Here is a 94,280-nt window from a genome sequence, read left to right as displayed (position 1 = left end):
GTTAAACACAGTTGCCTATAAATTGGGTGCAATGATAAATTATTTGCCTGTTTGTTGCTCGTGCGGGGTGTTTGGGGGGATACCAGCGTTCGGTTCCCTGGGCAAATGTAAAGGCGACGCTCCGTTCATGGTCCTGTCAGGGATGGTGCCCAGAAAGACAGCTATGAAAAGAAAAAGAAACCTCAAATTTATTGTCGTATAACTAAGAGTATTAGTCGTATATGCGATTTTTACGACTATTATTAGACTTTATTGTCGTAAAAACTTGATTTGCGACAATAAATAGGGTATATTAGTCGCATAAATCCTATAATAGTCGTGTAAACAGCCCATGAGAATAACCAAACAACAGTTAGAGCAAGAATTAAATCTAGTTGAGCAGTCCCTGAAAAAATTTAAGGATGGGACCTCAATCGAAGATATTCGCCAGATTACAGGGCTTGAATTGCGAACCCTTCAACGACGATTAAAAGAATTGGCCGATCAAGGACGCATCAGTATATCCGGCCAGCGTAAAAGCACATTGTATCATCCTATTCATATTTCATATCCTGAGGTCATTAAGGATACAGAGGACGAGATTGTCCCGTTATCCACTATGGGTAAGGAAATAAAGGCTATCATTTCAAAGCCAAGCGCAAAACGCCATCCAGTCGGGTATGACCTGAAATTTCTAACCAGTTATCGCCCAAATATCGACAGCTACTTAACGCCAGAAGATAAAAACAAACTCGCCTCTCTGGGTAAAACGGCACGTTTAAACCAGCCAGCAGGAACATACGCTAAAGAAGTTTTGCAAAGATTGCTTATAGACTTGTCCTGGAATTCTAGCCGCTTGGAAGGAAATACATATAGCTTACTGGATACACAACGCCTGATTTCACAAGGGGAAGAAGCTGACAATAAAACAGCAGCAGAAGCACAAATGATCCTGAACCATAAGGATGCTATTGAATTTATTGTCCAGGGCAGCGAGGAAATTGGCTTAAACAGATATACGTTAACCAACCTGCACGCCATGTTATCAAGCAACCTTTTGCCAGATCCGGCAGCATCCGGGCGGCTTAGAAGCATGGGGGTGGGTATCAGTAATTCAGTATTTACTCCTTTAAGCATACCGCAGCAAATAGAAGAAATGTTTGAATTGCTGCTTGATAAAGCTAACCAGATAGAAAATCCCTTTGAACAGGCTTTTTTCATCATGGTCCAGTTGCCCTACTTACAGCCTTTTGACGATGTAAACAAAAGGGTTTCACGTCTGGCTGCCAATATTCCTTTGAACAAACATAATTTTTCACCTTTGGCCTTCGTAGATGTTCCCGGTGAGATCTATGTACAGGGCATCATGGGTATTTATGAATTAAACAGGATTGAGCTTTTCAAAGATGTATTTATGTGGGCTTATGAAAGATCAGCCCAACGTTATGCAGCATTACGCCAATCGTTAGGTGAACCTGACCCATTCAGATTGGAATACCGAGAACCTATAAAAAGTCTAATCACTGAAATCATATCCCAAGCGTTAACTCCTAAACAAGCAACAGATTTGATACACGGCGAAGCTGAGCTGTTTGACAAAGATCAAACAAAGTTTATTGAAGCGGTTGAAACAGAATTGTTGGCAGTCCATGAAGGAAATTTTGCCAGGTATCACATACGACCATCAGAATTTAAAAGATGGCAAGAGGTCTGGAAAAACAACTAGGGCATGTTATGGTTTGGGGTTCTTTTTAACTCGATTTTCAATGACAGCATCTAATGCATCGTCCGCTGCCTGATTAATAAAATTGGCTTGGTAAGCAATGGTAGTAGATACATGAGAGTGCCGGTAAAGTTTCTGTAGCATCTGAATAGGAATAGCATCCCCAGCCATTCCACCAAAAGTATGACGGGAAATGTGCATTTGTCAGCTTTCCTTCAACACCAGCAGCGGGAGCAACGTGTAAGCGAAGCACTTTATCAATGGCGCTTACTTTAAAGGCAATTGTTCTTTGTTCAATAAATTCATCTGATAAGTCAGCGCCTTTTAATTCCGGAAAAATAAAGGATCAGTTCGAAAATTTGTGGGCGGGGATTCGGGATCAAGTTGATTTCGTTTATGGGAGTAGCTCCCGGGCGGCTCTAAGGCGGCTTGTAAGGCCGTATATAAAGCGCATTCTTTTGTAACTGTTGGGGGGAGTGTTTTAATTGATGCAGAAGCGGTGCTATTGCCTAATGGCGGAGCCTGTTTTTGGGGGGTGAATGGTACTAACAGGTATGATTTGAAAAATAGTGGCGGGAAAAGTTAATCATTTTATTTTTTGTAAATTGTCGAAAGAAAAATACAATATTAACCGTAAAATGATTACACTATGAGACAGTTAAACTGCGTTCTATGCTTTTTCGCCATTGTTCTCATTCCATCAACTGCGTTTTCTCAATCTGCCTGCGACGAAGTAAAGAAAGAAAATGAATACCTGCGAAAAGCATTAAAGATCACTACCCCTGTAAAAACAGCTACTTCTTTAAATATTGATTTCAATATTATCAAGGTTGAAGGTAATAAAAAAGAACAAACAGTAACGCTTACACTTACGATTGTAAATCATGATCCCAATCAAAGGGTTTCTTTTGACAGGGCGCAGGCCATTGATGCAGAAGGAAATGAATACCCGACCGATGATACTCATATAGGTAGTTCATGGAGAGCGAATACCGCCTATACAGAAACACCTATCAAGGCGACAATTGTTTTCAAAAAAGTATTACCGTCCACGCAGCTATTCAAGCTGGTTGCTGTAGATTATTTTCATGAAAAGCATAGCAGCACTATCAAATTTGAATACCGGGATCTTACTATAGACTGGAAATAATTACGTTATTTCAGCCATACCAATAACAAGCCTGCTATAGCTGGCAGGGCCTGTACAAAGAAGATGCGCCTGGAGGCGGTGGCGGCTCCATAGATGCCGGCTATTGCTACGCATGCTAAAAAGAACAATGCTATATTCCGCTGCCATTGGATATCGCCGACACACAAAGACCATATTAACCCGGCGGATAAAAAGCCATTGTACAGCCCCTGGTTTGCGGCCAAGGCTTTTGTGGGTTTAAACAAATGTTCAGGTAAGCTTTTAAAAGTACGTTTGCCGGCGGTTTCCCAGGCAAACATCTCCATCCACAAAATATAAAGATGCTCTATCGCAATAAGACCGATCAGAATCTTGGCAGCCGTTTCCATATGGTTTCTTTTAATGCAAAAGTTACCATTTTTTGATAGATCTGCAACTTCATTCCTTTCTGTGTTTTTGTAAGGCTTTGCTTTTGCAGGTATTGAGAGTCGCCGGATTATGAGGCCTTCTTCCGCCTGGTTCCACTTCCTCCCAGGCTTGCTTTTAATTGAGACAGAAGGTCACTGGATTTTTTATGGACAACTTTAAGGTGTGATACTTTGGGCTTGGCGCCTTTTGCTTTTGCCTTAATGACCTTCATCAATTGATCGGTATAGGTGTCTTTGTATTTTGAGATATCGAAAGGTTCTGTCAACTGGTCTATAAGGGATATTGCCATTTTCAGTTCAGCAGGTTTGACCGACGATTTTTTAGGCAGGTTAAGATCTGTCTGTGGTCTTATTTCCTGGTGAAACCTGATACGGTTGAGCAGTATTACATCGTCCTGGGCGCGCAGTATTGCCAGGCCTTCTTTGTTACGCATAACGAAACTTGCGACACCTACTTTACCTGTTTTAGCCAAAGCTTCGCGCAGCAAGGCATAGGCTCTTACCCCGGATTTATCGGGTTCCAGGTAATAGGGAGTTTCGTAATATACGGGATCTATCTCCGTTTCGTTGACGAACTCTGATATGGAGATCGTTTTTGTTTTTTCGGCGTTGGCGCTTTCGAAATCCTTATCGGAGAGAATTACATATTTATCGTTCATGAGGTATCCTTTTACAATCTGGCTCCAGGGAACTTCTTTGCCGGTACTCTCGTTCACTCTTTTGAATTTTATATTGGAAAGGTCTTTTTTATCCAGCATATCCAGATCCAGCTCGCTGCCCTGTGTAGCGCTGTATAATTTAACCGGGATGTTTACAAGGCCAAAACCGATGGCGCCCGTCCAGATAGGTCTCATAATCTAAGGTTTAAAATGGGGCCAAAAGGACCGTGCCTGCATACGGTTAGATATAATATTTCAGTAAATCAGCGTTTTACTTGTTATATATCTGAGGAAAAACAGCAACAAACGCATAACGGGAGGGTATTTAAAAGCATGAAGCTTTTGTAACCAAGTAATGCAGCTCTTTAGAGCAGGCGGTATTATTTCAATAATATTTTACCGAACTTTTCGAGTTCGCTGACTTCGGAGGGAGATAACACTTCGTTATTGTCGTAGCGGGATTTGAGGAATAAGACCCTTTTATGCTGGGGATACCGGGTTAGGATGTCGTTGATAAGCGCGCCGGCATGCGCATCTTTTGTGAAGGGGGCGGCTTTCACTTTTTCCAGATCGGGTAGGGCTTTATTCCGGGTTGGCATTTTTAAGATCCTGGCTTCCAGGGTAGCCAGCAGGTTGGGTGGCAGATCGCGTACTTTTTTTGCCTTTTCGAAGAGTCCCTGTAGCTGTTTCTTGCTTAAACTACCTCTTTCCTCGTATTGGTGCATGAGACTCATTACAAACAAAGCGTCGGGGTTGGCCTTATAACAGGCATCCAGCACTTTCTCTATTACGTCTACATCGGGCTTTTTCTTTTCCATGACAAAACAAACTTCGCAATTCTTTCTCAAAACCCGATTTGTCCGTTTCAAAATAGCCATTTAAAAATCTGTGTTTTCATGCAACGATCATTCACCGGAATGTATCTTTTATGTAAGAAAACAGGCTTGTATGAGATCCAGTGTCGCGATTGTCCTTTTTTTCACCATTCTGCTCGGCAGTTGTTCAAAGGACAAGTCGGGGCTGCAGGCAATTGCCCCAACACATATGTCTTCCTATCTTCTTGATAAAGTGGAATTTAAGAACAGCAATACCACTGCTATTTATTCCTATAATGCGGACAGCACCCTGGCGGAGGTATTTTATAACAATGAGCTGGCGCCATCGTTCACAGCATATGCCTATGCTGATAAACAACTGACACGCACAGCGGTAAACGGTGAGCCGGCCGCCATTTACAGTTATACGAATGGCTATCTGACCACTGTAACATCTTCCGGCAAAGACAGTGCGACCAATGGCTATAAGCTGGTGTTCTCGTACGCCCCTAACGGGATGCTGGAAGAAATGCAATATTTCACTGCCGACAGCAGTGGCATGCATCTTCATACCACGCACTTGTACCAGTATAATATTGACGGGCTGCCGGCGAAAATAACTTCTATAGGAAATAGTGTTGTTACAACCACTGTTATTCACGGCTATTCGGAGGAGTGTGATTTTGATGCCGCCAGCCTTATGGGGCCGGCAGTATCTGATGATCTGTATATGATCTACAATTATTCCCTGCTTACGCAGCTTAACAGGCTGCCTGCTGAAATCGTTGTTTCGCGGGCAGAAGGACGCAATGCGGCTGTAGTTGAAAGGAAATACAACGCCAGTTTTACTATTACCAACAGGAAACTGGAAAAAATCAAGTCTGTTACAACCTATTCCGCTCATCCTTCGAATGAAGAAGGTGACGAATGGGTGTTCCACTACAAATAGACATCGCCCGGTTTATTTGTAGCAGGTCTGCCCACGTGGGCAGACCTGTTTTTTATTAACGATAGTCGTCGGCTTTGAAGCTTACCGGCGGAACGGCTTTTTCTATTTGTTCCCTGGAAGTTTCGAACCAGGAAGGCAGTTTCAGTTCTTCGCCCAGATGATCTTTCTCCTCATCTACTGTGAATCCGGGGCCTGCTGTGGCTACTTCGAAAAGAACGCCACCAGGTTCACGGAAATAGATGGAGGTAAAATAGTTGCGATCTAATACAGGTGTGGGATTCAGCATTCGCTGGGAGATCTTTATGCGCACCTGCTCCTGGCTGGCCCTGTCGGGTGTACTGAATGCGAGGTGGTGTACTGTTCCGCCGCCGCCCAATCCTTTTAGCGTATCGGGTGCGCACAAGATATCGATATAGTTGCCGGGGCTGTCGTTGGCTGCAAAGCGGAAGCGGTTTCCTTTTTCAGCTATCAGTGTATGGTTCAGTTGCTCTGTCAGCAATCCTGCTGTACGTTCGTAACCTTCTTCCCAGATCTCCACATTATAGAAGCCCCTGATAGCATGTTCTATTGGAATATGTCCGTAAGTAAATCCGGGCCGCTGGTCTTTATCGTTGAATACAAGTTCCAGCCCTAATCCATCGGGGTCTTCAAAATAAACGACAAGTTCTCCGTCGAATCGTTCTTCGGGTTGTTTTGTTGTCACTGAAAATTTCTTCAGTCTTTCTTCCCAGTAAGGGAAAGAAGCGGCCGGCACTGAGAAGCTGGTGGTATTCAGCATGCCTTTTCCGTGGCGACCGGCGGCAATACCTGCATAGGGAAAGAACGTAAGGATACTGCCGGGGTGGCCTACCTCATCGCCATAATAGAAGTGGTATACTTCCCGGGCATCAAAGTTCACGGTTTTTTTTACCATACGAACGCCAAGGATCCCACAATAAAAATCGATATTCTCCTGCGCATCTCCTGCCAGGGCAGTAACGTGGTGTATGCCCGTTATTAATTGTGACATAAGGTTCCGGTTTTAGTTCAGCGTATAATATTACTATAAATTGCAGCAAAATAGATACCCTTCTATGAAGAAATGCTTTTTCATTTGTTGTATTCTGGTAACACCTTTCCTGATCACAGCCCAGTCGGTAACAGGCTTATTTACCGTTAACAGTGACAGTACTGCTTTTACGCTTACGCCCCAGGGAGCAGCGCACCTGGCATCATTGCCGCTCAAGTGTCTGCAGCAGGAATATCCCAATAAAACCAGTCATACCTCTATGAAGGAGGCGGATCATAAATTAACTCCAAGTCAGCTGCACCCGGCTTTTTTTGGATGTTTCGACTGGCATAGCAGTGTACATGGGCATTGGATGCTGGTAAGGCTACTAAAACAATTTAAGAATATAGGTGGAGAAGACCGCATCAGGCAAGCGCTTAATACAAATCTCCAGTATGATAAAATGGAGAAGGAAGCCGCCTATTTCCAGGGTATGATCTCCAATACCTGGGAAAGAACTTACGGGTGGGCATGGCTTCTTAAACTGGATGCCGAGCTTATTACCTGGAACGATCCTCAGGGCAAACTCTGGCATGAGAACCTGCAGCCGCTTGTAACCAGGATAGCAGAACTGTGGAAGGTTTATCTGCCTAAAGAAACTTATCCCAACCGTACAGGGGTTCATCCTAACACCGCTTTTGGCCTGGTGTTCGCGCTCGACTATGCACAGGCGGCAAAGGATACTGCTTTTGAATGGGCATTAAAGAAACATGCAAAACAGTTGTTTTTGAAAGATAAAAATGCCCCGGCCTCCTGGGAGCCCAACGGCACCGACTTTCTATCACCTGCTCTTGAAGAAGCTGATTTGATGAGCCGTATTCTTTCTCCCAAAGAATTCACGCGCTGGTTCAATTCATTTCTAAGTCAACAAGGTCTTAGCCATTTGCTGGAATTACCGGTAGTGAGCGACAGAACCGATTACCAGATCGTTCATCTCGACGGCTTATGTTTTAGCAGGAGCTGGTGTTTACAACGCATTGCCTCGTTTTTGCCTGCTGCTGATCCGCGTCGCAAAGCGATGTTGAAAAGCGCAACGCGCCACCTGGCTGCGAGTTTGCCTAATGTTGTTTCCGGTAACTATGGCGGTGAGCACTGGCTTGCGAGTTTTGCAGTATATGCCCTGCTGCACGAGCTTTAATCATTTGACCTATTCGCTATAACCAAGTCTGGTCAAGGCCCCCATCCGCTCCGATACATTCGCGCGGATGGGGGTTTTTATTGTGAAGCTGGCGCATTACCCTGCCGGTCATACAGCCCGGATACCGCAGGAACAGAATCCTACATATAAAATGATTCTGTAATGGATTTTATTGTTATTATAGCTGTTCGATGAAAACAATTCTTTTCTTCTGCCTATGCATAATGTACCCATGTATAGGTATACATGCGGCTGATAGTACTATTTGCATCACAGAAAACAGGCAGGCTTATTACCTGAATACAGGAGGCTGGTCGATATATGAAACTACTTCGCCTCTCTCTCCTTCCGATGTCATTGAACGTTATAAACAAAATGCATTTAAACCTGCCCGGGTCCCGGTATTGAATGGTGGGATTGCAAGGCAACATTATTGGATCCATTTTTCTCTGACCCAATGCAGCGGCAGCCATGCCGAAAGCATGGTGATAGATATACAAAGTCCAAGGCTGAATGAACTGGAGCTGTTTGAAATGAAAGGAGACTCGCTTCAATCCCTTGGTAAGCTTGGCGATCTTATTTCGTTTAAGCAGAGAAGTTCCCTGCATAAGAACTTCCAGTATCATGTTACACTGCCGGCAGGATCGAGGAGAGATTATTTCCTCTTTGTAAACCAGGTAGGACATACATTGCTGTTGCCTGTTGTTATTAGTAAGAAAGACTACTTTGATAAAACAGTTACGCGCGGTTATCTTTCGGATGGTATTACCTATGGCCTGTTGCTTTTTGTGGCCATCTTCAGTTTCTTGTTCTTTATGAATACCAGGCACCAGCTTTACCTGTATTATACACTTTATATACTTAGCTCTATTGTCTGGTTTCTGAGTTATTTTGGATTGGGTTTTGAATTTATCTGGCCCAACTTTCCCGCTTTCAATACTATTTCGGCCCCGCTATTCGCCTCTTTGAATCTTTTCCTGAATATACAGATCAGCCAGGTATTGCTTAATTTAAAGCATTCGTATCATCGCATTTACCGTGCAGGCAATGTAGCCAAATTTGTATTATTACTTGCTGCCTTGCTTCCCGCGTTTGTTAATCTAGATGAATGTAGCTATGCAGTAAACAGCTTGTACCTACATTGCTTTCTGGCTGTGATCATGTGCAGTACGCTTATTGTATTTACTGCTTTATTGCTGGCATTACTGAAAGGGGCCATTGCAGCACGTTATTATTTTGTAGCAAGCATTCTTAAGATCTGCAGCATTTTTAATCTTGCGCTGCTTGAGCTTGGCATTACACCGGGGATGTATTTTACAGAAGCTTTTTTACAAATAGGGATACTGGTTGAAATAATCCTGCTTACTTACGCTATTGCAAAAAGATATACAAGCTACCGGCTAAAGACTTACCAGAAAGTAATTCGTGCGCAGGAAAAGGAACGTGATAACATAGCCAGGGAAATTCATGATGGTATTTCCAGTTCTCTTACAGCTGTTCGCTATTCGCTGCTTAGTCTTTCACGTAATAAGCAATTACAGCCAGACGCCCTGCAACATGAATTATCCAGACTTGGTGACAACATAGGCCAGATACAAACTGAAGCACGTAATATTTCGCACAACCTTATGCCCGCATATATAAAGGATCATTCTCTCAACCGCGTTATTGAACTTTATATTGCCGATCTCCAGCAGAAGACAGCACAGAACGGCGATGCTGGTATTGAGATACTTTTCGATTTTAATGAAACAGAGGCCCGCTTTTCGGAAGCAGTTAAACTGAGTATTTTCCGCATAGTGCAGGAAATTATGATCAATGCAGTAAAACATGCACGTGCAAGCAGTGTATTGCTGGAATTCAGTTACAGGAAAAATGAACTTACCATTGTTGCGGAAGATAATGGGATAGGAATAGGGGCGGCAGCTTTGAAAGAGATAAACGGTATTGGCTTACGGAACATAAAATCCAGAGTAAGTCTTCTCAACGGTTATTTTATAATTACAGCAGCCTATAGAAAGGATACGGCATCCGGCCAGGGTACCCGTATTACTATCAGAATTCCACTTTCCGAAAAGATGAACAGTGAGGAGTGGGATTATTAGGTGCAGGTTCCTTTGTTGCTGTTGGCAGTCTTTTTGCAGCATTTATTATATAAATCAAAGGTTATGGCAAACTTCTCAGAAATCATCAATGGTGATAAACCTGTGCTGGTAGATTTTTTTGCTGAATGGTGTGGCCCGTGTAAAATGATGAAACCCATCCTGGAAGAGCTAAAAGCCAAGGTGGGCGATCATGCTACGATCCTTAAAATAGACGTAGATAAAAATCCTGCAGTTGCCAGTGCTTTCCAGATCCAGGGTGTTCCGACGCTTATCCTGTTTAAGAAAGGGCAGGTAAAATGGCGGCAGAGTGGTGTTGCACAGGCCCGCCAGTTGGAACAGATCATTCTGCAAAACAGTTAACCAGTTTATTTTGCTGTTCATTATACCTGATTGCTAAAATCCTGCATAAAATATTGCAGGATTTTTTTATTGGTGTAATAATATCAATGGGCCGGCGAATCATGATGTACATTAGGATCACTTATTCCGAAAACAGCCTTGATCTTTGGAAAAAGAATTTACACAACTATTAAACACACATAGAGGACTTATCTATAAGGTCTGTAATCTCTATTGTAGTTCGCAGGAAGATAAGCAGGATCTCTTCCAGGAAATAGTATTGCAGCTATGGAAGAGCTATGCTACGTTCAATGAAAACAAGGGGCGGTTTTCTACCTGGCTGTACCGGGTAGCGCTTAATACTGCGATCACTCATCACCGTAAAGAGCAAAAGAAACCGAGGTCGGTTTACCTGGAACATATACAGATACCCGAACCGGCAGATCCGGGGTTGGATAGTGAAGATATACGCCTGCTTTACAAGGCCATTGAACAACTGTCGCCGGTAGAGAAAGCTGTTATTCTTTTGTATCTCGACGGAAAAAGTTATGAAGAGATAGCCGAGATCACAGGCATCACCAGAACCAATGCGGGGGTAAAACTGAATCGTACACGTCAGAAGCTGGATAAAATATTTAAAACTATTTCATAATGACACCGGAAGCGATGCAAGCTGCCTGGCAGGCAAGCACTCAAAAACTGGAAGCCGTTAAAGCGGTTAATGAAGAACTGGTGAAGGAAATAGTGTCCCTACGTTCCCAGTCGGTATTCCAGACTATTAAAAAAAGGTATGTCCGCTTAATAATGTTGTTGTTATTCTATATGGGCATCTTTTCTCTTATTATCATCACCGATCCTTTTGATTATGAATTAAAGCGGCCTTATATTCCGTTGGGACTTATCTCTGCAGTTTATTTATTTTTTATTGTCAGCGCCATAATAGCCTGGCGCAGGATGAATCGTAAGCCAATGGACCAGATGAATATGGTTCAGTCGCTTCAAAAGGTAATAGCTGAGCATGACCGTATCAGGAGCTGGTTTAATTTTGCTTTTTTTACAACGGGTACTTTATTCGCTGTTACCATTACGCCGGATCTTATTGCCAACAGGGGAATAAAAATAGCAATGCAGTGGCTGGTCATCATGTTTATTCTTCCTGCAGTAGAATTATTACTTGCGTATAAACTAATACTGAACGATCCTACCGGAAAAAAAATGAAACAGGCGTTGTCTGAAATCAAACAACGCCTGGAAGAATTAAAAAGTTAACTTGTCTGGCGAGTAGCGCTAAGAAGTAGCCAACGCCCTTTTCAGCATAGGTTCTTTTAGCCTGGGTATGGGGCGATAATCGTTGAAAGTAACGTTAGTACTAACATACCCCTCTTTTACCGGCTCTTCTTTTACGAGGTCGGTACTCAGGTATTTTTTATTGCTATCCGATAACAGCGTTACAACCACGGCATCTTCTCCCAGCTGTTCTTTCAGTTTAATGGCGCCTATTACGTTAGCCCCGGAAGAAATACCTACTGCCAATCCCAGTTGCTGGGCCAGCTTTTGTGCCATAATAATAGCATCGCCGTCATTGGCCTGGATAACAGCATCCAGTTCGTCCAGTTTAACGATGGCAGGAATGAATTCATCTGAAATACCCTGTATTCTGTGACTTCCTACTTTGTATCCGGTAGTGAGGGTTGGAGATTCAGCGGGTTCAAGCGGGTGGATCCTGATAGAAGGATTCATTGCCTTAAGATATTTACCAGTACCCATAACAGTACCACCGGTTCCAACGCCTGCAACGAAAGCATGGGGTTTTAATCCTATCTGCTGTAATTGTTCCCATATTTCGGGGCCTGTGCTGCGTTCATGCGCTTCGGCGTTACAACAGTTTTCGAACTGGCAAGGAAGAAAATAGCCTTCGCCACTGCGCTGCAGTTCTTCCGACAGGGCGATGGAGCCTTTAAATCCGCCTTCGGCTTTGCTTACCAAGCGGATGGTAGCGCCCAGACTACGGATAATATCTATTCGTTCCTTGCTCAGCCAGTCGGGCATCATAATCATGACCTCGTGTCCCAACGCTTTACCAATAGCGGCAAATGCAATACCTGTATTTCCGGAGGTAGCTTCCACAATAGTATCTGTGGGTTTTATCTCTCCATTCTGATAAGCCCTGGTAAGAATATACAGGGCCATCCGGTCTTTCACACTTCCCGTAAGATTGTAGTGCTCACATTTGACATAGATCTTACCGGGTTTACCCTGATAAGTATATTGCAGCTCCAGCATAGGTGTGTTGCCTACCAGGTGCCACAGGTTGTCGAATTTTTCTTCCGGAATACGGCTCATTGCTGTTTGGTTTATCGTAACTTAATACAGCAAAACTCGCAATAGCCGATAGAAACTACAATGATTTGCTGTAATTCCATAAATTTTATGGTAAAAAACGAAACACAGTCCTATTTTTTCAGTTCCTTTATGTCCGGTTCTGTAATTACTGTATGTTTTTACACCGGGGATTTGAATTTTTCAAAATAACACATTGAAGTTTTGAATTTCTGTAGTCTGGAAAAACCTGGAATCTTATTTTTAATCGTATCTGTATATTATGGAGAACATAGACCCTATTGATATTGAAATACTAAGACTACTGCAGGCTGACGCCACCCTCACCAACAAGGAAATTGCATTCAGGCTGCACCGCTCTGTGGCAACTGTTCATGAACGGGTTAAACGATTGAAGAGAGAAGGTTATATTAAAAAGATGGTAGCCATTCTCGACAGAAAAAAGATCAATCAGGGCCTGATTGCCTTTAGCCAGGTATTGCTGAACGATCATGCTGCCGAAACGCTGGCGGGCTTTGAACGTGAGGTAGCCAAATTCAGCGAGGTGATGGAATGCTTCCAGATGACCGGCACCTTTGACTTCATTTTACGTATTGCCACCACCGATATGGATGCCTACCACCTGTTCTATCGTAATAAACTTGCAACACTGCCCAATATAAGATCGGTACAGAGTTTCTTTGTTTTATCGGAAACCAAAAGTGAAACGGCCTATCCGTTGTAAATGCTGGCGGCTGCACTTATCTTCGCGGCATGACCGGAATAGACAGTGTTCAGTTAAAAGGAGTGATTGTTCATAAAGTAGGCAATCCCACCCGTGGCGAAGAATTGCGCTTATCTGCCAATGCGCTTACGCTTAATGATGAGATCGTTAGTAAGCTTCTGACAAAATATTTCCTGGGCTCTTTCAATGAGAACGAGCAATATCACTTTACACATATCAGCGACCTTGCGCTGAACGAGGTATATACCTATGTTACGCAGATATTCGACAATCCGGCTTCTTTCGAAGCACAGTCTGCATTACTGGCTCATTTCCTATATAATAAAAGCACACACGTTAAAGTAAAGGAAGGCGAATTTTATGTTGCCCATTTCGACGATGTTCCTTTTGGCAATAGCTATGTACAGGCAGTTGGATTATTTAAATCGGAAAGTAAGGAAACCTTTTTGAAAGTCTTTCCTCACGGCCAGAGCTGGGAAGTGATTCATGAAGAAGGCGTTAATATCAATAAACTTGACAAGGGTTGTCTGATCTTCCGCCAGGATCGTGAGAACGGTTATGTGGTATGTGTAGTAGATGTTACCAACAAACAGCAGGACACTCAATACTGGATAAAGGACTTCCTTCAGGTAGAGCCTTATGCCGATAGTTATCATCACACCAATAACTATCTGAGTCTTTGTAAAAACTTCATTACAAAAGAATATCCCGAAAAATTTGAGGTAGCCAAGAGCGATCAGATTGATCTGTTAAACCGTTCGATGGATTATTTCAAAGAGAAAGAAGACTTCAGCATGGAGGAATTTACCCGCGAAGTAATGCACCACGACGAGGTAATAGACAGTTTCATGGAATACAAGAAAAATTATGAAAGCGCCAAAAGCATCAATATTGAAGATGAATTTGCGATTCATGTTTCCGCTGTAAAACAGCAACAGAAAGGTTTTAAAACAGTGTTGAAGCTGGATAAGAACTTTCACGTATATATTCATGGGCGCCGCGACCTTATAGAGAAAGGCATAGATGAAATGAGCGGCAAAAAATACTATAAGCTGCTGTTCGACGAAGAAAGCTAAAAACACCGTTTTACACGTGATCCCTGCTTAAATGACTGCAAAACCGGCTCAGGTGAGGAAATTTTGGTACAAGACCATCATTAAATGCTTAATATACCAGCTTTCAATGTTGGCATGCTTTATGAATTTTATGGTTTGTTAAACGCTTTTCTTTAACCATAAATTGCTATCTTATGTTACGCTGGACAGTCACCTTTTTAATAGTAGCCATTGTAGCTGCTGTATTCGGTTTCACTGGTATTGCCGCTGGAGCCGCTTCTATCGCTAAAATTTTATTTTTTATCTTTTTAGTTCTCTTTTTGTTATCTCTTATCGGAGGCAGAAGAAGTGTATAATTATAAACGCTTTACTAAACTAAAAGAGGCTGGTTTGTATGAAGTTGGGTTTCTTTAAATGTAATCCACAGGCTGCATTTAACTTGTCAGCTACATATACAGTGAGTTCGGGAGAATATGCCTCATTATGCATATGCATAAAAAAGTATATTTCCTGAACTCCTTTGTCCAGCCAGTTACTTAAGCGGTTTACCCATTCATCGATACGTGTATAGTCGGTAGGATGTAAACTATTTCCAACATATCTTATGAAACAACGCGGTACGGTTAGATACATATGAGCACAATCCCTTCTGCCCGCTGCATCTGTTATCACCCATCCAATATTTTTTTCTTTTAAAAAAGCCAGTAAATCCTGTACGATAGCTTTATCAGAGAACCACTGAGGATGTCTTACTTCCAGGAAAAACTGAATATCTTTTGGGAGCGCAGCCAGGTATGACATCAGGTTATCGCGCTGTGCCGGGCTATAACGTTCACTCACCTGTAGAAATACGGGGCCCAGATGGTTTCCAAAAGCACTGATACCTGCCAGGAAGTCGTTGGTCATATGTTCCGTGTTACGAAAGGAACTATAATGACTGATAACCTGTGGCACTTTGGGGCAAAATTTAAAATGGATTCCTTTAGCCTTATCTGCCCACCGTTTTATGATATCGGGTCCATAGATCTGGTAGTGGGTAGCATTTAGTTCAATGCTATTATAGTGATGCACATAGTGATCGAGGAACTGTGCATCTTTGGTGCCTTTGGGATAGATCTTTCCCAGCCATTCTTTTCTGCCCCATTTTGCGCAGCCAAGATAAACCTGGGGTTTTTCTGCTTTTTCGCCGCTTAAGATGGTTTTATTCCAGGCAGGTTCAGGCGGGAGAGAGAAATCGATATGCTCCAGTTCTCTCTCCGCTACTTTTCCGAACTCCATAATGACAAAGCTTTTCCGGGAAGACTACAAATATTGGTCCCCTTTGCTGCGTTTTACTTCTGCTACGTATTCTTTGATCTCCTGTTCTTTATCTTTCTTACAGATCAGCAAGGCATCGGGAGTATCAACAACGATGCAATCTTCCAGTCCCTGTAATAACACCAGCTTATTATGCGGAGCGCTGATCATACATTTGGTAGCATCAACAATCATTACATTATTGCCGGCGACAGCATTACCCAGGTAATCTTTTTCAAGATTGTCGTAGGCGCTGTTCCAGGTACCCAGGTCGCTCCATCCAAAAGAAGAAGGAATTACATATACGTTATCTGCTTTTTCCATGATCGCATAGTCAATGGAAATATTGGTGCAGAGGGGATAGATACGGTTAATGGCTTCTTTTTCCTTGTCAGTATTGAAATTGTCCTGTTCGGCAACGAACAGTTCATTCATTTCAGGTTCATACTGCTCAAATGCCTTGATCACATTTTTTACCTGCCAGATAAAAATGCCGGCATTCCACAGAAAATCGCCGCTGGCTAAAAAGCTTTTTGCTATTTCAAGATCCGGCTTCTCTGTAAAGGTTTTTACTTTATAGATGTTCTCGGCAGCAGATTCTGTTTCATGCTGGATATAACCATAACCTGTATTAGGATAAGTAGGTTTAATACCGAGTGTAACAAAAGCCTTTGACTGGGAAGCAAAATCAAGCGCCTGAAGCGCTACTTTTTCAAAAGCTTCTGTATCCAGGACCATATGATCACTGGGGGCTACTATCAACGAAGCTTCAGGATCAATCTTAGCCAGTTTATGTGAAATATAGGCTACACATGGTGCAGTGTTTTTTCTGCTAGGTTCTGCCAGTACATTTTCAGGTTTGATACCTGGCAGTTGTTCCAACACTATTGATACGTATTCCTCAGATGTAACAACAAAAATGTTCTCTGCAGGTAAAAAATGGGCGAATCGGTCGAATGTCCATTGAATAAGCGTTTTGCCTGTATTCAGGATATCGAGAAATTGCTTTGGATAAGCGGTTCTGCTTTGAGGCCAAAAGCGACTGCCTATTCCTCCAGCCATAATGGCGACATAGTGATGTTGGTTCATTCGAGTATAAGTTGGATCAAAAATAAGGGTTAAATAATTCCTTCGCGCACAAGATCGTGTAAATGAATTAAACCGGTATACTCTTGTTGGTCATTTATTACAATCAGCTGGCTGATATCATTTTTACGTAACATCTCCAACGCTTCTACTGCCAGCACTTCGGTAGTGATCGTTTTAGGATGGACGCTGAGCATATCCGAAGATCTTACTGTACTGATATCATCAACGCGCTCCAGCATACGTCGTACATCACCATCTGTTATAATGCCCAATACCTTTTTATCAGTATCGGTAACAGCCGTTGCACCGAGTCTGCTTTTCGATATTACCATGATCACTTCTTTCAGACTGGCATTCAACCCTACCTCTGGCTTTTCGTTATGAATGTACAGATCCGATACACGCAGGTACATACGCTTGCCGAGGCTGCCTCCCGGATGATACTTCGCAAAATCACGGCCGCTGAATTTGTTCAGCTGCATTAAACATACCGCGATGGTATCGCCCATGACCATTTGGGCAGTAGTGCTTGCAGTAGGTGCCAGGTTATTGGGACAGGCTTCCTGGCTCACAGTAGTATTCAGAACTATATCGGCCTGCTGGGCAAGAAACGATTGCATCTGTCCCACCATACCTATCAGTTTATTACCAAAATTGCGGATCAGCGGTACCAGTACTTTTACTTCAGGACTTTCGCCGCTTTTGCTGATGAGCAAAACCACGTCGTCGGGCTGTATCATCCCCAGATCGCCATGGATGGCGTCGGCAGCATGCATGAATAAAGCGGGTGTTCCGGTAGAATTGAGAGTGGCCACGATCTTTTGCCCCACGATAGCACTTTTGCCGATCCCACTTATCACCACCCTCCCCTTGGATTGGTGGATAGTTTCCACCACTTTTCGAAAAGAATCGTCAACAAAAGCGGTGAGCCCTTTAATCGCCTCAGCCTCTAACTCTATGGTTTTCAATGCATTTTGTAAAATCGTGGTTTCCATAGTCGCAAAGTTAAACTTTAACACCAAAGACTTCCGGAATAAAGCTATCCTCAGTAACTTCGCTTCCCCTTTTTCGCACATAGCTTAATAAAAGCCTATCAATTAACGCCCTGATTATTTGAACCGCGTTCACAATTTTAACAGTGTGACCTCCAACAAATGCAGTAACTTAAAACAATTCAAAAGACGTCACATGCTGTGATGCGAGAGGCTACAATAGATGACAAATGGCAACAAGCACTAAAAAACCGGCAGCTACAAGAAAAGCTGCGGCAAAAAAAACAACTCCTGTCTCTCAGGATACTCCCGCTTCTATTTTACACAATCACAATATTTATTCTGCCGTTCAGGAGAATTTTGGATTTAACCAGTTTAAAGGACGCCAGGAGGAAGCCATTCATAGCCTTCTGAATGGTCATGATACATTTGTTATCATGCCTACCGGCGGTGGAAAAAGCCTTTGCTACCAGCTGCCGGCAATGATCCTTGAAGGATGCGCTATCGTAGTAAGCCCGCTTATAGCACTTATGAAGAACCAGGTAGACCTGGTACGCGGTTACAGCGAAAAAGACGACGTAGCCCACTTTCTTAACTCTTCGCTCAACAAAAGCCAGATCAGAGAAGTAAAAGATGATTTGCTTAGCGGTAAAACAAAATTGTTATACGTAGCGCCGGAAACACTCACCAAACAGGAAAATCTGGAATTTTTCAGCGACCTCAAAATCTCCTTCTTCGCCGTAGACGAAGCACACTGTATTTCGGAATGGGGACACGATTTCCGTCCCGAATACCGTCGCCTGCGCGAAATGATGGAAGTGATCAATCCAGATATTCCCATGGTAGCGCTTACCGCTACAGCCACCCCTAAAGTACAGAGTGATATCGTCAAAAACCTGGGACTGCGCAATCCTAATATCTTTATCTCTTCATTCAACAGGGGTAACCTGTACTACGAGATCCTTCCAAAGATCAAGAAAGAACAGACCGTTAAAAGTATTGTACGCTTTATCTCCCAGAACAAAGGAAAAAGTGGCATCATATATACCCTCAACCGTAAAACAACGGAAGAACTCGCCGAATTGCTGGTAGCCAACAATATTAAAGCAGTAGCCTACCATGCAGGACTGGATGCCAAACTAAGGGCAGACCGGCAGGATCAATTCCTTAACGAAGATGTTCAGGTAATTGTAGCCACCATCGCATTTGGTATGGGCATCGACAAACCCGATATCCGTTTCGTTATCCACTATAACATTCCAAAGTCAATTGAGAACTATTACCAGGAAACAGGCCGCGCAGGCCGAGATGGACTGGAAGGCAAATGTCTGCTTTACTATTCTCATAAAGACGTGGCCAAACTCGAGCACCTGATGCGCGATAAACCACTTAGCGAACGTGAAGTAGGCGCCCAGCTGATCAACGAAACCGTGGCCTATGCCGAAAGCGCTGTATGCCGCAGAAAAATATTACTGCATTACTTTGGCGAAGTATGGGAAACCGAAAACTGTGGTAACTGCGATAACTGCCGCAACCCCAAAGAAAAAGTAGAAGCCAGGGATGAAGCAGTGAAAGTACTGAAGGCAGTAAAAGAACTTGATGAACGTTTCCCTGCAGAATATGTCATTAATATGCTCACTGGCCGGCTTACACCACAGATCAATATGTTCCGGCATGAGTCGCTCCCGATTTTTGGTACCGGAAAGGATAAAGACGAACATTTCTGGAATAGCCTTATCCGCCAGATGTTACTCGAAAATCTCATCAGAAAAGATATTGAGGAATATGGCCTGCTGAAATTTGCTCCGGCGGGAGAGAAATTCCTCAAAAAACCTGGTTCTTTCCCAATCGTACTCAACAACCTCTTCGAAGACGCGAATGAAGACGATGATGAAGCAGAAACCGGAGGTGGTTCTGCCGGCGCATCCGACAATAAGCTTTTCGAGATGCTGAAAGAGATGCGCCAGAAAGAAGCAAAGAAAAAGGGATTACCTCCTTTTGTGATCTTCCTGGAATCTTCCCTGCAGGATATGGCAACCATGTTCCCTACCTCTATGGCCGAGCTTGAAAAATGCTCCGGCGTTAGTAAAGGTAAAGCAGCCAGGTACGGTAAACCTTTCATTGAATTAATAGGACGTTACGTTGAAGAAAACAACATTGAAAAACCCGACGATTTTGTGATGAAAAGTGTTGCCAACAAAGGCAGCAATAAAATTTACATTATCCAGAACGTAGATAAGAAAATACCACTGGAAACAATCGCTAAAAATAAAGATCTCCGCCTCGATGCTTTGCTCGAAGAAATGGAAACCATCGTCGCCAGCGGAACCAAGCTGAACCTTGACTATGCAATAGATGATTTACTTGACGAAGATGAACAGGACGAGATCATCGATTATTTCCGTAACTGCGAAACATCTTCTTTACAACTTGCACAGGAAGAACTCTCAGAAGGAAATTATAACTGGGAACAGTTAAAGATCATGCGCATCAAGTTCCTCTGCGAATACGGTAACTAATATAAATGCTTACTCCAAAGCCTCCGGAAAACCGGGGGCTTTTTTTATTACTTTGCTTATGGAAGAATTATCTCAATGCATCTCATTAGTATAAAACCTACTGTTATGGCTGAAATAATTACACCCAACGCAACCGGCAAAAAGCGCAACACAAAATGTAGCAAACATTCTACTCGTGTTGACCTGACACCCATGGTAGACCTGGGTTTCCTGCTGATCACCTTCTTTATATTTACTACTACCTTATCAGATCCAAAAGCCATCTTTATGCCTTTGCCTAAAGATGATGCAGGTAATACTACTGATATAGCAGAAGGTAAAACACTTCAACTGTTCCTGGAAGGTCCTGACCAGGTAAAATATTATCATGGTAACGATAGTTCCCATATCGCTGCTACTAACTATAGTGCATCAGGACTGCGTGAGGTTGTTCGTGAAAAAGTAGCAATGGTAAAAGCGGCTTATAAAGATCCTTCCGAAACCGTTGTTATTATTCATCCAGGCAACAATGCCATTTATGGCAACCTTGTAGACGTTCTGGACGAAATGCAGATCAATGGAGTTAAACGCTATATGTTAGTAGATTAATTCTATGTTATCTCATACCCCTTGATATAAGGGTATTTTTTAAATTTTCATCATTTTTTATAAAAAATTTTATAGAAACTTGTCCACATCTTCATATTAATATAAATTAGAGGATATAATTAAAACCCCCTGTTTACCAAACCTCCAATGATATGAAGAAAGCCCTTAAAAAGCAGAAGGCCTTTGTGGTTGTATTTTCGAAGGTTATAAAAACGATTCCTTGTTTATTCGAGACAAAGGAGAAAAAAGAATTTAAAAGATGGAAAAACTTTCTGACGAATTAATGTAAAGTCTGGCTTAGGATATAAAGGCCAGACTTTTTTATATACGTTAGTTAGTATTTGAGACACCACTCCCCTTCTTCCTGTAAAGCTTCTCACCTGTTTGCCTCTACCATTCAATTAGTAGAATCAAGCCTCCTTTTCCTTTGCCGTCTATAAGCTCTTTAACAGATCGTAAGCGCCACTGCCATGCCCCGATAAGAGTTTACCTATTCCATTAATGAAAGCTGTTGTTCTCTCTGAAATTGTCGAGATAATTACGCATTTATAGTATGGTCATCGAAAAATTTGTGTCCCTGGAAAAGAAAAAAAATAAATCCAAATGTCACTTCTCTAACTCATTTCAGGTATATGGATAGTAAACAGAGGATAAAATCCTGATTTCGCCATTGTAAAACAGCTATCTAACCCAAAAAACTACGCAAAGTATTTGGTCCCATCAAGCAGCGAAACGCCTTGCATTGGCATCATATTTGGAACTGAGAGATACAAGTTTCACAGTTACTTTATTGATTGACCTTTGAAATCTATTCCGCTATGCATCCAGCAAACATACGGTTTGACCTAAACGACGGACTAAGCCTCTTAGATGTGGCAGCTAGCAAATCAGGAGATCTAATCCTGAAAGTATTGGATGTACAGGGAAGAATAGCAAAAACAATCATAGAGAAAGTAGAACAGGGCGCACAGCAGTTGTGCCTGAACATGACCGATCTGAATGAAGGGAATTATGTGCTGAATGCCTTTTGGGGAGGAACCTTTATTCAGGCCATCCGGTTTATAAAACAATAGTCTTTCAATTGGGGGTATGTATACTAACCGTCCTGCCTTTTTGGGTGGGACTTTTTTATTTTTATTACTTTTACTCCGTGTGAGCTTTTTCTCATCTAAATCCCCATTGCTATGGCCATACCAGTGGTAGACCTGTCTTACTTTACAGGAGGCGATAAAGAAAAGAAATCAGCTTTTACTGAACAGCTGGGCAAAGCTTATGAATCGGTAGGCTTTGTTGCCGTAAAAAATCATGGTATACCAGATAAGCTGATCAGTGAATTGTATGAATATGTGCAGCAGTTTTTTGCATTGCCACTCGAAAAAAAACGGCTTTACGAAATACCTGGATTGGCAGGGCAGCGCGGCTATACAAGCTTTGGACGCGAACATGCCAAAGGCAGTGAAGCAGCCGATCTGAAAGAATTCTTTCAATATGGTCAAACAATTGAAGGAGCCACGGAATTCAGTAAAGAAGAATATCCCGATAACGTAGCTGTAACAGAGATCCCTGAATTTAACAGTACCCTGTTACAGGCTTACCGGCACTTTGAGCAAACAGGCGCCGCTTTGTTACGGGCTATAGCCTTATATCTGGGTTTGCCTGAATTTTATTTCGACGGGTACCTGCAGAATGGTAACTCTATTCTGCGTTGCATTCACTACCCTCCTATTACTACACCACCCCGGTCAGCCATAAGAGCAGAACAGCATGAGGATATAAATCTTATCACGTTGCTCGTTGGCGCTTCTGCCGATGGCCTGCAGATCCTGACCAAACAAGGCGAATGGGTGAATGTTACTTCCCTCCCGGAACAGATAGTAGTTAATGTAGGCGATATGCTGCAGCGTTTAACCAACAATAAACTCCGCAGTACAACACACAGGGTAGTGAATCCACCTCCGGATTTATGGCATACCAGCCGCTTTTCAATGCCCTTTTTTATGCATCCCAGGAGCGAAATGAGCCTGGCCTGCCTGGACAATTGCATTACAGCTGAGCATCCCAAAGCATATCCCGATACCACCGCAGGTGAATATCTGGATGAACGACTAAGAGAAATAGGTTTAAAAAAATAGGTTATCAGTCTGGCACATTGGTTTTAATAAGACATATACCGTTCCTTAAAGCCGTGTTTTTACACAGTATAACGGCTTTTGGAGGCCCTCAGGGGCATTTTAGCATGATGCTGAGCACCTTTGTCAAACAACGCAAAGATGTCACAGAACAGGAGCTAATGGAGTATAATGCATTCTGTCAATTGTTACCCGGGGCCTCCTCTACCCAGATACTCACCCTCATAGGTTACAAAAGAGGCGGTATATCATTGGGAATCATTACGCTATTGATATGGATGCTGCCCGCTTGTATCCTCATGGGCGCATTATCCTTTTTGCTTAACTACATGGATACGCAAAACCAGGATTTCAGGATATTCCAATTCATTCAACCGCTGGCTGTAGGCTTCATTACCTATTCCTCCTACCGACTGTTCAAACTATCAGTAAACAATACCATCACCCGCTGCATAATGGCAGCGGCAACTGTCTTAACCTATTTTCTTTTCAAGACGCCATGGATCTTCCCCGGAGTTATTATAATCGCAGGAATTGCTACAAATTTTAGCAATAAGCGCATACCCCAGAAAGAGATTCCGCCTAAAAAAATCAAATGGGGTAATATCCTGATCTTCTTTGCCTTGTTTATATGTGCAGGCTCATTGAGTGAACTGGCGCGTAAAAATGAATGGCGAAACCGCGGCGTATTCAACTTGTTCGAGAACTTCTACCGTTTCGGCAGCCTGGTATTCGGAGGCGGAGATGTGCTAACACCAATGATGTATGAACAATATGTCATCAGACCCAATACTGCCCAGGCAGGATTAAAAAATCCCCGTGCATTGCGAATGACGCAGCAGGAATTTCTTACCGGATCAGCTATGGTTCGTGCTGTACCAGGTCCAACTTTTTCCATTGGTTCCTTTACGGGAGGAATGTTATTACGAAAGAAAGGAGCCGATATGCAACTCCTGGGATGTATTATAGGCAGCGTTGCTTTATTTCTGCCCAGCGTATTGCTGGTATTATTCTTTTTCCCAGTTTGGCATAACCTGAAAAAATATGCTGTTATCTATCGGTCTCTGGAAGGAATTAACGCAGCAGTAGTTGGTATCATGGCCGGCTCCAGTTTGTTCCTGATGAAAAGCATTTCTCTGGATATTACCGATGGCTCCATTGCACATTTTATGAATCCGGTAGTTATTGTAGGCGCCTTTCTCCTTCTCGCCTACACCAAAATACGCCCTCCCCTGATCGTTGCCGCCTGCCTTTTACTTGGCTGGTTGCTCTAATTACTGACATCTACTTATAATACCCGTTTCCTTCTATCTCCATCCTCACCTTTTCCGGCACCATATAACGCAGGCTTTTGCCTTGCTTAACAAGCTGCCGTACAACAGTGGCAGACATTTCAAGTAAAGGAGCATTAACTACAGTAAGATCAGCCTGCAGGTTATCCGATACCTTATAACCCGGACGGTTATAAACAATAAATTTATAGTCTCTGACTAAAGTTTCAAAGTTCTTCCACTTGGGCAGGTTCTGAAAACTATCCGACCCCATAACAACAGAGAAATCATTTTGTGGATACTTCTCATGGAGGTAGGTAAGTGTATCGATAGTATAAGAAGGCTTTGGTAGTTTAAATTCTACATCGCTCACCTTAAACCGCTCGTCTTCTTCTATAGCCAGTCGAACAAGGTGTAAACGTTGATATTCGTTCAACAGGCTGGCCGAAGGCTTTAACGGGTTATGTGGCGATACAACAAACCAAAGCTGGTCTGCCAGTCCTTCGTTAATGATGTAACTGGCTATTATAAGGTGGCCAACATGAATGGGATTAAACGAACCAAAGTAAAGACCAATCTTCATAGCTTATTTTTAATCTTAATGCTGCACTTCTTCAACAAAGATATGATCTGCTTCGTTGAGGCGCAGACTAAGATTATAGCCGGCAACTGTAATTGAGATAGGATCACCCAGCGGAGCAATCTGTTCCACTCTAACTACTTCACCTGGAACACAACCCATTTCCATCAACTTGATAAAGAGATCATCTTTCTCAAAAGAGGTAATCACTGCTTTCTTGCCTACGCCAATCTCCGATAACCTTTTCATCCGTTATTGTTTTATTAACCAGGATATGATAAATACTCCGTCTTGTAAAAATATCTGCAAATGTAATATGGTGCGTCTGCAAAAATGTTACGAATTTTGGAAGACAAACTATTTTAACATTGACGAAGGTACAGTTTAATTATGCCGACAGGCAGCTAAGGTTCACAGGGAAAACAGCGGTAAAGTCTTACATAGAAACCATCTTTAAAAAGGAAAAGAAAAAGCTGGAAGCCATCAGCTATATTTTCTGTTCCGATGACTATCTACTACAGATAAACAAAGATTTTTTGCAGCACGACTACTACACCGACATAATCACTTTTGACATCAGTGAACCGGAAGGTGGCATCACATCTGAAGTATATATTAGTATCGACAGGGTAAAGGACAACGCAATACAACATGGAACTAGTTTTCAGAATGAAATATTACGCGTACTCTTCCACGGTGCTTTACACTTATGTGGATACAAAGACAAAAAGTCAAAGGAAATTACACTGATGCGGGAGAAGGAGGATTATTACATAAACGATTACCTGAAGAAACATAAGTAGAATCTAGGTTAAGAATGCTCAACAGCTCCGGTTTGGATGAAAAAATCTGCCGGAGCTTTTTTATAGGCTAACATTTACACAGCTAACAATCAGACTTCTATTCCTTTCACAGCGCCAATTCAAAACAGCCAAAACATGCAAATCATATATACTACAGGAAAAATTATTATTATAAATATCTAATTAAACAGTTCCACGTGAAACAAACAGTTATATAACCTAACATCCCGACTGTAAAACAAATCCAATCAAATAACCCATTTCGCATTACCCATAAAAGTTGAAATCTACCTCAAAGATTTACACTAACCAGCGCAACTCCAACGTTCCACGTGAAACATTAAGTAAATAATCTTTTATAAACCGTAACAAATTAAATCCTCAATACTAACTATAGACAATACCTTTTAAAGCAATAACTGTTTCAAAACCACTAATCCCATAATAGCACTGGGGAGTAAAACGTTATCATTTTTACCCCCTACCTACCAATTTCATTTAATAATAGTTTCACGTGAAACATATATTAATTAGTAAGACGTTAATCTTCAATTAACGCACGTCCTAAGCCTCCTCCACACATCAGACAAGGTAACCTACCAGCTATCTTTCATCTTTTACCATCAAGCGGTTACAAATACGAATTAAGTAAAGGATAGAAATAAAACCTCCTACCCTTCGAGGTCTCTTCTTACTAGTCTCGCTCTAAAGGAAAGTACATCCCGCTATCAATAACCAACAGTTATCCTAATAAGTTACCAGGTTACCAAATCGATTAACGCCCCTCTATATTAACGTTCCACGTGAAACATATGATACGGTAATTCGACACCTATTATACATATGCAGAACCATATAACCCACGAACCAGTAAAAAAGTGTCATACTATTAAAGTACGCTATCACCTAGTGATTACAAGTAAATCTGATCTTAGGTAATTTCAATAGACGGCATCACCTGCAGCCACTTCACACTATAATCCTATATCAGAACTCACAGTTTATTCGTATCTATGTTATACATTATCATTATCGCTCACTGCAGATAATAATATTCTTCTTCCAAAGATTAATCTCCCTGCTCATTAGTTCCACGTGAAACATCTAATTCTAGGAATACTAATAATTAATCCAGAACATCATAACATGCCTTACCTATACGCAAAACCAGACACTGAATCCTCTTTTAGCTCTTTTCGTGTTTCTATCTGCATCCGAACAAGAAAGAACAACCTGCTTTCTTTATCAGATAAAATCCCTCACCTATAGTTCCGCCTGATACATTTAGCTCAGATAATTCCCGTGTTACTTACCTAATTTATCTAACCATACTCATTATTAAACTTGAATTATATACCGATATTTTCCCCACCCCGCTATCACTAAGCATACTCAAGTAAGTACAACTCAGAGCTACTTTCTTAACAAGGGTTCCACGTGAAACATAAGGTAGCATATCTAACTATAACCTAAGGTATTTAAGTCCACATGCTTAAGCTATTGTTCCACGTGAAACACATTCAGAGAGCTTGTACATATAAGCATCCATCCAACCGTTTTTCATTGGAGGCTACGTTCCACGTGAAACATTACGTCCACACTCATCTAATCATAGGTTCCACGTGGAACAGCAGCCAAGCTATCTTTCCAACCATGCTCCGCTATCATTTCATAACAACCTATCTTTGCATCTTCAAAAAGTATAATAGTTACAAATGTTTCCAGTTTACGACGTTATAGTAGTAGGGGCCGGCCATGCCGGTTGTGAGGCAGCAGCAGCGGCTGCTAATATGGGAAGTAAGGTTTTACTTATCACCATGAATATGCAAACCATCGCCCAAATGAGTTGTAACCCTGCAATGGGTGGTATAGCTAAAGGCCAGATTGTTAGAGAAATAGATGCGCTTGGAGGTTATAGTGGTATCGTCACCGATAAGAGTATGATCCAGTTCCGCATGCTCAACCGCAGTAAAGGACCTGCCATGTGGAGCCCCAGAACGCAAAACGATCGTATGCTCTTCGCTGCAACATGGAGAGAAATGCTGGAACAAACAAAGAACGTAGACTTCTACCAGGATATGGTTCGTTCTATTATCATCAAAGACAATAAAGCCTGCGGCGTTATTACTGGCCTGGGACATGAAATATCCTCCCACTCAGTTGTAGTTACAAGCGGAACTTTTCTAAATGGTATCATCCACATCGGCGAAAAACAATTCGGCGGTGGGCGGGTAGCAGAAAAAGCCGCCACAGGTATTACGGAACAACTGGTTTCACTTGGCTTTGAAGCCGATCGGCTGAAAACCGGTACACCTCCACGTGTCGATGGTCGTAGCCTCGACTACTCTAAAATGGAAGAACAAAAAGGTGATGACGTCATCACCGGGTTCTCCTACCTGGATATACCCCGACTGAAACCTGAACAACAAGTTAGCTGCCATATCACTTACACCAACCAGGATGTACATGATATGCTCAAAACAGGTTTCGATAGAAGCCCAATGTTCACCGGCCGTATAGAAGGCGTTGGGCCACGCTATTGCCCCAGCATAGAAGATAAGATCAACCGCTTCGCTGAAAGAGAACGCCACCAGATCTTCGTAGAACCTGAAGGCTTTAACACCGTAGAGATCTACGTCAACGGATTCTCAACCTCCCTCCCCGAAGACGTGCAATACAATGCCATCCGTCAGATCCCCGGCTTTGAAAACGTACGCATCTTCCGCCCGGGTTATGCCATCGAATACGACTTCTTCCCTCCTACCCAGTTAACCTATACCCTTGAAACCAAACAGATCAGCAACCTGTTTTTCGCAGGACAGATCAATGGTACCACCGGGTATGAAGAAGCCGCGTGCCAGGGATTAATGGCCGGTATCAATGCCCACCTGAAAGCAAAAGAAAAAGATCCTTTTGTACTGAAACGCAGTCAGGCATATATCGGTGTACTGATCGATGATCTGATCAGTAAAGGAACAGAAGAACCATACCGCATGTTTACAAGCCGCGCTGAATATCGCACACTGCTGCGTCAGGATAACGCCGACCTGCGCCTCACCGAACTAAGCCATGCTATAGGCTTGGCTTCCGATGAAAGACTGGAAAGAGTGAATGCAAAAAAATCAGGTGTCCAATCAGTGAAAGAAAAGATGGCTGCCTTTGCCATTGAACCTTCCGAAGTAAACGATTACCTGGCATCTATCAACTCCGCTCCCATAAGCGAAAAACAAAGAGCATCTAAAATAGTATTACGCCCCGATATCGATCTTCCCTCCCTTATGAAAGCAGTACCTCGCCTGGCCGAAGCCCTGCACGATGTAAACGCTGAAGTAATAGAACAGGCAGAGATCCAGGTAAAGTATGAGCGTTACATCGAAAAAGAAGAAGAACTGGTACAACGCATGGCTCAAATGGAAAATGCGATAATACCTGATAAATTCGATTACGATAAAGTAGCTGCACTAAGCATTGAAGCACTACAGAAATTTAAAAAGATAAGACCAGCTACCCTGGGACAAGCTTCCAGGATCAGCGGCGTAAATCCAAGCGACGTACAGATCCTTATGATCTATATGGGCAGATAACATTTTATAGTATAGCATCCCGGCTACTTTAAAACGGCCTTTAATCTCTTTAAACTCCGCTAAGGATAATTAAGGAGCTTAAAGGCTGTTCATTTTATTCACATTCATGTTCATATAAAAGAAATTATAATTTTGTTTTCCAATAACAATCCAACCTTCCTGTCTAATTACCTCCTATTAATTTAAGGTCCAATATCCGGTTTCAGCTGTGGTAAACTAATACTTCATGATACAACTACACACAAGAACCGGGCTTCTTAAACGAATCAGCGTTGCGCTGTTCCTGGTAATCGCAACAGTGCTAACATCAAAAGCACAGTTAAAAGTCGGCGACAATCCAACGACTATAACAAAGTCCGCCGTCTTGGAATTGGAAAGTCAGAGACAAGGTTTCCTGCTGCCTCGTCTTTCAGACACTACCCTTATCAACGGATATAACCCACCAGACGGGATGTTGATTTACCTTCAATCCGGAACAGGAACCAACCGTGGCTTATACCTGAGGAAATCAGGTCAATGGCAGCGTGTTACAACCGACTCCACCAACAATCGTTCATGGTCACTCAATGGTAACGTCGTTAGCCCGGGCGATTCTCTCGGTAGTACCAATGCCGCCGACGTCATCTTCATCGCCAACAGCGTAGAAAGAATGCGGCTAAGATCAGGTGGCGCCGTAGCATTCAGCGATAGCGTTTACATCGGAAACAGGTTAACTGTAAAAGACTCCATCAGTTCATCTATCATCAGGGCGCTGGATACAGTTATCGCCAGAAACGCCAGGATCAATGATAGCCTCTATCTGAATCCGCAATTAATACAATCTTCTTTCAACGATGTACTGGTAATTAATCCTACAACCGGTGCCGTATCTAAAAGAACACTTGATACAGCAGCCTTTAAAGGTCTTGTTGTCGGCAACTTCAGTGAAGCCGGTAATGCACAAGGCCTGGAAAGAAAAGCCGGCGCAACCAATGCACCCGACACTTTAATACTGCATGCCGCAACCTTCACCACACCCGGTGGCTTATCCACAACAGCACAAAATATCGCCGGCACTAAAACATTCCGTGACTCAGTATATATAGGAAGCGGAACCGGAGCTGGTACACCCAATTCTACCCTCCAGGTAAACGGATCTGTATCATACGCTATAAATACAGTTACAGCAGCCCATACACTCTCTGCAACCGACTATACTTTGCTTGTAAATCCAAGTGCAGGTGCAAACATACCTATCTCACTTCCCACCATGCCAGATGCCAGCATCAAAGGCCGCGTATACATCATCAAAAAGATAGGCACTACCGACATCGATGCATCTGTAACAATTGCAGGTAACATAGAAGGACTGTCAAGCGGTAGCTACGTCATCTATAACACCGGTACATTCGTAAAAATGCAAACCGACGGAACATCCTGGTATATCATTGAAAGATAGTAATATATAAATTAAAAATAATAATACTATTTCATCATCCCTTCCCCTTTTATCTGTAACAATGATGATGGCCCGGGTATGTACCTACGTTTCCTGATTAACATATGTGTAGTTGTATTTCTCCTGTTACAATCAAACAGTGGCATCGCTCAGCTTAAACTGGGTGATGCTGCTGCCCGACTGGAGAAATCTGCCTTGCTTGAACTGAATGGTAACAGGCAAGGGTTACTTCTGCCCAGACTTACAGACACAGGTACGATCAATGCCCTGTCACCTCCCGATGGCATGTTAATCTATTTCATTCCTTCAAACGCAGGAAAAGGAGTGTACATTAGAAAAACAGGTCGTTGGCAACCACTGATAACTGATTCAACATTAACCGCAGCCAATAGTAACAATTGGAGTTTGACAGGTAATTCGGGATTAACAGGTAGCGAAAAACTGGGTTCACTTAACAACGCAGGATTAAATATCGTTACCAATAATACCAATCGGATTACCATCACGGCAGCAGGTTTAACCAGTATAACAGGTAACACCAACATATCAGGAAATACTATATTAGGCGGAACACTTTCTCTTAACCCCGCAAGCAGCAGCTCAGATATCACAGCACTATTACTTAATGGAAGTAATGTCGTGGTAAAGCGCCCTCTGAGCTCCGTTGCTTTCGATGGCGCTATTCAAAGTATCAACGGATTAACTACAAGTAACCAGACATTTACACTTACCACCAATGCTACAGCGCTAAGTCTAACCTCCAGTGGATCCACACATACATTGAATATCCCTGATGCCAGTGCTACACTCTCCGGCATCGTAAATACCACTGCCCAAACCTTTGCAGGAAACAAAACTTTCAGCAATAACCTAACCGTAAGTGGAACAACAATACTTAATGCCGCAGCTAGTACTACAGATGCCGACTTCCTTGTACTCAACGCTTCCAACCAGGTGGTAAAAAGAAACATCAGTACATTTCCGGGAATACAAAGCTTAAACGGATTAACAGCAGCGATACAAACTTTTGGCGCAGTTGCCAATGGTACACTCGGATTTACTACCAGCGGAAGCGCCCACATATTAAGTATCCCGGATGCAGACGCTACCAACAGAGGCTTTGTTTCAACAACAGCACAAACTATAGCAGGTAACAAAACCCTGACCGGAACTACTACACTAACATCCGCAGCCGTAAGTACAACAGACAACAACTTCCTTGCATTAAATGCCTCCAATCAAATAGTACAACGAAGTATCACCACGCTTCCGGGAATACAAAGTCTGAACGGATTAACCGGCGCTACACAAACATTTGCTGCCATTGGTACCGGCGCACTCGGATTCACAAGCAGTGGAACTGCACACACACTAAACATACCCGACGCTGGTACTGGCACAGCTAGAGGCCTTGTAACAAACAGCGCACAAACAATAGGGGGAGATAAAACTTTCGCCAATAATGTAGCAGTAACAGGCAACGTCGCCGTAACGGGCACAACAAAAGTTGGCTCTGCGGGAACAGCACTTAACAGTATTATAAAATACACCGTAACATCCTATCCAGCCTTTACAATACCCGGTACTAAACTAACAACCACCGGTGCTGTCGGTGGAATATCACAAGATAAAACAGCCTATGTAATAAAAACATTTACAGTTCCTGGAGCTAATGTTGGAGCGTCTGTGATAGTGAACCCTTCACAACAAATGGCAGACAACTCGGTTATCGCTTATGCAAGAGTATCAGCAACTAATACTGTTGAGGTTAAATTCTGCAATACGAATGCTCCAGTATTTACAGGACTAGCAGTATTAAGTTTAACAGTGCTATCAGTAGGTTCAACAACTCCGGCCAGCCAGGATATCACCGTCCCCGCTATGGACTTCTACTTCACCATCATCCAATAAATGAAGCACCTGATCCTCTATATCATCAGCCTGCTTCTCCTGCTTTCCACAAAAGCACAACGTGCCAACGTATACATCCCCCCCAATAGTACCGTAGGATTTTTCAACACCGATACTACCGCCATCTTCGGAGATATTAACAACGAAGGAAAAATATACCTGCCCACCAACAGCTATATCTACTTCCTCGGACAAAATTGGAAAAACAACCTCGGCAGTGCCATCATAGATGAATCCATCACCGGCACCCTCGCTGTAGGTGGTACCGTACAATTCCAACAGCCCGACCCACTATCCGCACTACCACAACGTATCTTCGGTGGATATACCGCCGCTGCCCGTTCCGGTACTTACTTTCCTAACATAGATATTAACAACCCCGCCGGCATCTTCGTGGATAACGAAAGCGATCTTGCCGTTAGAAACCAGATCCACTTCCGCAATGGAAAAATAACTATTCGCCAGGCTAGTCTCGTCTCCGGATCAACCATACGACGTGGACATATCACAGGATATAACCAAAACAACTATGTAGTAACAGAAAACGGCCCCTACGGCGGATTCATGTACAGACTATCAGTTCCCCCGGGAACAGATACCATCACATTTCCTATAGGAACAGAAAAATCATATACGCCAGCTGCTATCATCAACCACGGCGAAACAGACGACTACAGGGCAAGAGTCTTCAACGATGTCTATACCGGCGGCCTCTCCGGAACAGATGTCGCCTACTTATCCACAGGCAAAACCTGGATAATCGCAAATGACAAACCTGTATTCAACAGTACCGTTCTTTTACAGCACCTGGTAACAGAAGAAGGCCCCCTGTTCGCAGCCAACCGCACTACAGCTTATGTCAGCCACCTGAAAGATGGCGCATGGGATACTACCAGCTTTTCCACAACGCCGGCATCACCAGGTAACATCACCACCGGCACACCTTTTAACGGATCGGCTATCTTAAGCAGGGTCTTCAATATGTCACAACCCAGCAGTTACCTGTTCGCATCATTTACAAAAGCTACCCGCCCCGGAAACGCTACAACCAACCTCGTGTTCTCTGCGCGGCGACTGACCAATATACTCGCTTCACTCAGTCTGGATGTGGATAACGAACGAAATGTGTATTACTACGAAATACAAAAACGAAGAGATACCGCCGCCAACTGGATTGTCTCCGACACCATTACCGCAACCAACGCACTGGCGCCACATAACTACCGCCGGCTCGATCACGATGTGTATTACCGCGGACTTATCCACTATCGTGTACGTATCGTAAGTTATTCCGGCACCTTCACCTATTCGCCCGAAAGAACCATCGAAGGCATCCAGGAAGCATATTATGTACAGGTTTTCCCCAACCCCGGCTTCGGCAACTTCAACCTCAGAGTGTTAAATATGCCTGACGCTAAAACTATGGTAGTCTACGATCAGTGGGGCGACGCACTCCTGGCCAAACCAATCGTATCCGAATTAACACCGTTCGACCTTACCACACTACCATCGGCAACCTACTATGTTGTCATCTACGGCGACCAGAAACGAAAACTCCATACCGAGAAAATTATCAAACTGAAAAGATAAGCGCATACGTAAAATACCGTTAAAAAGGGCGAACTTCCTCTGTTCATAAGAAGCTAGTTAGTATTATTACAACTCAAGGAAAGCGCATTGAATTATAACCTCTACTTCAGACTGTATATTTTATTGACCTTGTTCACGCTTCCCGGTATGCTCCAGGCGCAGCAAACCTGGCAGATCCGTGGCGTGGTATCGGATTATACCAACCGTTCCCCGATCGATGCGGTGAGCGTGTTCGCCAGCTCAGGAGCCAGAGCCATCACCGACAGCACAGGAAAATACAGCATCAATGTGAAAACAGGGGATTCAATCTGGTTCTCTTACTTCAACAAACAAACCATGCGCTACCCCGTCGATACCATCTCCAATACCAACGACTTTGAAGTAGCACTGCATATCGATGTACTACGCAACCTCCCCGAAGTCAGGGTAAGAAGCAGCGACTATAAACAGGATTCTATACAAAACAGAAAAGACTACGCAAAGATCTTCAACTTCAGAAAACCAGGCCTGCGCTTAAGCACAAGCCCTCCGTCAACTTATACACCCGGAAGCCTCACAGTAGGCCTCGACCTCGAAGAACTCATCAACGCATTCCGCTTCCGCAGAAACAAACGCCTCGCTTCACTGCAGGAACGACTGCTCCAGGAAGAACAGGATAAATACATTTTCCACAAATTCACAAAACGCCAGGTAAAACAACTCACAAACCTCGACGGCGATGAGCTGGTTACCTTCATGAACTTCTATAAACCCGATTACGAAGTCATCCAGCGTATGAACGATCTGGAAATGGCATACTATATCGAACTGTGTTTTACACAATACAAGGAAATGAAAGCAAGAGGAATACCGCTAAAACGCTATTTAGTACCCCGTCCTGCCGGTGATTCTCTGAAACAGATCCTACCAAACTAAAACCTCTTTCTATCCAATTAAGCCCGCTTTACGGCTTATTTCAAGCATCCGCTCAATTGGCTTCAAGGCAGCAACCCGTAATTCCTCCTCCATCGTGATCTCAGGGGTCTCATATTCCATGCACAGGTAAAGCTTCTCCAATGTGTTCAGCTTCATATGCGGACAATCATTACAAGCACAGGAATTATCCGGGGGAGCAGGAATAAAGGTCTTCGTAGGAGCATCCTGTTGCATCTGGTGCAGGATACCAGTCTCGGTAGCAACAATATATTCTTTCGCATCATCCTGTACAGCAAACTTGAGCAGCTGTGTCGTACTTCCTATGAACTCCGCTTCACGCAGTATCGCCTCTTCACATTCAGGATGTGCAATCAGCTTCGCATGCGGATGACGCACCTTAAGTTTCTTTATCTTTTCCAGGCTGAAGATCTCGTGTACCATACAGGCGCCATTCCATAATACCATATTACGCCCCGTTATCTTATTCAGGTAGCCACCCAGGTTCTTGTCAGGTGCAAAAATGATAGGCTGGTCTGCAGGAACGCTTTCGATGATCTGTTTGGCATTACCGCTGGTGCAGATGATATCACTCAGCGCTTTTATCTCAGCTGTACAGTTGATGTATGAAATAACGATATGATCAGGATGTTTCGCCTTGAATTGTTTGAACAATGCCGCCGGCGCACTGTCGGCCAGCGAACAACCCGCCTTCAGATCCGGCAGTAATACCTTCTTGTGCGGGTTCAGGATCTTCGCAGTCTCCGCCATGAAATGCACACCGGCGAAAACAATGATATCTGCATCGGTCTTCGCAGCCTGTTGCGCCAGGCCCAGACTATCCCCAATATAATCCGCCACATCCTGGATATCCGGCTCCTGGTAATAGTGCGCGAGCAGCACCGCATTTTTTTCTTTTTTCAACCGCTCTATTTCACGGAACAGATCGAGCGTTGGGTCAACCTCAATATCCAGGAATCCTCTTGCGTTCACTTTTGACCTTGCTTCAGAAATGTTGATATCCATTGTAATATTCTTTATTAATACATTATTTATATAACCCAATACTACTATTACGGGTGTGTATTTCGGGAAAACTTAGTTGTCCCCACAGTGCAAAGTTAATTATAGTGAGACTATCCACAGCTATCCACAAATAAATCACATCGCCAATTTCAATGCAGGCGGTGTTTTCGCCCACTTTTTAACATTCGGGGATATTCATAACCAGGTTTATACCCATCCACTAATTCACACAAAATTCACTGTTAATTAACTGCGGGTAAATGGTTGGAATTTTCCCGGTTTCCGCAAAAGCCCCAAAATCCCGCCGGGTTATTCCACCTGAATCCACCATCGCCACTGTCCCGAACCCGGGTTTTCCACACAATACACCGGTTATGCACAGGTTCATGGGGAAAAGGGGTTTTAATAGGAAAATTTCTTATTTCTGACCGGGGTTGGCTTATTTCACTACTGTTTCCTATATTTTTGCCATCTTCATTTTCTAAATCTATTAAAAAGATTATGTCAGTTATTCAACGTATTCGCGATAAGGCTGCTTGGATCATTTTCGGTGCGATAGCGCTGGCATTGATTGCCTTTATTTTACAGGATGGTTCTGTTCGTGGTGGAAGCATGTTTGCGAACACAACTACAATAGCGAGTGTAAATGGTGCCAAGATCGAAAAAAAGGAATTCGATGCGAAAGTGGATCTGTACCAGCAAATGCAGGGAGCCCAGGGAGCGCAACGGAATCAACTGAGTGCCAGCGTATATAATATGATGGTAGAGCAGGAAGTATTACAACAACAACTGAATAAACTCGGCCTCGCCGTTACAGGTAACGAACTCGGCGACATCTTATTCAGCCCCGCCTCTCCCCTCGCAAGAGAATTTACCGACCCCCAGACTGGTATCTTCGACGAAGCAAAAGCGCGCCAGGCATTTGCCCAACTGAAAAAATCCAAAGACCAGGAACAACTGGGCATGATCGACCGTATCTATGTAGAGCCTGCTATGATCCAGGCACTCCACCAGAAATACCAGGCCATGATCACCCAGGCGATCTACGTTCCAAAATGGATGGCCGAAAAAGCTAACGCCGACAATAGCTCCATTACCTCTATTTCTTATGTATATGCTCCTTATAGCAGCGTTGCCGACAGCACCGTTAAAATAAGCAACGACGAAATAGCGGCTTATGTGAATAAACATTCAAAACAATTCAAACAGGAAGAAGAAACAAGGAACATTTCCTACGTAAGCTTCGACGCCTTCCCAAGCGCTGCCGATACTGCTGCCGTAGTAAACCAGCTGAATGAGATCCGCGGCGAATTCGTAGCAACCAACGATCCTAAAAGCTTCATCGGCTCTAAAGGGTCCGAACTTCCCTACGCCGATATCTACGTTACACGCAGTAATATGAAAATGCCTTTCGCTGACAGCATTATGGCATTGGCCGACGGACAGGTGTTTGGCCCTTACCTCGACGCTAATAATTATACACTGGCTAAAATGGTAGGTCGCCGCGAATTGCCCGACTCCGTTAAAGTACGCCACATCTTAATTAAAACAGGCGAAAACGGCCAGCAAACATTACCCGATAGCATCGCTAAAAAACGTATCGACAGTATTGCTACTGCTATTAACGGCGGTGCCGACTTCGCTTCTATGGTAGTGAAATATTCCGATGACCCCGGAAGCAAAGCAACCGGCGGCGAATACACTTTCTCTTCTATGCAGTTTGCAAGCATCAGCAAAGAATTTGCTGAAGTAGCATTCTACGGCAACACCGGCGATAAAAAAGTAGTAAAAGTGGAAGGCGGTTATTCCGGATACCATTATATACAGGTACTGGAACAAAAAAATCGCCAGATCGCTTATAAAGTGGCAACCCTGGCTAAACCAATTGCTGCCAGCTCCGAAACAATCGCTGCCGCCAGCACAGCTGCACAACAGTTTGCCGCTTCCAGCAGAACCAAAAAAGCGTTCGACGAAACAGCCAGCAAACAAAGTAAATACCCAATGACCGCTCCTGATGTAAGAAAGAACGATTTCTCCATCATGGGCCTTGGCGAAAACCGCACCTTCATTAAATGGATCTTCGACAACAAAGCAGGTGATGTCTCCGATCCTGTGGAAATCGGCGACCACTATGTTATCGCCGTTATCACCGGTGTTAATCCTGCCGGTACCATGTCACCCAGCGCTGCAAGGCCTATGGTGGAAGGTCTGCTGAAAAATGAAAAGAAAGCACAACAGCTTATCAGCACCAAATTCAAAGGCAACAGCCTCGAATCTTACGCACAAAGCGTTGGTACAACTATTTTACGTGCCGACAGCCTTTCCTTCCAGTCACCTTTTATCCCTGGTGTAGGAAGCGAACCTAAAATTGTAGGCGCCGGATTCAACAAAGCCCTCCAGGCTAAAGTTTCCGATCCTATCGCCGGTTCTACAGGTGTATTCGTTGTGAAAAGCGAATTCATCGGCGCAAGGCCTTCTTTCGGCGGTTCTATCGACGAACAACGCAAAGCCATCGAAACCGGTATGCGTTCACAGATCGGTTACCAGGCAATGGGCGCTTTACGTAAAGCCGCTAAAGTAAAAGACTACCGTTCCGACTTCTTCTAGTATTCATTGAAAAGACGGCTGCAGCCGTCGGTTGATGAATCGGAAAATATTATCGCGCCCCGGCTCTGCCGGGGCGCTTTTTTATACCCAACTCCCCATAAAACACGAAACACCCGCTATAGTAACGCCTAGTTTTATGTGAACACAAGCGCGGTCGCGGGCAAAGCGCACAACCAAACCCGCTCTAAAGCCGCCTTAAAGCCGTCTTCAACCCGCTCACAATGCCACAACCCGCCACCAGCCCAACCTTCAGGTGAAAATTCTCCCAAATTCCCGCATCCCCAACATCGCATCCCCACACTTCGTAATTTTGCACTATTATGGAAACAATTGTGAATAAAGTAGCGGAAAGCGGTATCATCACGCTCGACCTCGAGACGTTTTACCCAAAAGCAGATCTTGCAGTGTTCGATCTGAAGGAATATTTATTCATGGGACTGATCCTGAAAGAAAAAGACTTCCGCGCCACATTGCTCACACTCGACTGGGAAACCTACCGCGATAAATACGTAGCAGTAACCTGCACAGCAGATGCAATTATCCCCATGTGGGCATACATGCTGGTAGCCAGCTACCTGCAACCTGTAGCAAAAGACCTGGTCGTAGGCGATGAAAAAACATTGATCAACAACATATTTATTAAAAATATCGCTGCCCTCGATGCAGAAGATTTCCAGGATAAAAGAGTAGTGGTAAAAGGCTGTGGCGACATCCAGATCCCCGAAACCGCTTATCTCGAGATCACGAATAAACTGCGGCCCTTCGTAAAAAGCCTCATGTACGGAGAACCCTGCAGCACCGTGCCTATTTTCAAAAGGAAATAATTGTGTTCACAAGCGCAGGCGGAAAGGCATTGCCCGTGAAACTGAACTAAAACCAGCCCCGCTTCCTGAACACCCATACCATCCATATGGGTATAACCAGCATCAGCGACACCGCAATATAAAACCCGTCTTTATTGTGCAGGTAAGGTATTCTGTCGAAGTTCATCCCGAATATGCCGCCGATAACCGTCGCCGGAGCCAGTAAACACGTAACAATGGCCATCACTTTCATGACCTCGTTCAGTTTCATATTGGCCTTGTTGAGATACAGGTCCTGCATGCTCATCATCATATCACGATAGTTCTCTACCAGGTCCGCCGCCTGCACAATGTGATCATATACGTCCTTGAAATATTTGAGCGTCTTTTCCTGCATCAGCGGACAGTCTGTACGGATAAACCCGTTCACAAGTTCCCGCACCGGCAGCACATTTCGCTTTAAAACGATCAGTTCCTTTCTCATGCCGTTTATCCGCGCCAGTGTACGCGGACTGCTGTTGCGGATGATCTCTTCCTCAACAAACTCAAGCCGGTCGCTCAGGTTTTCCATCACCACGAAATAATGGTCTATGATCATATCTATAAGCGCATAGCACAAGTAGTCGGCCCCGCTTTGCCTGATTTTCGACCCCGGCGAACGCAGCCGGTTACGCAATACATCAAACACATCCCGGTGCGCATCCTCCTGGAAGCTCAGCACAAAGTTCTTCCCCATGAATATGCTGATCTGCTCCGTTTCTACCGACGCTTTTTCCTGGTTATAGAACAACATGTTCAACAGGCAGTAAAGACTGTCATCCATTTCATCCATCTTGGGCCGCTGGCCAACACTGAGTATGTCCTCCCCAATTAAGAAATGAATGTTAAAATGCTGGCATATTTGCTCTATGTCTGCCTTGCGTAAACCTTCAATATTTATCCAGCTAACGCTCTCTTTATCGCGGAACGGAAAACAATCTTCAACATTATGGAAATGGTGCTCTTCCATGAAACCGTTGCTGTAATTGAATACTTCCACTTTTACTTCTTTCGCCTCTTCCCGGGCAGGCAAAACCGTTGGATTAAAACCAAAGATTTCCTTGGTCCTCTTGGTACCAAACACAGGGAATATAAGTTGCAGGTACTTACTGGGATTCATTACGTTATAAAATTGGCTCAGTTTTCGTTAAGGTAGGATAAAATGATCAATATCGCCGGCCGGCCCGGAAGGATATTTTTTATTATATAAAAACTATTATGTTATGAAAACAAATCTCATTTTGTTGGCGGGATTATCTTCCACCCTGTTGTTCGCCTGCGTTAGCCCTAAAAAACTTCGCGAAGCAGAATCCCGCTATTCCCAATTAAATGGAGCCTACCTCGAACTACAGGGAAAACTCCGCGATTGTGAACAAAAATCAAAAGATTCGGCTGACGCATTCGCAAGAAGAAAGGCTTTCTACGAAAACCGCCTGAACAACTCCCTGGAAGCCATCGATTTCCTGAAACAAAATAATAACCAGGTGCTCTCTCAACTCAAAGACCTCTCCGTGATCTCAGGCTCTCAGGCCGAAAGCATCAAGAAGTCTCTTGAAAATATAGGAATGAAAGACGCCTATATCAAAGACCTCCAGAGCGCTATCGCTAAAAAAGACTCGCTGAATATGGCCCTCGTAATGAACCTCAAGGGCGCCATCGGTAACCTCGATGATAAAGACATCAACATCAAAGTTGATAAAGGTGTGGTTTACATCGATATCTCCGATAAACTGCTGTTCAAAAGCGGAAGCTACGACATCACCGATCGCGCAAAAGAAGTACTGGGCAAAGTCGCCACCGTACTTAACAACCAGCCCAACATCGAATTCATGGTGGAAGGTCATACCGACAACGTGAAATTTGCCCGCGGCGTATTACTCGACAACTGGGATCTTAGCGTGAAACGCGCCACTTCGGTAGTAAGGGTACTGCAGGAACAATACCGCATCCCCGCTTCCCGTATGACCGCCGCCGGCCGTGGTGAATATGTACCCGTTGCCGATAACGCCACTACAGAAGGTAAAGCCGCCAACAGGCGTACAAGGATCGTGATCCTGCCTCAGTTAGACCAGTTCTTCAAACTGCTGGAAAAACCTGAACAAGGCGGTATGCAGCCAGTTCCCCCACCAGCAAAATAGCCGGCAAGGGAAAACATACGGCAAGCTGCCACTGACCAAAGCGGTTAGGGGCAGCCCGGAAAGTAACAGTCGCATTCTATAGTTGAAAGCAGGCAATAAAGAGGTAGAATTATTTGCCCACCTGCTGGAACAAAAGTTGATATAAATAAAGCGGCAGGGTTTTAAAACCCGCCGCTTTATTTTTTAAAATTGCGTTTATGAAAAAGTACATTTTCCCCGCTTCAGTGGTCATGTTCCTCGCCGCCGGCTTGTTTTTGCAAACCGCCTGCAACAATGCTACCCCAGCAGGTTCCTCAGATAGTACAAGCAGTATCCGCAAAGAAACTACCGCTCTCAAGCCTGTCGATACTACCACCCTCGCCGGCAGATGGATCCTCGAACCCCAGCTGGCTTCCGATACCGCCTCAGGCAAATTACCCGAAATAACCTTCAACACCGGCGACGGCAGCTTCACAGGTAATAACGGCTGCAACCGCATGTCCGGCCACTACTCCCTCCGCGCCGATACGCTCGTTTTCGACGAACGTATCATCACCACCCGGATGGCCTGTATGGGTTACAACGAAAAACCCTTCATGGATAACCTGGTACGTACCAACCGCTTCAAAATTGAAGGCGGCAAACTTACCCTGTACAATAACGAAACAATACTATCCACCTGGGTACGCTACGTAGAAATAGAGAAGGATAAAAAAGTGTAGAAATGATCCGCGCACTTAACTGCCGGCCTTCTTCCGATACTTGGCCAGGTTTATCAATAATACACTCATCAATATCACCGCCAATCCGCCCAGCTGCATTAAACTCATCGATTCATTGGCGAATACTACCCCAAGTAATACCGCCACAACAGGATTAACATACGCATAAGTGCTCACCTGCGTAGCAGGCCTTACCTGCAGCAACCACACATACGCCGAATAAGCCGCAAGCGAACCCATTACAATCAGGTAGCCGGTAGCAAACCACGCACTGCCGGGAACCTGTGCCCAGTTGAAACCATTTAATTCGCCGCTGACCAGCGTAGCCGGAACAAAAGCAATACCCGCCACCAGCATCTGCCAGCAGGTATTTACAGTTGCCGATACTCCCTTCGCATAATATTTGGAATAAAGCGATCCGCCCGACCAGCACATAGAAGCCAGTATCAATAGAAAAAGAGAGATCAGCTGCACGTTGTCATGAGACGCCGCTACTTCAGAAGCCTGCTCACTAAACAACAATACCACACCAATGAACCCTATAACCAATCCTATTATAGTCGACTTACTTCGGAAGTTCGTTGCCCACGAAGGTTTATCAAGTAATACAAACCAGATGGGAGAAGTAGATACCAGCACCGCCACCAGCGAACTGGGCAGGTATTGCTCTACCCATACCACCGCGCCGTTGCCTATAAACAATAACAACATACCGCTTACGAGAGCAGGTTTGATGGAAGGCCAGTGAAACAGGTTTTCTTTTTTATAGATACACCATCCGGCTAACAGCGTTCCTGCAATCAGGAAACGAATGGCAGCCATTAACATAGCCGGAATATGTTCAACCGCCACACGGATAAAGAAATAAGTAGATCCCCATACGATATAAACGGTCGCAAAGGCCAAAATGACTAACCATTTTGGCGCATGTATTGTTTTGTTCATGGAATATTAGTCTGCCTCCCGGTAATTGATACGGAAGCGGTTCAGATCCGGCAGCTTTTTCCGCTGCCGTTTTAATTCAAAGTTATAGATCAGCTTCCCTATTTCTTCAAAAAAAGGATAACCCAGGTTCTCATAGTCATATTTGTCGTCGTTAATGATCCCGTCCCTGTTCACATAAATTGTCCCCGAAAGCATAAATTCAACCTTGTTCTTGAAATCAACAACATAAGCCGCATCCGTCAGGAACCCGTACGACCATCCCGTCTTGTTGAACACCCGTATATGATCGGGGATCTTCTGCCTGTGCGATTTAAAGAAAAAGAACTTGGTATAACTGTCAAAATACTCCGAAGTATCATACCTGGGAAACCTTGCCTCCGAAGGATATTCCGACATATACCGGTACAAAAACCGGTAATCATCTTCCGATAATAAAAACCGCTGCCCGGCCGGAACAGATGCCGGGAACAGGATAGCCTGCAACATCCGCTGCATATCCCGCAACGTAAAAACATTATGCGTCGTAAAATCCATCGGCAAATGCACCAGCGAATCATTACTGTTGTAATGAGCATTGCCCACCAGGTATTTCCTGCCGAAATCAAAATGCACAGAACTATAAGCCGCCGGCTGGTAATAAATAACAGAATCTTCACCAGACATAAAACCCCCGCCACGAACAGCAGCACCGGCAACAGTATCGCCCCGCACAAACCGGATTGGATTCGAACGCCGGTTCTGCTCCGGGCTCAACCGCTCAAAACGCCGGGTAATACGTGTGCCACTATATCCCTTTTTCCATAACCCTTCATTCAGCTCCTGTTGCCCCACAAATTCATTCAAACGGTTATACGCATCATTATCACTCACCAGGAAGATCTTCTTAATATATTGCGCAACGGAAGGCAAACCATTCTCCGCACTGGCATCAGCATAATAACGATGCTGCCCCAAAGCTGCACTATCCGTTAACATAGGCGTAAACTTGTTCAGCCCCGGAATCGCCAAACGGTTTAACTTCTCCAGTGCCATTAATGCAGTTGGCAACTTAACCATCGAAGCCGGGTTGAAATACACGGAATCACTCACATTAAAATAGTAATGTGTAAAAACAGGACGGTTATGTTTATCCCTGTTGATCTGTGTATAAATAATTTGATAGCGGAAACTGTCGGGGTTGTTCAATAAATGAAGCAGCGAATCCGAGGCATGCACCCGGATATACTTTTCCAGCCACGATGGAGAAGAAATTTGCGCCCGCAGAACTACCGAACAAAACAGTAAAAAAAAGAGCGACAAAAGGGCAGTTCTCATGACTACTAAAGTAGATGGAATATGGATAAAAAGCAAACAAAAAACCAATGGCCGGTAGTACCTTTGCCGGATGCAACATTTACTGGATGGATTGAATGAACAACAGCGGGAAGCAGTAATGCATATCAACGGTCCGCTGATGATAGTTGCCGGCGCCGGCAGTGGTAAAACCAAGGTGCTGACAACCCGTATTGCTTACCTCTTATCAAAAGGTGTAGATGCCTTTAACATTCTGGCACTGACTTTCACCAACAAGGCTGCCGCCGAAATGAAGGAACGTATCGAAAAAATGCTGGGTAACAACGAAGCCCGCAATTTATATATCGGAACCTTCCACAGCGTATTCGCACGTATCCTCCGCGCCGAAGTACACCGCATCGGATACCCCAGCAGCTTTACCATTTATGACAGCGACGACAGCCGCAGCGTGCTCAAAACTGTGATCAATGAACTCAACCTCGACGATAAATTATACAAACCCAACGTAGTTCATAGCCGCATCTCCCAGGCAAAGAACGCATTGATGAGCCCGGCAGAATATGCCATGGATCACCATATTCAGCAGGAAGACATGCGCTCGAACCGCCCGGCTATCGCACAGATCTACCAGGGATACGTCGCACGCTGTTTTAAAAACGGCGCCATGGACTTCGACGACCTGCTCGTAAAAATGCACGAACTCCTGAAGAACTTCCCCGAAGTACTTCACAAATTCCAGCATAAGTTCAAATACATCATGATCGATGAGTATCAGGATACCAACGCCGTGCAATACGAGATCACAAAACTCCTCGCCGCCGCCCACGAAAACATTTGCGTGGTGGGCGACGACGCACAAAGTATCTATAGCTTCCGCGGCGCTACCATCGAAAACATCCTCCAGTTCCAGAAAGATTACGACGATGTCCGCGTGGTAAAACTGGAACAAAACTATCGTTGTACCCAAAGCATCCTCAAGGTCGCCAACGAAGTCATCAAAAAGAACATCGGCCAGATCCCCAAAGAACTGTGGACGGAAAACGAAAGCGGCGAAAAAATAAAGCTCGTCCGCACAATGACCGACAACGACGAAGGACGTTTCGTTGCCGATATCATCCAGGAACAAAAACTCCGCAATCATTATTATAACCGCGACTTCGCCATCTTATACCGCACCAACGCCCAGAGCCGTTCTTTTGAAGAAAGCCTGCGCCGCATGGGCATCGCCTATAAGATCTACGGCGGACTAAGCTTCTACCAGCGGAAAGAGGTAAAAGACTTCATCGCCTACCTGCGCGTAGTAGCCAACACCCGCGACGAAGAAGCCCTGAAACGTATTATCAACTACCCCGTCCGCGGTATCGGCAAAACAACGATAGACAGGGCCATCGTAACCGCCAACGAAAATAACGTTACCCTGTGGGAAGTTCTGGAACGTGCACAGGAAGCTGGTTTCAAAGCCGGCACCCTCGAAAGCATCAAAGGCTTTGTGTACATGATAAAGTCTTTCCAGACCATGCTGCAAACACATAATGCGTATGATGTTGCGGTGTTGATCGGTAAAAATACCACGCTGGTAAAAGAACTGTTCAACGATAAAACAGTAGAAGGCCTCGCCCGTTACGAGAACGTACAGGAATTACTGAACTCCATAAAGGAATGGACCGAAAGCCCAAGCAACGCAGAAGGCGAAGTAGGCGAGAAAACGTTAGGTGTTTACTTGCAGCAGATCACCCTGTTAACCGATGCCGATAACGACAAGGAAGACAGCGATGTGGTGAAGCTTATGACCATCCACGCCGCAAAAGGGCTTGAATTCCCGGTAGTATTTGTGGGTGGCGTTGAAGAAACTATCTTCCCCAGCGGCATGAGCATAAATACCCGCGAAGAGCTCGAAGAAGAACGCCGTTTGTTCTACGTGGCTGTAACCCGCGCCAAGCACAGGTTGTGGTTGACATTTGCCAATGCCCGCTACCGCTTTGGTAACCTGGTTCAAAACGAACCCAGCCGCTTCCTCGAAGAAATGCCCGAAGAATTCGTAGACCGCAGCTATGCAGGCGGCGGCGCCCGCAACCAGGGCGGCATGGGCGCCGGCGTAGAACGTATGCAAAGAAGTTTCGGAAGTACAACGGCCCAGGCCGAAAAAATGTATGGCCCCCCTCCTTCCAAAAAGAAAGACGCCGCACCGGCACGTCCTTCCTATATGCCTGCTCAACCTCCCGCTTCAAAAGTGGTGGAACATAAACCCTCCGCCAACTTCGAACCCAGTGATACCAGCAACCTGCAGGTTGGACAGGTAGTAGAACATCAGAAGTTCGGCTTCGGCGAAGTCACCAAAATGGAAGGCTCCGCACACAACCCCATCGCCACCGTAGTTTTCAAAACCAACGGCGAAAAAAAGATCATGCTCAACTACGCCAAACTCAGAATAGTGCAGTAACAACAAGTGGGCAAAAGAAAGAATGGAATAACTCCCGGCTGTGTAAAGACAACCGGGAGTTTTGTTTTGCTAAGGTTATTATCACATTTGCTAAAAAAAGGGCGTTTTTCTAAGAAGCTTTAGAGAAGCTCTTAAGAAGCTTTAAGGAAGCTTTGAAACATATACCGGCAAACAGTAACTTTTTTTAGCAAAAGCGTAAATGCCCGTTGCATCCATCCCTGCTGTTTTACCATCTACCAGTTTGTCATCTGCCCCCTATCTCTTTTACAAACCAATAGATTTTGTCTATGACTACATAGACAAATGCACTTGTGACCAGTCCTTCAAAGAGGCAATTTTGCACTGTTATCAGAACAACAGAATGGTTGAATGAAGAGGATGATAGGAACAGGGGATCTGGAGCATGGATAAAAAATCATGAGCCCGAACACCGGACATTTATCTGAATCAGGGAAGGTCCTCTTCCCGTGACGCTGCTACAGCGTAAACATTTGCCATAAGAAAGCCCGTTATTAATTCGTAAACGTATTGTAAAACATAACAGTATGAACAACAGAGTATTATCTATCGGAAGCCCGTTTCCTGCCTTCAAAAAGAAAGCAGTCGTATCTATTGAAAAAGGTAAAGAGTTTACAGACATCACACATGAAGTGGCAAGCGCAGATGGCAAATGGACAGTAATGTTCTGGTGGCCTAAAGATTTCACCTTCGTTTGTCCTACCGAAATCGCTGAATTCAACAAAAAAGCCAGCGAGTTTAGCGACCGCGACGCAGTATTGATCGGTGCATCTACCGATTCTGAATTCGTACACGCAGCCTGGAGAAGGGATCACGCCGACCTGCGCGACCTTAAATTCCCCATGCTGGCAGATACTTCCAAAAGCCTCGCCGAAGAGTTAGGCATCCTGGATGCTGAAGAAAAGATCGCTTACCGCGCTACTTTCATCATTGATCCTCAGGGTATTGTACGTTGGGTAAGCGTTTACGACCTCAACGTGGGCCGTAGCGTGCAGGAAGTGCTTCGTGTGCTCGACGCTTTACAGACCGATGAACTCTGTCCCTGCAACTGGAGCAAAGGCGAACAAACGCTTACAGAAGCGCTGAGCATGAACTAACCACTTTGATTAGGAATTAGGAGAATAATGGAATGGAACAATACGGCAGGAATTTTCCTGCCGTATGCATAAACAGAAAAACGAATATACCATGAGCACAACAACGATACAGAACGAGACTTTTACCAACCTCTTGAACGACCTCAATATCCCCGACTATGTACCTTCCGCCAATGCACAGGCATTACTGCAGGTAGAAGCCCGCTACATCAAGGATCTTAAAATAAATGTGGGTAACGTGCTTAACAACGCACAATACCTCAACCGTAAAGAATCATTGTTACTGGCCCTCGCCGTAGCCGTGAACGAACGCTTTACCCTTTTACAGGAGGCATTCACCCAACTGGCGCTTGCAGCCGGCGCTACAGAAGCCGAAATCGCCGAAGTAGTGGCCTGCACCTCCCTCATGAATACGAACAATATCTTCTACAGGTTCCGCCACTTCATGAAAAAAGACTTCTACAGCAACCAGCAGGCAGGTATCAAAATGAGCATTATGATGAATCCTGTCCTCGGAAAAGAATTCTTCGAACTCCTGAGCCTCGTAGTTTCTTCAATAAACGGCTGCGAAATGTGCGTAACCTCGCACGAACAGTCTGTATTACAACATGGCGCCAGCGAAAGCCGTGTATTTGAAGCAGTTAAGCTGGGAGCGGTTATCAAAGGCCTGGTTACTGTATTAGGTTAGGAAAACGGCAGCTTATTTGCTGCGCTTTTACTAACTTTGTTCATTAAGGTAAATAGACGCGTTATGATTAAAACAGGAAATCCCGTAATCAGTATTTATACAGAAATGACTCCCAACCCGGAGACGATGAAGTTTGTTGTCAACAAACTGCTGTATCCCGGTAAGAGCATCGATTTCGCGGACGAGACAATGGCTGGTCCTTCCCCCCTGGCGAAGGAGCTGTTTAGCTTTCCCTTCATTAAAAGCGTTTTCATCGCCAGCAACTTCATTACGCTCACTAAAACCAGCGATACCGAAGATTGGCACGATGTCATTCCCAATATCAAGCAGTTCTTAAAAGACTACCTGGAGAATGGTGGTGTAGTGATCAATGAAGAGGAGGTAGCACAAATTAAACAGGAAGCAAGCAACGTAGTGGCCGCTGATGACGACGATGTGGTAAAACGCATCAAAGAATTACTCGACAACTACGTAAAACCCGCAGTAGAAATGGACGGCGGCGCCATCCAGTTCAAAAGCTATACCGATGGCGTGGTAAACCTCATGTTACAAGGTAGCTGCAGCGGATGCCCTTCTTCCATGATCACCCTCAAAGCAGGCATCGAAGGCATGATGAAGCGTATGATCCCCGAAGTGAAAGAAGTGGTCGCCGAAGCCGAATAATTACTGAGCTTAGTTACCAAATAATAAAAGCTGGTGTCGCAATCCGTGTCACCAGCTTTTTTATGCTCCCGCGAATTTGCCTTTTCCTGTTTTTTGGATTAACCGCTATTAGGATAGCGGTTTTCTAAATTATACTTAACTTACATTCCTTATCAGGAGTTTAACTCTCATGCATTCACCGCCTGATAAAGGAAGCCTTTGATTATTGCAACTACAATGCCCCGGCAGCACCCGGAATAAAAGGCACTTGTATTCTTTCCTGACAACTAATATTTGAATAAAAACCAGGTACAAACTACCTGTAGAATTCGCATGCGCATTTTAGTGCGTGTGCAGAACAACTATTTAAATTTTAGATCATGATAGAAATGAAAAACAACAGACCACTGGCTATAACACGAAACGCGGCCAGAAAATGTCCGAAGGGAACATTGAGCCTTCTCGGGGATCATTACATTTATGTAAATGATATTTATGATTATGTAAACTATTTTCCTTACCTTTAATCTATGATAAATGTTCGTTCAGGATGTCATCAACAACAAAAGGTTACAGGCTGTCGTAGAACGGTTAACGGAAATTGACTTCATTACCATAGAAAATAGCAGGCGGTTTAATAATTTTTCCTGGAATTTATACAAAGAACATGAAGTGTATAAGCTGAGGTTAAAAGGAAGAAAAACCATTCTGGGGCTTATTTGCATAATAGATCACCCGGGTAAAGCTATTAATGCCATCGAAATTGAATTGATAGAAGTGGGTAAAGAAAATATTGGCTTGGGTAAAAAAATCGATGGTATAGCAGGCTGCCTTATCGCCTTTGCCTGTAAAGAATCATTTAAGCGCAGGCATGAAGGAGTCGTTTTTCTAACGCCTAAAACATGCCTGGTTAACCACTATACCTCGGCTTATGGTTTTACCTATTTGCCAATAAAAACATTCAGAAGCCTTACCGGGTTTATGGTGTTGAATAAAATTGGCTCATTCCGGATCATCGCACGTTATATGATATAGCATACAACAACGCATTAAAATATATTCTATGAAGTCACATAAAAACATCGAAGAACAATACACTCCACAGGAAATTGCAGCATCATTTGTTTTTCCGGGAACCAAAGATCCCGAAGAACGTGAAATAATGCTTGCCGAATACAAGAAATACCGCAAACAGCTTTCCGAAAATGAAACCGAGGAAGGACGAATTTTTTCGGGGCTGCTCCAGTTAAAATTCCAGATGGAAGATTATCTCGCCAACAAAGTATTTGATAAGAGCTATGATTTTGGCTATTTTCTCAAAGAGTATGTTGCACGTATAAAAAAGAAAAACAAACAATTTGCAGAGGAAATAGGGATAGATCCTACCGAATTAAGCCAGATCCTGAATAAACACAGGAAGCCAACCGATAAATTAATTTATCGGTTGGATATACATTCCAATAGCGGCTTACCTGCTATTATGTGGTTCAGGCTTTTGGAAAAGGAAAGAATTCATGAATTAAACTATAACAAGGATGTTATAAACAATGAAAGACCCCACGTAAAACAAACGCTCAGTTTTTCATTTTAAATCCTGCCCATCTCCTGCCTATCTTTGGCAGCTGAATGAAAAAAGTTGTTATCATAGGCCCCGAGTCAACAGGTAAAAGCACACTGTGCGCACAACTGGCATCCCATTTCAATACGGAATGGTGTCCCGAGTTTGCACGGGATTATCTCCTGCAGGAAGGAAAAGACTATACTTATAACGACCTGCTTACTATTGCCCGCGGCCAGACAGCACTCGAAGAACAGTTCATCAGTAAGTCTGATGCGCCCCTTCTCTTTTTCGATACAGACCAGTATGTCATGAAGGTCTGGTGCGAATTTGTATTTGACAACTGCCACCCCTATATCCTCGATACCATCGCAAAACGCAAATACGATCTCTACCTCCTGTGCGATATCGACCTTCCCTGGATAGCAGACGAACTGCGCGAATACCCCGATGAACGCCCGCGCCAGGAATTGTTCCATATGTACAAAGACCTGCTCGTGCAGCAACACGTACCCTGGGTACGCATCAGCGGCGACTATGACCAGCGGTTTAATAAAGCAGTCGCCGCTGTAGAAGCGCATATAAATTTCCCCGCAGCGCAATAAACGCTTCAGCGCCCGTTACCAATAACGTTATTGTACTTTTTATCTCCCGGAATGCCATGCTCAGGCCACAATGGAAGAGAATACAATTAAATAAAAAAGGTTGCACCAAGCGGCACAACCTCTTCTTATAGTTGGGTCTGTAAATCTTAGTTATTCAGCATCAGCGGCATCACCAGCATCAGCAGCTCCTCTCCTTCAGCCTGCTCAATGGGTTTAATGATACCCGCTTTGGTAGAAGTAGATAACTCGATCTTCACTTCATCACTGTCGGCAGCATTCAGCATCTCGATCAGGAATTTCGCATTGAAAGCGATCTGCAGGTCTTCACCATCATACTGACAGTTCATACGCTCAGTACCTTCAAAGCTGAAATCAACATCCTGCGCAGTCAGTTGTAACTCACTTCCGCTGATGTTCAACGCCACCTGGTTGGTGCTTTTGTTACTGAACACGCTTACACGGCGCAGCGCACTCTGGAAATCAGATTTGCTCACCAGCAACTTGTAAGGGTTGTCGGTAGGGATTACTACTTTATAATCAGGGAAACGCGCATCTATCAGGCGACAGATCAGCTGTGTAGAACCATGTGTGATAAATAAGTGGTTGCTGTTATAGCTGATGGTTAATTCGTCGTCGTTATCAGGTAACGCGTTTTTCAACAGGTTCAAAGGTTTCTTCGGCGCAATGAAGCTGTCTGCTTTCGGACTGCTCACATTGGTTTTCTTATAACGAACCAAACGGTGAGCATCGGTAGCTACAAACTGAACAGAATCTTTCTGCAGCTCAAAGAATACACCCGTCATAGCCGGACGAAGATCATCATTACTTACAGCAAACAAAGTTTTGTTGATGGCTGTAACAAGAGCGCCCGCAGGAATGGTAAAGCTGTTGGTATCGTCAGCAGCAGGTTCCTTAGGGAAGTTGTCAGGGTTTTCACCCATCACCTTGTACTTACCGTTGTCGCTGGTGATCTCAACCGCGAAGTTTTTGTCGATGCTAAAGGTCAGCGGCTGGTCTGCTATGTTTTTAAGAGAGTCGATCAGGATCTTGGCAGGAATACAAACCTTACCATTGGCTTTGCTTTCAACCTCCATCTGTACACGCATCACAGTCTCCAGGTCGGTGGCAACAATGGTCAGTTTTTTATCCTCGATTTCAAATAAGAAATCTTCCAGGATGGGGAGTACCGTATTGGAATTGATAACACCGCTGATTTGTTGTAAATGTTTCAGCAAAGAAGAAGACGATACTATGAATTTCATACTGTCACTACAATTTTTGTATTGGCAACAAACCTACAGCAAAATGTTAACATTCAGTAATAAGTGTGTTGCGGAAACGGTCTTTGAAAGCCTGAAAGTCGCATTTTTTTGGTAAGTAAGCCGCAAATGGGGGAAATTTTTCGCCCGAATGGCTTTAGGTTTGCTTTCTTACAGGCAATTGCCACTGTATCACAAGTAACTATGCCAGCAGGTAAATTCAGTATATCCAAGGAAAAGGCCTTGCCAAAGATCAGGCATTACTGCGCCTATCAGGAACGAAGCCACCACGAAGTAAAGGAAAAGCTCTATGGCTTCGGCCTCCGCAAAACAGAGGTCGAAGAACTCATGGCCACACTCATCGAAGACGACTATCTTAATGAAAGCCGCTTTGCCGAACAGTTTGCCGGCGGAAGGTTCCGCATGAAAAAATGGGGCAAAGTGAAAATAACGCATGAACTCAAACTACGACAGGTAAGCCCCTATAATCTGAAGAAAGCCCTCGCAGCAATACCGGAAGAAGACTACCTGGAAACATTGCAGAAACTGGTTCATGATAAATGGACATCCCTGAAACACGAACAATACATCAACCGCCAGGCAAAAACCATGGCCTACCTCCTGCAAAAAGGTTATGAAGCAGGATTGATAAAAGAAGCCCTCGCAAAAGAACGGCAACAACCCTAAACTAATATAACGCCCTACCTTGTCACCCGCCATCTTCCATCTGTCGTTCATCTGCCACCCCTCACCACTTTCTACCATCCACCATCTGCCTCACCTCATCACTTCCTACCATTCACCATCTGTCAATCATCTGCCACCCCTCACCACTTTCTGTCATCTGTCATCCGCCATCTGTTATCTATTCTCTACCTTCGCAATCTTAAAATAATCGTTATGGCACAGTTTCGCAACTTCAGAATGGTTAATTACGTGGTGTACGGCAAAGGCTGCTTCAATCAGCTCGATGAAATACTGGCACCACAGAGAAAAGGCGAAGCACCTATTATATTCTTTGTAGATGAATTCTTCAGGGACAAACAGGAATTTTTATCCCGGATTCCTTTACGCGGCAAAGACAAGGTGGTTATCATCGATGTTACTCATGAACCCAAAACTTCCGGTGTAGATAAACTGCGCGATGAACTGAAAGCCGAGTTTGGCGAAGTAAGCGGTATCATCGGCATCGGCGGCGGCTCCGTAATGGATACCGCAAAAGCAGTAGCGCTTATGATGACCAACCCCGGCTCCTCCGTCGACTACCAGGGATGGGATCTCGTAAAGGTTCCCGGTGTTTATAAAGCCGGTATCCCTACCATAGCCGGTACCGGCGCCGAAGTAAGCCGCACCTGCGTGCTTACAGGCCCCACCCGTAAACTGGGCATGAACTCCGACTTCACCACCTTCGACCAGATTGTATTAGACCCGCAGCTTTGTAAAACAGTTCCTGCAAACCAACGCTTCTATACAGCGATGGATTGCTTTATCCACTGCGTAGAATCTCTTAACGGTACCTACCTCAATGCCTTCAGCCAGTCTTACGGCGAAAAAGCACAGGTATTATGCGAAGAGGTTTTCCTCGAAAAAGACGGATGGGACGAAGAATCCGATGAAAAACTGATGATGGCCTCCTACGCCGGTGGCATGAGCATTGCCTATAGCCAGGTAGGTGTGGCACATGCTGTAAGCTATGGATTGGCCTACGTGCTGGGTACCAAACACGGCATCGGCAACTGTATCGTATTCGATAAACTCGAAGAATACTACCCCGAAGGCGTAGAAAAATTCAAGAGAATGGTCGAAAAACACAAGATCGAAATACCCCAGGGCATCACTAAAGGTCTTACGGAAGAGCAGTTCGAATCTATGATCACCGTATCCCTCGGTATGAAACCCCTGTGGGAAAATGCATTGGGCAGCGACTGGGAAAAAATAATGACCCGCGAAAAACTGAGAGCATTATACGAACGTCTCTAACGCCGGAAACGCTTCACCACTATACCAAAGAGGCCGTATCATAAGTGCGATACGGCCTCGTTTTATTCGGATGCCTGATGAAAAGGATTCCCCGTTTAAGCAATTCTCAGCAGCTATTTTTATTTATAAGTGACCTTCTCTGCTTTTAGCATGACATTAGCACCCTTACTACTTTTGCTAAAGAGGAAAGGGTATAGCTTTAAGTACATAATTTGCTGACAATTAACGTTCTATAAAATGGAAGGCAGAAAAATGCCATTATATTTAGGATGGCCGTCCCGCCAAAAGCCAAAATAATTACCAAAAAATACTAAAATAGTTAGTGGTGATAATTAAAAATGTTTTAGCTTTACGATCTGATTATTTTTGAAGCAAACACAAAACGAATACTATGTCAAATGCAGATAAACTTAAGGCGCTGAAGCTCACCATTGACAAAATCGACAAAGATTTTGGCAAGGGTAGCGTGATGATGATGAACGAACGTGGCGAAAAAGAGCTGGAAGTTGTTTCTACCGGTTCTATCGGGTTGGATACGGCATTAGGAGTGGGTGGTTTGCCTAAAGGAAGGATCATCGAGATCTACGGTCCTGAATCTTCAGGTAAAACAACCGTAGCTACACACGTAATAGCCGAAGCACAGAAAAAAGGCGGTATATGCGCCATCATAGATGCCGAACACGCATTTGACAGTGCCTATGCAAAAAAACTTGGTGTAGATGTAGATAGCCTGCTTATCTCTCAGCCCGATTATGGCGAACAGGCATTGGAAATTGCCGATCGCCTTATCTTATCGGGCGCCCTGGATGTAGTGGTTATCGACTCCGTGGCGGCGCTGGTTCCCAAAGGGGAACTCGAAGGCGAAATGGGCGATAGCAAAATGGGCTTGCAGGCTCGCTTAATGAGCCAGGCCCTGCGTAAGCTTACAGCTACTATCAGCAAAACCAACACCATTTGTATATTCATCAACCAACTGAGGGAAAAAATTGGTGTAATGTTCGGTAACCCCGAAACTACTACCGGTGGTAATGCCCTTAAATTCTATGCTTCCGTTCGTCTCGATATCCGTCGCAGCACACAAATCAAAGACGGCGACGAAGCAATAGGTAACCGCGTTAAAGTAAAAGTGGTGAAGAATAAAGTAGCACCTCCTTTCCGTAGCGCCGAGTTCGATATCATCTTCGGCGAAGGCGTAAGCAAGGTGGGCGAAATCATCGATATGGGTGTTGAATTAGGCGTGGTACAAAAAAGCGGCAGCTGGTTTAGCTACGAAGGCAATAAACTTGGCCAGGGTCGCGATGCCGTAAAACAACTTATCATCGACAATCCTGAACTGGCCGCAGAAATTGAAGGCAAGATCAGGGCAAAAATTGCCGCCGCACAAGCACCCGCAGCTGCTGCTGCCGTAGAGGCGTAGTGTTTAAAATTTGTATTTTGGGGTTAGTAAGTATATATAGCCGTCCTGGTTCCCCAGGAGGGCTTTTTTATATCCGTAACTATCCGCATAGCCGCCTTTGATAGAGATAGTATTTTGTTGTAAACGGACTGATATTTCTTGTGATGAGCGTGGTATTTTATTGTTATTATTGTGCATGGCAAAGATCAAAAAACTGGGCTTGCGCAAAAGAATAGCACTGGTAGCCCACGACAATAAGAAGGCAGACCTTCAGGACTGGGCGATACAAAATCGCGATACACTGGTAAAACATGAACTCATCGCTACCGGTACTACTGGCCGGAAACTCGAAGAAGCCTTGGGCGTTCCCGTTAAACGAATGCTCAGCGGCCCGTTGGGCGGTGATCAGCAATTGGGCGCCCTCATTGCTACAGGCGATATCGATGTCATGATCTTTTTCTGGGATCCTATGGAAGCCCAGCCACATGATAGCGATGTAAAAGCATTACTGCGTTTAGGTGTTGCCTGGAATATTCCAATGGCATGCGACCGCGCCACAGCTGATTTTGTAATGACCTCCCCCTTTATGAACGGTGAATACGAAGCAGCAATACCGGATTATACCGATTACCTGTCCCGCGATATTTCGAAAGCTGCCACTGTGTAACAAACGGATTATCCTATGCCTACCAACCAATTGTACCTCTGATATGAAATACTTCTATATCAGGCAATACCTGCCCATTGCCCTGCTGTTTGCAGCTTTTAGTAGTACAGCTCAGTCCGGCGTAACCAATAGTAAACCTATCCCCGGCTTTACCGATAAAACAAGCGTAGCCCAGCTTCAGGCCGAAGCCGATTTCGATAAGAACATCAGCGCGGAGAATATCGGCAATACCATCCGCACACTGGCGGCAAAACCGCATCCCATAGGATCTGCTGCAGGAAAAGCTGTTGCTGAAAAAATAGCCGCCAGCTTCAAACAATATGGCTTTGAAGTAAAAACAGAGGTCTTCCAGGTCTTGTTCCCAACACCAAAGGTGCGCGAGCTCGAACTAACAGCGCCAACTACGTATAAGGCAGTATTGAAAGAACCCGCCCTGAAAGAGGATGGTACTTCTGGCCAGGATGGACAATTACCTACCTATAACGCCTGGGGCGCCGATGGCGATGTAATGGGCGAACTGGTATATGTGAACTACGGCCTGCCCGCCGACTACGAACAGCTCGAACGAATGGGCATAGATGTAAAAGGACGTATAGTTATTGCAAAATACGGCCGCTCCTGGCGCGGCATCAAACCAAAACTCGCACAGGAACACGGAGCAATAGGTTGTATTATATATTCAGACCCGCGTGACGATGGTTATTTCCAGGGCGACGTATATCCCAAAGGAGCTTTTAAAAATGAATGGGGCGTTCAGCGCGGCTCTGTAATGGATATGGTAATATATCCCGGCGATCCGCTTACGCCCAATATCGGCGCTACCGATACGGCAAAACGACTCGACCGCTTTAAAGCGCCCAACTTATTGAAGATCCCGGTATTGCCTGTCAGCTATCACGACGCAAAACCCTTGCTCGAAGCATTACAGGGTCCGGTAGCCCCCGAAGATTGGCGCGGCGCCCTGCCTATTACTTATCATGTTGGCCCCGGCCGCGCAAGGGTACACCTGAGGGTTGAATCAGATTGGAAATTACGCCCCTGCTATAATGTGATCGCTACACTCCCCGGCTCGCTCTATCCCAATGAATGGGTGATCAGGGGTAACCATCACGACGCCTGGGTGAACGGCGCTGCAGATCCTATAAGCGGCCTGGCCTCCTTGATGGAAGAAGCCAAAGCCATCGGAGAACTCGTTAAAACAGGTTGGAGACCACGCCGTACATTGGTCTATTGCGCCTGGGACGGCGAAGAACCAGGCCTACTCGGCTCCACAGAATGGGTGGAACAGCATGCAGAAGAATTGCAGAATAAAGCGGTTGCCTATATTAATACCGATGGCAACGGCCGCGGCTTCCTCGAAGCAGGAGGCTCACACGCACTGGAACCGCTTATAGAAGATATTTCAAAAGTAATCACCGACCCCCAGACAAACGTTTCATTATTCGATCGCCGGAGAGCAAATGACCTGGTCAATGCTTCAGGGATAAATGCAAAAAAAGAGATCCTCGCAAAACGAACGCTCTCTCTTTCTGCCCTCGGCTCCGGATCAGATTATTCTGCTTTCCTGCAACACCTTGGTATTCCAAGTCTCAACCTGTCGTTCGGCGGTGAAGACGCCGGCGGCGAATATCATTCCATCTACGATTCGTACGATTATTTTGTACGCTTCAAAGACCCCGGCTTCCAATATGGAGTGGCCTTGTCTAAAACCGCCGGCAGGGCCGCACTGCGTTTGGCAAATGCAGAGATCCTGCCTTTTAATTTCCGCAATCTCTTTAACGCAGTGAACGGTTATGTTTCTGAACTCATGACGCTCACCGATCAGATGCGTGAAGCTACTCTTGTAGAAAACCAGGTCATCAGAAGCAGGGCTTATAAACTCGCTGCAGATCCTACCCTGGTGTATAACGCACCAAAGGTGAAAGAAGAAGTTCCTTATCTCGACTTCTCTCCACTGCAAAATGCACTCAGGGATTTTGAAAAGATTTCAAAACAGGCAGGCGACTCACTTACCAGACTTGTAAACAACAGCACCGACCACGGCCCGCTGAATAAACTGCTCTACCAGGCAGAACAACAATTATTGGTTAGCAAAGGACTGCCCGGCCGCCCCTGGTATAAACATACTTTATATGCTCCGGGCTTCTATACCGGCTATGGTGTAAAAACACTTCCCGGCATCAGGGAAGCCATTGAACAACGAAAATGGGAACAGGCACAGCAACAGATCAATGTCGCTGCCGATGCCATCCAGCAGTTGTCAGATCAGCTCTACCTGGCGGCTAAGCTGGCAGGCTAGTGATGATACGCCCGTCTGCATAACCGCATATGGCCATATCAGCCATATTTATAAATAAACCTGTTTCAACAACACCGGGTATGTCATGCAGTTGCTGGTTAACAGTGGAGGCATGGGGTATAGCAGAAAAATGACAGTCAAGAATATAGTGCCCATGGTCAGAAATGAACGTCTCCCCGTTCTTTTGCCTTAGCACAACCTCCCTGCACCCGAGTTGCTGGATCTTTTTGGAAACCTGTTTCCATCCGAATGGGATGACCTCTACCGGCAATGGGAACTGCCCAAGCTGGGATACCATTTTGGTTTCATCGGCAATAATGATAAGCTGCTTTGAAGCCGCGGCAACTATCTTCTCTTGCAGCAAAGCTCCTCCCCCTCCTTTAATGAGTTGTAAGCTGCCATCTATTTCATCGGCGCCGTCAATGGTTAGCGCCAGTTCTTCAATATTATTGATGTCGGCAATGGTAATACCCAGTTCAGTGGCCAGTGTTTGTGTCTGTCTTGAAGTAGGTACCGCCCGGAACTGAAGTCCCTGCTGTATCCTGTTACCCAGCTCCTGTAACAGCCAATAAACAGTGCTGCCTGTGCCAATACCTATCGTCATACCTGGTTGAACATAGTCTGCCGCATAGGCGCCTACCCGCTTTTTAATTTCTTCGCTGTTAAACACGTAATGAATTTTGCTGTTTGAATTAAAGATAAGGCATAGTGCTTAATAGCACTGGTGTGTTTTTTGTCTTAATGTTATATGATTTACTCATTAGTATCTTTGCAATATGCCATTTAAACTACATGCACCTTATGCACCCGGAGGCGATCAGCCTGCCGCCATCAGCCAGTTGGTAGAGGGATTGAACAGCGGGGAGCGTTATCATACTTTGCTGGGCGTTACCGGTTCTGGTAAAACATTTACCATGGCCAATGTGATAGCTCAGTTACAGCGGCCAACGCTGGTTCTTACCCACAACAAAACGCTGGTAGCACAGCTCTATGGAGAATTCAAACAGTTCTTCCCCGAAAATGCCGTCGGCTATTTTGTAAGCTATTACGATTACTATCAGCCTGAGGCATATATGCCGGTGAGTAACACCTATATCGAAAAAGACCTGAGCATTAACGAAGAACTGGATAAGCTGCGGCTGCAGGCCACCAGTCAGTTGCTTACGGGCCGGCGCGATATCATTGTGGTGGCAAGTGTGAGCTGTATCTATGGTATGGGTAACCCCGCCGAATTCGAGAATGGCATCATCCGCATTTATAAAGGCCAGGTGACCTCACGCCAGGGCTTCCTCCATGCATTGGTGAACAGCCTGTATAGCAGAACCCAGGTTGATTTCAAAAGGGGAACTTTCCGCGTAAAAGGAGATACCGTAGATATCAACCTCCCCTATGCCGATAATGGCTATCGCATCACCTTCTTCGGCGATGAAATAGAAGATATAGAAAGCATAGACGTTGTTACCGGTAAAAGGCTCGAGCGTATCGAGAACGCCGCGATCTTCCCCGCCAACCTTTACCTGGCGCCTAAAGACATGCAGCAGCAGATCATCGTGGAAATACAGGATGAAATGGCAGCCCAGGTAGCATATTTCCAGAACGTAGGTAAACATATAGAAGCACAACGGATAAAAGAACGTGTGGAATACGACCTCGAAATGATCAGGGAACTGGGCTACTGTAACGGCATAGAAAACTATTCCAGGTTCTTCGACCGCCGTTTACCCGGAACACGCCCCTTCTGCCTGCTTGACTACTTCCCCAAAGACTTCATATGTATGCTCGACGAAAGCCACCAGACGATACCGCAGATAGCAGGGATGTATGGCGGCGACCGTAGCCGTAAACTGGTCTTGGTCGACTATGGCTTCCGCCTGCCAAGCGCCATCGACAACAGGCCGCTCAACTTCCATGAGTTCGAAAATATGACAGGCCAGACGGTCTTTGTAAGCGCAACGCCGGGTGACTATGAACTGGAAAAAACAGGTGGATTCGTAATTGAGCAGGTAGTGCGCCCCACAGGTCTGCTCGATCCGCCGATAGAAGTAAGACCCAGCGTCAACCAGATCGATGACCTCCTCAACGAAATAGACAAACGGGTGAAAAAAGGCGACCGCGTTCTGGTAACCACGCTTACCAAACGTATGGCAGAAGAAATGGATAAATATCTTCACCGTATCAATATTAAATCCAAATACATCCATAGCGACGTAGATACGCTGGAACGTGTTGAGATCTTAAGACAACTGCGCCTCGGCGAAATTGATGTGCTGGTAGGCGTAAACCTGCTGAGAGAAGGCCTCGACTTGCCCGAAGTATCACTGGTAGCCATATTGGATGCCGATAAGGAAGGTTTCCTGAGGAATGAACGCTCTCTCACACAAACTGCCGGCCGCGCTGCGCGGAATGTGGATGGACTGGTGATCTTCTATGCCGATAAAATGACCGAAAGTATGCAGCGTACCATTGATGAAACGGGACGCCGCCGCCAGAAGCAGATAGAATTCAACCAGCTGCATAACATAACGCCGCGCACAGTCAAAAAGTCCATAGACCAGATCATGAAGCAAACCGCCGTGCTCGACATCCGCGGCTTTGATGTAAATGATCCAAAAGCCATACAGGCCGACCAGGATCTGGTGCAGCATGCCGTCGCCGAAGAACAGGTAGTGTACAAAACAATACCTCAACTCGAAAAAGCCATCGGTAAGGTGAAGAAGGAAATGGAAAAAGCAGCGCGTGACCTCGATTTCATTGAAGCCGCACGTCTGAGGGATGAAATGTTCCGCATGCAAAAGGAGCTGGAAACCATGAAGCAATAAGGCACTCTGGCTGAAATAACTTATATTCCCTCATAAAACCGTTACTTATGACTTCACTCGCGCTGTACAACCTGAAAGGTGGAGTAGGCAAAACCGCGGCCACCGTAAACCTCGCATACCTTGCTGCAGCAGACGGATTGAAAACACTGGTATGGGATCTGGATCCGCAGGGATCGGCATCTTTTTATTTTGGTGTACAGGCCCAGGTGAAGAATGAAAGTAAAAAATTGCTTACAGATGAATTGGAACTAAGAGACGTGGTTCAGGGCTCCGCTTTCGAAAACCTCTGGGTTATACCCTCCGACCTTTCGGCACGTAACGCCGACCTTGTACTGGGCGAAGTAAGACAAAGTAAAAAACGCCTGAAAAGCCTGTTGGCCGGCGCAAAAGAATTTGATGTAATATTCCTCGACTGCCCGCCAGGCATCTCTCTCTTACATGAAAATATCTTTAACGCGGCAGATTGGGTGCTGATGCCAAATATACCCACAACGCTTTCTATTCGTTCCTACGAAACCGTAGCCGGTTACCTGGAAGAAAACGAACTGGATCTGGGTAAGCTCAAATGCTTCTTCAGCATGGTAGATCATCGTAAGAACCTCCACCACGAAACAGTGCAGCAGTTTTATAAAGACAAGCTGTTTTTCAAAAACTATATCCCCTATCTCAGCGACGTAGAAAAGATGGGCATAAACCAGCAACCTGTATTTGAATTTGCCAATAGCAGTTATGCAGCCCAGTGTTATCGCGATCTGTGGACAGAGATTAAAAAGACCTGCCTTTCTTAAAGCATTAAAAGTCTATGAGAGAATGGATGCGGCATAAGGTGGTGCGTATAGCAATGTGGTCGATATTGTCGGTAACCGGTTTACTTCTTGTATTGCTGGTATGCATACAATCTTACATCACTGCCCACCGGCAGGAACTGCTCGTTCGTGTGCATGAACAACTGCAAAGCCGCTTGCAGGGCAAACTTACCATAGGCTCACTTGAAGTAAATGTATGGCGCCATCTCCCGCGCGTAGAGATCATATTGAAAGGAGTTACCTTAACCGACACCGTTTATCAGCGTCCTATATTGTCTGTACAAGCTGCATCAACAAGAATTGGCCTCTTTGAAATAACAGGAAAAGATCCTGTTATCAGCAGGATAAAATTTAGTGACGGCTATCTTCATGTCCTTACCGATACAACAGGATACAGCAATCGCTATCTGTTACAGCTAAAGAAGAAGGATCAGTCAAATAAGAACCCGGGCGGTAATATAATGATCGCCGAAGTTGAACTGGAGAATATCGATGCCCTTGCCGAAGACCGCATCAAAAATAAACGCTTTGAATTTCTGTTTAAAAAACTCAATGCCCGTATCAAAAGACATCGCGATAGCACACTTGAACTTCATATAAAGGAAGACGCAGTGATCAGGGGCCTGGGATTCAATCTGGCAAAAGGTAGCTTCCTGGGAGAAAAACAGGTAGAAGGTCGCTGGAAACTATCTTACCGGCCGGCGTCAAAACAACTGGAATTCTCTCCCGCAGAAATAAAATTCCAGGGCCAGCCCATTGTGGTACAGGGAAGCTTTAATTTTCGGGACCCGGAACCGAACTTCAGGTTGGGAATTACCGCCAGGAAGATCATATATAAGAACGCAGGCGCCCTCTTAACCGAACGGCTGGCGCAGAAACTGGCTATAGTAGACCTGGAAAAACCTTTTGAGATCTCAGCTGCAATAGCCGGCTCCCTGAAAGGAGGCGGGCAACCCTCACTTAGTGTTAGCTGGAAAGTAAAGGATAACAGGCTGGTGACACCCGTGGCAGTCCTGGATTCATGTAGCTTTTCAGGATCCTTCACCAACGAAAGAATAAAAGGACAACCACTGGGCGACGAAAATTCACAGATAGTCATCAAAGACTTCACCGGTAAATGGGGGGCGGCAGTTTTTAAAGGCAGCACCACCACCCTTACCAACCTCGCCGAACCGGCCTTCTCATTTGATCTGTATTCCGATTGCAGCTTTCCGGCATTGAATAACCAGTTCGGTTTAAGAAGCCTGCAGTTTGTAGAGGGAAGAGCCAAAATAGCACTGCATTATAGAGGCCCGCTGGTAAAAAATACCAGTTTCTTCCAGCATATCAATGGAAGCCTCGCTGTTGAAAACGGTGCTGTTCATTATGCCGCCAAAGACCTCCTGTTTACCAACTGCAACGGAACGCTTTACTTTGGCGCAGACACCCTGCAAATGAATGACCTCAAATGTAAACTGGGCGACAGCGAGTTTACCGTAAATGTAGATGGTAAGGAAATGAGCAGTCTCGCACAGGACGATGACCCGCACAATGCAACGCTCTCCTGCTCGGTCTATACTCCTTCTCTGAACCTGGCCGATTTCAGGCATCTCTTTAAGAACCAGCAGAAAAAACCTGTAGAAGAAAAGAAAAAAAGCGGCAAAACCAGCCATTCCCTCTGGCGGTTCGATCAGGTGCTGGAAAAAGGAAGCCTGCGGTTACAGGTAAAAGCCGATGCTCTGAAACTTAACCACTTTACTGCAGAGGCGCTAACCGGTACAGTCTTGTTCAGGGATAGCGACTGGCAGCTGCGGCAGGTTTCGGTAAGGCATGCCGGGGGATTGCTTACCCTCAACGGCGATGTAAAACATCTTAGCGAACGGCATCACGATGCTTCCGTAAATATGGTATTAAAGGACATGGATGTCCGGAAAGTATTCTATGCTTTCGACAATTTTGGGCAAAAAGCCATCTCCTATTCCAACCTGCGGGGAAAACTCAATACCGACGCCCGCTTACGCCTGGCGCTGAATGAACGCGGCGATATCATCCCCGGTACCACGAACGGCAGGGTATGGTTTTCACTCAAAGACGGCGCATTGGTGAATCATGAGCCCGTACAAAAGATCCAGAAGTTTGTGTTTAAAGACAGGGATATGAGCAATATTACCTTCGCCGCCATCCAGGATAGCCTCATTATTGTAAACGACGAGATCGAGATCAAAAGAATGGAGATCCACTCTTCCGTCATGACCTTGTATGTAGAAGGCCTGTATAGCCTAAAAGGAAATACGGATATAAGCATTCAGGTACCCCTCCATAATTTCCTTAGCCGGGGCGATGAAAAACATCCGCAGAACCGCGGAGTCGACTCCCGCAATGGCCCCAGTATCTACCTGCGGGCCAAACCCGATGTAAAAGGAAATATTAAACTGGGACTCGATCTGTTTAAAAAATTCAGGAAACGGGGCAAAGGAAAGCTTGATAATGACCGGCAAAATGAAAAGTAATAGGCCCGCTATGGCATAATGCTTGATTCTCCTTCGGATTATGAAACACCAGTTAGTCTTTATACTGATCCTGTTACTATGCATTTCCTGCGAAAGCCGCCAGGCCAAAAGACCGCCTAAGGCCGTTTCAGGTACCGATAGCTTAATTAATACCGCCGGCGCATCGGCCCCCGACACAGTCAGAGAGGGTGCCAGGCTTATTACAGCAAACGACTGTTTTACCTGCCATCAGCTGGAAACTAAACTGGTAGGTCCCTCCTATAAGGATATCGCCCGGAAATATCCCCACGTAAATGGAGTCGTAGATAACCTGGCAGGCGGCATTATCCGTGGAAGCCGTGGCATCTGGGGAGAGGAAGTAATGACACCACATCCGAATGTTACGCGCGAACAGGCGCGTGAAATGGTATTATATATCTTCTCATTAGACTCTACCCATACAAAAGATAGCAGCGGTACCCGCCCGGTGCCCCCCGCATTTAAGAAAAAGCTGCCTTAACCGCCTTTTCAACAACCTCGGGATAATGGGCATGCTCAAGGGCATGGATCCGCTGTGCAAGACTCTCTGCCGTATCATCCGGCAATACAGGACAAACAGCCTGAAAAAGAGGCGCACCATGATCATATTGCTCGTCAACCAGGTGAATAGTGATCCCGCTTTCGGTTTCCTTGTTCGAAATCACGGCCTCATGAACAAAGTTGCCATACATCCCCTTTCCCCCATATTTAGGTAATAAGGCAGGATGGATGTTTACGATCTTTCCGGGAAAAGCCGCTATAAGCTGTGCAGGAACCTTCCACAGAAAACCAGCCAATACAATAAAATGTACCCCCGCCTGCCGAAGCGCACCTACATAGGCATCACCCCGGAAAAATTGCTCTTTATCGATAATAAGCGTTGGAAGATGATTTTCGTCAGCAATTTTGATAACTCCGGCCGTTTCCTTGTTGGTGACGATCAGGGCAACCTTAATAATAGAGGTATCGTTGTTATTAAAATATTCAATCAGCTTTTTGGCGTTTGAGCCCGCGCCTGAAGCAAATACAGCCAATCGGATTTCATTTTCCAAATACGTAGAACCCATGATATACTTGAGTATTATGATTTAAAGGGGGTAACATGATTGAGGTATGCAACGCAAAGGTATCTAAATTGTAATTCCTTCGAAAAGCCTTTTATAAAAGCCGTTTTTCAACGTTGTTTCAATAAAGTGCTGAAACGCAGCCCAAATAAGCGGAAAAAAAATTTAACAACGAATGATTTTTGTCAGCCTCCTGTCATATTTTTGCACCCGTTCACGGATATTTTTCCACATCTACACAACAGCATTGTGAATATGATCCACCTAAGACGTTTTGCAGCAAAGTTGATATTTGGGTTTACGTTGGTTTTTTTATTGCAGTCAGGAAATAGTGCATTAGCGCAAGATGGAAAAGCGTTGTTCTCACAAAACTGTGCTTCCTGTCACGCTGTTAATAAGCAGTTGACCGGTCCTGCACTCGCAGGAGTCGAGAGTCGCTGGCCAGACAAGAAAATGCTTCACGCATGGATCCACAATAGCCAGGCAGTGATCAAGAGCGGTTATCCTTACGCGGTTCAGTTGTACGAACAGTTCAACAAAACCCCGATGAACTCTTTCCCTACCTTGACAGATGCTGATATCGATGCCATTCTCGCTTATGTAGAGAAAGCAGCTTCTGAAGCCAGTGCCCCTAAAGCCGCTACCGGTGGCGACGTTAAAGGTGCAGCTGCTGCCGAAGGCGATAATACCCTGTTATTCGGTATCCTTACCCTCGTTCTCGCTGTTGTAGCATTTATATTATTAACCGTAAACAGCAACCTCCGCAAATTAGCCGACGATAAAGAAGGTATCCCTGCACTCGAACCAGTACCTTTCTGGCGCAATAAAACTTATATCGCCCTGGTAGCTGTGGTGCTCTTTATGATTGGTGGTTACTACACTGTAACAGGAGCTATCGGCCTCGGACGTACACAAAACTACGAACCCACACAGCCTATCTTCTACTCCCACAAAGTTCACGCTGGCGTAAACCAGATCAGCTGTCTGTACTGCCATGGTAACACAATGGAAGGAAAACAGGCAAATATTCCTTCTGTAAATATGTGTATGAACTGTCACATGGCTATCTCTGAATATACCGGTGAACAATTATATACCTCCGAAGGCAAAGAAGTGAACGGAACTGCACAGATCCAGGAGCTTTACAAATATGCAGGCTATGAACCAGGCAAACCTTGGGATGCCTCTAAAGCAAAACCTATAGAATGGGTTCGTATCCACAGTCTTCCCGACCACGTTTACTTTAACCACTCACAACACGTAAACGCCGGTAAGGTACAATGTCAGACCTGCCACGGCGAGATCCAGAAAATGGATGAGGTGAAGCAATTTGCCGACCTGAGCATGGGCTGGTGTATTAACTGTCACCGTACTACACAGGTACAGTTTAAAGACAATGGTTTCTACAGTATCTACGAAAAGTTCCATAATGATATTAAGAATGGTAAAATGGATAGCGTAACAGTAGAAAGTATCGGTGGTACAGAGTGTCAGAAATGTCACTACTAAGAGGTATAGTAACAGTCTGAATAAGACTGAGAGCGTATGAAAAATTTCTGATCAATTATCAAATTAGCGAATTATCAAATTGATATAATGGAGCAAAAAAAGTACTGGCAAAGTTTTGGTGAGCTGAATCAGTCTGAGGCCTATCAGCAATCTGGTAAAGATGAGTTCCAGGAGCAACTGCCATTCGAAGCCGACAATAAAGGCTTGCTGGAGGCAGTAACTCCAAGAAGAGACTTTTTGAAATATCTGGGTTTTAGTACAGCTGCTGCTGCCGTTGCCGCCAGCTGTGAAATACCGGTTAAAAAAGCAATCCCCTTTGCAAACAAACCGGAAGATATTATACCAGGCGTAGCCAACTACTATGCCACCACTTATGTGCAGGATGGAGATGTGTTGAGCGTACTGGCAAGAGTAAGAGATGGTCGTCCTATCAAAATCGAAGGAAACGACCTGAGCCCCATTTTCAAAGGATGTACTACCGCAAGAGCAGAAGCTTCTGTTCTCGATTTATACGATACAGCCCGTATCCGTTACCCACATATCTCTGGTAAAGAAGTAACGTTCGAAGCAATCGATAAGGCTATCGGTGCTGAGCTCGCCGCTTTAGGTGGTGCTCCCGCTGTTATCCTTACAACTTCTATCGTTTCTCCTACTACCAAAGCAGTAATTGCACAATTCCTCGCTAAATACCCCGGTAGCCGCCACGTTACTTATGACGCTGTTTCTTACAGCGGATTATTACTGGCTAACGAGGTTACCTACGGTAAAAAAGCAATCCCCTCTTATCGTTTCGATAACGCAAAAGTAATTGCGGGCATTGGTGCCGACTTCCTGGCTACATGGTTAGCTCCGGCAGAATTCGCCAAACAATATGCTCCCAACAGGCGCATCAACGAGAAGAACCCCGAAATGAGCCGCCACTTCCAGTTCGAAAGTGTACTCAGCTCTACAGGCGCAGCCGCCGACGAACGCTTCCTCTGCCGCCCTTCCGAATGGGGTGCTATCGCAGCAGGTTTACTCAGCGCTATCAACGGCCAGCCTGTAACCGGCATCTCTAACGAGACGCTGAAAAAAGGCATCGAAAAAACAGCAAAAGATCTCGCCGCGCATAAAGGCGAAGCACTCGTAGTTTGCGCCAGCAACGATATCAATGTTCAGATCATCGTAAACGCAGTTAACGAAGCATTACTTGCCAACGGCAAAACCATCGATTGGTCTGCTCCCGTTAACTACCGCCAGGGCATCGACTCCGATTTCGTAGCGCTGGTTGATGAAATGAATGCTGGTAAAGTAGGCGCTTTACTCGTTTATGGTGCAAACCCTGCTTACAGCTGGTACGACAGCGCCAAAGTTGTAAGCGGTATCAAAAAAGTTAAAACCTCTATCTCTTTCAGTGGCAAAATGGACGAAACAACCGAACTGTGTAAGTTCATTGTTCCCGACCACCACTACCTCGAAAGCTGGGGCGATGCAGAACCTAAAACAGGTTACTTCTCTCTTATCCAGCCTACCATCTATCCTTTATTCAAAACACGCCAGTGGCAGGATAGCCTGCTCCTCTGGAGCGCTGCAGGTTCCGACTACCTGACTTTCCTGAAACAATACTGGATAGGCAAACTCGGAAGCGAGTCTGCATGGGATAAAGCTTTACAGGATGGCGTTATCAACCCTGCCGCCGAAACGCTCGCAGGCACAGCCTTTAATGGCGCTGGTGTTGCTGCCGCCGTTGCTGCAGTAAGCTCAGCCAAAAAAGGCGGTAAAGTAGAACTGGTATTATATCAGAAAGTAGGTATCGGTGAAGGCCAGGGCGCCAGCAACCCATTCCTGCAGGAATTACCGGATCCTATCACCCGCGCCGTATGGGATAACTACCTGATCGTATCACCAGCTATGGCCAGAACTTTACTGAACATAGATCTTAACAACGGTGGCCAGGCAGATGCTTATGAAACAAGGCCTGCTAAAAAGGTGGTGAAATTGACTGCCAACGGTAAAAGCATTGAATTACCGGCACTCATCATACCAGGTACCGATCCTGATACGGTAGGTATTGCACTGGGTTATGGCCGCTCCGAAAAAGTAGGTAAAGCTGCAAAAGGAGTAGGTAAAAATGCCTTCATCCTCGCTGCACTCAAAGCCGGTACAGTAGAATTTATCAATACCGATGTAGCTGTTGAAGTTACCGGTGAAAAATATGAAGTGGCGTTGACACAAACACACAACCGTTACGATACCGCTCAGGGCGTTCGTACCGAAGTTGTGAAAGAGTTGACACTGGCCGACTTCAAACACGACCCCGCAGAGATCCGTAACGAACGTGAAAAAGAACTGGCTCCCTGGGGTGGTTTGGCAAACTATGAAAAAGCAGGTACTATCTACCCTGTTCATGACAAACCAGGTATCAAATGGGGAATGAGCATCGACTTGAATGCTTGTACCGGATGTGGCGCCTGCGTAGTAGCATGTAACATCGAAAATAACATCCCTATCGTGGGCAAAAAAGAAGCAATGCGCTTCCACGATATGCACTGGTTACGTATCGATCGCTATTACAGCGGCGACGTAGACAACCCGAACGTTGTTTTCCAGCCAATGATGTGCCAGCACTGCGATAATGCTCCTTGCGAAAACGTATGTCCGGTGGCTGCAACCAACCACAGCACAGAAGGCCTGAACCAGATGACCTATAACCGTTGTATCGGTACGCGTTATTGCGCCAACAACTGTCCTTATAAAGTTCGTCGCTTCAACTGGGCCGACTATACCGGATCCGACAGCTTCGCGAACAACCAGGACGAACTGAGTGAAGTGGTGCTGAACATGAACGACGACCTCACAAGAATGGTGCTGAACCCCGATGTTACCGTTCGTTCTCGCGGTGTGATTGAGAAATGTTCTTTCTGCGTTCAACGTTTACAGGACGCTAAACTGAAAGCGAAAAAAGAAAGCAGGCCGATGAAAGATGGCGACCTGGATGTAGCATGTAAATCTGCTTGTCCCAGCGATTGCTTCGTATTCGGTAATGTTAACGATAAGGAAAGCGATGTTTACAAGGCTCGTACAGAAAATCCAAACCGTATTTTCTACGCGCTGGAACAATTACACGTATTGCCTAACGTAAGTTATCTGGCTAAAGTGCGCAACGCCGATGTTCCTGCAACTGCTCATAAACATGAGCACGCAGCAGAAGCAACACCTGCACACCACGGATAATAGCAGAAAACGAAAAGCGGAATAGAATTTAAAAGATCAGCCGGGTAAAACCGGAATTAAACCATACCAAATGCATCTTAAGTACGAATCACAGCTAAGGGAACCACTGGTAACTGGTAATAAAGATTATCACCAGGTGACGGAAGATATTTGTCGCCCCATAGAAGCAAAGCCAACAAAGTTGTGGTATGTGGGTTTTTTCATTGCAGTAGCACTGTTAATGTTTGGTGTTTACAGTGTCTATAGAGAAGTAGTTTACGGTATCGGCGAATGGAACCTTAACAAAACCATCGGCTGGGGTTGGGATATCACCAACTTCGTATGGTGGGTTGGTATCGGTCACGCAGGTACGCTGATCTCTGCGATCCTCTTACTCTTCCGTCAGGGCTGGCGTACCGGTGTAAACCGTGCCGCAGAAGCGATGACCATCTTCGCCGTTATGTGTGCCGGTCAGTTCCCCATCTTCCACATGGGTCGTGTATGGATGGCGTTCTTCGTATTGCCTTATCCTAACACACGCGGCCCTTTATGGGTGAACTTCAACTCTCCGCTGCTGTGGGACGTATTTGCGATCTCTACTTACTTTACTGTATCGCTCCTGTTCTGGTACTCAGGTCTGCTGCCTGACTTCGCTACGGTTCGTGACCGCGCGAAAACCAAACTGCGTAAATTATTATATGGTGTGGCAGCTTTCGGCTGGACTGGCTCCACTAAACACTGGCAGCGCCACGAATCATTATCACTGGTGCTCGCTGGCTTGTCTACACCACTGGTATTATCAGTACACACGATCGTATCTTTTGACTTCGCTACTTCCGTGATCCCCGGTTGGCACACTACCATCTTCCCCCCCTACTTCGTTGCGGGTGCGGTATTCTCCGGGTTCGCAATGGTACAGTCGCTGATGCTTATCCTGCGTAAAGTATTTACCATCGAAGATTATATCACTGTAGGCCACATCGAAGCAATGAACAAGGTGATCGTATTAACCGGTTCTATCGTAGGTGTTGCTTATCTCACAGAACTGTTCATGGGCTGGTATAGCCAGAACAAATATGAAGGTTACACTTTCTGGTATAGCCGTGCTTATCTGTTCAGCCCTTATGGATGGAGCTATTGGGGTATGATGGCTTGTAACGTACTTAGCCCTCAGATCTTCTGGTTCCGCAAAATGAGAAGAAACCTCTTCGTAACCTTCTTCATGAGTATCATCGTGAACATCGGTATGTGGTTCGAACGTTTCGTGATCATCGTAACATCCCTGTACCGCGATTACCTGCCTTCCAGCTGGTCTGTTTACTACAGCCCTTCTACCTGGGAGATCGGTTTCTATCTCGGAACATTCGGATTGTTCTTCACCTGCTTCTTCCTGTTCGCGAAATACTTCCCTGTAATTGCGATAGCTGAGATCAAGTATGTACTGAAAACCAGCGGTGACAATTATAAGCAGACCGTAGAGAAGGAAGAGAAAATGGAAGTGGAAGAGTTTGTTCACGAATATGCGCATGCACATTAATTCATTAAAAAGTAGAAAGTAAAATTCAGAAAGACTCAAGTAACAGACTTTTGGTTTTTGACTTTTGAATGAGAAATATTATGGCAAAAAAGAAATTCGTTGTAGGGGCATTCAGTGACGAAGCAGTATTGTTTCCTGCTGTAAAAAAAATACGTACAGCGGGATATAAGATCCAGGATGTGTACACGCCGTTTCCCGTGCATGGTTTAGATCATGCCCTGGGTATGCGCGAAACCAGCCTGCACACCGCCGGTTTTATCTACGGTATCACCGGTACCACTACTGCCTTAAGTTGCATGAGCTGGATTTTCACCAGGGACTGGCCGTTGAACATCGGTGGTAAACCACACTTTGCATTACCAGCCTGGGTGCCCATTACTTTCGAGTTGACCGTATTGTTTGCAGCAGTAGGTATGGTGCTTACTTTCTGTTACCTCTGCCAACTGGCTCCTTTTGTGAAAAAGCATCACTTCCACGTAAGGGCTACAGACGATCTGTTCATTATGGCAATAGAATGTACCGATAAAACCAATACCGATGAACTGCAGGCATTCCTCTCCTCCACAGGAGCAACAGAGGTAAATGTTCAGGAAGCAGAACCAGGATGGTGGTATGGACGTTACGATAAGGAACAACAACTGATTGTAGAACCCACAGCAGTAGCTTAACACAGAATAGAACAAAGTAGCAAGATGAAAAAATTATCTATCATATTGGTTTTGGCAGCTGGCGTAACGATCGTAGGCTGTAGTGATGTGAAGCGTAAGCCGGGTTCTGTTTATATGCCCGATATGGCTTATAGCCGTGCATACGAAACATATGCAGATCATTCAAACCTGGCCGAACAAGGTATTTTCTATAACAGCCAGCCTGTATCCGGCACAATTGCCCGCGATAGAGTGCTCCCCTTTTCAATAAAAAAGGACGCAGCAGGTGATACCGTTAACTATTATGCTGCCAGGCAGGTACAAAATCCTTTGCCTCCTTTGAATGAAAAGGAAATGAAGGAAGTAGAAAGGCTCTACCTCGTTAACTGTGGTATTTGTCACGGCCCTAAGCTCGATGGTAATGGCCCCATCTATAAAGGTGGAGAAGGTCCCTACCCGGCAAAACCAGCTCAGCTTGTTGGCGACGCGAAATATGAAAGCATGCCAGAAGGACAGATGTACTACTCTGTAGAGTACGGCAAAAACCTCATGGGTAGCTATGCTTCACAATTGAGCAGCAAACAGCGCTGGAGCATTATTCACTATATTAAGGCAAAGCAGGGTAAAACTAGCGCCGCACCAGCTGCTGCAGCTACTCCTACCGCAGCACAGGACAGCACAGGTACCGAAAAGAAGTAAGTAAAACTGCTATCATTTAACCAGAGATAAAAGATATACAATGGCATCTATCAGAGCGCAATTTGAGGTTCCCGGTAAAATGAAAACATGGTCAATAGCCTTGATCGCCATCGGGTTACTGGCTCTTATTATTGGATTTGTTACAAAAGGCGTTGGCGGTCACGATGCGCATGCCGAACATGAGAAAGCTGTGTTCTGGGGAACACTCATGTATAATAGCATATTTTTTACACTGGTGTGTAATGCAAGCATGTTCTTTATCTGCGCTACTACCCTCGCAATGGGTGGCTGGCAGGTGGTCTTCCGCCGCGTACCGGAAGCGATCTCTACACTGGTGCCCATCTTCGGTACTATCACCCTGGTGATCCTTTTCTATATCGTATTTATCGACCATAACCACCATATTTACCACTGGATCGACAAAGAAGCTGTAGAAAGTGATGTTATCCTCAGCGGTAAAAAAGGATTCCTGAATCCTACTTTCTTTGGTATCTGGACCGTATTAACCATTGGCTTATGGAGCCTCCTCGGCAGAAGAATGCGTAAACTCAGCAGCGAAGCCGATGAAAGAGCTATGAATGGCGAAGAAGGACAGCGCTATATCTGGAGAAACACTGTTTCTGCTTCTCTGTTCATCGTATGGTTTGCATTAACTGTTGGCTCTACTATCCCCTGGTTGTGGATGATGAGCATCGATGCACACTGGTACAGCACCATGTATAGCTGGTACACTTTTGCAAGCTCATTTGTATCAGGGATGTCGCTCGTGGCATTATTCGTTATCTACCTCAAAAACAAAGGTTACCTGGAATATACCAACCAGGAACACCTGCACGATATTGGTAAATTCATGTTTGCATTCTCCGTATTCTGGACTTACCTGTGGTTCTCACAGTATATGCTTATCTGGTATGCAAACATTCCCGAAGAAACCGTTTATTTCAAACATCGCGTTCAGGGCCCCTACAAATGGGTGTTCTTCCTGAACCTGATCCTGAACTTTATATGCCCGCTGCTGATTCTCATGAAACGTGGTGCTAAACGTAACTATACGCTCATCACCTTTATGGCGGTACTGATCATATTCGGTCACTGGATCGACTTCTTCCAAATGGTAATGGGAAGTGTATCGAAAGAACACGTTACCCTGGGTTGGCTTGATTTCGGAATCGCTGCCTTATTCATCGGCATACTGATTCTGATGGTGGGCAAGGCGCTTGCGAGCAAACCACTGGTACCAAAGTATCACCCATTCCTGAAAGAAAGTGTTATCCACCATACATAAGATATAGCTGGATCGAGGCGGGATGCTTGGTGGCAGCTTAGCCGGAAATAAAAGGTTGAATTAAAGAATTAGAAAATTTTAGAACAAGTATTATGGCAATGTTTTTTACCATCGCAGTGATAGTGCTGGTCTTCCTGGTGATCTTCCAGATTGCTAAAGCCAGTGAGTATGTGTCTGTGCTGAAGGGTGAAGAAAAATCCCGGCTTCAAAGCAATAAGATCAATGGTTTCCTAATGATCTCCTTCCTGGTGCTGGGCTTAATAGGTGTGTATTTATGTAACAAGGCCTTGTTCCCCAAAACCTTGCTCGCACACCCCGCTGCCAGCGTTCAGGGCGAGAAAGTGGACTCAATGCTGTGGATCACCCTGGCACTCACAGGCTTCGTTTTCGTGGTAACGCAAATATTGCTGTTCTGGTTTGTATATAAATACCAGGAGAATCCTAAAAGAAAGGTCTTTTTCTTCCCGCATAACAATACACTGGAATTGGTATGGACCGTAGTGCCTGCCATCGCATTAACCATCCTCGTAGTATTTGGTTTACGTAACTGGTTCTCTTTTACCAGCGAAGCGCCCGATAATGCAATGCAGGTTGAAGTTACCGGCAAACAGTTCGGATGGATCTTCCGTTATGCAGGTAAAGACGGTGTATTTGGTAAAAAGTATTTCAGGGTAATTGACCCCGCCTCTAATTCTCTCGGCCTTATCTGGAGAGATAGTGCAGAGCTGCGCTTAAAAGACGATCCCGCTACTCACGACGATATCGTGATGGAACAAACCATGTACGTAGTAAAAAATCGTCCCGTAAAACTCATCATCGGTTCCAGGGATGTTATCCATGATGTTGGTTTACCGCAGTTCCGTATGAAAATGGATGCCGTGCCCGGTACGCCTACTACTATGTGGTTTACGCCGAAGTACACTACAGAGGAAATGAAAAAGATCACAGGTAACCCTGATTTCGTATACGAGATCAGCTGCGACCAGATGTGTGGTAACGGTCACTATTCTATGAAAGGGATCATCCAGGTGGTAACACAGGAAGAATTCGACCTGTGGCTGGCGAAACAAAAGCCTTACTACTTTGCTGCATTCCCGGACCTCGACCCTGAAAATCAACCAAAAGCTATTCCCGCAGATAGCACAAAAGCAACTGCTGCCAACGTGGATCCGAAGTCACAGGTAGTAGCGTCTGCAAGGTAATATGCGATTAATAACAATTGACTAGTAGTAGTAATCTTATATAAAGAGCTTGATATGAGTAACGAAGCAGTTCTGCATGCAAACGTGGGTTCCGCACACGATGTTCATCACGATGAGCATCATGGGCATCACCATGAAACTTTCTTGACAAAGTACATATTCAGCCAGGACCACAAAATGATCGGGAAACAATTCCTGATCACAGGTATGATCTGGGCGGTATTAGGTGGTTTAATGTCTGTATTCTTCCGTTTGCAGTTAGGCTATCCCGATTCCACTTTCCCCTGGCTGGAAGACATCCTGGGTAAATGGGCGAAAGGAGGCCGTATTAGTGCCGAAGCTTATTATGCGCTCGTTACTACGCACGGAACTGTACTCGTATTCTTCGTATTGACCGCAGGATTGAGTGGTACCTTCTCAAACTTCCTGATTCCATTGCAGATCGGTGCAAGGGATATGGCATCCCCATTGATGAACATGCTTAGTTACTGGTTCTTCTTTGCCGGTAGCGTGGTAATGTTATCTTCTTTGTTCGTTGAAACAGGACCCTTCAGTGGTGGCTGGACCGCCTATCCGCCGTTGAGCGCCCTGGGCGATGCCTCGCCCGGCTCGAAAACGGGTATGGACCTCTGGATCATGGCTATGGCGCTGTTCGTAGTATCACAGCTGCTGGCAGGTCTTAACTACATTGCTACTATCCTGAACATGCGTACCAAAGGTATGAGCATGATCAGGCTGCCACTCACCATCTGGGCGCTGTTCTTTACAGCTGTTCTCGGTGTATTGTCTTTCCCTGTATTATTCTCCGGGTTTATCCTCTTGATATTCGACCGTAACTTCGGTACCAGCTTCTACCTGTCCGATATCTTTATCAATGGCGTAGGTGCTTTACCAAATGAAGGCGGTAGCGCTATCCTTTACCAGCACTTATTCTGGTTCCTGGGTCACCCCGAAGTATATATCATCCTGCTTCCTGCAATGGGTATCGCTTCCGAGGTAATGTCAACCAACGCACGTAAACCTATCTTCGGCTATATGGCCATGATCGGTTCTATGTTCGCGATTGCAGTACTGGCGTTCCTCGTGTGGGCACACCACATGTTCGTAACCGGGTTGAATCCGTTCTTAGGCTCCATATTCGTATTACTTACCCTCCTGATCGCGGTTCCTTCCGCCATCAAGGTGTTCAACTGGTTGACTACATTATGGAGAGGTAATATCCGCTTTACCCCGGCAATGATGTTCGCGATCGGTTTCGTGAGCCTGTTCATCTCCGGTGGTTTAACAGGTATCTGGCTCGGTAACTCGGCACTCGATATTCACCTGCATGATACTTATTTCGTAATTGCACACTTCCACATTGTAATGGGTGTGGCCTCTATGTTCGGTATGTTCGCAGGTGTTTACCACTGGTTCCCTAAAATGTACGGACGCTTCATGAACAATACGCTGTCTTACGTGCATTTCTGGATAACACTCGTAGGCGCTTACCTCATCTTCTGGCCTATGCACTACGAAGGTCTGGCAGGTATGCCACGCCGTTACTACGATTATGGTGTTTGGGAAAGCTTCAAACAGTTCGTAGAACTGAACAGGTTTATCAGCACTGTGGTGATCATTGTATTTGCCGCACAGTTCTTCTTCCTGTTTAACTTCTTCTACTCTATCTTTAAAGGAAGAAAAGTAACAACGTTGAACCCTTGGAGCTCAAATACATTGGAATGGACTACACCTATCCGCCCAGGTCACGGCAACTGGCCCGGCGAAATCCCGGAAGTACACCGTTGGGCGTACGACTATGGTAAGGACGGTGTTGACCACATAGCACAAACAGAACCAGTGGGCGACAACGAAACATCACATTAATAACTGATCTAAACAATACCTGATGCCCTGAGAAGTCAGGGCATCATTTTTAGAAAGACGATGCCGTACGTAATGACAGCAGAGGGAGCTCATAGCAAGCAGGGGTGGCGCGCGAAATTGAAGGATTATTCGCTGCTGATGAAGTTTACACTAAGCTTCACCGTGGTATTTTCCTGCGTGATCTGTTACCTGCTCGCGCCAAAAGTGGTAGAGTATGACTGGACCATGATCATCCTGCTTTTCGTAGCCGGAATGCTGGTCACAGGCAGTGCAAATGCCATCAACCAGGCCGTGGAGAAAGATACCGACGCTGTAATGAAACGTACCGCTACACGCCCGGTGGCGGCAGGGCGTATGTCTGCAACAGAGGCATACACTTTCGCGATCATAGCTGGCGCGGCAGGGGTGATCATGATGTATTATTACTTCAACCTGTCGTCGGCGCTGTTATCTGCCTTTAGTCTCTTTTTATACGCTTTTATCTATACACCTTTAAAAAAGGTGAGCTCTATAGCAGTATTGGTAGGCGCTTTTCCCGGAGCTTTACCCTGCCTCATCGGCTGGGTAGCCGGAAATGATGATTTTGGCGCAGGCGGCTGGATCTTGTTTGGTATCCAGTTCCTCTGGCAATTCCCCCATTTCTGGGCAATAGCCTGGGTGGCGCATGGCGATTATAGCAAAGCAGGATTTAAACTGCTGCCGGCTGACAAAGGACCAACAAAATTCACTGCTATACAATGTGTTATGTATGCAGTGCTGATGATTCCCATGGGTATGTTACCCTACTACTTCGGTATTTCAGGGAATCTGAGTTTCTGGCTGGTATTGGTATGTAATCTCTTTCTTGTGGTGCAATGTTTGAGGTTATATGCTGCTATGGATGCGAAAGCTGCAAGACGGGTGATGTTCAGTAGTTACATCTATTTGCCGATAGTGTTCCTCGTATTACTGGCAGATAAAATACATTAAAGAATGGACGCAATAAATATGAGTACAGTGGGTACAGGAAAAAACAGGATACATCCGCATAAGTTCACCTTATGGGTTGCCATGGGAAGCATCATTATGATGTTTGCAGGCTTAACCAGTGCTTATGTGGTGAAAAGCGCACAGGCCAACTGGCTGGTGTTTAAACTCCCCCCTGTTTTCTGGTATTCTACCATCGTAATACTTGTGAGTAGTGCTACAATGCACTTGTCCGTTACAGCCTTCAAAGCCCGTGACCTGAAACGTTACAAGCTGATGATAACGATGACCCTGCTATTAGGCCTGTTGTTTTCCGCTTTACAGTTTGTAGGCTTCGATGCGCTTCATAAAAGCGGTATCCAGTTATTTGGCATCGGCAGTAACGCATCTGCCTCTTTCCTGGGTATCATCACCGGCCTCCACGTATTGCACGTATTGGGAGGAGTGGTAGCATTATTGGTAGTTTTTATAAGAGCTTTCAGCGTTAAGAATAGGCAATACAGCAGCGTACCGGTAGAAATTGTGAGCACCTACTGGCATTTCGTAGACCTGCTTTGGATTTACCTTTTCATCTTTTTCAGCTGGGTAGCATAAGTGTTATATTAAATTTGTGAACGAAATTTTTTGAACGAAAATGGCAACAACAACAGTTTCAACAGGAACCAAATGGTGGGGTGGCGGTAGGAGCCCTTTCAACGTGGAGTACGGCAAAGTTATGATGTGGTACTTCTTAATGAGTGATGCCTTTACTTTTGGTGCCTTCCTTATTGCCTACGGTACAACCCGTTTTGCCACCATCGGATGGCCCGACCCTAACCACGTGTTCAATTCCTTCCCGGGATTAGGCGCCGGTTTCCCGCTGTTGTTCGTAAGCTTAATGACGTTCATCCTTATCATTAGTTCTGTAACAATGGTTCTCGCCGTTCATGCAGGACATAATATGGATAAAAAAGGTGTAGTTAAAAACCTGATATGGACGATCATCGGTGGTCTGGCCTTCTTAAGCTGCCAGGCCTGGGAATGGACGCACCTGTTCCACGAAGGTGCATGGTGGGGACGTAACCCCTTCCCTAACGCAGACGGAACGGTTGCTACTACCAACTTTACCAACTTCTTCTTTACCATCACCGGATTCCACGGTTTCCACGTGTTGTCTGGCGTGGTTATCAATATCATCATGCTCATCATGACCCTTAACGACAAGTTCGAAAAAAGAGGTCACTACCTGATGATCGAAAAAGCTGGCTTGTACTGGCACTTTGTAGACCTGGTTTGGGTATTCGTATTTACCTGTTTCTACCTTATTTAAGTAGTATAACAGAGCATTGAATTTTAACGCACGCTAAAAAAATTATATAATGGACAATACTGTATCTGTACACCACGAAGAACACGCAGGCGGAGGAACGAAAGAAATAAAGCGTATCACCATATACCTCAGCATCCTCACAATTGTCGAGCTGGCGATCGGTTTCTATATGTATAAAGCTGAACTCAGCGACGGCTTCTTTAAACATTTCCTTAAAGGAGTGATCGTCGTGCTCATGATGTGGAAAGCGATGTACATCGTAGGTTATTTCATGCACCTGAAACATGAACTGCGCAATATGATTTTAACGATTATTATTCCGTTGTTCCTGTTTATATGGTTTATTATTGCGTTCCTTGCGGATGGCAATTCCTATAAGAACCTGAGAGAGAAATACGATCCTTATCACGTAGAAAAGGCAACACTGGCAGCTCCTGCACATGAAGGTCATGGAAAACATGATACCACCCATGAGCAACACGCCGATGAAAAGCCAGCTCACCATGCTGAATAAGGGATCTAGCAGAAAGTAGTTTCTTATTTAATATATTTTTGACCATCCCGCTCTGTGGCGGGATGTGTTATTTTGGATACCAGATAACCGAGAGGTATGAATAAAAAAGCGCTGTTGGCCCTTTGCGTGGCGATCCTGATTCCCCTGACAGGCTACTTCGTGATGAAATACGTAAGTGCCGATGCTGTGATCATCCCCCGTAAATACCTGCTGGACTCAACCAGAACACGTGTAGTGGATGGAAAAAGCTATACCGATAGCGTATGGCATCGTGTACAGAATATACGACTGGTAAATCAGCTTGGCGATTCGGTTAGCTTATACGATGTGCCCGGTAAAGCACTGGTTGTCGATTTCTTCTTCACCAGTTGCCGCTCTATATGCCCCGCACTTACCCGCAATATGGTGAAGCTGCAGCGCTCCTTCAATAAAGGCGGCGAAGCCCGTAATAAAATAGATACTTCGGTAGTCCAGTTTGTTTCGTTTACCATCGACCCCGAAAGAGATTCTGTTCCAAAACTGAAGAAATATGCCGATAGGTTTGGCGTTAACCACGATAACTGGTGGATGCTGACCGGGCCTAAAGACGCCATCTACAACTTCGCATTCGACCAGCTCAAAGTAGATAAGTTCAGCGATGAACCCATTGACTCCGATTTTGTCCATACAAGCAGGTATGTCCTGATTGACAAAGACCATATCGTTCGCGGTTACTATAACGGATTGGACTCCGCTTCCATCCGCCAGCTGGCCCGCGACATTGGTGTCCTCATGCTCGAAAAAGATACCATGCAACCACCTAAATTGCCTTTTGATCCCGTTCTTATGGGTATCTTTTTCGCTATTACAGTAGTGATCGTGGTAGTGGTCTTAACTACATTATCTAAAAAGAAAAAAGCTCAAGTATAAATATATGTTACAGGCAAGTCTTCAAAAGAATGATCGTAAGGCAGGATGGCTGATAGGAATATTCTCGTTCGTGGTATTTGCAGTAGTGGTGACTTTAGACCGGGTAAGTCTTAATGTAAAATTGCCTTTCGATGTACACATATTTGCGTTGTTCAACGCTGTTGTTAACGCCACCGTAGCCGTATTGCTGGTAGCAGCTTTACTGGCAGTAAAAAAGGGAAGATACATCTTACACAAACGCTTGATGATGACGGCCCTGGTATTATCAATTGCATTCCTGGTATCCTATATCGCACATAAACTGCTCGCAGGTGAAGCGCGATTCGGTGATGCCAATCACGATGGCCTGGTTTCCGATGCAGAGAAATTGGCAGTAGGCGGCTTGAGAATGATCTATGTTGTCATCCTCATTACACATATAGTGCTGGCCGCTATAATATTACCTTTTATCCTCTTTACCTCTTACAGGGCATTGATAGCAGAATGGCCCGCACATAAAAAAATAGCCAGGTACACCTGGCCATTATGGTTTTATGTAGCTGTAACAGGACCCATTGTGTATATCATGATCAGCCCTTATTACAGATGACCTAGTTGGTAGGAAGCCTGATATGGGAAGGATATCTTGTATCGTGATAGATTTTGATCTCTGACGCTTGAAAATCACTTTCTGCAGCGTCAGGTATATTCATAAATCGCTGCGGATTCCTGTCAACCAGCGGAAACCAGCTGCTCTGTACCTGTACCATTAGTTTGTGTCCCGGGAGAAAACAGTGGGCTATATCATTTAAAACAAGCTTCAAAGGAGTAACTTGTCCGGGTATAAAAGCTTCAGGTCGTTCATAGCTGTTCCTGAATTTTCCACGTACTATCTCTGCTCTCACAAGTTGCTGGGTTTGCTTTTCGTCTGGTAGCACATCAATGATCTTAACAACGAAGTCTGCATCTGTTCCTGTTGTGCTTACAAACAGATCGGCGGTAACAGGCCCGCATACCGTAGTCGGCTGCGTAAAGTTACTGCTTTCAAAATACAACACATCCGGCCTTTCCGCAGCAAAACGTTGATCGGCGGCCATATATTCATTCACACGGCTGCCCGACTTTTTACCAATATAAGGCACAGGATTGGCAGGGTCCGAAATATAACCGCTGAAAACAGGAGCCTCCTTTGAATCCGGAACGGTTGTGGTAAGGCGATGCCCCGGATGAAGATACCATAGTTCTTCCCGCGGATTCAAAGGAGGCCAGTGCGAAAATGATTTCCACTCGTTTGTACCCGTGACAAATACGGTGGCTTCGGCCTGGTTAAAACTTCCTTTTTGTTTAAGATGCCAGCAGAAGAAATTGAACTCAAGTTCGTGGTAATAATCGTTGACATTACTGCCAAACTCATAAGTGCTGAACTTACTCCAGTTACCACGGGCCCATGCACCATGTGTCCAGGGCCCCATTATTAACCGGCTGTTGTTTCCGGGGTTTTGCCGTTCTATAGCTTCATAGGTTTTAAGCGCACCAAACAGGTCTTCTGCATCAAACCAGCCACCCGTTACTAATACCGCCGGTTTAATATTTTTCAGATGCTGCCTTATATCCCTGGCCTTCCAGTAAGCATCCCTGGTACTATGAGCAAGATATTCATTCCAGATAGCGCTCTTCCCCTTGAAATAGTATTTGTCAAGATTCTTGATAGGACCAATACCCAGGAAAAATGCATAGCTGTCTTTAATACGCACACTATCGCTGATGGAGGGATATTGCTTCCACGGCCCCGGACGGGGATGATCAAAATAATTCAGGAAACTGAAATTATCCATCAGGAAAAAAGCGCCACGATGATTTACATCGTCTCCCTCAAATTCATCTGTAACAGGAGCTTGTGGCGACACCGCCTTAATAGAAGGATGTGCATTCGGTAACGCAGCCGTAGCATAAAAGCCCGGGTAAGAAATACCATACAATCCCGCCCGACCATTATGACGAGGTATGTGCTTCAGCAGCCACTCCATCGTATCATAAGTGTCACTGCTCTCGTCCGTATCTTTATTGGAACGCTTAATGGCAATTGCAGGCGTTACCTCCCGGAACGAACCTTCGCTCATATAACGGCCACGTACATCCTGGTAAACGAAAATAAAACCCTCTTTGGCATAAGCCGCACCCATACCCAGCTGCGAAGGATATGCATTCGCACCATAAGGATCACACGAATAGGGCGTACGCGTGATGAGGAAAGGATACAACTGGCTGCTGTCGCGTGGAATATAAATGGCGGTGAACAATTTAACCCCGTCACGCATAGGGATCATCTGTTCTATTTTATAATACTGGTCAGCAATCCGTTGAGCCGGCAAGATTGTCGTGCTTACACAGGCCAGCAGTAACAGCAGCAATTGTTTTTTCATAGCTATCGTTATTTTAGGAAAGTTCGATGGCTGGATCCCAGAATTTGCCCTTAAAATCAACAACTTTATCATTTTCTATCCTGATCCCCTCTTTTTCCAGCCGTTGTTGCATGGCTTCAGGTGGAGAAAAATGCATTTTACCGGATAACATCCCGTTTCGGTTAACAACCCTGTGAGCCGGTACTTTAGGCTTCACTTTATCACAGGCATTCATTGCCCAGCCCACCATACGCGCCGATAGTCCCGTACCCAGGTATTTGGCAATAGCACCATAATTGGTAACACGGCCTTTGGGAATAAGACGTGCAACAGCCCATACATCTTCAAAGAAAGAATACCGGCTGTCACCTGGAACAGATGGCGTTGAAGCCGGGGCATTTTTTTTCATCTCTGAAATTACACGATTACCGGTAAACTTAGATCTTACAGTATCCCGGGTAAAACATACTACCTACTTCTCATTAGCAGGCTCCTCATTCAGCATTTCCTTCAGGATGGCGTCTTTCTCTTTGGGCATAGACTTGTTAAGCCTGAATTTAAGGTAATGAACACGATTGCTTTGCGCTATATCAAGGCTTTCGTAATGTGTTTTAATCTGTAGTTCCGTAGTGTAGTTACCGTTACGGTAAACATCATTATCGTCTGTCAGCAGCTCAAGTTCATATAAACCAATAACTGTCTTGGTAAACTCGTATAAAACAGGACTATCGGTTTTAAGCTGCACAATACCGCCGGGTTTAAGAAATTCCTGGTAAAGACGGAGATATTTAGGATGGGTCAGCCTTTTTTTCATCTTTGAAAAACGAAGCTGCGGATCCGGAAACGTGATCCAGATCTCATCTACCTCGCCGGCTACAAAATACTCCGTTACCTTATCCATTTGCGACCGCACAAAAGCTACATTCCCCAGCCCTTCCGTAAGCGCTGTTTTTGCTCCCCGCCAGATCCGGTTTCCCTTTACGTCAATACCAATAAAGTTGCGGTTGGGATATAACCTGCCCAGTCCTACCGCATATTCGCCTTTACCACAGGCAAGCTCCAACGTAAGAGGATTGTCGTTTTTAAAGAAGTGATGCCAGGTCCCCTTAACATTTTCAGGATATTCCAGCACATTGGGAAAACTTTTTATCTCCTCAAACCTTATTAATTTCTTTTGACCCATAGCTGCAAAGATAAGCTGATAGAGCCGTTCCTCAGAAATGAACCATCCGTTTACTGTAATTACCGGGATATTTTTGTAAATTAATTCCTGAAACAGAGCTGCTGTTATGAAAATTTACCCTTTCCGTATTTCCCTGATTTACTTCGTGCTGGCGACTGTATGGATTTATACCTCAGATCGCTTTCTGATCGGGTTGTCTCCAGATTCCTTAACCTGGGCTCAATCTGTAAAGGGTTTTTTATTCGTCCTGGTCACTTCTGTCATTATATATTTTGTCACCAATGCAGGCTATAAACGCATCACCCGGCAGGAATTGGACTATAAGCGCCTTTTCGATGAAAGCCCCCATCCTATTATCGTTTATGATATCGAAACATTGAAAATTGTGGCGGCAAACCATGTCTTTTTCGCCAAATACGGATATACCTTACAGGAAACTGTCCATTTAACCATTCTCGACCTTTGTTTGCCTGAAGAAAAGCAAGCTGCATTGGAAGCATTAAAAGCGATACGCCACCAGCCGGCTTCGGATAGCGGCATCTGGCCCAGCAGAAATAAAGCCGGCGAAGTTTTTTACATTACCCTCACCTCCTATTCCTCCACATTCCGAGGAGAACAGGTGAGAATGGTGATTGTAACCGACATAGGAGCAGAATTGAAAGCCAGGCAGGCACTGCTTGAATCGGAGAAAAAGCTGAAATCTCTGATAGACAATTCTTCAGAAGCCATTTTTATTATCGACAAAGACATGTGTATTACTACAGGTAACCTGGCATTCGAAAAATTAGTAGAGCAAATAGATCCTGAATTGGGCAAGCCTAAATTGCCGGTAGCGCTCCGCGATGTTCCGGATGCCATAGAAGCAGCCAGCTGGATAGAATATGCCCAGCGTGCATTAAAGGGAGAGTCGATCCAGGTAGAAAAACAATACCAGTTGTCAACGGGAGAAACGATATATTATCAAACGGTAATGAACCCTATTTACGATGTGAACAACGAAATAACAGGCGTAGGCTGTTTTTCCAGGAATGTTACTCAATCAAAAAATATCAAACTGCAACTTAGTCGTCAGCTCTCCCAGCTTCGGGAAATAGCCTGGATCCAATCGCATGAACTTCGCAGACCCCTGGCCAACATTATGGGTTTGGTTTCATTGATAGAACATGACATCCAGGATCCCGAACTTCTAAAGGAGAACGTAGAACTGCTAAGGAAATCAACTAATGAACTGGATGAGATTGTTAAGTCAATCGTAGCAAAATCATACCAGGAAAAAAAATGAGGTTTTTTTAGTACACCGGAATTGAGTTTCAATCTTTTTCAATGTAGAATATTTTCTCAGTGCGTTAATGGCAGGATAATTGAAAAAGTATTATTGTAATTATTTTTTAATAAAAATTAGCACCTATGAAACGTATGCTGGCAGTGTGCATGTTGGCAGCCACCATCTTTGGAGTGAGCTGTGGCACAAATGAAAACAAAACAAATACAAGCGGCGATTCTGTATTGAATTCCCCGCCACCCCCGTCAATGACAGATGACAACACCGGAACTCCCGGAACCACTGTCGATTCTACAGCAAAGGATACAATGGGAATAGATACTGGTCATACAAGGCATTGATAACATTGTACCACATAGAAAAGCTGACTGGAAATACCAGCCAGCTTTTCTTTAAACAGGGGCATAAAGCTTTTTATATTATTTGTAGCTATGCTTTAAGGCGTATAACTGTCGTTTGTTGTATTTACTTTATAATATAAACTTGTAAAAGGCCTCGTATCTCCTGAAAAATTATTACCTCTTATAATACAACTATCTGTAGTATTCAGATAAACACCATAATGATTGCCGGAATAAAAGAAGCCGGGGATAGTGCTTGTAAATATGTTGTCTTCTATTAAACCAGTAACAGTGTTAAAAAGAGTAATGCCATGTTTGGCTGCATTCTTTATACTATTATTCCTGATGTGAATACGTTTATTAGGCATGATAGGTGAAATGGAGTCTTCATAAACACTACCGCTGAAACGTATCTTGTTGAATCTAACATCTATAGCGCCCGCATTTTCTCCGTAACCGTCATAGCCGCAATCCCTGATATCATTATCATTGATAGATAGCTGTTCATTATACAAACCATTATACCATTGCGCAGCCTCATTGTATAGCAGTATTCCAGGTGAACTGCAATTATAAAACTTTGTATTCGATACAACACCGTTAAAGGCACGGATAATAGCGCCTCTGCCCCTTACGGTGAACCTGCTGTCATGAACCATGAACATGGCATTCCTGCGCGAATTATTGTATAACTGTACGTTTTGCTGAAGATCGGTATTACCTAGGTCTGTCATACTGTTATAAAAAGCCGTTGGAATAGCTGGTGAAAACCGGATCGTAGAAGTTCCGTTTCCATTATTGGTCACGGTTTTCACAATAAAGCTGGTGTCGGGAATGATACCCAGTTTGGGGATGTAGATGGTGAAATTATCGCCCGCTTTTAAATTATTGAATTCATTGTTTACGATCAGCGTAGTATCATTCGTTTTAGACTTAACAGAAGTACCCTTATTATACAATGCCACACCATCATCTGAATTGCCAATGAAAGAGCATCTTTCCACCCATGGACCAATAGGATTCGCACGGCAATGAACGCCATCCGCATTGGCCGAAACATAACGGAAACTGTCCTTGAGAGCTGCCTGGCAGTTTAAGACCTTCATGTCGCTGCCGTCATAAGAATAATAACATCCGATAGGACTGGAATAATTCGTTATGCTGTCAAAGGTGATATCGGTACACGAAGTGGTGGAGGCAAAAGAACCGACATTATTACGGCATACAATGGTCAGAATATCTCCTGTGGCAAAGAAACGGCCAGAACTGGAATTCTTCCTGTAGATATTATAGGTTGGCGGATCCGAACAAACCTGCTTTATTACATCAGAAGGTTGCAATCCAAAAGAAGAAGAAGTGATCCTTTTAACCGCACCGCGATTATCCTTATCCAGTAAGTATGCCCACGACCAGTAATCCGTGAAACCAGGGTTGTTGGTGATTTCAGGATAGTAATCACCCGTTGCAGCAGATTTTTTCCTGAGACGTACAGTGATATTAAGTGTATTGGCCTCGCTCGTATCAACCTTGATGACATCCAGTAAGGTATGCGGTAACGGGTTCCAGTCTACCGTAAGCCTTTTGATGCATATTTTGCTTGACTGCTGTATTCTCAGGAAGCCAACATCTGCCCGGTTGGCAATGGTGATATTGCTGTTATTACCATCGATAACAAGGTTTTCAAGGCTGCTGAGATCAAACAGGAACTTGGCTGTTCCCGTAGGATAGAAAGTAAAGTTCTCCGAAGCAGGAAACACAATAAGTGCAGGCTTTGTAGCACTGGTGATAGTATTGGCAATAGACGCTGCAGAAGCGCCGGAAGCAATATGATAAACATTCGGCGGAATGGAAAGCGTATATTGGAAGGTAGCCGACCAGCTGCCATAACCTGCAGCATCCCTGGCTCTTACACGCCAGTAAAGTGTTGAAAACGGTAAAGCATCAACAGGAACATAACGTGGAATAGGGAGCCCTTCCCGGCCGGCTACTATGGAGCTGAAACCGGCATCTGTTGCTATCTGTATCTGGTAAGTGACACTGCCGCTTACTGCATTCCAGAAAAAGCTGGTATTGGGCATATAGCCTGTACTGTTATTGGCAGGTGTCGATAGCGTGGGAGTACCTGCTGCCATGAGTAGTTGAGGCAGGAACAGGCATAGTAATAACAACAGTTTTGTGTTACTTATTTTCATAATGGCTTTTCGTTTAATGGTTGCGGCTTATTGTACCAATAGTTTACGGGTGACCTTACGGCGCCCGTTAGTCATGTTTACATAGTAGACCCCTTTGGTCCACCCTTTTACACTCACCAAAAGCTGGCCGCTGCTGGTATTACAAGAGCCAATGGTTTTTACAAGCTGTCCTGTTGAACTATAAATGAAAAAAGCAGGTTTGGCTGCACCCTCACTGTGATACCTGATGCGTAGCTGGTCGCTCACAGGATTAGGGCTTAGTGAAAGCGATAAACTGGTGTCTGCTTTAACGGCAGCTTTTCTTGCGGCAGGCGCTTCAGGTAATAATACAATGCCCCTGAAAATAGTATTACTGTCGGCTGTAGCTACCAGCTCAAAGCTGCCATTGATGTTATTGTTATATCCGGTGCTGTCAGTAAGTGTTACAATCTGGCTGCCCCCCTTGGTAGTATTACTGTTGCGGCGAACAGCATATAAGATCACATTGCCGCCGGCGACCTTGCCGGTAATACCCCTGTAAATATCTGTAGTAACACCGAGGGAACCATTGGCTACCCACGAACCCGCAACAAGGGAATACTTCGATATTACCTTGGCGCCGTCCTCTGCTACATATAGTACATCAACACCCGGAACAGCGGCGTCCATATCAGCAAGAAAAAACTGGTAAGGACTTCCGGTAACAGGAAAGCCCGGTAAGGCAGTTACCGGTTGTGATCCGGTAACAGGTAACCCACTGCCTATTCTTGCCATACGGATACTGCCTGCTGTAGACGATAGATAAAGCCCGGAGTCGGCAATGGAAATATAGCGCCCGGTAGTACTTGCAATAAGTGTTGAACTGGTACTGCCGGCAGTGGTATACCGTATTCCCTGGCTGCCGCCTGCCATCCATATCCTGTTGCTGTCTGCTGCTGCCGAACGTATCACTGTACCGGAAAAGGCATCGCCAGGAGCCGTGCTGGTATTAACCGATCCATCCATACCAACCAAACCTATAACACGGTTAATGCTTGCACTGGTACTGGTGGATACCGATGCCGTTCCGGGTGCAGCATCATATCCGGCCAGAACCAGGTGCTGACCGTCTCGTGATAACGTAAGATAACCTTCCGTTACATCGTACATAGGAAGCGTTAGTCTCTTATTGGCCCCTGAAACCGCAACAGGCAGTTGAATACTTTGCACCAGCGACCCGCAGGGAGTGTACTCATCGAGAAAAACAATTTGTGCAGCGCTGCTTAAACTGGTGATGCCATTCCCTATGCGTACAACCACAATGTTACCTGGTGTGAACGGGTCGGCTAAGGCGCGCATCGTAAAAAAAAGGAAGAAGAATGCGAGTAAATTTAGTTTCATAATGGGCAATTGTTAGAAGACAAATGTTAACAAAAACAAAACGCCGCCCGGAGCCCACAGCCTGCTTTTTTAGCTGGGAGCCATCCCATTTTGCGGGAACCATCCCACTGCATAATATGGCACCTCGAAAGTTTGACTTATTTTCGGCTTGAAAATTTCATTATGAGAAAAGTGATTATTGCCCTGCTGCTGTTATCATTGAATGTATTGTCCTTCGGGCAGGTCGATTCTGTCAGACCTGAAAAGATCTATAAGGTAAACCTGCTTTGGGAATTGCCGGCCTCGGGAGCAGCCATCCTGTTTTCAAGTAAAGGATTCCGTAAACTCGAAAGCGTGTCAAGCATGACCGAAGCGGATATCCTGAAGCTGAACCCCAATGATGTAAACGGCTTCGACAGACCCGTTATCTTTCATGACCCAGCAAAATATGCAGGCGCACAAAAGAATTCCGACCTCTTTTTGAATGCTTCTATCGCATTGCCCATTGTACTGGCGTTCGATAAGAAAATAAGAAAAGACTGGCTCGACCTTATCACAATGTACCTGGCATCACATACAGTCGATAACGCGCTTTATTTTGCAGGAGCCTTTTCTGTACGAAGGCCAAGACCTTTCCTGTATAATAAAGACGTCCCCATGGAAGAAAGGGTAGGAGACAATAAAAGCAACTCCTTCTTCAGCGGGCACGTAGGCTTTGCTACAACCTCTACTTTCTTCCTTGTAAAAGTATACACCGACTATCACCAGATAAAAGGGTGGAACAGGGTACTCCTTTACGCGGCGGCATCAGTTCCACCTGCCCTCGTAGGATATTACCGTATGGAATCGGGCAGGCATTTCAGGTCCGATGTTTTGCTGGGATTCATCTCCGGCGCAGCTTCCGGTATCCTCGTGCCGGAACTGCATAAGATCAATAAAAAACATAAAAAGCTCGCATTTTCACCCTATTTCGCCCCAGGCGGAGCCAACGGATTAAGCATGACGGTCGGTCTCTGATACATATTTCGTAAATTCGCCATTTCACAAAATTTAAGACTGGATGGATACATTTACGCTCATTACTGCCCTTATCACTATCAGCGCTCTGATCTCTTATCTGAATACCCGTTTTATTAAGCTGCCCGGTGCTATTGGAGTAATGGTGGTTTCCATCTTACTTTCTGTATCTATACTTGTCTCCGGTAAGGCAATGGCCGGTTTCGGTGTATTTATAAAGGATGTAACCAGTAATATCGACTTCAGTAAAACATTGCTCGATATCATGCTGGGTTTCCTGCTCTTTGCCAGCGCTTTTCACTTCGATTACCGGAAACTCAAGGAACAGCGTAAACCCGTATTGGTTTTAAGCACTATAGGCGTTATAGGTTCTACATTAATATTCGGCCTCCTGCTCGATGTTATTACAACCTGGCTCGGCATTGATCTCCCCCTCGTTTACTGCTTCCTTTTTGGCGCACTTATCTCGCCAACCGACCCCGTTGCCGTATTATCTGTGCTGAAAAAATCAAAGATCCCGCCTTCCCTTGAAACTATTATCGCAGGCGAATCGCTGCTCAACGATGGCGTAGGACTGATCCTCTTTATCACTATCGGTGAAGTGGCGCAGCAGGAACAGATTTTTTCTATTACCCACGCACTTGAATTGTTTGCCGTAGAAGTATTTGGCGGTATAGCACTTGGTGCTGTGGTCGCGCTTATAACCTATGCTCTTACCAAAAAGATCCAGGACTTTCAAACCATTATCCTGGTCTCTATCTCGATGGTAATGGTTATTTCTGTTATCGGTGGCGTACTGCACGTATCAATCCCCCTGGCGGCCGTTGCAGCAGGCCTGATATTAGGCAATACGTCATTGGGAGCTAAAACGGCTGAAGGATTACAAAACTACCTGCACCAGTTCTGGGAATTGATAGATGAAATACTGAACACCATCCTTTTCGTAATGATAGGCTTACAGATAGTGGTGCTGCCGTTTATAAAGAACTACTGGTTTATAGGGATGCTGTCCGTAGTATTTGTACTCGTTGCCCGTGGTGTAAGTATAGCTGTACCGGCCTTCTTGTTGAAACGTTCCCTCAAAACATCGGTTAAAAGCATTACCATATTGGTCTGGGCTGGTTTGCGCGGCGGCATTTCTGTTGCTCTGGCGCTTTCATTACCTCCTTCCGACTATAAAGAGCTCATCCTGTCCGCCAGCTACATCATTGTCATCTTCTCGATAGTTGTTCAGGGACTTACGCTGAATAAAGTGGTCGACAAACTGGTAAAATAATAAAATGAAACCGGCAAAAAAATGAGGCGCTTCTTATCAGGGAAGCGCCTCGGTGCAGCCGCTGCCTGCGACCGTCTTTAATGTCCTGTTATCGTCTCAACTTATCAGCGTTGTTCCCGATCTTATAATAACCTTTCTGTATAACAGGCGTTTGTGGTGTAACAACCTCGGGCGTAGTTTCTAACTTATTCTGGTTGTTACCTATGGTATAATATCCTTTTTGTGGGGTTGTTGTTCCTGTCTTTACCAGGTTAATGGTTAAAGGACGCGCTAATTTGCTGGCATTATTGCCAATAGCATAATATCCTTTCTTAACTTCTCTTGTAGGCTTGTTTTCCTGCGCGGATGACTGAGATATGTGTAAAAAGAATGCTCCGCAGAGGATTAATAAGTACTTCTTCATCTTAAATCAATTTAAGTATAGTCATAAGGTAATAAACGTTTCCAACGGTCTATAGCATAACGTATAGCCATCACTATAGCTGGTAATAACTTATCATCACCTGCAAAACACAGGAATGATAAGATCAGTAAGACTTATTTGTTATATCAGGAATGTACAGTTCCTCAGGTAAAGCGTGGCTGAGGACCATAAAGGAGTGCCCGTGCGAAGAGGATGCACGTTGGCATTACTATGATATTCGGAGATAAAGGAAGTGTAACTGGTAAGCGGTAACGCAGGCCTTGGTAGCTTTACTTTTGAAACGGGCGCCAGGTGTTTGTGCCCTTTCTTAAAAGTGATCGATGCATTTTCAAAAGACTTTTCTTCTGCCTTTGCATCGGGTTTACCCGCATCATCTGTTTCCTGTGAATAAACAGCAGCCATTGCCGTAGGCTCATGTACCAGACCTCCAAAAGCGAAAGCCAGGTAAACAAGGGTCAATATGAATGCTGCTGTGCGTTTCATGATGCAAAGATACATTGCGATATTCTTTATAAAATGTAGAAATTGTTAAAAGGAAACGAACTTCTTTTCATTGATATAGCCGTTTTTAATCATAACTTGTTTTACTATGATTTTCTTGATTATTGCATGTATCATTACCCTTTCCTGGATAATTGTAAGCCTCTATCTGCTTATAAATGCACGCACAATACAATCCAT

85 protein-coding genes (1 of these 85 running past the window's edge) are annotated in these 94,280 nt (G+C 44.9%); 61 read left to right on the top strand and 24 right to left on the bottom strand.

Features of this window, described 5'->3' with window-relative positions; translation table 11 throughout:
* Nucleotides 1-331: 331 nt before the first annotated feature.
* Nucleotides 332-1,705 (top strand): Fic family protein, encoded by a 1,374-nt coding sequence (locus tag ESB13_RS23110; protein ID WP_129006336.1) that lies wholly within the window; start codon nucleotides 332-334, stop codon nucleotides 1,703-1,705.
* A 646-nt stretch (nucleotides 1,706-2,351) separates the two neighbouring features.
* Nucleotides 2,352-2,852, top strand: coding sequence for a hypothetical protein (locus ESB13_RS23100; RefSeq protein ID WP_129006334.1), 501 nt, complete (start codon nucleotides 2,352-2,354; stop codon nucleotides 2,850-2,852).
* Nucleotides 2,853-2,857: 5 nt separating this feature from the next.
* Here the strand turns inward: ESB13_RS23100 and ESB13_RS23095 are convergent, their stop codons facing one another.
* From ESB13_RS23095 to ESB13_RS23085, 3 genes are all read right to left on the bottom strand, one after another.
* Nucleotides 2,858-3,220 (bottom strand): DUF1304 domain-containing protein, encoded by a 363-nt coding sequence (locus ESB13_RS23095; RefSeq protein ID WP_129006332.1) that lies wholly within the window; start codon nucleotides 3,218-3,220, stop codon nucleotides 2,858-2,860.
* A gap of 107 nt (nucleotides 3,221-3,327) precedes the next feature.
* Nucleotides 3,328-4,113: a non-homologous end joining protein Ku gene (ku, locus tag ESB13_RS23090; RefSeq protein ID WP_129006330.1), complete on the bottom strand. Its 786-nt coding sequence runs from the start codon at nucleotides 4,111-4,113 to the stop codon at nucleotides 3,328-3,330.
* A gap of 185 nt (nucleotides 4,114-4,298) precedes the next feature.
* A complete protein-coding gene (locus ESB13_RS23085) occupies nucleotides 4,299-4,736 on the bottom strand; it encodes a hypothetical protein (protein WP_129006328.1) in 438 nt (145 codons plus the stop codon).
* A gap of 130 nt (nucleotides 4,737-4,866) precedes the next feature.
* Between ESB13_RS23085 and ESB13_RS23080 the strand changes: the two genes are divergently transcribed.
* Nucleotides 4,867-5,682, top strand: coding sequence for a hypothetical protein (locus ESB13_RS23080; RefSeq protein WP_129006326.1), 816 nt, complete (start codon nucleotides 4,867-4,869; stop codon nucleotides 5,680-5,682).
* 55 nt (nucleotides 5,683-5,737) lie between these two features.
* On the opposite strand, the gene ESB13_RS23075 is transcribed toward ESB13_RS23080, so the two are convergent.
* Entirely contained in the window at nucleotides 5,738-6,691 is a 954-nt protein-coding gene (locus ESB13_RS23075; RefSeq protein WP_129006324.1) for a VOC family protein, read from the bottom strand.
* Between the two features lie 64 nt (nucleotides 6,692-6,755).
* On the opposite strand from ESB13_RS23075, the gene ESB13_RS23070 reads away from it, so the two are divergent.
* The 5 genes from ESB13_RS23070 (at nucleotide 6,756) to ESB13_RS23050 (ending at nucleotide 11,581) form a co-directional block, all read left to right on the top strand.
* Nucleotides 6,756-7,868, top strand: coding sequence for a DUF2891 domain-containing protein (locus tag ESB13_RS23070; RefSeq protein ID WP_129006322.1), 1,113 nt, complete (start codon nucleotides 6,756-6,758; stop codon nucleotides 7,866-7,868).
* Between the two features lie 224 nt (nucleotides 7,869-8,092).
* Nucleotides 8,093-9,973: a sensor histidine kinase gene (locus tag ESB13_RS23065; protein WP_164974325.1), complete on the top strand. Its 1,881-nt coding sequence runs from the start codon at nucleotides 8,093-8,095 to the stop codon at nucleotides 9,971-9,973.
* Between the two features lie 63 nt (nucleotides 9,974-10,036).
* Nucleotides 10,037-10,333, top strand: a complete 297-nt coding sequence (trxA, locus tag ESB13_RS23060) for a thioredoxin (RefSeq protein WP_129006318.1) — start codon at nucleotides 10,037-10,039, stop codon at nucleotides 10,331-10,333.
* Nucleotides 10,334-10,478: 145 nt separating this feature from the next.
* Nucleotides 10,479-10,964: an RNA polymerase sigma factor gene (locus tag ESB13_RS23055; RefSeq protein WP_129006316.1), complete on the top strand. Its 486-nt coding sequence runs from the start codon at nucleotides 10,479-10,481 to the stop codon at nucleotides 10,962-10,964.
* On the top strand, nucleotides 10,964-11,581 hold the full coding sequence (locus tag ESB13_RS23050; RefSeq protein WP_129006314.1) for a hypothetical protein: 618 nt from the start codon (nucleotides 10,964-10,966) through the stop codon (nucleotides 11,579-11,581). The genes ESB13_RS23055 and ESB13_RS23050 overlap by 1 nt, the downstream gene beginning before the upstream one ends.
* 18 nt (nucleotides 11,582-11,599) lie before the next feature.
* On the opposite strand, the gene ESB13_RS23045 is transcribed toward ESB13_RS23050, so the two are convergent.
* Nucleotides 11,600-12,655 carry a PLP-dependent cysteine synthase family protein gene (locus tag ESB13_RS23045; RefSeq protein ID WP_129006312.1) on the bottom strand — a complete coding sequence of 352 codons (1,056 nt, stop codon included), beginning with the start codon at nucleotides 12,653-12,655 and terminating at the stop codon, nucleotides 11,600-11,602.
* Between the two features lie 259 nt (nucleotides 12,656-12,914).
* On the opposite strand from ESB13_RS23045, the gene ESB13_RS23040 reads away from it, so the two are divergent.
* The 3 genes from ESB13_RS23040 (at nucleotide 12,915) to ESB13_RS23030 (ending at nucleotide 14,787) form a co-directional block, all read left to right on the top strand.
* Nucleotides 12,915-13,376: an Lrp/AsnC family transcriptional regulator gene (locus ESB13_RS23040; RefSeq protein WP_129006310.1), complete on the top strand. Its 462-nt coding sequence runs from the start codon at nucleotides 12,915-12,917 to the stop codon at nucleotides 13,374-13,376.
* A 29-nt stretch (nucleotides 13,377-13,405) separates the two neighbouring features.
* Nucleotides 13,406-14,452 (top strand): nucleoid-associated protein, encoded by a 1,047-nt coding sequence (locus ESB13_RS23035; protein WP_129006308.1) that lies wholly within the window; start codon nucleotides 13,406-13,408, stop codon nucleotides 14,450-14,452.
* A 173-nt stretch (nucleotides 14,453-14,625) separates the two neighbouring features.
* Complete coding sequence (locus ESB13_RS23030; protein WP_129006306.1) at nucleotides 14,626-14,787, top strand: DUF1328 family protein; 162 nt, start codon at nucleotides 14,626-14,628, stop codon at nucleotides 14,785-14,787.
* A 19-nt stretch (nucleotides 14,788-14,806) separates the two neighbouring features.
* Here ESB13_RS23030 and ESB13_RS23025 read toward each other — a convergent pair whose 3' ends face one another.
* The 3 genes from ESB13_RS23025 to ESB13_RS23015 are packed head-to-tail and all read right to left on the bottom strand — an operon-like array spanning nucleotide 14,807 to nucleotide 17,811.
* The gene (locus tag ESB13_RS23025) at nucleotides 14,807-15,709 is read right to left on the bottom strand and encodes a DUF72 domain-containing protein (RefSeq protein ID WP_129006304.1); all 903 of its coding nucleotides are present in this window, start codon (nucleotides 15,707-15,709) and stop codon (nucleotides 14,807-14,809) included.
* Nucleotides 15,710-15,733: 24 nt separating this feature from the next.
* Entirely contained in the window at nucleotides 15,734-16,816 is a 1,083-nt protein-coding gene (locus ESB13_RS23020; RefSeq protein ID WP_129006302.1) for a mannose-1-phosphate guanylyltransferase, read from the bottom strand.
* A 29-nt stretch (nucleotides 16,817-16,845) separates the two neighbouring features.
* Nucleotides 16,846-17,811: a KpsF/GutQ family sugar-phosphate isomerase gene (locus ESB13_RS23015; protein ID WP_129006300.1), complete on the bottom strand. Its 966-nt coding sequence runs from the start codon at nucleotides 17,809-17,811 to the stop codon at nucleotides 16,846-16,848.
* Nucleotides 17,812-18,038: 227 nt separating this feature from the next.
* On the opposite strand from ESB13_RS23015, the gene recQ reads away from it, so the two are divergent.
* The 5 genes from recQ (at nucleotide 18,039) to chrA (ending at nucleotide 24,318) form a co-directional block, all read left to right on the top strand.
* Nucleotides 18,039-20,327 (top strand): DNA helicase RecQ, encoded by a 2,289-nt coding sequence (gene recQ, locus ESB13_RS23010; protein ID WP_129006298.1) that lies wholly within the window; start codon nucleotides 18,039-18,041, stop codon nucleotides 20,325-20,327.
* 105 nt (nucleotides 20,328-20,432) lie between these two features.
* Nucleotides 20,433-20,915: an ExbD/TolR family protein gene (locus ESB13_RS23005; protein ID WP_164974324.1), complete on the top strand. Its 483-nt coding sequence runs from the start codon at nucleotides 20,433-20,435 to the stop codon at nucleotides 20,913-20,915.
* 818 nt (nucleotides 20,916-21,733) lie between these two features.
* Entirely contained in the window at nucleotides 21,734-21,988 is a 255-nt protein-coding gene (locus tag ESB13_RS23000; RefSeq protein ID WP_129006294.1) for a hypothetical protein, read from the top strand.
* A 111-nt stretch (nucleotides 21,989-22,099) separates the two neighbouring features.
* Nucleotides 22,100-23,047, top strand: coding sequence for an isopenicillin N synthase family dioxygenase (locus tag ESB13_RS22995; RefSeq protein WP_129006292.1), 948 nt, complete (start codon nucleotides 22,100-22,102; stop codon nucleotides 23,045-23,047).
* Between the two features lie 53 nt (nucleotides 23,048-23,100).
* The gene (gene chrA, locus ESB13_RS22990; protein WP_281275064.1) at nucleotides 23,101-24,318 is read left to right on the top strand and encodes a chromate efflux transporter; all 1,218 of its coding nucleotides are present in this window, start codon (nucleotides 23,101-23,103) and stop codon (nucleotides 24,316-24,318) included.
* Between the two features lie 10 nt (nucleotides 24,319-24,328).
* Here chrA and nadD read toward each other — a convergent pair whose 3' ends face one another.
* Both nadD and ESB13_RS22980 read right to left on the bottom strand, forming a co-directional pair.
* Nucleotides 24,329-24,898: a nicotinate (nicotinamide) nucleotide adenylyltransferase gene (nadD, locus tag ESB13_RS22985; protein ID WP_129006288.1), complete on the bottom strand. Its 570-nt coding sequence runs from the start codon at nucleotides 24,896-24,898 to the stop codon at nucleotides 24,329-24,331.
* A 15-nt stretch (nucleotides 24,899-24,913) separates the two neighbouring features.
* A complete protein-coding gene (locus ESB13_RS22980; protein ID WP_129006286.1) occupies nucleotides 24,914-25,144 on the bottom strand; it encodes a FeoA family protein in 231 nt (76 codons plus the stop codon).
* 119 nt (nucleotides 25,145-25,263) lie between these two features.
* On the opposite strand from ESB13_RS22980, the gene ybeY reads away from it, so the two are divergent.
* The 6 genes from ybeY (at nucleotide 25,264) to ESB13_RS22950 (ending at nucleotide 35,136) form a co-directional block, all read left to right on the top strand.
* A complete protein-coding gene (gene ybeY / locus ESB13_RS22975; protein WP_129006284.1) occupies nucleotides 25,264-25,698 on the top strand; it encodes an rRNA maturation RNase YbeY in 435 nt (144 codons plus the stop codon).
* Nucleotides 25,699-27,413: 1,715 nt separating this feature from the next.
* Nucleotides 27,414-29,282 (top strand): tRNA uridine-5-carboxymethylaminomethyl(34) synthesis enzyme MnmG, encoded by a 1,869-nt coding sequence (mnmG, locus tag ESB13_RS22970; protein ID WP_129006282.1) that lies wholly within the window; start codon nucleotides 27,414-27,416, stop codon nucleotides 29,280-29,282.
* Nucleotides 29,283-29,508: 226 nt separating this feature from the next.
* Nucleotides 29,509-30,720, top strand: coding sequence for a hypothetical protein (locus ESB13_RS22965; RefSeq protein WP_129006280.1), 1,212 nt, complete (start codon nucleotides 29,509-29,511; stop codon nucleotides 30,718-30,720).
* A 78-nt stretch (nucleotides 30,721-30,798) separates the two neighbouring features.
* Nucleotides 30,799-32,631, top strand: coding sequence for a beta strand repeat-containing protein (locus ESB13_RS22960; protein WP_129006278.1), 1,833 nt, complete (start codon nucleotides 30,799-30,801; stop codon nucleotides 32,629-32,631).
* Complete coding sequence (locus ESB13_RS22955; protein ID WP_129006276.1) at nucleotides 32,632-34,221, top strand: T9SS type A sorting domain-containing protein; 1,590 nt, start codon at nucleotides 32,632-32,634, stop codon at nucleotides 34,219-34,221.
* Between the two features lie 87 nt (nucleotides 34,222-34,308).
* Nucleotides 34,309-35,136: a peptidase associated/transthyretin-like domain-containing protein gene (locus ESB13_RS22950; protein WP_129006274.1), complete on the top strand. Its 828-nt coding sequence runs from the start codon at nucleotides 34,309-34,311 to the stop codon at nucleotides 35,134-35,136.
* A 9-nt stretch (nucleotides 35,137-35,145) separates the two neighbouring features.
* Here ESB13_RS22950 and nadA read toward each other — a convergent pair whose 3' ends face one another.
* Nucleotides 35,146-36,159, bottom strand: a complete 1,014-nt coding sequence (nadA, locus tag ESB13_RS22945; protein ID WP_129006272.1) for a quinolinate synthase NadA — start codon at nucleotides 36,157-36,159, stop codon at nucleotides 35,146-35,148.
* A 501-nt stretch (nucleotides 36,160-36,660) separates the two neighbouring features.
* On the opposite strand from nadA, the gene ESB13_RS22940 reads away from it, so the two are divergent.
* Both ESB13_RS22940 and ESB13_RS22935 read left to right on the top strand, forming a co-directional pair.
* Nucleotides 36,661-38,766 carry a SurA N-terminal domain-containing protein gene (locus tag ESB13_RS22940; RefSeq protein ID WP_129006270.1) on the top strand — a complete coding sequence of 702 codons (2,106 nt, stop codon included), beginning with the start codon at nucleotides 36,661-36,663 and terminating at the stop codon, nucleotides 38,764-38,766.
* A gap of 320 nt (nucleotides 38,767-39,086) precedes the next feature.
* Complete coding sequence (locus ESB13_RS22935; protein WP_129006268.1) at nucleotides 39,087-39,590, top strand: DUF2480 family protein; 504 nt, start codon at nucleotides 39,087-39,089, stop codon at nucleotides 39,588-39,590.
* A gap of 46 nt (nucleotides 39,591-39,636) precedes the next feature.
* On the opposite strand, the gene corA is transcribed toward ESB13_RS22935, so the two are convergent.
* Nucleotides 39,637-40,728: a magnesium/cobalt transporter CorA gene (gene corA, locus ESB13_RS22930; RefSeq protein ID WP_129006266.1), complete on the bottom strand. Its 1,092-nt coding sequence runs from the start codon at nucleotides 40,726-40,728 to the stop codon at nucleotides 39,637-39,639.
* 103 nt (nucleotides 40,729-40,831) lie between these two features.
* Between corA and ESB13_RS22925 the strand changes: the two genes are divergently transcribed.
* Together ESB13_RS22925 and ESB13_RS22920 are read left to right on the top strand one after the other, a co-directional pair.
* The gene (locus ESB13_RS22925) at nucleotides 40,832-41,746 is read left to right on the top strand and encodes an OmpA/MotB family protein (RefSeq protein ID WP_129006264.1); all 915 of its coding nucleotides are present in this window, start codon (nucleotides 40,832-40,834) and stop codon (nucleotides 41,744-41,746) included.
* Nucleotides 41,747-41,943: 197 nt separating this feature from the next.
* Nucleotides 41,944-42,447 (top strand): META domain-containing protein, encoded by a 504-nt coding sequence (locus ESB13_RS22920; protein ID WP_129006262.1) that lies wholly within the window; start codon nucleotides 41,944-41,946, stop codon nucleotides 42,445-42,447.
* A gap of 15 nt (nucleotides 42,448-42,462) precedes the next feature.
* Here the strand turns inward: ESB13_RS22920 and ESB13_RS22915 are convergent, their stop codons facing one another.
* Complete coding sequence (locus ESB13_RS22915) at nucleotides 42,463-43,392, bottom strand: EamA family transporter (RefSeq protein WP_129006260.1); 930 nt, start codon at nucleotides 43,390-43,392, stop codon at nucleotides 42,463-42,465.
* A gap of 6 nt (nucleotides 43,393-43,398) precedes the next feature.
* The gene (locus tag ESB13_RS22910) at nucleotides 43,399-44,706 is read right to left on the bottom strand and encodes a serine hydrolase (RefSeq protein WP_129006258.1); all 1,308 of its coding nucleotides are present in this window, start codon (nucleotides 44,704-44,706) and stop codon (nucleotides 43,399-43,401) included.
* Between the two features lie 70 nt (nucleotides 44,707-44,776).
* Between ESB13_RS22910 and ESB13_RS22905 the strand changes: the two genes are divergently transcribed.
* The 7 genes from ESB13_RS22905 to ESB13_RS22875 all read left to right on the top strand — a co-directional run bounded on the left by ESB13_RS22905 (nucleotide 44,777) and on the right by ESB13_RS22875 (nucleotide 51,733).
* Nucleotides 44,777-47,125: an ATP-dependent helicase gene (locus tag ESB13_RS22905; RefSeq protein WP_129006256.1), complete on the top strand. Its 2,349-nt coding sequence runs from the start codon at nucleotides 44,777-44,779 to the stop codon at nucleotides 47,123-47,125.
* Between the two features lie 545 nt (nucleotides 47,126-47,670).
* Nucleotides 47,671-48,240, top strand: a complete 570-nt coding sequence (locus ESB13_RS22900; RefSeq protein ID WP_129006254.1) for a peroxiredoxin — start codon at nucleotides 47,671-47,673, stop codon at nucleotides 48,238-48,240.
* 64 nt (nucleotides 48,241-48,304) lie between these two features.
* Complete coding sequence (locus ESB13_RS22895) at nucleotides 48,305-48,928, top strand: carboxymuconolactone decarboxylase family protein (RefSeq protein ID WP_246022663.1); 624 nt, start codon at nucleotides 48,305-48,307, stop codon at nucleotides 48,926-48,928.
* A 63-nt stretch (nucleotides 48,929-48,991) separates the two neighbouring features.
* Nucleotides 48,992-49,591, top strand: coding sequence for a NifU family protein (locus ESB13_RS22890; RefSeq protein ID WP_129006253.1), 600 nt, complete (start codon nucleotides 48,992-48,994; stop codon nucleotides 49,589-49,591).
* Between the two features lie 516 nt (nucleotides 49,592-50,107).
* Nucleotides 50,108-50,605 carry a hypothetical protein gene (locus tag ESB13_RS22885; RefSeq protein ID WP_129006251.1) on the top strand — a complete coding sequence of 166 codons (498 nt, stop codon included), beginning with the start codon at nucleotides 50,108-50,110 and terminating at the stop codon, nucleotides 50,603-50,605.
* A gap of 28 nt (nucleotides 50,606-50,633) precedes the next feature.
* Nucleotides 50,634-51,161: a helix-turn-helix domain-containing protein gene (locus ESB13_RS22880; protein WP_129006249.1), complete on the top strand. Its 528-nt coding sequence runs from the start codon at nucleotides 50,634-50,636 to the stop codon at nucleotides 51,159-51,161.
* Nucleotides 51,162-51,196: 35 nt separating this feature from the next.
* Nucleotides 51,197-51,733 carry an AAA family ATPase gene (locus ESB13_RS22875; RefSeq protein ID WP_129006246.1) on the top strand — a complete coding sequence of 179 codons (537 nt, stop codon included), beginning with the start codon at nucleotides 51,197-51,199 and terminating at the stop codon, nucleotides 51,731-51,733.
* Nucleotides 51,734-51,879: 146 nt separating this feature from the next.
* Here ESB13_RS22875 and dnaN read toward each other — a convergent pair whose 3' ends face one another.
* Complete coding sequence (dnaN, locus tag ESB13_RS22870) at nucleotides 51,880-52,995, bottom strand: DNA polymerase III subunit beta (RefSeq protein ID WP_129006244.1); 1,116 nt, start codon at nucleotides 52,993-52,995, stop codon at nucleotides 51,880-51,882.
* A 201-nt stretch (nucleotides 52,996-53,196) separates the two neighbouring features.
* Between dnaN and ESB13_RS22865 the strand changes: the two genes are divergently transcribed.
* The 5 genes from ESB13_RS22865 (at nucleotide 53,197) to ESB13_RS22845 (ending at nucleotide 59,334) form a co-directional block, all read left to right on the top strand.
* Entirely contained in the window at nucleotides 53,197-53,679 is a 483-nt protein-coding gene (locus ESB13_RS22865; protein ID WP_129006243.1) for a regulatory protein RecX, read from the top strand.
* Nucleotides 53,680-53,892: 213 nt separating this feature from the next.
* Nucleotides 53,893-54,972 carry an iron-containing alcohol dehydrogenase family protein gene (locus ESB13_RS22860; protein ID WP_129006241.1) on the top strand — a complete coding sequence of 360 codons (1,080 nt, stop codon included), beginning with the start codon at nucleotides 53,893-53,895 and terminating at the stop codon, nucleotides 54,970-54,972.
* A 391-nt stretch (nucleotides 54,973-55,363) separates the two neighbouring features.
* Entirely contained in the window at nucleotides 55,364-56,389 is a 1,026-nt protein-coding gene (gene recA, locus ESB13_RS22855) for a recombinase RecA (RefSeq protein WP_129006239.1), read from the top strand.
* A gap of 175 nt (nucleotides 56,390-56,564) precedes the next feature.
* A complete protein-coding gene (locus ESB13_RS22850) occupies nucleotides 56,565-57,035 on the top strand; it encodes a methylglyoxal synthase (protein WP_129006237.1) in 471 nt (156 codons plus the stop codon).
* A gap of 43 nt (nucleotides 57,036-57,078) precedes the next feature.
* On the top strand, nucleotides 57,079-59,334 hold the full coding sequence (locus tag ESB13_RS22845) for a M28 family metallopeptidase (RefSeq protein ID WP_129006235.1): 2,256 nt from the start codon (nucleotides 57,079-57,081) through the stop codon (nucleotides 59,332-59,334).
* On the opposite strand, the gene rpiA is transcribed toward ESB13_RS22845, so the two are convergent.
* On the bottom strand, nucleotides 59,318-60,004 hold the full coding sequence (gene rpiA, locus ESB13_RS22840; protein ID WP_129006233.1) for a ribose-5-phosphate isomerase RpiA: 687 nt from the start codon (nucleotides 60,002-60,004) through the stop codon (nucleotides 59,318-59,320). The genes ESB13_RS22845 and rpiA overlap by 17 nt on opposite strands.
* A gap of 106 nt (nucleotides 60,005-60,110) precedes the next feature.
* Here rpiA and uvrB point away from each other — a divergent pair, with 106 nt between their 5' ends.
* The 4 genes from uvrB to ESB13_RS22820 are packed head-to-tail and all read left to right on the top strand — an operon-like array spanning nucleotide 60,111 to nucleotide 65,947.
* Nucleotides 60,111-62,153 (top strand): excinuclease ABC subunit UvrB, encoded by a 2,043-nt coding sequence (gene uvrB, locus ESB13_RS22835; RefSeq protein ID WP_129006231.1) that lies wholly within the window; start codon nucleotides 60,111-60,113, stop codon nucleotides 62,151-62,153.
* Nucleotides 62,154-62,200: 47 nt separating this feature from the next.
* Nucleotides 62,201-62,941: a ParA family protein gene (locus tag ESB13_RS22830; protein WP_129006229.1), complete on the top strand. Its 741-nt coding sequence runs from the start codon at nucleotides 62,201-62,203 to the stop codon at nucleotides 62,939-62,941.
* A 14-nt stretch (nucleotides 62,942-62,955) separates the two neighbouring features.
* Complete coding sequence (locus ESB13_RS22825; protein ID WP_129006227.1) at nucleotides 62,956-65,448, top strand: AsmA family protein; 2,493 nt, start codon at nucleotides 62,956-62,958, stop codon at nucleotides 65,446-65,448.
* Nucleotides 65,449-65,488: 40 nt separating this feature from the next.
* Nucleotides 65,489-65,947: a c-type cytochrome gene (locus ESB13_RS22820; protein WP_129006225.1), complete on the top strand. Its 459-nt coding sequence runs from the start codon at nucleotides 65,489-65,491 to the stop codon at nucleotides 65,945-65,947.
* Here ESB13_RS22820 and purN read toward each other — a convergent pair.
* Entirely contained in the window at nucleotides 65,928-66,533 is a 606-nt protein-coding gene (gene purN / locus ESB13_RS22815) for a phosphoribosylglycinamide formyltransferase (protein WP_129006223.1), read from the bottom strand. The two genes, ESB13_RS22820 and purN, sit on opposite strands and share 20 nt — an antisense overlap.
* A gap of 252 nt (nucleotides 66,534-66,785) precedes the next feature.
* Here purN and ESB13_RS22810 point away from each other — a divergent pair, with 252 nt between their 5' ends.
* The 14 genes from ESB13_RS22810 to ESB13_RS22745 all read left to right on the top strand — a co-directional run bounded on the left by ESB13_RS22810 (nucleotide 66,786) and on the right by ESB13_RS22745 (nucleotide 82,754).
* A complete protein-coding gene (locus ESB13_RS22810) occupies nucleotides 66,786-68,039 on the top strand; it encodes a c-type cytochrome (protein WP_129006221.1) in 1,254 nt (417 codons plus the stop codon).
* An 87-nt stretch (nucleotides 68,040-68,126) separates the two neighbouring features.
* Nucleotides 68,127-71,252: a TAT-variant-translocated molybdopterin oxidoreductase gene (locus tag ESB13_RS22805; protein WP_129006219.1), complete on the top strand. Its 3,126-nt coding sequence runs from the start codon at nucleotides 68,127-68,129 to the stop codon at nucleotides 71,250-71,252.
* A 70-nt stretch (nucleotides 71,253-71,322) separates the two neighbouring features.
* Nucleotides 71,323-72,768 (top strand): NrfD/PsrC family molybdoenzyme membrane anchor subunit, encoded by a 1,446-nt coding sequence (nrfD, locus tag ESB13_RS22800; RefSeq protein ID WP_129006217.1) that lies wholly within the window; start codon nucleotides 71,323-71,325, stop codon nucleotides 72,766-72,768.
* 80 nt (nucleotides 72,769-72,848) lie between these two features.
* Complete coding sequence (locus tag ESB13_RS22795) at nucleotides 72,849-73,436, top strand: DUF3341 domain-containing protein (RefSeq protein WP_129006215.1); 588 nt, start codon at nucleotides 72,849-72,851, stop codon at nucleotides 73,434-73,436.
* Nucleotides 73,437-73,460: 24 nt separating this feature from the next.
* Nucleotides 73,461-74,114 (top strand): c-type cytochrome, encoded by a 654-nt coding sequence (locus ESB13_RS22790; RefSeq protein WP_129006213.1) that lies wholly within the window; start codon nucleotides 73,461-73,463, stop codon nucleotides 74,112-74,114.
* Between the two features lie 40 nt (nucleotides 74,115-74,154).
* The gene (locus ESB13_RS22785) at nucleotides 74,155-75,399 is read left to right on the top strand and encodes a quinol:cytochrome C oxidoreductase (protein WP_129006211.1); all 1,245 of its coding nucleotides are present in this window, start codon (nucleotides 74,155-74,157) and stop codon (nucleotides 75,397-75,399) included.
* A 92-nt stretch (nucleotides 75,400-75,491) separates the two neighbouring features.
* On the top strand, nucleotides 75,492-76,601 hold the full coding sequence (locus tag ESB13_RS22780; RefSeq protein ID WP_129006209.1) for a cytochrome c oxidase subunit II: 1,110 nt from the start codon (nucleotides 75,492-75,494) through the stop codon (nucleotides 76,599-76,601).
* Nucleotides 76,602-76,655: 54 nt separating this feature from the next.
* Nucleotides 76,656-78,467: a cytochrome c oxidase subunit I gene (locus ESB13_RS22775; protein ID WP_129006207.1), complete on the top strand. Its 1,812-nt coding sequence runs from the start codon at nucleotides 76,656-76,658 to the stop codon at nucleotides 78,465-78,467.
* Nucleotides 78,468-78,539: 72 nt separating this feature from the next.
* Nucleotides 78,540-79,436, top strand: a complete 897-nt coding sequence (gene cyoE, locus ESB13_RS22770; RefSeq protein WP_129006205.1) for a heme o synthase — start codon at nucleotides 78,540-78,542, stop codon at nucleotides 79,434-79,436.
* A 3-nt stretch (nucleotides 79,437-79,439) separates the two neighbouring features.
* Complete coding sequence (locus ESB13_RS22765) at nucleotides 79,440-80,027, top strand: cytochrome c oxidase subunit 3 (RefSeq protein WP_246022662.1); 588 nt, start codon at nucleotides 79,440-79,442, stop codon at nucleotides 80,025-80,027.
* A 40-nt stretch (nucleotides 80,028-80,067) separates the two neighbouring features.
* On the top strand, nucleotides 80,068-80,742 hold the full coding sequence (locus tag ESB13_RS22760; protein WP_129006203.1) for a cytochrome c oxidase subunit 3: 675 nt from the start codon (nucleotides 80,068-80,070) through the stop codon (nucleotides 80,740-80,742).
* Between the two features lie 49 nt (nucleotides 80,743-80,791).
* Nucleotides 80,792-81,256, top strand: a complete 465-nt coding sequence (locus ESB13_RS22755) for a cytochrome C oxidase subunit IV family protein (RefSeq protein ID WP_129006201.1) — start codon at nucleotides 80,792-80,794, stop codon at nucleotides 81,254-81,256.
* Nucleotides 81,257-81,352: 96 nt separating this feature from the next.
* Nucleotides 81,353-82,165 carry an SCO family protein gene (locus ESB13_RS22750; protein ID WP_129006199.1) on the top strand — a complete coding sequence of 271 codons (813 nt, stop codon included), beginning with the start codon at nucleotides 81,353-81,355 and terminating at the stop codon, nucleotides 82,163-82,165.
* Between the two features lie 4 nt (nucleotides 82,166-82,169).
* Nucleotides 82,170-82,754, top strand: coding sequence for a DUF420 domain-containing protein (locus tag ESB13_RS22745; protein ID WP_129006197.1), 585 nt, complete (start codon nucleotides 82,170-82,172; stop codon nucleotides 82,752-82,754).
* Between the two features lies 1 nt (nucleotide 82,755).
* Here ESB13_RS22745 and ESB13_RS22740 read toward each other — a convergent pair whose 3' ends face one another.
* The 3 genes from ESB13_RS22740 to trmB form a co-directional block, all read right to left on the bottom strand.
* On the bottom strand, nucleotides 82,756-84,567 hold the full coding sequence (locus ESB13_RS22740; RefSeq protein ID WP_129006195.1) for a CocE/NonD family hydrolase: 1,812 nt from the start codon (nucleotides 84,565-84,567) through the stop codon (nucleotides 82,756-82,758).
* Nucleotides 84,568-84,580: 13 nt separating this feature from the next.
* Nucleotides 84,581-84,955 (bottom strand): MGMT family protein, encoded by a 375-nt coding sequence (locus ESB13_RS22735; RefSeq protein ID WP_129006193.1) that lies wholly within the window; start codon nucleotides 84,953-84,955, stop codon nucleotides 84,581-84,583.
* Nucleotides 84,956-85,018: 63 nt separating this feature from the next.
* Entirely contained in the window at nucleotides 85,019-85,729 is a 711-nt protein-coding gene (gene trmB, locus ESB13_RS22730; protein ID WP_129006191.1) for a tRNA (guanosine(46)-N7)-methyltransferase TrmB, read from the bottom strand.
* Nucleotides 85,730-85,835: 106 nt separating this feature from the next.
* Here trmB and ESB13_RS22725 point away from each other — a divergent pair, with 106 nt between their 5' ends.
* The gene (locus tag ESB13_RS22725; protein ID WP_129006190.1) at nucleotides 85,836-87,011 is read left to right on the top strand and encodes a PAS domain S-box protein; all 1,176 of its coding nucleotides are present in this window, start codon (nucleotides 85,836-85,838) and stop codon (nucleotides 87,009-87,011) included.
* A 125-nt stretch (nucleotides 87,012-87,136) separates the two neighbouring features.
* The gene (locus ESB13_RS22720) at nucleotides 87,137-87,352 is read left to right on the top strand and encodes a hypothetical protein (protein ID WP_129006188.1); all 216 of its coding nucleotides are present in this window, start codon (nucleotides 87,137-87,139) and stop codon (nucleotides 87,350-87,352) included.
* A gap of 95 nt (nucleotides 87,353-87,447) precedes the next feature.
* On the opposite strand, the gene ESB13_RS22715 is transcribed toward ESB13_RS22720, so the two are convergent.
* Both ESB13_RS22715 and ESB13_RS22710 read right to left on the bottom strand, forming a co-directional pair.
* Nucleotides 87,448-89,544, bottom strand: coding sequence for a right-handed parallel beta-helix repeat-containing protein (locus tag ESB13_RS22715; RefSeq protein WP_129006186.1), 2,097 nt, complete (start codon nucleotides 89,542-89,544; stop codon nucleotides 87,448-87,450).
* 27 nt (nucleotides 89,545-89,571) lie between these two features.
* Nucleotides 89,572-90,903 (bottom strand): T9SS type A sorting domain-containing protein, encoded by a 1,332-nt coding sequence (locus tag ESB13_RS22710; protein ID WP_129006184.1) that lies wholly within the window; start codon nucleotides 90,901-90,903, stop codon nucleotides 89,572-89,574.
* 162 nt (nucleotides 90,904-91,065) lie between these two features.
* Between ESB13_RS22710 and ESB13_RS22705 the strand changes: the two genes are divergently transcribed.
* Both ESB13_RS22705 and ESB13_RS22700 read left to right on the top strand, forming a co-directional pair.
* Complete coding sequence (locus ESB13_RS22705) at nucleotides 91,066-91,899, top strand: phosphatase PAP2 family protein (RefSeq protein ID WP_129006182.1); 834 nt, start codon at nucleotides 91,066-91,068, stop codon at nucleotides 91,897-91,899.
* 43 nt (nucleotides 91,900-91,942) lie between these two features.
* The gene (locus tag ESB13_RS22700) at nucleotides 91,943-93,175 is read left to right on the top strand and encodes a cation:proton antiporter (protein ID WP_129006180.1); all 1,233 of its coding nucleotides are present in this window, start codon (nucleotides 91,943-91,945) and stop codon (nucleotides 93,173-93,175) included.
* Nucleotides 93,176-93,263: 88 nt separating this feature from the next.
* Here the strand turns inward: ESB13_RS22700 and ESB13_RS22695 are convergent, their stop codons facing one another.
* Entirely contained in the window at nucleotides 93,264-93,578 is a 315-nt protein-coding gene (locus ESB13_RS22695) for a hypothetical protein (RefSeq protein ID WP_129006178.1), read from the bottom strand.
* Nucleotides 93,579-93,719: 141 nt separating this feature from the next.
* A complete protein-coding gene (locus ESB13_RS22690) occupies nucleotides 93,720-94,082 on the bottom strand; it encodes a hypothetical protein (RefSeq protein WP_129006176.1) in 363 nt (120 codons plus the stop codon).
* Between the two features lie 106 nt (nucleotides 94,083-94,188).
* On the opposite strand from ESB13_RS22690, the gene ESB13_RS22685 reads away from it, so the two are divergent.
* On the top strand, nucleotides 94,189-94,280 hold the start of the coding sequence (locus ESB13_RS22685) for a glycosyltransferase (protein ID WP_129006175.1). 1,048 nt of this gene lie beyond the right edge of the window; the window shows 92 of its 1,140 coding nt (coding positions 1-92); it begins with the start codon at nucleotides 94,189-94,191; its stop codon lies beyond the right edge, outside the window.

The sequence above is a fragment of the Filimonas effusa genome (assembly GCF_004118675.1).
GTDB lineage: Bacteria > Bacteroidota > Bacteroidia > Chitinophagales > Chitinophagaceae > Filimonas > Filimonas effusa.
This window is presented reverse-complemented; position numbering and strand designations above follow the sequence as displayed.

What these genes read in the sequence shown, in the direction of transcription:
- corA (WP_129006266.1), bottom strand. Translation starts at nt 40,728, where the DNA reads ATGAATCCCAGTAAGTACCTGCAACTTATATTCCCTGTGTTTGGTACC.
- ESB13_RS23040 (WP_129006310.1), top strand. Translation starts at nt 12,915, where the DNA reads ATGGAGAACATAGACCCTATTGATATTGAAATACTAAGACTACTGCAG.
- ESB13_RS22955 (WP_129006276.1), top strand. Translation starts at nt 32,632, where the DNA reads ATGAAGCACCTGATCCTCTATATCATCAGCCTGCTTCTCCTGCTTTCC.
- ESB13_RS22925 (WP_129006264.1), top strand. Translation starts at nt 40,832, where the DNA reads ATGAAAACAAATCTCATTTTGTTGGCGGGATTATCTTCCACCCTGTTG.
- nadA (WP_129006272.1), bottom strand. Translation starts at nt 36,159, where the DNA reads ATGGATATCAACATTTCTGAAGCAAGGTCAAAAGTGAACGCAAGAGGA.
- ESB13_RS22980 (WP_129006286.1), bottom strand. Translation starts at nt 25,144, where the DNA reads ATGAAAAGGTTATCGGAGATTGGCGTAGGCAAGAAAGCAGTGATTACC.
- ESB13_RS23045 (WP_129006312.1), bottom strand. Translation starts at nt 12,655, where the DNA reads ATGAGCCGTATTCCGGAAGAAAAATTCGACAACCTGTGGCACCTGGTA.
- ESB13_RS22695 (WP_129006178.1), bottom strand. Translation starts at nt 93,578, where the DNA reads ATGAAGAAGTACTTATTAATCCTCTGCGGAGCATTCTTTTTACACATA.
- recA (WP_129006239.1), top strand. Translation starts at nt 55,364, where the DNA reads ATGTCAAATGCAGATAAACTTAAGGCGCTGAAGCTCACCATTGACAAA.
- ESB13_RS22780 (WP_129006209.1), top strand. Translation starts at nt 75,492, where the DNA reads ATGGCAATGTTTTTTACCATCGCAGTGATAGTGCTGGTCTTCCTGGTG.
- ESB13_RS22725 (WP_129006190.1), top strand. Translation starts at nt 85,836, where the DNA reads ATGAAAATTTACCCTTTCCGTATTTCCCTGATTTACTTCGTGCTGGCG.
- ESB13_RS23085 (WP_129006328.1), bottom strand. Translation starts at nt 4,736, where the DNA reads ATGGAAAAGAAAAAGCCCGATGTAGACGTAATAGAGAAAGTGCTGGAT.
- ESB13_RS22895 (WP_246022663.1), top strand. Translation starts at nt 48,305, where the DNA reads ATGCATAAACAGAAAAACGAATATACCATGAGCACAACAACGATACAG.
- ESB13_RS22745 (WP_129006197.1), top strand. Translation starts at nt 82,170, where the DNA reads ATGTTACAGGCAAGTCTTCAAAAGAATGATCGTAAGGCAGGATGGCTG.
- ESB13_RS22795 (WP_129006215.1), top strand. Translation starts at nt 72,849, where the DNA reads ATGGCAAAAAAGAAATTCGTTGTAGGGGCATTCAGTGACGAAGCAGTA.
- ESB13_RS23095 (WP_129006332.1), bottom strand. Translation starts at nt 3,220, where the DNA reads ATGGAAACGGCTGCCAAGATTCTGATCGGTCTTATTGCGATAGAGCAT.
- ESB13_RS22810 (WP_129006221.1), top strand. Translation starts at nt 66,786, where the DNA reads ATGATCCACCTAAGACGTTTTGCAGCAAAGTTGATATTTGGGTTTACG.
- ESB13_RS22755 (WP_129006201.1), top strand. Translation starts at nt 80,792, where the DNA reads ATGGACAATACTGTATCTGTACACCACGAAGAACACGCAGGCGGAGGA.
- purN (WP_129006223.1), bottom strand. Translation starts at nt 66,533, where the DNA reads ATGGGTTCTACGTATTTGGAAAATGAAATCCGATTGGCTGTATTTGCT.
- ESB13_RS22845 (WP_129006235.1), top strand. Translation starts at nt 57,079, where the DNA reads ATGAAATACTTCTATATCAGGCAATACCTGCCCATTGCCCTGCTGTTT.
- ESB13_RS23015 (WP_129006300.1), bottom strand. Translation starts at nt 17,811, where the DNA reads ATGGAAACCACGATTTTACAAAATGCATTGAAAACCATAGAGTTAGAG.
- ESB13_RS23100 (WP_129006334.1), top strand. Translation starts at nt 2,352, where the DNA reads ATGAGACAGTTAAACTGCGTTCTATGCTTTTTCGCCATTGTTCTCATT.
- ESB13_RS22760 (WP_129006203.1), top strand. Translation starts at nt 80,068, where the DNA reads ATGGCAACAACAACAGTTTCAACAGGAACCAAATGGTGGGGTGGCGGT.
- ESB13_RS23035 (WP_129006308.1), top strand. Translation starts at nt 13,406, where the DNA reads ATGACCGGAATAGACAGTGTTCAGTTAAAAGGAGTGATTGTTCATAAA.
- trmB (WP_129006191.1), bottom strand. Translation starts at nt 85,729, where the DNA reads ATGGGTCAAAAGAAATTAATAAGGTTTGAGGAGATAAAAAGTTTTCCC.
- ESB13_RS23065 (WP_164974325.1), top strand. Translation starts at nt 8,093, where the DNA reads ATGTACCCATGTATAGGTATACATGCGGCTGATAGTACTATTTGCATC.
- ESB13_RS22700 (WP_129006180.1), top strand. Translation starts at nt 91,943, where the DNA reads ATGGATACATTTACGCTCATTACTGCCCTTATCACTATCAGCGCTCTG.
- ESB13_RS22865 (WP_129006243.1), top strand. Translation starts at nt 53,197, where the DNA reads ATGCCAGCAGGTAAATTCAGTATATCCAAGGAAAAGGCCTTGCCAAAG.
- ESB13_RS22875 (WP_129006246.1), top strand. Translation starts at nt 51,197, where the DNA reads ATGAAAAAAGTTGTTATCATAGGCCCCGAGTCAACAGGTAAAAGCACA.
- ESB13_RS22720 (WP_129006188.1), top strand. Translation starts at nt 87,137, where the DNA reads ATGAAACGTATGCTGGCAGTGTGCATGTTGGCAGCCACCATCTTTGGA.
- ESB13_RS23020 (WP_129006302.1), bottom strand. Translation starts at nt 16,816, where the DNA reads ATGAACCAACATCACTATGTCGCCATTATGGCTGGAGGAATAGGCAGT.
- ESB13_RS23070 (WP_129006322.1), top strand. Translation starts at nt 6,756, where the DNA reads ATGAAGAAATGCTTTTTCATTTGTTGTATTCTGGTAACACCTTTCCTG.
- ESB13_RS22900 (WP_129006254.1), top strand. Translation starts at nt 47,671, where the DNA reads ATGAACAACAGAGTATTATCTATCGGAAGCCCGTTTCCTGCCTTCAAA.
- ESB13_RS22705 (WP_129006182.1), top strand. Translation starts at nt 91,066, where the DNA reads ATGAGAAAAGTGATTATTGCCCTGCTGCTGTTATCATTGAATGTATTG.
- ESB13_RS22915 (WP_129006260.1), bottom strand. Translation starts at nt 43,392, where the DNA reads ATGAACAAAACAATACATGCGCCAAAATGGTTAGTCATTTTGGCCTTT.
- ESB13_RS22885 (WP_129006251.1), top strand. Translation starts at nt 50,108, where the DNA reads ATGTTCGTTCAGGATGTCATCAACAACAAAAGGTTACAGGCTGTCGTA.
- ESB13_RS22790 (WP_129006213.1), top strand. Translation starts at nt 73,461, where the DNA reads ATGAAAAAATTATCTATCATATTGGTTTTGGCAGCTGGCGTAACGATC.
- ESB13_RS22715 (WP_129006186.1), bottom strand. Translation starts at nt 89,544, where the DNA reads ATGAAAATAAGTAACACAAAACTGTTGTTATTACTATGCCTGTTCCTG.
- ESB13_RS23050 (WP_129006314.1), top strand. Translation starts at nt 10,964, where the DNA reads ATGACACCGGAAGCGATGCAAGCTGCCTGGCAGGCAAGCACTCAAAAA.
- recQ (WP_129006298.1), top strand. Translation starts at nt 18,039, where the DNA reads ATGGCAACAAGCACTAAAAAACCGGCAGCTACAAGAAAAGCTGCGGCA.
- ESB13_RS22960 (WP_129006278.1), top strand. Translation starts at nt 30,799, where the DNA reads ATGTACCTACGTTTCCTGATTAACATATGTGTAGTTGTATTTCTCCTG.
- ESB13_RS22825 (WP_129006227.1), top strand. Translation starts at nt 62,956, where the DNA reads ATGAGAGAATGGATGCGGCATAAGGTGGTGCGTATAGCAATGTGGTCG.
- ESB13_RS22740 (WP_129006195.1), bottom strand. Translation starts at nt 84,567, where the DNA reads ATGAAAAAACAATTGCTGCTGTTACTGCTGGCCTGTGTAAGCACGACA.
- ESB13_RS22940 (WP_129006270.1), top strand. Translation starts at nt 36,661, where the DNA reads ATGTCAGTTATTCAACGTATTCGCGATAAGGCTGCTTGGATCATTTTC.
- ESB13_RS22920 (WP_129006262.1), top strand. Translation starts at nt 41,944, where the DNA reads ATGAAAAAGTACATTTTCCCCGCTTCAGTGGTCATGTTCCTCGCCGCC.
- uvrB (WP_129006231.1), top strand. Translation starts at nt 60,111, where the DNA reads ATGCCATTTAAACTACATGCACCTTATGCACCCGGAGGCGATCAGCCT.
- ESB13_RS22905 (WP_129006256.1), top strand. Translation starts at nt 44,777, where the DNA reads ATGCAACATTTACTGGATGGATTGAATGAACAACAGCGGGAAGCAGTA.
- ESB13_RS22775 (WP_129006207.1), top strand. Translation starts at nt 76,656, where the DNA reads ATGAGTAACGAAGCAGTTCTGCATGCAAACGTGGGTTCCGCACACGAT.
- ESB13_RS23030 (WP_129006306.1), top strand. Translation starts at nt 14,626, where the DNA reads ATGTTACGCTGGACAGTCACCTTTTTAATAGTAGCCATTGTAGCTGCT.
- ESB13_RS23110 (WP_129006336.1), top strand. Translation starts at nt 332, where the DNA reads ATGAGAATAACCAAACAACAGTTAGAGCAAGAATTAAATCTAGTTGAG.
- ESB13_RS22735 (WP_129006193.1), bottom strand. Translation starts at nt 84,955, where the DNA reads ATGAAAAAAAATGCCCCGGCTTCAACGCCATCTGTTCCAGGTGACAGC.
- dnaN (WP_129006244.1), bottom strand. Translation starts at nt 52,995, where the DNA reads ATGAAATTCATAGTATCGTCTTCTTCTTTGCTGAAACATTTACAACAA.
- nadD (WP_129006288.1), bottom strand. Translation starts at nt 24,898, where the DNA reads ATGAAGATTGGTCTTTACTTTGGTTCGTTTAATCCCATTCATGTTGGC.
- ESB13_RS22910 (WP_129006258.1), bottom strand. Translation starts at nt 44,706, where the DNA reads ATGAGAACTGCCCTTTTGTCGCTCTTTTTTTTACTGTTTTGTTCGGTA.
- ESB13_RS22880 (WP_129006249.1), top strand. Translation starts at nt 50,634, where the DNA reads ATGAAGTCACATAAAAACATCGAAGAACAATACACTCCACAGGAAATT.
- ESB13_RS22965 (WP_129006280.1), top strand. Translation starts at nt 29,509, where the DNA reads ATGATACAACTACACACAAGAACCGGGCTTCTTAAACGAATCAGCGTT.
- ESB13_RS23005 (WP_164974324.1), top strand. Translation starts at nt 20,433, where the DNA reads ATGGCTGAAATAATTACACCCAACGCAACCGGCAAAAAGCGCAACACA.
- cyoE (WP_129006205.1), top strand. Translation starts at nt 78,540, where the DNA reads ATGACAGCAGAGGGAGCTCATAGCAAGCAGGGGTGGCGCGCGAAATTG.
- ESB13_RS22890 (WP_129006253.1), top strand. Translation starts at nt 48,992, where the DNA reads ATGATTAAAACAGGAAATCCCGTAATCAGTATTTATACAGAAATGACT.
- ESB13_RS23075 (WP_129006324.1), bottom strand. Translation starts at nt 6,691, where the DNA reads ATGTCACAATTAATAACGGGCATACACCACGTTACTGCCCTGGCAGGA.
- ESB13_RS22995 (WP_129006292.1), top strand. Translation starts at nt 22,100, where the DNA reads ATGGCCATACCAGTGGTAGACCTGTCTTACTTTACAGGAGGCGATAAA.
- ESB13_RS22820 (WP_129006225.1), top strand. Translation starts at nt 65,489, where the DNA reads ATGAAACACCAGTTAGTCTTTATACTGATCCTGTTACTATGCATTTCC.
- ku (WP_129006330.1), bottom strand. Translation starts at nt 4,113, where the DNA reads ATGAGACCTATCTGGACGGGCGCCATCGGTTTTGGCCTTGTAAACATC.
- ESB13_RS22710 (WP_129006184.1), bottom strand. Translation starts at nt 90,903, where the DNA reads ATGAAACTAAATTTACTCGCATTCTTCTTCCTTTTTTTTACGATGCGC.
- ESB13_RS22750 (WP_129006199.1), top strand. Translation starts at nt 81,353, where the DNA reads ATGAATAAAAAAGCGCTGTTGGCCCTTTGCGTGGCGATCCTGATTCCC.
- ESB13_RS22935 (WP_129006268.1), top strand. Translation starts at nt 39,087, where the DNA reads ATGGAAACAATTGTGAATAAAGTAGCGGAAAGCGGTATCATCACGCTC.
- trxA (WP_129006318.1), top strand. Translation starts at nt 10,037, where the DNA reads ATGGCAAACTTCTCAGAAATCATCAATGGTGATAAACCTGTGCTGGTA.
- ESB13_RS22805 (WP_129006219.1), top strand. Translation starts at nt 68,127, where the DNA reads ATGGAGCAAAAAAAGTACTGGCAAAGTTTTGGTGAGCTGAATCAGTCT.
- ESB13_RS22830 (WP_129006229.1), top strand. Translation starts at nt 62,201, where the DNA reads ATGACTTCACTCGCGCTGTACAACCTGAAAGGTGGAGTAGGCAAAACC.
- ESB13_RS23025 (WP_129006304.1), bottom strand. Translation starts at nt 15,709, where the DNA reads ATGGAGTTCGGAAAAGTAGCGGAGAGAGAACTGGAGCATATCGATTTC.
- ESB13_RS22860 (WP_129006241.1), top strand. Translation starts at nt 53,893, where the DNA reads ATGGCACAGTTTCGCAACTTCAGAATGGTTAATTACGTGGTGTACGGC.
- ESB13_RS23080 (WP_129006326.1), top strand. Translation starts at nt 4,867, where the DNA reads ATGAGATCCAGTGTCGCGATTGTCCTTTTTTTCACCATTCTGCTCGGC.
- nrfD (WP_129006217.1), top strand. Translation starts at nt 71,323, where the DNA reads ATGCATCTTAAGTACGAATCACAGCTAAGGGAACCACTGGTAACTGGT.
- ESB13_RS22850 (WP_129006237.1), top strand. Translation starts at nt 56,565, where the DNA reads ATGGCAAAGATCAAAAAACTGGGCTTGCGCAAAAGAATAGCACTGGTA.
- ESB13_RS22785 (WP_129006211.1), top strand. Translation starts at nt 74,155, where the DNA reads ATGGCATCTATCAGAGCGCAATTTGAGGTTCCCGGTAAAATGAAAACA.
- ESB13_RS22690 (WP_129006176.1), bottom strand. Translation starts at nt 94,082, where the DNA reads ATGAAACGCACAGCAGCATTCATATTGACCCTTGTTTACCTGGCTTTC.
- ESB13_RS22765 (WP_246022662.1), top strand. Translation starts at nt 79,440, where the DNA reads ATGGACGCAATAAATATGAGTACAGTGGGTACAGGAAAAAACAGGATA.
- ESB13_RS23000 (WP_129006294.1), top strand. Translation starts at nt 21,734, where the DNA reads ATGCATCCAGCAAACATACGGTTTGACCTAAACGACGGACTAAGCCTC.
- mnmG (WP_129006282.1), top strand. Translation starts at nt 27,414, where the DNA reads ATGTTTCCAGTTTACGACGTTATAGTAGTAGGGGCCGGCCATGCCGGT.